Genomic DNA, 111,118 nt, shown 5'->3' with positions numbered 1-111,118 from the left:
CGACCGCAAGAAGGACATGATTTTGGTGTCCGGCTTCAACGTCTACCCGAACGAGCTGGAAGACGTGCTGGCGACCTTGCCGGGTGTGCTGCAGTGCGCGGCCATCGGGATTCCGGACGAGAAATCCGGCGAGGCGATCAAGATCTTCGTAGTCGCCAAACCGGGCGCCACGGTGACCAAAGAACAGGTGATGGAGCATATGCGCGCCAACGTTACCGGCTACAAGGTGCCGAAGTCGGTGGAGTTCCGCGACACGCTGCCGACCACCAACGTCGGCAAGATCCTGCGCCGCGAGCTGCGTGATGAAGAGCTGAAGAAGTTGGCCAAGAAATAAGCTCAGCGTCGGTTCTACGCAGCCGCATGAAAAACGCCACCTCCGGGTGGCGTTTTTCATGCGGCGTTTTTTTCCTCCAGGCGGGCCTGTAGCCAGTCGCAAAAACTGCGCGTCAGCGGGCTGTTTTCGCTGTCCCGATGAATCAGCCAGGCCCAGTTGGGGCCGCGGATGCTGCGCTCATTCAATGGCTGCAACAAGTCACCGGCGCGCGCCTGCTGGCTCAGCAGCTGGCTGACCAGGCCGATGCCGAGCCCGGCGCAGACGGCATCCAGCAGCAGGCCGGGGTCGGAGAAGTTCAGTCCGTGGCTTTGCTGGCCGACATCGATGCCGGCTTCCACCGCCCAGTGGCTCCAATCCATTTCCCGCTCACCGTGCAGGGTGGTGCGCTGTGCGGCGGGTACTGCCAGCAGGCTGGGATGGCAGGCCGGATAAAGGCGGTCGACGTGCAGCACCTTGAAGCTGCATTCGGCCTGCGCGCTGAGGTCGTCACGCACGGCCAGGTCGATGGTCTGGCTGGCCATGTCCGGGGCTTCGTCGGTGCTGAACAGCCACAGATCGACCTCCGGATGCTGGCGGCGGAAATCCCCCAGGCGTGGCAGCAGCCAATGGCGAGCAAATGCCGGGGTGGTGTTGAGTACCAGTTGATTGGGCTTGTGGTACTGCTCCAGGCGGCGAATGCCGACGGCCAATTGCTGCAGCAGCGATTGGGTGGTGCTGAGCAGATCGAAGCCGGCATCGGTCAGGCTGACGCTGCGTCCACTACGGAAAAACAGCGGTTGTTCGAGGTAGGCCTCGAGGCTGCGGATCTGCTGGCTGATGGCCGACTGGGTGAGGTGCAGCTCCGTTGCCGCCTTGTGGAAACTGCCCAGGCGGGCGGCGGCTTCGAAGCCGCGCAGGGCGTTCAGGGGCGGCCAGTGTTTGAGCATATCGATAAGCTCCGCTAATCATTTAACTGCAAAATCTATCGTTTGTTGCGCCGTTTTTACAGGCTTAGCATGCATGCCATCACCGCATTCGCGGTTTTCAGTGATAACAATGACTTAACTGAAAGGCATTTGTCATGCAGCAGAACGAAGTACAACAAAGCGGTTGGTTGATGCCGGCAGAATGGGCCAGGCACGCCGCGACCTGGATGGTCTGGCCGCACAATCAGCCGCTGTGGGAGTCCGGCTGGGGCGTGAGCCTGGCCGAAGTGCAGGTCGACTTCGCCCGCGTGGCCAACGCCATCGCCCGCTTCGAGCCGGTGAAGATGGTGGTCGATCCTTCCGCCGCGTTCCGCGCCCGTGAACTGTGCGGCGCGGGCATCGAGCTGATCGAGCTGGCGGTCAACGACAGCTGGTGCCGCGACTCCGGACCGAGCTTCGTCTGCCACCCGCAACTGGGCATGGCCGGGGTCAGCTGGTGCTTCAATGCCTGGGGCGGCAAGTCGGAACACGATCTGGACGAGGGCCTGGCCCGGCGCGTGCTCAATGGCCTGGGCCTGGAGTGCTTCGGCACGCCGCTGAGCAATGAAGGCGGGGCTATCCATGTGGATGGCGATGGCACCCTGATCACCACCGAGTCGGTGCTGCTCAACCCCAACCGTAACCCAGGGATGAACAAGGCGGAGATGGAGGAGATTTTCAGCCGTCTGCTCGGCGTGAAGAAGACCATCTGGCTGCCGGGCGACCCGGACTATGTCACCGGCGACATGACCGATGGCCACGTCGATGGCGTCTGCGCCTTCGCCCGCCCCGGCGCGCTGCTGGTGGATGCCACCCATGACCAGTCCTCGGTCTATGCCGAGGTGGTGCGCGAGAACCGTCGCGCCCTGGAGCTGGCCAGCGATGCCCGTGGCCGCAAGTTCGAGCTGCTGGAGCTGTACGAGGCCACCGATGCGGTGGACACCGAGGCCGAGGTGTTCTGTGCCTCCTACACCAATTTCTACATCGCCAACGGTGCCGTCATCATGCCGGCCTATGGCATCGCCGCCGACCAGGAAGCCGCCGAGGTGCTGGGCCTGGCCTTCCCGGGGCGCGAGGTCGTGCCGGTGCAGATCAACCACCTGGCCCACGGCGGCGGCGGCGTGCACTGCATCACCCAGCAACAGCCGGCCTGGCCGCTGAAGGGGTGAAGTGATGAGCATGCTGACAGTCGCAACCACCCAGATGCCCTGCAACTGGGACCTGAAAAGCAACCTGGACCAGGCCGAGCAGCTAGTGCGCGAGGCGGCGGCCAAGGGCGCCCAGGTGATCCTGCTGCAGGAGCTGTTCGCCACCCCGTACTTCTGCATCGAGCAGAACCACAAGCACCTGGCGCTGGCCGAGGAATACGGTCAGAGCGCCGTGCTCAAGCGTTTCGCCGCGCTGGCCAAGGAGTTGAGCGTGGTGCTGCCGCTGAGCTGGTACGAGAAGGCCGGCAACGCCTACTTCAACTCGCTGAGCATGGCCGATGCCGATGGCCGTTTGCTCGGGGTGTACCGCAAGACCCACATCCCCAACGCCATCGGCTACCAGGAGAAGGAATACTTCAGCCCCGGCGATACCGGCTTCCGCGTCTGGGACACCGCCTATGGTCGCCTCGGAGTAGGCATCTGCTGGGACCAGTGGTTCCCGGAAACCGCCCGCTGCCTGGCGCTGATGGGCGCCGAAGTGCTGCTGTTCCCCACCGCCATTGGCTCCGAACCGGGTGCTGCGGCGCTGGATTCGCGTGACCACTGGCAGATGACCATGCGCGGCCATGCCGCCGCCAACATCCTCCCGGTGGTGGCCGCCAACCGTGTCGGCCGCGAGGTGGCCAGCACCGACCCGAGCCTGCAGATGAACTTCTACGGCTCGTCCTTTATCAGCAATCACAAGGGCAAGCTGCTGGCCGAGGCCGACCGCGACAGCACAGGCGTATTGATACAGAGCCTGGATCTTGCCGCCATGCGCGAAGAGCGCCTGACCTGGGGCATCTATCGTGATCGCCGGCCGGAAATGTACGGGCCGCTGCTGGGGCTCGATGGCCGCCAACCCAATGCACGTTGGAACACCCAAGGAGCATGACCATGAAAGCTAACCCTAAGCTATTGTTCTGCTCGTTGGGCCTGGCGCTCGGCACGGCCCTGTCGCCTGTGCAGGCCGAGGAAAAGACCCTGCGCCTGTACAACTGGGCGGACTATTTCGCCGAGGACACCCTCGCCAAGTTCAGCGCCGAGACCGGGATCAAGGTGACCTACGACGTCATGGACGGCAGCGAGGTGCTGGAGGCCAAGCTGATGGCCGGTCGCAGCGGTTATGACCTGATCTTCCCTGGCGACACCGTGGCCGAACGCCTGATGCGCGCCGGCGCCCTGCAGAAGCTGGACAAGTCCAAGCTCACCGCGCTGGCCGACATCGAGCCTGGCCTGCAGCGGCTGCACACGCATTATCCCTATGCTCGCCACGCCACCGTGCCCTACACCTGGGGCTCCATCGGCATTACCTACAACGCTGAGATGATCGCCAAGCGCATGGCGGATGCGCCGGTGAACAGCCTGGACCTGCTGTTCAAGCCGGAGCTGGCGGCGAAATTCGCCGACTGCGGCATCTCCATGATCGACTCGCCGGACGAAGTGTTGGCCGTGGTGCTCAACTACCTGGGCCGCGAGCCGCGCAGCGCCAAGGCGGAAGATCTGCAGGCCGCCACCGAGTTGCTGATGGCGATCAAGCCCTACATCCGCAAGTTCCAGTCGCAGCCGGTGACCCAACTGGTCAATGGCGAGATCTGCCTGTCGCTCGGTTACAGCGGCGATGTCACCCAGGCGCAACGCGCTGCGGATGCGGCCGGCAAACAGGCCGACTTCCAGTACCGCATCCCGCGCGAAGGCACCACGATTTGGATGGATAACATGGCGATTCCGGCCGATGCCAAGCATCCGGAATACGCCTACGCCTTCATCAATTTCGTCATGCGTCCGGAGAACATGGCGGCCATCAGCAACTTCACCGGCTACCCGACCTCCAGTGCCAAGGCGCGCCCCATGGTCGACGCCGACATGCGCAACAACCCGAACATCTACGTGGATGAGGCCACCTACGAGCGACTGATCTCGGGCAAGGACATCCCGCAGCGCGACATGCGCGCGCGCATGCGTGCCTGGACCAAGTTCAAGACCGCCTCCGCAGAGTGACGGTAAGCCGGCCGTCTTCCCGGCGGCCGGCTTGCGCGGTTGTCTTGGCAACAGCTGGCGAGGCGGGGCAACTGTTGCTGCGCGCAAGCCAGGGAATAAAGGGCCGGGCGTCGGCGGTCGCGGCGCCTCACGACAATGCAACAACAATAACTGAGAGAGATAAACGCATGTCTACGCGTCGTGATTTTATCAAGCAGTTTTCCGCCGTGGCCGGTCTCGGTGCGGTTGCCACTCTGGGCCTGGGGCTCAATGCCCCGCGCGTACGAGCAGCCCTCGCAGGCAGTTGGTACATGCCGGATGAAAATGCCTTGCAGGAACGTATCTTCCTGGCTTTTGGCGCCTCGGCTGCGGTCTGGGAGGATTGGGCCAGCCCGGTGAATAACACCGTAGCCCTGCTGGCCAAGACTATCGCCAAGTATCAGCCGGTCACCGTGTTGTGCCGCTCCAACCAGCTGGCGCTGGCCAAGAGCAAGTGTGGCACCACCAACATCAAGTTCCTGACCATGCCGCTGGACGACATCTGGGTGCGTGACTACGGCGGCTGCTTCGTGGTCGACGATCAGGGTGGCCGCGGTCTGGTGGATTTCAACTTCAACGGCTGGGGCAACAAGCAGACGCATGCCAACGACACCCAGGTCGCCGATACGCTCAGCTATGAGACCTATGCCACCTATATCAGCAGTCAGCTGACGGGCGAGGGCGGCGGCATCGAGGTGGACGGCCACGGTACGGCGATCATGACCGAGAGTTGCTGGGTCAACAGCAACCGCAATCCGGGCATGAGCAAAGCCCAGATTGAGGCCGAGCTGAAGGCCAATCTGGGCCTGCGCAAGATCATCTGGCTGCCGGGCATCAAGGACAAGGACATCACCGATGCCCACGTCGACTTCTACGCGCGCTTCGCCTCCAAGGGCGTGGTGGTGGCCAACCTCGACAACGACCCCAAGTCCTACGACTACGCGGTGACCCGTACCCACCTGGATATCCTCAAGAACGCCACCGATGCCGACGGCACCAAGCTGGTGGTGCATACCCTGCCGCCACCGCTGACCAAACGCAGCAACGTCTACACCCAGAACAACCCGGACTTCGCCCCCGGCTATATCAACTACCTGCCGATCAATGGCGCGGTGATCGTGCCGCAGTTTGGCGACAGCGCCGCCGACAAATTCGCCAAGGACCTGCTGGCCAAGCTGTATCCGGGGCGCGTGGTGGTACAGGTGAATATCGACCCAATCGCCGGCGGCGGTGGCGGTATCCATTGCGTGACCAAGAACATGCCGGTGGTTTGACTGCCTGGGCGGCCCAGCCCGCACAGCTTTCATCATTGTGCGGGCCAACCCATGGCGGGCCGCCGTTGCGGCGCTGCAACGCCCAATAGCCCGCTGGAACGAGATAAAGATCAGCGTTCGCGCCTTCGTCGCCGACAAGCCTTGCCGTGGCTGGGCTCCCCGCGCGCCTCGGCACTAAGCAACGGCTGGCGGGTAGACAGTCTTCTAAAAATAAAAAACCAAGGAGTAATTTCAATGCAAATCAAGATGTGCCGCGCGCTGGCGCTGGCCATTGCGGCAGCAAGCAGCCAACTGGCTTACGCCGCAGACGAAAGCCCCGCGCTCGAGCAGCTTGCGCAAGGTATGCAGGGCTCCAGCCAAGGTCAATCCAAAGGCTTTATCGAAGACAGTGCACTCACCTTGCTGAGCCGCAATGTCGCCATTCACCACAACAATAAAAACAACAACAACGCCGCAGATAATGGTGGCGTCAATTCAAGTCAGAACTACCTCAACGAGTGGGGGCAGGCAGCCATGCTCGGCTTCACCTCGGGCTTTACCCAGGGCACCGTTGGTTTTGGGGTTGACGCTTTTGCCAATGGCGCAGTGCGCCTGACGGGCGGTGCCGGCACGGCGGGCAGCAACGTGCTGCCGGGTAATGGTGGTCGGTGCGATGAGCTTACCGGCAGCTGCCAAGGCCAGGACGCCTACGGCCTGGCTGGTGGCGCAGTCAAACTGCGGGTTTCGGAAAGCGAACTGAAAGTCGGTAATCTGCAACCGAACAGCCCGGTATTCGGCTACAGCGACCTGTACCTGATGCCGCAGCATTTCACCGGCGGCATGTTCAGCAGTAACGAGATCGAAGGTCTGGCGCTGCAGGGCGGTCACTTCGCCTCGGGCAACGCCGAAAACAGCACCAATAAAGACGGCAATCTGGGCACTACTTACGGCCAGACCCCGTTTAAGCGCGCCGACTATATCGGCGCCGACTACCGCTTCAGCGACACCCTGTCTGGCGGCCTGCATGCGTCCAATTATGAGGATGTGTGGCAGCAGTACTACGCTGACCTCTACCACACCTGGGCGCTGGGCAAAGAAACCGCGCTGAAGACCACCGTCGCCTACTACAAAACCGACGATGCCGGTGATGCCAAAGCCGGTACGATCAATACCGATGCCTACAGCATGGCCTTGGCCTTGACCACGGGCGCGCACAGCTTCACCTTTGCCCACCAGCGCATCAATGGCAGTACACCCTTTGACTATCTGGGGGTAGAAACCGGTGGCGGCAAGTTCAATCCGGCGGGCTCGATCTGGCTGGCCAACTCCTCACAGTTCGCCGACTTCAACGCTCCCGGCGAGAAGTCCTACAAGCTGCAATATGACCTCGATGCGACCAGCTTCGGTGTTCCGGGCCTGAGCTTTATGGCCCGCTATGTCAAAGGCACCGAAGCAGACGGCACCCATGCCGATGCGGCGGGTGCTTACGGCTTTTATAACGACCTGCAAGATGGCGAAGAATGGGAGCGCGATATCCAGGTCGCCTATGTCGTGCAGGACGGCCCGGCCAAGGACCTGACCTTTACCCTGCGCCAAGCAACCTATCGTGGCAATAGCGCCATGAACAGCACGAACTCCGGCGATGACAACGACGAGATTCGCATCATCACCTCGTACCCGCTGGATATTCTGTAGCCCGGTACTGACCTGCAAGGCGGCGGGCGGCTCACTCCGTCCTTCTTCAAGAACAATGTGCCGATGATCGGCCAGCGCGCCCACCAGATGCTGCCGCGGCGTGAGCTGTACGAGTCCGGTGCGCGCGTCACCCTGAGGTCCGCCTGGGACGACAACCCGCTGTCGCCGCCGGGCAGTGGACGGTCGCGCAGGGCAGTACGCCAGAGAGTTGGCTGGGTGCCTAGGTTTGGCCACCTTTCGGCTAAATCTGCGACAATCGTGGCCTTTACGAAACCGTCCACGGCTGCCTGATGACCGACCCGATTCCCACGTTTGACTCCTTGCTGAAAACCCTCGACCAGGCCATGTTGGCCGACCGTCATCGTCTGCGCCGCCAGTTGCATGAGCTGCGCAAGCAGGCGGAGCCGGACGCGGGCAAGTTGGCTTCGTGGGCCGAGCGGGTTCAGCAGTCCTGCGCCAAGGTCGAGGCGCGGTGCCTGAGCGTGCCGGCGATTCGTTATGACGACAGCCTGCCGATTGCCGCCAAGCGTGACGAGATCAAAGCGGCGCTGCTCAAGCATCAGGTGCTGATCATCGCCGGGGAGACCGGCTCGGGCAAAACCACCCAGTTGCCGAAGATCTGCCTGGAGCTGGGCCGCGGCCAGCACGGGCTGATCGGCCACACCCAGCCACGTCGGATTGCCGCCCGCAGCGTGGCCACACGGGTGGCCGAAGAGCTGGCGACGCCACTGGGCAGCCTGGTCGGCTATCAGGTGCGCTTCGAGGATCAGAGCGCCGCGGGCACTCTGATCAAGCTGATGACCGATGGCATTCTACTGGCGGAAACCCAGCACGACCGTTACCTGGAAAAGTACGACACCCTCATTGTCGACGAAGCCCACGAACGCAGCCTGAACATCGACTTCCTGCTCGGCTACCTGAAAACCCTGCTGCCGCGTCGCCCCGACCTGAAGGTCATCATCACCTCGGCGACCATCGACCTGGCGCGCTTCTCCGAGCATTTCCACAATGCGCCGATTGTCGAAGTCTCCGGTCGCACCTTCCCAGTCGACACCTGGTACCGCCCGCTGACGGCCGAGCAGGACGAAGAGGGCAACCGCGTCGAGGACGATCTGTCGGTCGATCAGGCGATTCTCGCCACCCTGGATGAGCTGGCGACCATGGAGCGCAGCGAAGGCAAGAGCCCCGGCGATGTGCTGGTGTTCCTGCCCGGCGAGCGGGAGATCCGCGACGCGGCGGAAATGCTGCGCAAAGCCCAGCTCAAACACACCGAAATCCTGCCGTTGTATGCGCGCCTGTCGCCGGCCGAGCAGCAGCGGATTTTCCAATCGCACCCGGGTCGGCGCGTGGTATTGGCCACCAACGTGGCGGAAACCTCGCTGACCGTGCCGGGTATTCGTTATGTGATCGACAGCGGCACGGCGCGGATCAGCCGCTACAGCTACCGCGCCAAGGTCCAGCGCTTGCCGGTCGAGGCCGTGTCCCAGGCCAGCGCCAATCAGCGCAAGGGCCGTTGCGGGCGGGTCGAGCCGGGGCTCTGCGTGCGCCTGTACAGCGAAGAGGATTTCAATGCCCGGCCGGCTTTTACCGACCCGGAGATTCTGCGCACCAACCTCGCGGCGGTCATCCTGCAGATGCTGCATCTGCGCCTTGGCGAGATCGACGCCTTCCCCTTTATCGAGCCGCCGGATGGCAAGGCCATCAGCGATGGCTTCAATCTGTTGCAGGAGCTGTCGGCGGTCAACCGCGAAGGCCAGTTGACGCCATTGGGTCGGCAACTGGCGCGCTTGCCAGTCGATCCCCGGCTGGGTCGCATGCTGCTGGAAGCGGCCAAGCAGGGCAGTTTGCAGGAAGTGTTGATCGTTACCAGTGCGCTGTCCGTGCAGGACCCACGCGAGCGGCCGCCGGAGCGCCAACAGGCTGCCGACCAGGCCCATGCGCAATGGAAGGACGCCGATTCTGACTTCGCCGGGCTGGTCAATCTCTGGCGCGGTTTCGAAGAGCAACGCCTGGCGCTGGGTTCCAGCGCGCTGCGCAGTTGGTGCCGGAAAAACTTCCTCAACTACCTTCGCCTGCGTGAGTGGCGCGACTCCCATCGGCAACTGAGTTTGATCTGCAAGGATTTGCAGTTGAGCCTCAACCCACAGCCGGCGGATTTCCCCAAGTTGCACAAAGCGGTGCTCTCCGGCCTGCTCAGCCAGATCGGGCAGAAAACCGAAGACGGCGATTACCTCGGCGCACGGCAGCGGCGCTTCTGGGTGCATCCATCCTCCGGCCTGGGCAAGAAGCGCCCGCAATGGTTGATGGCCGGGGAGCTGGTGGAAACCACCAAGCTGTTCGCCCGCCAGGTGGCGAAAATCGAGCCGGACTGGATCGAGCCGCTGGCCAGCCACCTGATCAAGAAAAACCACTTCGAGCCGCACTGGGAGAAGAAGCGCGGCCAGGTGGTCGCCTACGAGCAGATCACCCTTTACGGGTTGATCGTGGTCGGTCGGCGGCCGGTGCATTACGGGCCGATTGATCCGCTGGTTTCCCGTGAGCTGTTTATCCGCGAAGGGTTGGTGCGCGGTGAGATTCAATCGCGCGCCACGTGCCTGAGCGCCAATAAAAAGCTGCTGGAACTGCTCGACGAACTGGAAGCCAAGGCGCGCCGGCGCGACATTCTCGCCGACGAGGAAACCCTGTTCGCCTTCTACGAGGCGCGCTTGCCGGCCGAGATTCACCAGGCCGCGACGTTCGAGAGTTGGTACAAGACCGAGAGCGCGAAGAACCCGCAATTGCTGATCATGCGCGAGGAAGATGTGCTGGCCCGCGATGCCAGCGAAGTCACCGCTGCGCACTACCCGGACAAACTGCACCTCGGCGAGCTGCAACTGCCACTCACCTATCACTTCGAGCCCAATCACCCGCGTGACGGCGTAACCCTGCGGGTGCCGGCGCCGTTGCTGCCGCAGATCCCGCCCGAACGCCTGGAGTGGCTGGTGCCGGGCCTGCTGGAAGCCAAATGCATCGCGCTGGTTCGCGAGTTGCCGAAAGCCCTGCGCAAGAACTTCGTGCCGGTGCCGGACTTCATCAAGGCCGCGCTGCAGCGCATCAGCTTCGCCGAAGGCTCGCTACCAGAGGCGCTGGGGCGCGAACTGCTGCGCATGACTGGCGTGCGCGTCAGCGAAGACGCCTGGGTCGATGCCGCGGTGCAACTGGAAAGCCACCTGAAGATGAACCTGGAAGTGGTCGACGCGCAGGGTAAGTTCCTCGGCGAAGGGCGCGACCTGGCCGAGCTGACCGCACGTTTCGCCGAGGCCAGCCAAGCCGCGTTGGCGATCCCGCAAAGCCACAAAGAACAGCGCCCGGTAGAGGCCAAGGTGTTCGCCGCCGTCGCCGAAAAAACCCAGCAGCAGATCGCCGGGCTGTCGATGACGGTGTATCCGGCATTGGTGGAAGAGGGCGGCACGGTCAAGGAGGGGCGCTTCCCGACCCAGGCCGAGGCCGAGTACCAACACCGCCGCGCATTGCAACGGCTGCTGCTGCAACAGCTGAACGAGCCCGCCAAGTTCCTGCGCGGCAAATTGCCGGGGTTGACCGATCTGGGCTTGCTGCACCGTGACCTGGGCCGTATCGACGCGCTGGTCGAAGACATCCTGCTGGCCAGCCTCGACAGCTGCGTATTGGAAGGTGAAAGCAACCTGCCGCGTGATGGCGTCGGGCTGCTGGCGCTGGCGGAAAAAAAACGCGGCGCCTGGACCGAGCATGCCGAACGCCTGGCGCGCCTGACCCTGGAAATCCTCAAGCTCTGGCACGCGCTGCAAAAACGCTTCAAAGGCAAGATCGACCTGGCCCAGGCCGTGGCGCTCAACGATATCAAGCAGCAACTGGGCAATCTGGTTTACCCCGGTTTCGTCCGGGAAACCCCGGCTGAATGGCTGAAGGAGCTGCCGCGCTACCTGAAAGCCATCGAGCAACGCTTCGACAAACTCTCCGCGCAGTTGCAGAAGGACCGGGTCTGGAGCGGCGAGCTGGCCGGCCTCTGGGCGCAATACCAGGCCCGCTTGAGTAAACACAGTCAAGAAGGCAAGCGCGACCCGCAGCTGGTGCTTTATCGCTGGATGTTGGAAGAGTACCGCGTCTCACTGTTCGCCCAGCAGTTGGGCACCAAGATGGCGGTGTCGGACAAGCGCCTGAACAAGCAGTGGAGTGCGGTGGAAGCCTGATGCTCTTCGCTCTCGTCCACGGATGGACGAGGGCCTGGCCTCCTTGCAGTAGCCTCAACCACCCAACGCAGTCCATCCCGGAGCCCTGCAGCCGTCATGTTCGAAATCAAAGCGTGCAATCCCGAAGATTACCGGCAGCAAACGCGGCGGATCACCTTGGTCATCGCGACGATCTTTGTGGCGCTGGCCATGCTGCTGGCCAGCCTGGCGGTGACGTTGTTCGGCGAGGCGGGTGGCGACAATTTCCGCTGGAACCTGGCCGGCGTGTTGCTCGGGCTAGCGCTGACCATCGCGCTGGTGCGGCTCAAACTGTGGTCGCTGCCCTCGATGGCGGCGGCGGTCTACGGCTGGCAACTCAAGCGCAACCTGATGCGCGTGACCAATGTCATGCATCAGGTCAAAGCCGGGGTCGCGGCTGGCGATCCCACGGCCATGAAGCTGCTGCGCTTCTACCACCTGGGGGTGACGCAGATGCACCAGCTGGACGGTAATTCCAGTGACCTCAGCCAGATGGTGCGGGAGATCGACCAGCACAAGGCGAGTATGCAGGCGCAGGGGCTGGAGGTGGATCAGCAGCGCCTGGATTCGGCCTGGCTGGCGGCTGCGAAGCAGGCTGGCGCGTAGGCTGGTTTTCGCCGCTGACACTGATCGTTGCCAGGCTTCGGCGTGGGAGTAAGCATCGCTATGGTGCTGGTAAATGCCTAACGTTCCAGGGCGTCGCAATTGGCGAGTGGACGCTGGAGCGTCGAAGGCTGCATTCCCATGCGGAGCCTGGGAGCGATCAAAAGCGGGCGGGGACGCAAAGCGTTGTCCACATCCGGAGAACCGGCGCAGGCCGCCTCAAGGGCGAGGCCGGCGCCGGTCGTAGCCAGGGCTGGCTTAGCGGCTGTGCTGCTCGGCGCGGTTACGGCAGGCCTCGCCGAAGGCCTGGAACAGGCGCACGGAGTGGGGGTTTTGCGCGGCCAGCCATTCCGGGTGCCACTGTACGCCAAGGGTGAATTGCGACAGTTCCGGTATGTGAACGGCTTCTATCAGCCCGTCCTCGGCGTGTGCCAGTGCCTGCAGACCCTTGCCCAGGGTCTTGATGCCCTGGCCGTGCAGCGAGTTGACTGGAATTTCTTCCTGCTGCATCAGTTCGGCCAGCCAGGTGTTGGGTACCAGGCGCACCGGGTGTATGTCAGCGTACTGCTCGTCCACCGGGGTTGTGGTGTCTTCGCGGTGGTCGTTGAGGCCGGGGGTCTCGTACAGCTTCTGATGCATGTCGCCACCGAGCGCCACGTTCAGTTCCTGCATGCCGCGGCAAATGCCGAAGAAGGGCAGGCCCATGTCCAGTGCAGCGTGGATCAGCGGTAGGTCGAACAGGTCGCGGTCCCTGTCCTGGGACTTATCCGGCGTCAGGTTCTCCTGACCGTAGAGAGCCGGGTCGATGTTGCTGCCGGCACCGGTGAGGTAGATGCCATCGACCATGGACAGGTAGTGCTGGAGGTCTTCAGTACCGAAGCAGGTAGGTACCAGGAGGGGGACGCAGCCAGAGATCTCGACCAGAGGACTCATGTACTTCTTGGTCATCACTTGATAGTCATGACCTTTGCGCTCCTGGGCCCCCATGGGCATAAGAACGACGGGTTTACGTTTGGTGTTCTGGGTGTTACCAGTGTTGTTGTTGGACATATGTCACCTTGAGGCAGGCCGGCGCCTGCCATTGCTGTGCAGGAAGAGCCGGTGTCGCCATGGCGCTTCCTGTTTGTTGCAGGCTCTGGACGGGGGAAGCCGCTGTCGCGTGGGCGTTTCCTGTGTCACCCGCAAGGGGCTGGACAGGCGCTTGAATCTGCTCGCAAGGGCCTCCCGGCAGCCGGGAGCATGAAGCCAGTCTGCCAAAGCCGTAAAATATGTCAAACAAATTAGCGTGTTTTGTTAAAGGTTTCCGACTGAAAAGCGCCCGGAGATAGATGTATAAATGATCCAATTGAATGATTTGTAATGGTTTTCAGGATGGTTTACAGATCCGGTAGTTAAATATTTTTTACGCTGCGGGCGGTTAGGTTCGGCGGGCGCATGGGCTTTGATTGGCCTGGGTGTAAAGACCGGATAGACAGCTGTGCGCAGGCATGGCTGTCACTTTTACGCGCTCCGCCTGCCTGGGGAAGCTGAGGCAGGTCACGATTTTTTATGGCGGGTAGTTGCGCCTTTCGCCTTCTATTAAGCGGCCCTCTGAGCCTTGTGCGACCTGATATGAAAGCGAGTGGACAAGTAAAGCGTTGTCCGCCCTGCAGCACCTGAAGCTCTGGCGTAGCAGGCTGGAAAATCCGCGAAGCGGTTTTCCGGCAATGGGCGTCCAGGCTAGCTTGCTGTTTCCCCTGTTTTACTCGCCGCGACGGCTGTTCAGCCAAAGCAGCCGGCGATAATGCCCTGACGAACGTCAGCCTGTAAGTCTGGGGATTTGTTGCCGATTTCGGGCACAATAGCCGCCATTCCGATCAATAAGCTTGTAAGAGGAACGACCGTGTATAACGTCGTCATCAGCGGTACCGGCCTGTATACCCCGGCAAACAGCATCTCCAACGATGAGCTGGTTGAGTCCTTCAATACCTATGTACGGCAATTCAACGCCGACAACGCCGCCGCCATCGAACGCGGTGAGCTGGAGCCGTTGAACGAGTCCAGCAGCGCCTTTATCGAAAAGGCCTCGGGCATCAAGAGCCGCTTCGTGATGGACAAGGCCGGCATCCTTGACCCGCAGCGCATGGCGCCACGTATTCCAGAGCGCTCCAACGACGAGTGGGGCGTGCTCTGCCAGATGGCGGTTGGCGCGGCTGAAGACGCATTGAAGCGCGCCGGCAAGACCGCGGCGGATGTCGATGGTGTGATCGTCGCCTGCTCGAACCTGCAGCGGGCCTACCCGGCGGTGGCTATCGAAGTGCAGGCCGCGCTGGGCATTCAGGGTTTTGCCTATGACATGAATGTGGCCTGTTCGTCCGCCACTTTCGGCATCCAGGCCGCGACCCAGAATATCCAGTTGGGCCAGGCTCGTTCGATCCTGGTGGTCAGCCCGGAAATCTGCACCGGCCATTTGAACTTCCGCGACCGCGACAGCCACTTCATCTTTGGCGACGCGGCCACTGCGGTACTGCTCGAGCGCGCCGAACTGGCCACTTCCCCGTACCAGTTCGATGTGCTCAGCACCAAGTTGCTGACGCAGTTCTCCAACAATATCCGCAACAACTTCGGCTTCCTCAACCGCGCCGCGGAAGAGGGTATCGGTGCGCCGGATAAACTCTTCGTGCAGGAAGGCCGCAAGGTGTTCCGCGATGTCTGCCCGATGGTCGCCGAGTTGGTCGGTACGCACCTGACCGAAAACGGCATCAACATCTCCGATGTGAAGCGTTTCTGGCTGCACCAGGCCAACCTGAGCATGAACCTGCTGATCACCAAGAAGCTGCTCGGTCGCGACGCGCAGCCCGACGAGGCGCCGGTGATTCTCGATACCTACGCCAACACCAGTTCGGCCGGTTCGGTCATCGCCTTCCACAAACATCAGGATGACTTGCCGAGTGGGGCCCTGGGCGTGCTCAGCTCCTTCGGCGCCGGCTATTCGATCGGCAGCGTGATTCTTCGTAAGCACTGATGAGCCCGCCGCTCGACGCCGATCTGCTGCCGCGCCTGTTGGCCGGCGAGCAGTTGGCTTTCCACCAGTTGGTCACGACCTACCAGGGCGCGATGCGGGCGGTGGCCTATGCGATAGTCGGCAGCCGCAACGCCGATGAGGTGGTGCAGGACGCCTGGCTCGCCGTCGTCCGTAGTCTGAACGGCTTCCAGGGCCGCTCCAGCCTGAAGACCTGGCTGCTGACCATCACCGCCAATACCGCCAAAAGCCGGCTCAAGCACAATCGCCGCGAGGTGTTGATGGATGACCTGCCGTCGCCCCACGGCAGCATCGACGACTCGCGCTTTGTCGAGGACGGCCATTGGCTGGTGGCGCCCCATGCCTGGCACCAGGACTCGCCGGAAGCCTTGCTGACCGAGGACGAGCTGCGCGAATGCCTGGAAAAGACCCTGGCCAGCCTTTCTGAATTGCAAGGCAGCGTGCTGTTGCTGCGCGAGCGCCAGGGGCTTGAGTTGGAAGAGATCTGTAATCTTTTGGAGCTCTCGCTCTCCAATGTCCGGGTATTGCTGCACCGGGCACGGCTGAAGGTGTTCGCCACCCTGGAACATTTTGAGGAGACCGGTCAGTGCTGAGTTGTAAGGAACTGGTGACCAATTCCAGTGATTATCTCGATGGACAACTGAGCTTGCGCAAGCGCATAGCGGTACGCTCGCATCTGGCGATCTGCTGGAAATGCCGGCGCTTTATCCGCCAGATGCGTCTGACCCAAGGGGTGCTGCGCAAGCTGCCGGATGCGGCGATTCCTGACCTGGAAGCCTTGGCGGCGCGCTTGGCCGAGTACAGCAAAACCCGCTGAGCCGGTCGTTTTCACGCGGTCTTGCGATTCGCGATAAACCCGCCAGCGTCTGGCTTCGCGGCCATGGGCCGCTCCTACACAAGCCGCTCATTGCCACCTTCCGGTCGGAGCGGGCCATGCCCGCGAAAGGATGTCAGGCCTGCCGGTATGGCAACGGACCTCGCGACCCTTGGGCGCCCGACACGTTTGCGCTTGAAAAAGCCGTCATTCCTCGCATTTTCGCGGCTGCGGGCCGCTACTGAGCAAGCGCGGCTTGGCTTACTCCAGCCTGGCCAGGCGCTCTTCCAAAGCGGCCACGCGGGCCTCAAGTTCTTCCAGGCGGGTGTCGGACGGCATCGCGCTTTCGGCTCTATCGACGCTGACGTGACGGCTGGCTATGGCGTTCTCCAGTTCCGCCGGGTCGCCCAGCAGGTGCATATAGCGATCTTCGCGTTGGCCGGACTGGCGCGGCAGTTGGCGGGCCAGGCCGCGGCTCTGCAAGCGCTCGAGCTGATGCTGCAGCTGTTGCGCATCCTCGAAATCGTGCATGCGGTTGCTGCGGGTGAGCAGCTCGTTGACGGTTTGCGGGCCGCGCAACAGCAGCAGGCCGACCAAGATCACCTGGGCCGGAACCAGCTCCAGGGTCTTGTCGGCGCGCTGTTCCCAGCGATCGGCACGACTGCCCATGACCAGTCGTGCCAGGCCGCGCGCTTCCAGGCTGCGCAGGCCCTGGCCGATTTGGCCGGCGCTGAGGTTCATCACCGGTTCACGGCTGGTTTTCTGGTTGCTGGCGATGACCAGTGCGTTGAGGGTCAGCGGGTAGGTTTCCGGCGTGGTGGCCTGTTTCTCGATCAGGCAGCCGAGAATGCGGCCTTCGACAGTGTTCAGCGGCTCGACGCTGGGCGGTGTATCCGACTGTTCATGGGTCATGGTGGGCACCGGTGGGCTGTAGTAGGTCACTAGCCTAGCGTGTGTGGGGCCGCGTTGACATGACCGGCACAGCGGCGAGCGTCCCTGAGCCGCACTTATGACCGATCGGCGCTGGGTGCGCGGCCATTGGCAGTGGACAAAAAATAATCAGCTAGTCTTGTCCAGTCCACGTAGCGCGGTTGCGTTGTGAGAGTGCCCGGGTGCAGGACGCCCTCAGGCGATGGCCGCAATCAGAAAGGAGACGAGCCATGTCGATCGAGAAAGTTCTGTATCGTGCTTACGCTGAAGCCACGGGCGGCCGCGATGGTCGCGCCGTGTCTTCCGATGGCGTGCTGGATGTCAGCCTGACCACGCCGCGTGAGCTGGGCGGTGCGGGCGGTGTGGGGAGCAATCCGGAGCAGCTGTTTGCGGCCGGCTATTCGGCCTGCTTCCTGGGGGCGCTGAAGTTCGTGGCCGCACGCGAGAAGGTGACGCTGCCGGAGGACACCTGGATCGAGGGTGTGATCGGGATCGGCGCGGTCCCGACTGGCTTTGCTATCGAAGCCGAACTGAAGATCACCTTGCCCCTGGCCGATCGCCAAGTCGCTGAAGACCTGATCGCCAAGGCGCATATCGTCTGCCCTTACTCGAACGCCACGCGTGGCAATATCGACGTCAAACTGACGCTGGTGTAAGCGGCGAATGTCCGCGGCGGTGTTTTTGGCCCATCGATACGCCCCTCTTCGCAGGTGCGTGGTTATTGGCTGGGTGCTGGATAGGGCGGTGCGAGTGCCTTAACGCCGGCGTGCTCGCAGGTCGAAGACCAGCACCTCTGCATCGACGCCCGCCTCGAAGTTCAGCATCGGTTCATGCTGCACGCCGAGCGCGTCGCCTTCGTTCAGCGCGACGCCGTTGACGCGGATCTTTCCACGCACGATGTGGACATAGGCGCAGCGGTTGGCGCCCAGTGGCAGGGTTGCCGTCTCCCGGCCGTCGAACAGGCCGGCATAGAGGCGTGCGTCCTGCTGGATGCGGAGCGAGCCGTCCTGGCCATTGGCGGAAATCAGCAAGCGCAATCGTCCGCGCCGCTGCTGCGGGGCAAAGTAGTGTTGCTGGTAGCGCGGTGGCAGCCGCTTGGTTTTCGGCAGCAGCCAGATTTGCAACAGATGCAGTGGCCTGGTTTTGGAGTGGTTGTATTCGCTATGGCTGACGCCTGCGCCGGCGCTCATGATTTGCACGTCGCCGGGCTTGATCAGCGAGCCGTTGCCGAGCGAGTCCTTGTGGGCCACGGCGCCTTCCAGCACATAGGTAATGATCTCCATGTCGCGGTGCGTGTGCTGGCCGAAACCGCGACCCGGCGCGATACGATCATCGTTGATCACGTGCAGGTCAGAAAAGCCCAGCTCATCCGGGTTGTGGTAACTGCCGAAGGAAAAACTGTGGCGTGATCTCAACCAGCCGAGATGGGACGCGCCTCTCTCGCCGGCCTTGCGAACGTCAAGCATGGGGGTAGCTACCGGCTGCGCAACGAAAACGCCGGCTGGGCACTATAAAAGCTGCCCACCCGGCGCGGTTTTCAGGCCACATCCACGAGGATGATTTCGCTGTCTTCGAGGGCGCTGAAGTGCAACACCTCTTCATGGCTGACGGCGATGCCATCCCGAGCCTTGGCCTGCACACCATTGACGGTGATCAGGCCGCTGGCGGCCACCAGGTAAGCCTTGCGCTTGTCGCCCAGGCGATACTCGGTTTGCTGGCCGGCTTTCAGCGTGGCCGCGCTCAAGCGTGCGTCGGCACGAATGGGCAGGGCTTCGCTGTCGGCTTTGTCGCCACTGGCCAGGGTGACGAAGGCCCCGGCACGCTCGCCTTTGGGGAAGGGCTTGGCGCCCCAGGACGGCGGCAGGTTGAACTCGGTCGGCTGAATCCAGATCTGGAAGATCTTGGTGGTTTCCGACTCCATGTTGTATTCGCTGTGGGCGATGCCGGTGCCGGCACTCATCACCTGCACATCGCCGGCTTCGGTGCGGCCTTCGTTGCCAAGGTTGTCCTGGTGGGTAATGGCCCCTTCGCGGACATAGGTGATGATTTCCATATCCCGGTGCGGATGGCGTGGGAAGCCGGTTTGCGGGGCGATTTCATCGTCGTTCCAGACCCGCAACTGACCCCAGTTCATGCGCTTGGGATTGTGGTACTCGGCGAACGAGAAGTGGTGACGGGCATTGAGCCAGCCGTGATTAGCGCCACCCAACTGCTCAAAGGGTCGTAGTTCGATCATGCTCGGTGTCCTCCGTTGGTATCCAGGTGGCGCTCGTTTGGCCTGCTCGAAATGCGTGCTCTCGAGTATCAGGCGCTGGGAAGCCGCTGGTGATGGCGAGATGATCGATCAGTTAAATCATTTAAAAAAGCGCAAATATTCCGTCTTTTTGATCGAATAAATAGATTTAATGTTCTCGGTGATGCAAACCTGCATCGCTGCAGGCGCCGTGTCCAAACTGCCCCTGTTTTGCACGTCGATACCGCTGGCGCGACACGCTCGTCGCACTGTTTGTGACAGTGACGCGGCGTTTTCTGTCGGCCTTGCAACTGTCGTAGAGCGTGGAAAAAAGCCTGGGTCGCCCGTCCTAGAGCCTCTCCTTGCATATTCCTATTCGGAGTAAAAAAGTTCCTTTGTCATAAAACATTTATATAAAAGCAACGGCACTGAAATACCTCCTCGCCAAGATTCCCCCCAACACAAACGAGCCCGCTACTCGGGTGTATTTTTAAGACCAAATGGGGAATTCTCGATGATCCGTAAGCACTTCGCCGGTTTTGCCGCCAGCGCCCTGGCCCTGGCCATTTCCGCCCAGGCTTTCGCCGGTACCGTAACAACTGACGGCGCTGACATCATTGTTAAAACCAAGGGCGGCCTGGAAGTGGCCACCACTGACAAATCCTTCAGCTTCAAGCTGGGTGGCCGTCTGCAGGCTGACTACGGTCGCTTCGATGGTTTCTACACCCGCAACGGTGACACTGGCGATGCCGCTTATTTCCGTCGTGCCTACCTCGAACTCTCCGGTATCGCCTACAGCGACTGGGCTTATTCCGTAGCGTATGACTTCTCGGAAAACTCCGGTAATGGCAGCGGCGCTCCTGCCAGCGGCAACTTCGACGAGGCTTCCTTCAGCTACACCGGCTTCGCCCCGATCACCCTGCGCGCCGGTCGTTTCGACCCGGATTTCGGCCTGGAAAAAGCCACCAGCTCCAAGTGGGTAACCGCGCTTGAGCGCAGCGCTCCGAACGAGATGATCGACTGGGTCAACACTCACCAGGACGGTCTGGGTCTGCAAGTGCAGGCGCTGATCAGCAACTACGCTTACGTTTCTTCCAGCGTATCGAGCAAAGACGCCAACGACGACGAAGGCGACAGCGTCAAGCAGTTCAACGCCCGTGGCGTATTCGCACCGATGGCCGAAGCCGGCAAAGTGCTGCACTTCGGTGCCAACTTCGCCCAGCGTGACCTGGAGGACGTAGCGGCTGCCGACGTGCGTTACCGTTCGCGTCTGGGCATGCGTGGCGTCGATACCAACGGTGGTAACTCCGCCGGCAACCTGGGCAACCGCGCTGTTTTCGGCGGCACCAACTCCGCTACCCAGTTCTGGGACAATGACCGCGCATTCGGTCTGGAAGCAGCCTGGGCCATGGGTCCGCTGTCTGTGCAGGGCGAATACTTCAAGCGTGAGACCGAATCCGCCGGTGTTCAGTCGGATCTGGAAGGCGATGGCTTCTACGCCCAACTGGCTTACACCCTTACCGGTGAAGCGCGTGGCTACAAGATGGGCAAGTTCGACGCCATCAAGCCGGCCAACAAGCAAATCGGCGCGTGGGAAGTTTACTACCGCTATGACAGCCTCTCGGTCGACAACGATGTTGCTGTGACCAGCACCACCGGTACTTTCTTGCGTAAAGCAGATGACACCGAAGCCAAGGTGCACAACCTGGGTGTCAACTGGTACGCCAACGAAGCGGTCAAGATCAGCGGCATGTACACCAAGGCCAAGACCGACAACATCACCAACCAAGCTGGCGATGACGACGGTGATGGCTTCGTAGTCCGCGCCCAGTACGTGTTCTAAGCTTCACTTACATCGATTCATGCTCCTACTCAGCCCCGCCTCGTGCGGGGCTTTTTTTTGCCGGCATGACAGGCCAGACTGCGCCCATGCCGAATTTGATCCTGCACCGCCTTGCCGATTTGGATGCCACTGCCTGGGACGCCCTGGTGCCGAGTGCGCAGCCGTTCCTCAGTCATGCTTTTCTCTCGGCGCTGGAAGACAGCGGCAGCGTCGGCGGGCGCAGCGGCTGGATGCCGTCCCATCGCCTGTTGGTCGATACCCAGGGGCAGTTGCTGGCCGCCTTGCCGGCCTATGTCAAAACCCACTCCTATGGCGAGTACGTGTTCGACCATGGCTGGGCGGATGCCTGCGAGCGCGCCGGCATCGACTATTACCCGAAGCTTTTGTCTGGCGTGCCGTTTTCGCCGGTCAGTGGTCCGCGTTTGCTGGGCTATCCCGAAGCGGCAGGCCAACTGCTCGAGCAACTCAGCCAGGATCTACCGGCGCAGGGTCTGTCCAGCCTGCATATCAACTTCACCGATGAGCTGGCGGATGCACTGTTGAGCGGCCGCGAAGGTTGGCTGGAACGCCTGGGTTGTCAGTACCACTGGCGCAACCAGGGCTACCGGGATTTCCAGGATTTCCTCGAGGCACTGGCCTCGCGCAAGCGCAAGCAAATCCGCAAGGAACGCGAACAAGTGGCGGGGCAGGGCATCGACTTCGACTGGCGCTTGGGCCATGAACTGAGCGAGGCCGAGTGGGATTTCATCTACGCCTGCTACGCCAATACCTACGCCATACGCGGGCAGATGCCGTACCTGACGCGCAGCTTCTTCAGCTTGCTGGCCGAGCGGATGCCGGGGGCGATACGGGTGGTCCTGGCGCGCCAGGGTTCACGCCCGGTGGCGATGGCTTTCAGCCTGCTCGCCGGCGATTGCCTGTACGGGCGTTACTGGGGGTGTCTGGCAGAGTTCGACCGGCTGCATTTCGAGACCTGTTTCTACCAGGGCATGGACTACGCGATCAGCCAGGGTGTGCAGCGCTTCGACGCTGGCGCCCAGGGCGAACACAAGCTGATTCGCGGGTTCGAACCGGTGCTCACACGCTCCTGGCATTACCTCACACACCCAGGGTTGCGCGCGGCAGTGGCGGATTTTCTCCAGCAGGAGCGCGTCGGGGTGCGGGCTTACGCGGAAGATGCCAGGGCGGCATTGCCGTATCGGCAGGGTTGACGCGTCTTTTCGCGGGCATGGCTCGCTCCTACGCAAGGTTTGGCAGATAGCGCGGCGTTTGTAGGAGCGGCCCATGGCCGCGAAACCGTGCGGTAGCAAATTTTCTTGAGCAGGAACAAGTCGGGCGCTGAGCAACCGCTAGATTTGTTGCCCTATCGGCAGGTCTGAATCCCTTTCGCGGGCATGGCTCGCTCCTACGCAAGGTTTAGCAGATAGCGCGGCGTTTGTAGGAGCGGCCCATGGCCGCGATCAATCAAAGCCAGACAGCATTCCAGAACGGATAATCACCCACTCGCGTGGCCAACCCGGCTCGTAGCGGGTTGGTCAAGATATAGCGGGCGATGGCTTGCAGGTCTTCTTCTTTGCGCAATGCGTGATCATGAAAGGCGCTCGACCAGAGAGCGCCCTGTCGGTTCAAGAGGCGATTGGCGCAACGGGAGCTGGCGGACTTGAGTCGCCCCGTCACATCGCTGAGCCGGTCTGTCTCGCCAAGCTCAAGCAGCCAGTGCACATGATCTGGCATCAGCACCCAGGCAAGCATATGACTGCTGCTGAGCAGGACAGGTTCTTCGAAACAGCGCGCGGCCCGGCAGGCAGCTTGGAAGTGGGTGAAGAACGGTTCGCGGTTTTGGGTTGTTGCAGTGATCAGGTAAGCCGTATTGCCCAGGGAAACTCGACCTTTGCGCAGGGCGGCGTGTCCAGGTTTTTGTGTAGGAGCGGGCCATGCCCGCGATAGCTGTACTGCTCTTCCATGAGCGTCTGCCTTGATGTTCTTCTGTCCTGTGTGCCACGAATAGATGGCGCGGATACCCGTATTGTTCGCGGGCATGGCCCGCGCCTGCGGATTAATCGATGCCGACAAACCCACCGGTCTGGTGTTGCCACAGACGTGCATACAGGCCGCCGTGGGCGATCAGCTCGGCATGGGTGCCGCTCTCGGCGATCTGGCCTTTGTCCAATACCACCAGGCGATCCATCCGCGCGATGGTCGACAGGCGGTGGGCGATGGCGATCACGGTCTTGCCCTGCATCAGGGTGTCGAGGCTTTCCTGGATCGCCGCTTCGACCTCGGAATCCAGCGCCGAGGTGGCTTCGTCGAGGATCAGGATCGGCGCATCCTTGAGCAGTACGCGGGCGATGGCGATGCGTTGGCGCTGACCGCCGGAGAGCTTCACGCCGCGCTCGCCAACATGGGCGTCAAAGCCGGTGCGGCCCTGGGCATCCGAGAGCAGTGGAATGAATTCGTCGGCGCGGGCCTTGCGTGCGGCTTCCCAGAGTTGCGCATCGCTGGCGGCGGGTTTGCCGTACAACAGGTTGTCGCGGATCGAGCGATGCAGCAGCGAAGTGTCCTGGGTGACCATGCCGATCTGCTCGCGCAGGCTTTCCTGGGCGACCTCGGCGATATTCTGGCCGTCGATCAGGATGCGCCCGCTTTCCAGGTCATAGAGGCGCAGCAGCAGGTTGACCAGGGTCGACTTGCCGGCGCCGGACGGGCCGATCAGGCCGATCTTCTCGCCGGCCTTGATCGTCAGGTTCAACCCGCCGATCACCCCGCTGCCTTTGCCGTAGTGAAAATGCACCTGCTCCAGGCGCACTTCGCCACGTTGCACGTCGAGTGTCGGCGCGTTCTCCAGGTCGGTCACGGCACGGGGTTGGGCGATGGTGCGCATGCCGTCCTGTACGGTGCCGATGTTCTCGAAGATGCCGTTGACCACCCACATGATCCAGCCGGACATGTTGTTGATGCGGATCACCAGCCCGGTCGCCAGGGCGATGGCGCCCACCGAGATCAGCTCCTGGCTCCACAGCCAGAGGGCGAGGCCGGTGGTGCTGGCGATCAGTACGCCGTTCATGCTGGTGATCAGCACATCCATGGCGGTGACCACGCGGCCGGCCAGTTGGGTTTTTTCGTTTTGTTCCTGCAGCGCTTCGCGGGCGTAGCCCTGCTCGTGGTGGGTATGGGCGAACAGCTTGAGGGTGGCGATGTTGGTGTAGCCGTCGACGATCCGCCCCATCAGTTTCGAGCGGGATTCGGAGGCCACCACCGAGCGTTGCTTGACCCGCGGCACGAAGTAGCCGAGCGCGAGGAGGTAGCCGACTATCCATAGCAGCAGCGGCAGCATCAGCCGCCAGTCGGCTTCGGCGAACAGCACCAGGGCGCTGATCGCGTAGATCAGCACATGCCAGAGCGCGTCCACCGCCTGCACCGCCGAGTCGCGCAAGGCGTTGCCGGTCTGCATGATGCGTTGCGCGATACGTCCGGCGAAGTCGTTCTGGAAGAAGCCGAGGCTTTGTTTCAGCACATAGCTGTGGTTCTGCCAGCGGATCAGGTTGGTCAGGCTGGGGTTGATCGTCTGGTGCACCAGCAGGTCATGCAAGCCGTTGAAGAGGGGGCGCAGGATCAGTGCGACGGCAGCCATCCACAGCAGTTCGCTGCCGTGCCGGCTGAAGAACTCGCGGTGCGGCGTGCTCTGGGCCAGATCGACGATGCGGCCGAGGAAGCTGAACAGCGCCACTTCGATCAGCGCCACGATCAGCCCGACCGCCAGCAGCGCAGCGAAGCTCGGCCACACCTGCCGCAGGAAGTGCAGGTAGAACGACCAGACATTGGTCGGTGGCGCCTCGGCGGGGCTGGGGCGGAAGACCTCGATCAGCTGTTCGAAACGGCGATAGAACATTTAGCTTCACGCCCGCCGGGCGGGCTCTCCTGGTTCAGTGAGCCAGGCGCGCGGCGCCTGGCGGCGGCAATCCCGTGCCGCGCTGTGTGCAGATTACAGGCGTTTGGCGGACAGAATCAGCACCGGTGTGCGCGGCACGTTCTGGAAGCCGGCGATGTTGCCCGTCGGCACCTGGGCGATCTGGTCGACCACGTCCATGCCGCGCACCACCTTGGCGAACACCGCATACCCGAAGTCGCGCGAGCCGTTGTCGAGGAAGGCGTTGTCCTTCTGGTTGATAAAGAACTGGCTGGTGGCCGAGTCGACGACCTGGGTACGGGCCATGGCCAGGGTGCCACGCACGTTGTGCAGGCCGTTGTTGGCTTCGTTCTTGATCGGCGCCTGGGTATTGCGCTGCTGCATGTCGGCATCGAAGCCGCCGCCTTGCACCATGAAACCAGGGATGACGCGATGGAACACGGTGTTGGCATAGAAGCCACTGTCCACATAGGCGAGGAAGTTCTGCACGCTGATCGGCGCTTTGTCGGCTTCCAGTTCGATTTCGATCTCACCCAGGCTGGTGGTCAGCAGGACATGGGGCTTTTCGGCGGCGAACAGGCTGCCGGCGAACAACAGGGAGCAGGCGACGAGGGCAAGTTTCTTCAGCATTTTCAGTGGGCCTTGTTATCGAAGTGGACGGTACGTCGTTCGACTTCGGCGAGGAAGTCGAGCAGGGTGGAATTGAAGCGTTCGGGTTGATCCATTGGTGTGGCGTGGCGCGAGTCGTCGATCACTACCAGGCGCGCGTCGGGCAACTCTTGCACATAGGCCCGTTTCAGCGCCACCGGGGTGTAATCGTGGTCGGCACTGACCACCAGGGTAGGACAGGTGATGCGCGCCAGTCGTTCCCGCACGCCCCAGCCGATGATGGCGTCGAGGCTGGCGAGATAGGCGCGTTTGTCATTCTGTGGCCAGCGGCGTTCGATCTTCAAGCGCAGCTCGACTTGCTCCGGCTTGGGGAACAGCAGCTTGCCCAGGCTTTTGCCGATGGTTTCCAGGCTCAGCAGGCGCGACAACGTCCAGCGTTGGGCAATCGTCAGCAGGTCGCGCGGGCTTTTGGCCTTCACCTCGGGGCCGCTGTTGACGATGGTCAGGCTTTTCAGCAAGTGCGGGTAATCGACGCCCAACTGAAAGCCGATCATCCCGCCCATGGAGATGCCGACCAGGTGCAGCGGGGGCAGCTTGAGGTGTTCGATCAGGGCGGCTATGTCTTCGGCGAAGCCGGCAATGCTATAGGCTTCCCGCGGCTTGGCCGAGCGGCCGTGGCCGCGCACGTCGACGGCGATCACCCGGTAGCGGGCGCTGAGCGATGGGATCTGGTATTCCCAGTCCAGGGTACTGGAACCCAGGCCATGCACCAGCAGCAGCGGGGCGCCATGGCCGTACTCCTCATAATGCAGCTGGCAACCATCGTTATCGAAGTAGGACATGCTCACTCCAGGTTGAGGGACTCGATGCAATAAACCGGTTCGGGCCCACCCTTGGCTAAGGCCGGGCCGCCGGTGTTCAGTTGTTGGCTTGCGGCGCGGCGAAGGCTACATCCAGTGGCGCCGCGTCGAAGTTCTTGATCAGTTCGACCAGGATCTGCGTGGCCGGGCCCAGGGGTTTGTCTTTGTTCGTATACAGATAGAAGGTCGGGTTGCGTGTACCGCCCTGGTCCAGCGGCAAGGCTTTGAGTACGCCCTCACGCAGTTCGCGCTCGATCAGGTGGCGTGGCAGCCAGGCGAAGCCCAGGCCGCTGCTGACGAAGGTGGCGGCGGTGGCCAGGCTGCCGACGGTCCAGCGTTGTTCTGCACCGAGCCAGCCGACGTCGCGCGGTTGCTGTCGGCCGGAGTCGCGAATCACCACCTGTAGCTGGGATTCCAGGTCCTGAAAGTTGATCTCGCGTTGCAGGCGGTGCAGCGGGTGCTCCGGGTGGGCAACCGCGACGAACTCGATCGAATTCATCTCCGCCCCCAGATAGCCGGGAATGTTGAAGCCGCTGATGGCCAGGTCGGCGATGCCGTCCTTGAGTACTTCCTCGACGCCGGAAAGCACCTCTTCGCGCAGGCGCACCCGGCAGCCACGGCTTTGCGGCATAAAGGCGGTGAGTGCGCGCACCAGGCGGGCATTCGGGTAGGCGGCATCGACCACCACGCGGACTTCGGCCTCCCAGCCCTGTTCCATGTGGTGCGCCAGGTCTTCCAGTTGGCTGGCTTGCTTGACCAGTTGCCGCGAGCGGCGCAGCAGCACGCCACCGGCCTCGGTCAGCACGGCTTTGCGGCCATCGATGCGCAGCAGTGGCACGCCGAGCTGCTCCTGCATCCGCGCCACGGTGTAGCTCACCGATGATTGCGAGCGGTGCAGCGCTTCGGCCGCCTGGGCGAAGCCGCCGTGGTCGACCACCGCTTGCAGGGTTCGCCATTGATCCAGGGTAACGCGGGGCGCTTTCATCCTCGCCTCCTCTTGTCCTAAGCTGTGCTCCCTGTCGGAGACCGCCTGATGAAAAAGCTATTGTGTATCGCTGTCGCATTGTTGCCGTTGCACGCGTTTGCCTTCCCGATCGAACTGGAAAAGAAACTTAACGGTGCCGAAGTGTCGGCTTCGACCCAGGAGGTCGACTTCAACATGGGCGCCGTCCAGCTCTTCAACTACGGCAAGGCGGCGGCGGAGTGCAGTGCGGTATTTCGCAATGGTCCCGAAGCACCACGCACGCGCAAGGTAAAACTCGCTGCCGGGCAAGATGCACTGCTGACGGCCAAGTTCACCAATCAGGTGATCAAATTGCGCATCAGCGTGACCTGTAAGCCTCAGTAACCCAGCATAGCGACTGAGCGCAGCCTAGTGCTCGGCAGGCTATAAATCAATTTTATAGATGCTTTGCAGCGGTTTTTTGCGCTTTTTTATCAGTATCTACCGCCTTACTCTCACTCCATCGACGCATAACCACCCCTCGATGGAGTCAGTCCTATGTCCCGCGTTCTGGTAATTGAAAGCAGTGCCCGCCAACAAGGCTCGGTTTCCCGTGAGCTCACCGCGCAATTCATCACGCAGTGGCAAGCAGCCCATCCGGCCGATCAGGTCAGCGTTCGTGACCTCGCCGTGGAGCAGGTGCCGCACCTGGATACCAACCTGCTGGGTGGCTGGATGACGCCGGCCGAGCAGCAGACCGACGCGGAAAAAGCCGCGCTGGTACGCTCCAACACCCTGACCGACGAACTGCTGGCGGCCGATGTGCTGGTACTGGCGGCACCCATGTACAACTTCGCCATTCCCAGCACCTTGAAGTCCTGGCTGGACCATGTGCTGCGTGCCGGGGTCACTTTCAAATACACCGACACCGGCCCGCAAGGCCTGCTCACCGGCAAGCGTGCCTATGTGTTGACCGCGCGCGGCGGCATTTACGCCGGCAGCAGCATGGATCACCAGGAACCCTACCTGCGCCAGGCGCTGGGCTTCATCGGGATTCACGACGTCAGCTTTATCCATGCTGAAGGTCTCAACCTCGGCGGCGAATTTCTGGAAAAAGGTCTGAACCAGGCCAAGGCTCAAATCGCGCAAGTGGCTTGATCGTCTGCGCCGCCACTGGCTTCAGGTGGCTGGCAAACCAGCGCTGACGACTCAAACCATGGTGCTTTAAACGCTGCATCCGCTCCCTCTTCACGCCCGTTGCTCCTGGGCGTATCGACCCGGTCGACCATTCCCCTTGGTCGTCCGGGTTTTTTTATGCGGGTTATGGTTTGGCGCCAGCGCTAGCGGCGCGCGTTGCTCATAATCCATTGCAGCGCCTGGCTATCCAAACCCTCGTCGGGTTAAGGTCGCCGGCTGTTTTGCGAGGCTTGCCATGTTGCCGTTGGGGTTTTCCAGGTTAATGCCGGGGTGGCGACCATGAGGTTGTCCGGTCGCGGCGTGGCCTTGTCGCTGATCGCCTCGCTGTTGTTCGCCTTGATGCCGGGCTATGTGCGCGAACTGGCGCCGTTGGATGGCATCCAGGTGTTCGCTCAGCGCGTGCTCTGGTCGATTCCTGCCGTATTGCTGCTGGTGGCGGTGGCGCGCCAGTGGGCGGTGCTGGCGGCGGTGTTCCAGCGCTTGCGTAAGGAACCCTTGCTGGTGGCCGCCTTGCCTGTGGCGGCGGTGTTGATCGGCCTGCAGTGGGGCTTGTTCCTGTGGGCGCCTCTGGTGGGGCGGATGCTGGAGGTGTCGCTCGGCTACTTCCTCTTGCCGTTGGTGATGGTGCTGGCCGGGCGTCTGTTTTATGGCGAGCGCCTGAGCCCGCTGCAAGGTATTGCGGTGGCGTGCGCGTTGCTGGGGGTGGTTCACGAACTGTGGCTGACGCGGGCGTTCTCGTGGGTGACGTTGCTCGCCGCGCTCGGTTATCCGCCGTATTTCATGTTGCGCCGCTGGATGCGGCTGGACGCGTTGTCCGGGTTCATCCTGGAGATGCTGATGCTGGCACCCTTGGCGCTGTGGCTGATCGTCAGCCAGGGCCCGGCGGATCTGTTCCAGCTCAACCCGCAACTCTGGTGGTTGCTCCCCGGCATTGGCTTGCTCGGCACCTTGGCGTTTGCCGCCATGATGGCCGCCAGCCGGCTATTGCCGTTGGGGGTGTTCGGCATTCTCAGTTACGTCGAGCCGGTGTTGCTGTTTGCCGTGGCGGTGCTGTTTCTCGGCGAAGCCTTCGACCCGGCCCAGTTCTGGACCTATGCACCGATCTGGCTGGCGATTCTATTGACTGGTTGGGACAGTGTGCATGTCCTGCGAAAGCAGGCGCGCCAAGGGCTGTAAGGCCGGCAGCACATGGTCGCGCAGCAGCGGGGCAAGGTGCGCGGGGTAGGGTTGGTCACGCTCCAGCCAGGCCAGCTCCTCCAGTTCGGCGGCGGCTTGCACCTCATGCGACAGTTTGGCGATGAAGACTTGCGCATCGACCCAGGTATCCGCCTCATTGGCCGCCGCGGCGTGAAAGCGGCCCAGCGGCGTTAAATCGGCATCATCCAGTTGCAGCTGCAATTCCTCCCATAACTCCCGTTGCACGGCCTTCAGGGCCGACTCGCCATGTTCGCGTTTGCCGCCCGGCAGCATAAAGGCCGTGGTGCCGCGCTTGCGCACCAGCAGCAGCCGGCCGTCTTGGTCTATCAGGCAGGCCGCGGCGATCTGGAGCACGTTCATGCGTGTTCGCCCTCCGGCTGCACGTGGTAGTGCAATTGCACGACCCCGGTGCTGAAGCTGCGCTGCTCATGCAACGTGAGGCTACGTTCCAGGCCCGTGGAGAACAGGGGGACGCCCGCGCCCAGCAGGTACGGAACCAGGCTGACCACCAGTTCATCGAGCAGCCCGGCGGTAAAGCAGGTGGCGGCCAGCGAGCCGCCGCCCACCAGCCAGATGCGTTTGCAGCCGGCGGCAGCCAGTTCGGTAATGGCCTCGGCAGGGGGGCTGTGGCTGATATTCACCTCAGGCGCCGCGCGCTCCAGGTCGGCGCGGGTCAGTACCGTGCAGGGCTTGTTGGGGTAAGGCCAGGCGCCCCCGAAGGCCAGCACCGTTTCGTAGGTGCCGCGGCCCATCAACAAGCCGTCGATGCTGTCGTAAAAGCCGCGGTAGCCGTGGTCGTCAGCGGATGATTCGATTTGTTTGAGCCAGTCGATGCTGCCGTCCGGACGCGCGATATAACCGTCCAGGCTGGCGGCAACGTAATAGGTGAGCGAGGCAGACATGTCCACTTCCAGGTGTGTGCGTTATCCCTGTTGGAGTGGCGCATTGGCCACAAGTTCGGTTCCAGGCTGCGCGGCGAGATGGCCATAACCGACCGGCAAACCAGGCAAAATACACAGACTGCGGGTTTTCCGTGGCCACAAACGTTACTCTATACGGCTGTTTACTGATTTTCGCCGAGGTAACCCCCGTGTTTTCCCAATTCGCCCTGCACGAACGCCTGCTTAAAGCCGTGGCCGAGCTGAAATTCGTCGAGCCGACGCCCGTGCAGGCGGCGGCTATTCCGCTGGCGTTGGAAGGGCGTGATCTGCGGGTGACGGCGCAAACCGGCAGCGGCAAGACCGCCGCTTTCGTACTGCCGATGCTGAACCGGCTGATGGGCGACGCCAAGCCGCGGGTGGTGATTCGTGCGGTGATCCTGCTGCCGACCCGTGAGCTGGCGCAGCAGACCCTCAAGGAAGTCGAGCGTTTCTCGCAGTTCACCTTCATCAAGTCCGGGCTGATTACCGGCGGCGAAGACTTCAAGGTGCAGGCAGCGATGCTGCGCAAGGTGCCGGACATTTTGATCGGCACGCCGGGGCGGCTGCTTGAGCAGCTGAACGCCGGCAACCTCGACCTCAAGGCCGTTGAAGTGCTGGTGCTCGACGAAGCCGACCGCATGCTCGACATGGGCTTTGCCGAAGACGTGCAACGCTTGGCCGGTGAGTGCAAAGGCCCGCACCAGACCCTGCTGTTCTCCGCCACCAGTGGCGGCGCCGGGCTGCGCGACATGGTCGCCTCGGTGTTGCGTGAGCCGCAGCATCTGCAACTCAACAGCGTCAGCCAACTGAACGAAGGCACGCGCCAGCAGATCATCACCGCCGACCACAATCAGCACAAAGAGCAACTGGTGCATTGGCTGCTGGCCAATGAGACCTACCAGAAGGCGATCATCTTCACCAACACCCGGGTGCAGGCCGATCGCCTGTATGGCCGCCTGGTCGCCACCGATCACAAGGTTTTCGTGCTGCACGGCGAAAAGGACCAGAAAGACCGCAAACTGGCGATCGACCGTCTGAAGCAGGGTGGGGTGAAAATCCTGGTGGCCACTGACGTGGCCGCCCGTGGCCTGGATGTGGATGGTCTGGATCTGGTGATCAACTTCGACATGCCGCGCAGTGGCGACGAGTACGTGCACCGTATCGGCCGCACCGGGCGGGCCGGCGGCGATGGCTTGGCGATTTCGCTGATCTGCCACGGCGACTGGAATTTGATGTCGAGCATCGAGCGCTACCTGAAGCAGAGCTTCGAGCGGCGCACGATCAAGGAAGTCAAAGGTACTTACCAGGGGCCGAAGAAGGTCAAAGCCTCGGGTAAGGCCGTCGGTGTGAAAAAGAAGAAGACCGACAAGAAAACCGACAAGAAAGCCCCGGCCAAGACCGCGACCAAGCGCAAAACCGCCAACCGGCCGAAAAGCGATGCGCCGGCTCTGGTCAGCCGCGACGGCATGGCGCCGCTCAAGCGCAAGAAGCCGAGCGAGCCAGCGGCCGAGTAAGGCTGTGCCGGGTGGGGCGGGCCGCAGGCCTTGCCCCATCCGGCGGCAGGCGCTTACTTGGGTACGATCAGGATCTTGCCTTCCCGTTCGCCACTGGCTGCGGCGGCCACGGCTTCCTTGATCTGGCTGACATCGTAGGTCGCGGCCACGCGGCTTTTCAGCTGGCCGCTGGCGATCAGCTGGGTCAGTTCGCCGAAGACCTTCATCTGCTGCGCCGGTGTGGCCACACGGAACCACTTGGCCAGCCAGAAACCGCGCAAACTGACATCGCGAAAGACGAAGGAGCCCGGCGAAACCTGGCACGGCTGGCGGCTCATCATGCCGTAGTTCACCAGCACGCCGCCTTCGCTCAGGCTGGCGGCCAGGTGGTCAGTGGCCTCGCCGCCGACCGCATCGATCCCCAGACGCACAGCTGCGCCACCAGTGGCTTCGCGCACACGCTTGGGCAAGTCCGGGCCGTCCACCAGCACCACGTCGGCGCCTTCGGCTTTCACCCCGGCAACCGCCGACTCGCGACGCACTACGTTGAGGGTCTTGAAGCCGCGCAGTTTGGCCAGTTGGATCAAATAGCTGCCGACCCCGGAGTTGGCGGCGTTCTGAATCACCCAGTCGCCAGGTTGCAGGTCGACGAACTCGCTGAGCAGCAGCGAAGCCGTCGGTGGGTTCACGGTCATCATCGCCAACTGCTGCGGGTCGGCGTCGGGCAATGGGATCAGCTTCTTCGCGTCGGTGTTCAGGTGGGTCACCCAGGTGCCGCAGCCAACCGGTAGAAGCACCATCTGGCCGACTTTCAGCTGGTTGACTTCCGGGCCCAGTTCCTCGATCCGGCCAACGCCCTCGTTACCACCAATCGCCGGCAGCGGCGGCAGCATGCCGTATTCGCCCGTCAGGGTGAGTACATCCGAGGGGTTGATCGGTGCGGCCAGAACCTTGACTCGCACCTGGCCGGCGCTCAGCGCGGGCAGGTGCAACTCTACGGCCGCGATCACGTCTTGCGGGACCGGGCCGCGTGTTTGGTATTCGGCTTTGAGCATGGTCTTCTCCGGTGGGAACGTTGACTGAGGCATGAAGTCTAGCCCGCAACCGGCATGCGGGGACTAATCCCACTCAATCGATCCCGCTGATGCAGGCCAGAGCTCTTGGCGTAGGCGACCGAGTTACCGGAGGTGTTTCAGCGCGCGGGCTTTGACGTTGTGAGCGCCAATCCGGGCCGTTTCTTTGGGGCTGTATCTCTTGAGTGTGATCGGTGGCGCTTCTGGTCTAGACCAGTGGCGTGAATACGATGCTGGGTGTCGGTTGCGCGTGTCGGCCTGACATGGGCATTTGTTAGCGTCCATCGGGGCCGCATTGTCGGCTGCTTATCTCGATCACGAGCGGGGGAGGGACTCATATGAAGCGTGTACCGAAATTGTTGGCAGCCTTGCTGTTGAGCGGTGTCGCCAGTCAGATTCTTGCGACTGAGTTGACGCATTGGCCGGCACCGGCGGCCAAGCAGTTGAGCGCACTGGTCAAGGCGAATGCCAATAAAGGCAATTACGCCGTATTCGACATGGACAACACCAGCTACCGCTATGACCTGGAAGAGTCGTTGCTGCCCTTTATGGAAATGAAGGGGGCGTTGACGCGGGAAAAGCTCGACCCGTCGCTGAAGCTGATCCCCTTCAAGGACGTCGCCGGCCACAAGGAAAGCCTCAACAGCTACTACTACCGGCTCTGTGAAATCGACGACATGGTCTGCTACCCCTGGGTCGCCCAGGTGTTCTCGGGTTTCACCCTGACGGAGCTGAAAGGCTATGTCGATGAACTGATGGCGTATGGCAAGCCGGTGCCGAGCACCTATTACGACGGCGACACGGTCAAGACCATCGAGATCAACCCACCGAAGATCTTCTCCGGGCAGAAGGAATTGATGAACCTGCTGACGGAGAACGGCATCGAGGTTTATGTGATGACCGCCGCCCACGAAGAGTTGGTGCGGATGGTCGCCGCCGACCCCAAGTACGGCTACAACGTCAAAGCGCAGAACGTCATCGGCGTCACCACCCTGCTGAAGAACCGCAGTACCGGCGATGTGACCACCGCGCGTAAGCAGATCAGCGCCGGCACCTATGACGAAAAGGCCAACCTGGGCCTGGAGTTGACGCCCTATCTCTGGACCCCGGCGACCTGGATGGCTGGCAAGCAAGCGGCGATCCTCACGTACATCGACGAGTGGAAGAAGCCGATATTGGTGGCCGGCGATACGCCCAGCAGCGATGGTTACATGCTCTTCCACAGCACCGATGTGGACAAGGGCGGCATTCATCTGTGGGTCGACCGCAAGCCGAAATACCTGGACCAGATCAATGGCATGATCAAGAAGCACGCCGAGGCGCAGGCCAGGAATGGGCTGCCGGTGACTGCCGACAAGAATTGGATCATGGTCAAACCCGAAGATATCCAGTAAACCGCCGACCGCCGTCGCGTGCAGCGGCGGCTTTCAGACCGGCGGCAGGCTGCGAGAACAGCCTGCCGCATTAGCATTCGTCACTTTGCCCCTCTCGTTATTGCGCAGGGGCCGGCTTGACCGTGGATTGAAAATACCGCTCGGACTTGCAGCCGGGTATGCTGCCGCAGGGTTCAAATCAAGGGGCGGGCATGCGCAGATGGCTACTGGCCTTGGGGTTGCTCTGGCTGGCTGTTGAGGTAAGCGCCGCGCCATTTCGAGTCGGCTTCGGCACGCACAAACCCCCTTATATATTCGAGGCCGAGCGGCGCGGCCTGGAGTACGAGATCGTGGCCGCCTCCTTGCAAAGCGAAGGCTACGAGGTGCAGGCCTATTTCGCGCCGATGGAGCGCCTGCACCTGATGCTGCGCCGTGGTGAAATCGACTGCATCGCTTCCACCAACGAACAGAGCGGTGTGGCCGCTTATTATTCCGATCCCTATATCTACTACGACAATGTCGCGGTGGCGCTGGCTTCACGCAACTACCGGATAAAGTCCATCGCCGACCTGGGCGACTACTCGATCAGCGCCTTCCAGCGCGCCCGCTTTCTGCTCGGGCCGGAATTCCAACGCATGGCTGAGGCCAACCCGCGCTACCGTGAAGAGGCGCAGCAGATTGCGCGCAACCGCCTGCTGTACAGCGGGCGGATCGACGTGATTATTGGCGATGTCAGGATCATCAAGTACTTTGATCGCGATGTGCTCGACCAGGTCGACATCAACCAGCCGCTGACCTGGTATACGCTGTTTCCGCCCACGGCCTATCAGTTGGGGTTTCGCTATCAAATCCAGCGCGATGTGTTCAACCGGGGGCTGGCCGCCATTCGCCAGAGCGGTGAGTACACGGCGATAGAGCGCAGATACGTCGAGTATTGAGCCGGCCTAGAGGTTCAGCCAGCGCAGGGCGAGAAACAGCAGCAAGCCCAGCGGCCCGAACATCAGGGTCAGTAGGTAGCAAGGGATCAGAGCCCAGTGACTGAGACCGATGACAGCACCCTCGCTGCGGATATAAAGCCCCACCATCAGGTCGAAGGCCAGAATATGCACCCAGCCGGCGAGCACGGCGGTGGGATTGCGAAACAGGGCCAGCACCCCCTTGAGGGTGAAGAAGCCCGGCCGACCGCTGCCCGGTTCCGGCCGCTGGCGCAGCGCGGCTTGCAGCAGGTAGGCATAGATCAGGGCCAGCAGGACCACCGCCACGCCAAGCACCAGTTCGTCGGTCGCGGCCCAGAAGGGCAGGACCAGTAAGAGCATCCAGCCCGCCAGCGCGGCCAATGTGGCGATCTTGAAGCAGAGGTTCAGATTGGGCACGGCGCTCTCGCAGGCTCGAAGCATGGGCGTCAGCCTAGAGCAGCTTTGCCGGCCGTGCCGCCATTACCGGCCTGCTGAATGGCGCTGTATCAGCCGCCCCGGGGGGACGTGCCGGGCATCCGGGCGTGACATTCGAGGAAATACTCAGGTTGTTATAAGTGCTCAGGGCCTGTGGCACCCTGGCCAGGTTGAGACGTGCGGGTGAATGGCACACCGGAGGCGTAGAGGATGAAGCGCAAGACATGTTCAGCGGCCTGGCTCATGATCGCGCTGCTGGCGCCGGCCTTGGTCGGGGCACAGACGTTCAGTTTTCCCAGCGAGCGCGGCGAACTCCGCGTTACACCGTTGGTGGGCGGGTTGGAGCATCCGTGGAGCCTGGCCTTCTTGCCCGGTGGTGGCATGTTGGTGACCGAGCGGCCAGGGCGCTTGCGTGTGGTTGACGCGGACGGCGCGCTGTCGGAGCCGCTGCAGGGCTTGCCTGAGGTTTATGCCCGGGGGCAGGGCGGCCTGCTGGATGTCACGCTTTCCCCGGAGTTCGTCCAGGATCGTCTGGTTTACCTGGCCTACGCCGAGGCGGGTGAGGAGTACGCGGGTACGGCCGTTGGGCGCGGCACCCTGTCTGCGGATCGGACCCGGCTGGAGCGGTTCGAAGTGATCTTCCGGCAGATGCCCAAGCTGTCCACTGGCAATCATTTCGGCTCGCGCCTGGTTTTCGACCGGGACGGCCATCTGTTCATCACCCTCGGCGAAAACTACCAGCGCCCGGCGGCGCAGGACCTGGACACGTTGCAGGGCAAGGTTGTGCGCATCTATCCGGATGGTCGTGTGCCGGCCGACAACCCCTTTGTCGGCCGGCCCGGCGTGCGCCCGGAGATCTGGTCCTACGGGCATCGCAACCCGCAGGGCGCGGCGCTCAACCCCTGGACCGGCAGGTTGTGGACCCACGAGCACGGCCCGCGTGGCGGTGACGAAATCAATATTGCCCAGGCCGGTAAGAACTATGGCTGGCCACTGGCGACCCATGGCATCAATTACTCGTTGCTGGCGATACCCGAGGCGCAGGGCAAAATCGTCGCGGGCACCGAACCGCCGCACCATGTCTGGGAGAAATCGCCGGCAATCAGTGGCATGGCGTTCTATACGGCGCGACGTTTTCCCGCGTGGCAGCACAATCTGTTCATCGGCGCGTTGGCCGGGCAAGCCTTGATCCGCCTGGAGCTGAAGGGCGATCTAGTGGTCCATGAGGAGCGCTTGCTCGAGGAGTTGGGAGCGCGCATCCGTGACGTGCGCGAAGGGCCGGATGGCTACCTGTACGTGCTGACCGATGAGGCGCAGGGGCAACTGCTGCGGCTCGCTTTGCAGCCGGAGTGAAGACGCCACAGCGGCCCGGCTGCTGCCAAGCCGGTCACCGCCGTTCAGTCTGAGCGCTTTCTTCGGCCTGCTTGATATCCAGCAGATAGGGTTGGATCAGGGGTTCGGTGACGACGCTGAAGTCGGTAATCTCGATCGCGCCACGGCCTTGCCCCAATAGGTGGAAGGAGAACGCCTTGCGGGTGTCGAGGTTGTCGAAACCAAAGTTCAGGTTCAGGGTCTTGCCGGGCTTGAGCAGCGGCAGTTCCGGGATCAGCCCGGCCACCTCCCGATCGAACTCCTTGGTCTTGAGCAGGAGTTTGGCGCCTTGTTTGTCCATCCGCACGGCGCGAATTTTCAGGTTGATACGGGTGTGGGTGCCCTTTGGCAGTTCCAGGTATTGCGCGCCGATCAGGTTGTCGGCCCAGTCGTCGCCGGGCTTTTCCTGCAGTTTGATCCGCTCGCGGTTGGCGAACTGGTACTGCTGGCCGATCTGCCCGCTCGTCAGCGACTGATCCAGCAGTGCTGCGCGCTGCGCCACCTGACGTGCCTGTTTGCCGCTGAAGCGCCCAAGATAACGGGCCTTGTCGGCAATAAAGCCTTCACTGGCATAACGGCGGCAAACCTGCTGGAAGTCACACTCGGTAAAGGTGCCTTTGCCGTCATGCTGGCGCAGCAAGCCGTTGGTGTAGGACATGATTTCGCGCCCACTCGCGTAGTCGCGAAACAGCGAGCGGCCGGAGAGGTTCGAGGGTACCGGCAAGTCGAAGTAATCGAGCACCGAGGTGGTCAGGTCGACGTGCCCGTAAATCCCGCGTTTGAAGGTCGGCAGGGTGTCTTGTTCCGGGGCCAGCACCAGATTGAAGCCCCAGGCCGAAGCCAGGCGCACATCATCGATCCCGTGGGACTCATCCGAGGTGACGATCACTAGGGTGTCCTTCAACACGCCCTGTTTTTCCAGCCCGGCCAGGAAGTTCGCCACTGCATCGTCCAGGTAGCCGATGGCCGCCTGCTTGGCGCCAGGGTAGCGATCCAGGTAGTCCTGGGGCGCGGAATAGGGCTGATGGGTGCCGACGGTCAGCAGGGTCAACATCCAGGGTTTCTTCTGCTTGCGCAGTGTTTTCACATAGCTGAGTGCACCTTCAAAGTAGGATTTGTCATCCATGCCCCAAGGGAATTTCAGGTACGGCTTGTTCTTGAACCAGTCACGGCCGAAGGTTTTGTCGAACCCCATGTGCGGCATGATTTTGTCTTTGGCCATGAAGCGCAAGCCGGCACCCTGCAGGAAGTGCGTGCGAAAGCCCTGCTCGTGCAGTTGTGCGGGAAGGCACTGCTGGTTGCGCACGGCGTTGTTCAGCAGCTCGACGCCTTTCGGCGTGCCGCCGTCGAACTTCTCATAATCACCGCAGAGCATGGCGTAGAGACCGCGGATGGTCTGGTGGCTGTGCAGCACATAATCCGGCGTGCTCATGGCGCGCTCGGCCCACTGGCTGAGCTTGGGCATCAGTGAGTCGTGGTAACTGCTGTCGATCGCGGTGCGGTTGCGCGCGATGTATGCGCCGGGAATGCCCTCCAGAGTAACGATCAGCACATTGCGCGCCTTGCCTTTGCCGGCGAACAGCTTGCTGCCGTTCAAGTCCAGTTGGGTCAGGCCGGCGATGTCTGGCTGGATGTCGGGTGTGTCGCCGTCCAGCCAGTCTTCAAGGCGCAGTTGACCGGCATTGAAGCTTTCCGCCAGCAGCTTGTGCGGCAGATTGAACTGCTTCCATTGATCGGCCTCGCTTGGGTTGAGGTATTGGCTCGTCGCGTGGGCTGCGAGAAACACGACCGGCAGGACATAGCCATAGTGTGGGATTTTCAGCGCACTGCCCTTGGGCTTGCGGCCGCCCAGCAGCAGGTTAGCGAGTATGCCGAGCGCCAGCGCCAAGCCGAGCGACGGGTACGTGAGGCCGCCGCCGTGGGTGGATTGGCTGACGAATTGCGGGTCGCTGAGGTACTTCAGGTCGCTGAGTTCCGGCATGCGTCCGACCGCGCCGACCAGTTCCGCCGTGCCCAGGGTGAACAGGCTCCAGATCAGCATCAGCGGCAACGCCAGCAGCCGTGAGCGGTTGTGCAGCAACAGCATCAGCAGGCAGCCGATAGCCAGGTCGGAGAAATAGCCAAACCCGTTCGACCAGCCCAGCCAGTAGCGGCTGGCCATGGGAACGAGCAGGAACAGGAAGCCAAGAGCGATCAGAGAACAAGCGGGGTGCTGCAGCCAGCGGCTGAGAGGGCGCACAGGAGCTCCTGAGATAAGGCAGCGAGAATCCGTAGATATACGTCCAGATTAGCTGGATGTCTTGTTGTTCATGATTCTGAAACAACAATCTGTTAGTCACCAGTGGGTTTGACCCAAACGGCAGAAATTAATGTGTGAGAAAGCATGTTTAGGCGGCGGTTTGGCGGGAGGTGTTGCGAGTGGCTGGCGGGGGTGTTGCGCTGCATCGGTATTGCGGGCGCTGCAAGGGCGTGCTGCTTATTCAGCAGCGCGGCCCATGTGTTCTTGCCGTATCAAAGCTGCGCAGCCTTCTGCCTTGCCTTGCCTTGCCTTGCCTGGCAAGGTTCGGGCCGCGTATGGCGGGTTATGAATGGCTGAAGAGGCCGCTGTCGGATTTTTTCGCCTTTTTCACCGCGCGCTTTTCGTCGGCGGTTTTAGCGGGTTTCTTTTTTGCCGCTTTTTTTGAATCCATGCCTTTGCTCATGTCATTTCTCTCTTCATCAACGAGGTCGACGTGCTGCGCTGTGCGTTGCACCTAAAGAATAGTCTTCGGTCATTGCTGTTGCCAAATCGCGCAGGTGTGCAGGCTGGGCAAGATCAAAACTGCATTGATAATAGCCAGGTAATAGCTGAATTGAATGTATTTAAGCCGAGCTGGCTGGAAATAAATGAATGCGGGTGTTGCCGGGGAGGGGAGGGGCGTTGTTTGTCTTGGCGCTTTGTCTGCGGGAGATCAAAGCGCATCGACAAGAAGTACAGGCGTTTTGCCGAAGTTACTATTTCTTGCCAAGAGTAATTTGCTTCGAGGTGCCAAATACCTGGCCGCTGACACCCTTGGGGATTTCCTGGATTTCGCCGCCGGATTTCAGAAAAGCAGCAACCTGCTCGTCAATCGAACTGTGGGTTTCAACAGCGGGCGGTGCTTTTTTCTTCATAGCGGATGCTTTAACGCGCATGGCGGCCATTAACCTATTTAAAAATTAATATGGCCAGCTATTGTACACAAAAGGCTGAGTAATTGCTTGCTAAATAAAAGGCATAAAAGCCGGGGGCGGCTGTGCTATTCAAGCGCAGGGCGGGTTTTCATAATGGCCGCTTGCTGCGAGTTAACTGCTTGTTTTGCATCGAGTCATTGCCGGTAGGTAGCTGCCGCAGCAGCTCCCTGTAGAGCGTGGGGCGGCGTTTGGGCGTTGGCATAGCAGACGGGCGGTCCGGGCGAAGAGGGGGCTGGGCGCTCAGCGCTGGCTCAGCTTCACATACAGCGCTTCGACCTTCGCGCGCGCCCAGGGCGTCTTGCGCAGAAACTTCAGGCTGGATTTCACACTCGGGTCGCTTTGAAAGCAGCGGATCTCGATCAGCTGGCCCAGTTGTTCCCAGCCATAGTGCTCAACCAGCGCGTTGACGATGCCTTCCAGGGTGATGCCATGTAGCGGGTTCTTGCTCTGCTCGGTGCTCATGCGTTGCCTGTGTGTGGAGGATCTGGGCTGTCAGCGGTGGATGGGCTCATTATCGGCGATCACGGCGGGCTCGTCATGCTCTGCTGCACCGCCAAGTCGGGTAGAATGCCAGTCACGCAATGAGGGTAGTGAGCATGGCATTAATCGGGCGTTTCAACAGTTTGCAGGTGGTTAAGCACACCAACTTTGGGCTTTATTTGGATGGCGGGCCGGATGGCGAGATATTGCTGCCCAATCGTTACATACCCAAAGATACGCCGAGCGAAGTTGAAGACTGGTTGAATGTATTCATTTACCTGGATAGCGATGACAAATTAATCGCTACCACGGAAAAGCCAAAAGTTCAGGTTGGCGAATTTGCGAGCCTGAAGGTGGTGGAAGTTAACAGTATCGGTATTTTTCTCGATTGGGGTTTGCCGAAAGACTTGCTGCTGCCCTACTCGGAAGAAAAGCGCCAAATGCAGGCCGGTGAATACTGTGTCGTTTATGTGTACTTGGATAAACACACCCGCCGGATTACCGCGACTGCACGCCTGGATAAACATTTGGATAACGCTCCCGCCAATTACAAGGCCGGGCAGCCAGTCGATCTGTTGGTGGCCGAGTCCACTGATATGGGTTTCAAAGCCATTATCAACAATCAGCACTGGGGTTTGATCCACAAGAACGAAGTCTTTAAGTTCTTGCGTGCCGGTAAGCAGGAAAAGGGGTTTATCAAGGAAGTGCGCCCGGACGGCAAAATCAGCCTGAGCCTGCAACCCGTGGGCAAGGAGGCCGCCAACGCCCTGCACGAGAAGATCCTGGCCAAGCTGCGCGAGCATGATGGCGTGCTGGCGGTCAGCGACAAGAGCTCGCCGGAGATCATCACCGGCCTGTTCGGCGTCAGCAAAGGCAACTTCAAGAAAGCGATTGGCGCGCTGTACAAACAGGGTCAGATCGTGATCCACGAGGATCGCATCGAGCTGAGTTGAATCAAACCAGAGGTGTGCATCGGCGCGACTGAATGTGAACAGCGTTTTGCGCTATTGTTGAGTTGTCTCTGTGACTCGCTTCTGTGACTCGCTGTATAAGCCGTTGTAGCTCAGTTGGTAGAGCATCTGATTCGTAATCAGGAGGTCGGGGGTTCGATTCCTCTCAACGGCACCAATGCATATGAAAAGGCAGCCCTTAGTGGCTGCCTTTTTGCGTTAAGGGCTAACAGCGAACGGCTGTTGCGCGTGCAACCCGGGCGATGCACTTACTCTTCGGCCGGTGGAGCGTTTTGCACTTGCGCGGGGTCGACCAATTGCGTAACCACACTCAGCGCTTTCTCGAACGAGGGATAACCGCTTTTAGCCACATCCAGTTCGGCATAGGCCGCTCGATACTGTTCGGCTTTCAGTGGATCGCGGGTGTCGATCAGGTAGGGCTCTGCATGGATTTTGTAAAGCAGGGCAATCGCATAGGGATGGTCGTGTTTGGCGGAGCGTTCCAGTAAGGCCAGTACCTCGGCGGCCTGCGGGCCTTCACGGATCAGCAGCGCCGCCTGGTAGAACTCGACTTCGCCTTTGTCGTCCAACGCTGCTGAGCGCTTGAGCAGGGCGCTGGCCAGTTCGTAATCCTCGAGCTGGCCGCTGGCGATGAGGATCTTGGCCTGCAGCATGTCGTTTTGGTAGAGCAATTGCTCATCGCGGCAGCGGCTGCCACTCAGGGGTTGGTCGCAGGCCAGCGAAGTACAACCGCCGAGGACGAGCAATAAGCCGAATACCATCCAGTTTTTCATCGTCGCTCGGTCCTGTTTAGCTCGACCTGCTGAACAGTCGATGCTGTTTTGGCGTGTGCCGCACCGGCGGTTGCGTCAACTCTAGCGCTGCACGAACTCGGCAAAGCGCACGCCTGTGCCGCTTGGGCGCACGTCCTGGTACAGCGAGTCCTTGTCGGCGGACAGCTCCAGGCTGAGGGTGGCTTTGCGCTCGCCTTTGTTGCGGGTCACCAGGCCATCTTCATGGGTGCGGAAATACAGTGTCGGTACGCGCAGATGGTGCAGTTCATCGGTGATGTGGTTGTGCAGCAACAGGTGGACGAACTCGTACTGGCCGATTTTCAGGCGACTGACGGGGATGTCGAACCACCAGATTTTCTTGTTCAGGTTGATCGTCGCGAAATGCGTGTTGTTGACGCCAAGCACCGCTGAGCCGAGTTGCAGATTACGGCGAGCGATGGCTGCCTTTTTGTCGATTTTCATAGCATTCCTAACACACTGACAATTTGGGTCTGTAACGTTGGCCGTCTGCTGGCGCAGCGCCCTGATTGCTCAGTGTAACAGCCAGCAATGGCTTGCGAGCGCCGCCAGGTGCGAGGTGGGGGCGCAAACGTGCTGGCGCTGAGGTTGCTCAGCCCCGTAGTGCCGGTGCGGTTTCGTCCTTTGGGATGAAACGCAGGGCCACGCCGTTGTTGCACCAGCGCTCGCCGCGCGGTGGTGGGCCGTCATTGAACAGGTGCCCCTGATGCCCGCCGCAGCGCACGCAGTGGTATTCAGTGCGAGGGTAGAGCAGCTTGAAATCGCGACTGAAGGCCGTATGGCCGGCAATGTCCTGGGTGAAGCTGGGCCAGCCGGTGCCACTGTTGAATTTGTGCCGGCTGTCGAACAACGGCAAATAGCACGCGGCGCAGATGAAGGTGCCGTCGCGGTGTTCATTATTCAGCGGGCTGCTGCCCGGCGGTTCGGTGTCCTCTTCGAACAGCACCGCGTAGGCGGCGGCTGAGACCAGCTCGCGCCAGGTGTCGTGGGGTTTGTCGAGGGGGATCACGCTGGCTTCGGCGGCCCTTGCGGGGTGGGAAAGCACGCCGAGCAGTGGCAACGAGGAGAGGAGGGCAAGTTTCTGAAGCAGGGTGCGTCGGTTCATGAATGACTCCTGCAAGCGGGCACAGACAGTAGACTGCCATCGCGTTGCGATGTTACGTGCGGGGGCATGCGCTAAGCGACGGCGGCGCAGTGCTTTGGTGGCCGGGGCGTGCAGTGTGTGCCCGAGGTTTTCACGTTCGTCCGGATCGTCACTGCTGGAGTAGTGCCGGTTCATTGCACACCTCCCATCTCTTAGCGGACTCCTCCGGGGTCCCGATGCCCTGTCCTGCCGGTCGCGATGAAATGAGAGGGGACCCGCGAAATTGCTGGCGGCCAGCAAGACAGGTCGCGATTGTCGCTGTTTGGCCGGCTAGCGGGCCAACGCCAGCAAGGATTTGCTCTGGCTATAGCGCGCCAGCCGGTCGGCCAGCGCTTCGGGCAACGCCGGGCAGGGCTGGAAACCCAGACGCTGGTAAAAGGCCGCAAGCTCGGGGTGACAGAACAGCCAGATCGGCCCGGGGGTTTGTGCCAGTGCATGCTCGATCAACCGGCTGGCGATGTTCCGCCGCCGCTCGGCAGGCGCCACGAACAGCCCGGTCAACCAATGGCCGTGATCAACCGGCTGGAGGCAGAGGGCGGCGATGATCTCGCTGTGCCTGGCGACCCAGAGCTGTTCGGCACTTCCCGCACGCATGGGTGAATGATGGGCGCGGTAGAACTTGTCGAGCAGCGGCCGCATCAACTGGGGCAGAGGGGCGTACTGGATGGCAGTCATTGCGAAGGGAAACTCATGGGCTTGGGCGCGGCACAATTAAATCACTCCAGCGGCTTTCGCGCTCGGCTGACACCTGTTCGCCCGCGCGGGCATGCAAACCATTGCGCGCTCAGGCGCCAGCCCTTGGCGTAAATGCCGTAGTGATCGCGCCCTTAATGCCCGGGTATTGGGCATGATAAGGCTCCTGTCCCCCAGCGATAACGGAGCGAGCATGTCCTACAGCACTATCAGTTATCAGGTAAGCGAGCAGATCCTGACCCTTACCCTCAATCGCCCAGAGCAGTTGAATGCCTTCACCGTGCAGATGGCCCACGAGTTGATCGCGGCGTTCGAGCGTGCCAGCGAAGACGACGAGGTGCGCGCCATTGTGGTGACAGGTGCCGGCCGGGCCTTTTGTGCCGGGATGGATTTGTCGGTGGCGGGCAATGTGTTCGGCCTCAACGAGCAACTCGCGCCAACCCTGGCGGATATGCAACAGCGCCTGGATGACCCCGAGATTCGCGATGGGGTGCGCGATACCGGTGGCCGCGTCACCTTGGCGATTTATGACTGCAAGAAACCGGTGATTGCCGCCATCAACGGTGCAGCCGTGGGGATCGGTGCCAGCATGACCTGCGCCATGGACATCCGCCTGGCGTCGGAAAATGCGCGGATCGGCTTTGTCTTCAACAAGATCGGCATCGTTCCGGAAGCCTGCTCCAGTTGGTTCCTGCCGCGAATTGTCGGTATCTCCCAGGCGCTGGAGTGGGTTTACAGCGGCGATATCCTCAAGGCCGAGGAGGCACTGCAGGGGCGTTTCGTCAAAGCCGTGGTGCCCGCCGAGCAACTGCTCGAAGAGGCCTACAAGATTGCCCGGCGGATTGCCCAGCACAACCCGGTGGCCATCGCCTTGACCCGGCAGATGATGTACCGCAACTCGGCCCAGACGCATCCGCTGGAAGCGCACAAGGTCGACTCCCTGGCGATGTTCTATACCAGCCTGGGTGGCGGCAAGGAGGGGGTGCAGTCGTTCCTGGGGAAGCGCCCCGCGGCGTATACCGAGAAGGCTTCCAGCGACATGCCGGCCTTCTATCCCTGGTGGGAATGACGGCGGTCCGAGCCGCGCAACTGATGCCGGTTTTGCCCGTACTGGCCGACGAGTGAGGCTATTCCAGCCCCTCGTAGGCGATGTCATAGGCCTTGCCGAGGTCGACGGTCGCGGGCTTTTGCAGCTTGCTGTCGCCTGCGCGGCGGTCGGTGGCTTTCAGCGTCTGCGGGTGGGCGAACGAAACCGCCGCCGGGGAGGTCGCCAGCAGCACGCCTTCGAGCAGAAAGGTGCCCGCACCGCCCGCGCCCTGGCCGGCAGTGGCGCGGCGGTTGATCACCAGCCTGTCGACCTTATGGGCCAGGCAGTGAGCGCTGAAGGCTTGCGCGAAGAGTGCCACGTCTTCCTGGGTCGGGTTCTTCGGCAACTGCAGCTTGTTGAACTTCTCGGCGACGAGCCGGTGTGCTGCGCGGCTGCCCTCGAGTGTGACAATGCGTGCTTCATTGGCCTTCAACAGCATGCCGGTGACTATCATTGCGTTTCCACTTCCTGGCTGTGCGGTGGCTGAATTGCCGTGATCAGCGCTTGCCCATCGAGCGCCGGGTGCCATTCGGTGCGCGGCCGGGGGTTTTATCGTGGCTGGACTGGTTACCTTTCTGGTACCAGGGCTGGTCTTTGGTTTTGGCGTTGGCGAATGCCGCCGGCGAAAACGGGAAGGTAAAAGCCGGAACAGCCTCGGATTTTTCCGTATCCACCGTCACTGGCGTGCTTGCTTGCACTTCGCTCGGTTGCGCTGGGCTGGCCGTGGTTTGAGCGGGCGAAGTTTTGGTCGAAGTCATGAGAAGTCCGGGACGTATTAAAAAAGGGTGAGGGCGCGTTCAAGCCGCGCAGTATACCTACGCGGCCTGGCGCCCATCTGCACGCATCGGCTGGGCGGTCGGGCGATAAACCGGTGCTCTATTCGCCGTTGCTGCTATCAGCCGGCCAGGCCGACATAGACGTTCTGTACATCGTCGTGGTTGTCGAGGGCATCGAGGAAGGCTTCGACTTCTTCCATTTCCGCATCGCTCAGCGAGGTCACCGGATTTTTCGGCCGGTAGCCCAGGGTGGCCGAGTTGACGGTAAAACCCTGCTCCGGCAGGGCGCGGCATACGGCGTCGAGGTCGGTCAACTCGGTGATGAACAGCGTGTTGCCTTCATCGGACGGCTCAAAATCCTGGGCGCCGGCTTCGATGGCCGCCAGTTCCGGGTCGGCATCGCCTTCCGGTGCGGCTTCGATCAGGCCGACATGGTCGAAATCCCAGGTTACCGAACCGGCAGCGCCCATCTGACCCTTGCGGAACAGCACGCGGATTTCCGCCACGGTGCGGTTGATGTTGTCGGTCAGGCATTCGATGATCACCGGTACCTGATGCGGCGCAAAGCCTTCATAGGTGGCGCGCTCGAAGGTCACGGTGTCGCCCAGCAGGCCGGCGCCTTTCTTGATTGCACGCTCAAGGGTGTCCTTGGGCATCGAGGCTTTTTTCGCCTGATGGATGGCCAGACGCAGCTTGGCGTTCAAGTCCGGGTCGGCGCCGTTGCGTGCGGCAATCATGATTTCTTTCACCAACCGGCCAAAGATTTTGCCTCTGGCGTTGGCCGCGGCTTCTCTAGGTTTGGCTTTCCACTGTGCGCCCATGGGTGTTCTCTTGATCTGTGCGGATGGAGGGTCGTAGCGTTTGCGATCAGGGACTTTGGCGGATACTGACCGGCAAAACCCAGACCTGCGAAATAAGGTTGTCGATTTTAGTCGCTCCACGGCGCGCTCGCACCCCTCAAATTCCCCGGTCCGGGTTGAAATTGACGCCAGCCAAGCCTCGACTGCTTAACACTTTACGCGCAAATTCGCGCGCAACGGTGACAGCGCCGAGCGGCGGTCGCATCATTCAAGGTAGATGCAACAACCAGCGACGCTGGATGCGTGCGGTTTACCTGCCAGCGGCAGTACCAAAGGTCATATAAGACACTATGCCAATGACGCTCACCAATGAATCCCTGGGGTACGCGGCGCAGTCAGTCGTCGGCCGGGTTCGCGAGCACAACGAAGACGCTGTGCTCTGCTGCCCCGAGCTGAACCTGTGGGCGCTCGCCGATGGTATGGGTGGCCATGAGCGTGGCGAGGTGGCGAGTGCCATCGCGCTGCAAACCCTGCAGCAAGCGACTGCGGGCGGTGCGCAGCTGGTCGCGGCCGTCCACGCGGCGAATGCCGCCATACTTGCGGCGGCGGAGCCGGACGCCGATGGGCGCGGCATGGGCACCACCCTGGTCGCCGTCACGTTTACCGGTGCCGATTTCCAGCTGGCGTGGGTCGGCGACAGCCGCGCCTACCGTGTCGGTGCCGAGTGCATCAGCCAACTGAGCCACGACCACAGCTGGGTGCAGGCAATGGTCGATGCTGGCGAGCTGAGTGCGGAGCAGGCGCGCTGCCATCCACGGCGCAACGTCATCACCCAGTGTCTCGGGCGCGACGAGCAGACGCTGGACGTCGGCCTGGTACAAGGCACGCTGGCGTCGGATGAGTTGCTGCTGCTGTGCAGCGACGGGCTGACCGGCGAGTTGAGCGACCCGCAGATCCAGCAGCTTTGTGCCACAGCCAGTACACTCGACGCGCTGGTGACGGAGCTGATCGAACTGGCCAACCAACAGGGCGGCAAGGACAATATCTCCTGCATCGTGCTCGGCCATGCGGTACAGGAACCGCCGATCGTCGAACCCCGATCGCGCAGTTTTCTCAGCAAACTGCTGAACCCCCGAAAGCATTAATCACTCGACGCACACTGACTCCCTATGAATGACAGCTTGCTTGAAATACCCGGCTACAGCGTGCATGGCCGGCTGGGTAAGGGCGGGATGGCCGAGGTCTACCTCGCGACCCAGGATTCGCTGCACCGCAAGGTGGCGATCAAGGTTCTGCTCAGCGCCGATGACGAGGCGTTCAGCAAACGCTTCATCCGGGAGGGGCATATGGTCGCCTCCCTGCATCACCCCTCGATCATCACCATCCACGACATCGACCAGTTGGCAGATGGCCGTTACTACCTGGCCATGGAGTTTGTCGCCGGCGGCGACCTGGCCCAGCACAAGGGCGAGGTGTTCGAGCCGCCGCGCGCCCTGGCTGTCGTCCGGCAGATCGCCAGCGGGCTTGCCGTGGTGCATGACAAAGGCATGGTGCACCGCGATATCAAACCCGCCAACATCCTCTTTCGGGACGACGGCACGGCGGTGATCACCGATTTCGGCATCGCCAAACAGCTGGAGCTGGACAGCGAGCTCACCCACTTCAACATCGCCGTCGGCAGCCCGGCCTACAGCAGCCCGGAGCAGGCGCAATGCGAGCCGCTGGATGCGCGCAGTGACATCTACAGCCTGGGGGTGATCCTGCTGGAAATGCTCACCGGGGCGAATCCCTATCGCGGCTCCAGCTACACCCAGACCGTGATGAACCATGTGCAGATGGAGCTGCCCAGCCTGCCGGCGCACCTGAGCCAATACCAGAACCTGCTGGCACGGATGCTGGCCAAGGACCCCGACGAGCGCTTCGCCGACTGCAAGGTGCTGCTCGCCAGCCTGGCCGAGTTGAACGAGGTGGAGCTGGACCACACCCGCATCGCCCCGGCGCTGAGCCTGCTGCCGCCCGGCAAGCCGCTGGTCGCGGCCAGCCGACGCAAACCCGCACGCCTGTTGTGGGCCGTGCTCGGGCTGCTGGTGCTGCTCGGCGTTGCGGGTGGAGGTGGCTATTACTACCAGCAACAGATGAAAATCGCCGACTTCCTCGCACGCGGCGAACAGAGCCTCGGCGCAGGCAAGCTGCTTGAGCCGCCGCAGGACAATGCCGACTATTTCTTTCACCAGGCGCTGCTGCTGGATGAGGATAACGCCCTGGCCCAGTCGGGCCTGCAACGGGTGCTCGACGCGCGGATCGCCAACTACCTGCAATTGGCCGAACAGAGCGTTGTCGAGGAGCGCCTGCTGCTGCCCGAGGACAACAGCGCGGTGTTCTACTACCAGCAGGTGCTGGGCTGGGTGCCGGGGCATGAGCAGGCGCTGGCCGGTCTGCAGCGCGTGGCGCAACGCTTTCTTGAGCTGAGCGAAAGTGCTTACGGTCGGCGCGAATATGCTTTGGCTTTGCAGTACATAAAGAGCGGGCTGGAAGCGCAGCCTGACAACGAGGTGCTGCTCAAGCACCTGGATGAACATGATCAGCGTGTACGCAAGGCCCAGGCCGCACGAGCGGCGCGTGCGAAAGCAGCGGCTCGCACTGCCTCAACGTCTGCCCAGGAGGAAAAAAAACCGAACGCGGTCAAACGCTTGTGGAATAAACTCTTCGACTAGTGGCAATTTGATACTGGGTGGTCCTGTGCAGCTTCAAGTGTGAGCACATGTGCTGCTCTGGCCGGGTCAACTTTCTCAGGGTAGATACTGAACATGCTCAGGATTCACTTCACGGACAATCGTCAGGCCCCCATCTGGCTGGTAGATGAACGCTTCACCATCGGCCAGGACAGCCGCAATAACCTGGTGCTGACGGACACCGAGATCAGCCCCTTCCATGCCGAAATCCGCCAGGATCACGGTCTTTACTACCTGACAGATTGCGGCACCCAGGCTGGCACTTTCGTCAACGGTGAACGCATCGGCGCGCGCTACCAACTGCGCTCGGACGACAAGGTGCGGCTCGGTTCGCTGGAGCTGCTGCTGGTCGATCCGGCGAAGAACAAGCCGAAGGCGGTGGCCACTCCGCGCTGGTTCCTGCAGGTGATCAAGGGCGAGCACCAGGGCCACAAGTTCCATGCCACCGGCTCCATGACCTTTGGCCGCTCGGTGAAGTGCGAGCTGTGCTTCAGCGACCTGGAGCTGTCGCGTCGACACTGCGAGTTCTTCCTCAAGGACGATGTGCTGGAGATCAAGGACCTGGCCTCCGCCAATGGCGTGTTCGTCAACCAGCAGAAGGTCAGCACGGCCGTGTTGCAGCCCGGCGACCAGGTGCGCATGGGCTCGGTGACTTTGCTGGTGATTGGGCCCAAGGTCGCGGTGCCCGAGGCCGAAGACGAAGATGCGACCTTGTTCATGCGCGCCATCGACCTGCCCAAGCCTGCCGCACCTAAGCCGGCCACGGCAAAACCGGTCGTCCAGCCCGCCATCGCCAACCCGCTACGGGCGGCGGCCCAAGCCGCGCAAAAGAATGGCGCACCCACCGTGGCGCATAAACCGGCACCGAGCAAAGTGCTGCTGGGGTTGCTGATTGTCGTGGCGGCAACGGCCGTGGCCTTTGCCGCCAAGGCCATGCTTTAGGTCGCGTTGGCGTGCGGTTGGCTGCCCGTCGCGCGCCTGGGCATCCAGCCGTAAGCGGCTCTGTATCGCTCTTCCTGCTCGGAAAGCTCAGTAAGCGATTGATGGATATTGGTTTTATCGTCTATCAATCGCGTCGATGTTCTCTATCGCAAGCGTTCACTTTTTAATCGATTGGCCATCCGTAATATGGGCTCCGTACTCACTTACGCCCCCCACGAGGAGCCACCCAGATGAAAAGCCAAGCCTTCGCCGCACTGATCTTCGCCAGCCTGTCCGCCAGCGTTTTCGCTCTGCCGGCCAGCCAATCCGAGCCGGTTACCGGCGCCGCCAAAGTGATCGCCGAAGGCGGTTCTGATCGCACTGGCAGCCGCATCGCTGAAAGCGGTTCCGACCGCCTGCAAGAACGCTTTCGCATAGCAAGTGAAGGTTCCTTCATGGTGCTGGATCGCGTAGCCGAAGATGGTGCTGACCGTGCCGTGAACCGTGTTGCTGAAGGCGGTTCAGACCGCACCGTGAATCGTGTTGCTGAAGGTGGTGCTGACCGCACCAGTAACCGCATCGCTGAAGGTGGTTCCGACCGTTTGCTGGATGCCCGCCGCGTGGTTTGAACCTGATTGCTTCACCTCCCTGCAAAGCCCGGCACTAGCCGTAATGCTGTTCACTTAAGCATTTGAACGCCAGCCGGGCTTCCCCGAGAATCCGATGCCAGTCTTCCTGGTATCGGATTTTTTATGTCTTTCCAACAGCATCTGCTCGATCTGGGCGAGCTATTCAACTTCTCCGACCTGAGCACCTTCACCCAGAACATCCCAATCGAGTGGGTGGCGTCCGCGCTTGATCTTTCCTCTCAGGCCACCATCCGCCGTCGTCGGCTACCTGCCGATCAGGTGCTCTGGCTGGTGCTAGGCATGGCGCTCTTCCGCGATGAGCCTGTCCATGAGGTGGCCAGGCGTCTAAACATTTGTGCCCAGGGACTGGCTTCGGATTGCTTGCTGGCCAAAAGTGGTGTCACTGAGGCTCGCAAGCGGCTTGGCGCCGAGCCGGTCGAGTGGCTGTTCCGCAAAACTGGCAGCCAATGGGGAGGCGAACGCTATAGCGATGACACCTGGCGGGGGCTGCAGGTTTTTGCCGTGGACGGGGCACTCATGCGCACGCCCGATACGCCTGAACTACGGGACCATTTCGGGTCTGGCAATACCTCCACCGAGCGCCAGACGCCCTTCCCCATGATGCGTCTTGTAGCCTTGATGAATGTGCGCTCCCATTTGATTCTGAATGCCCAGCTGAGCCCCTATCGGCGCAGTGAAATGCGCCTGGCCGATGAGTTTTTGCAACAGATCCCCAACCATTCGGTCACGTTGTTCGATAAAGGCTTCTGGAGTGCTGATTTGCTGCTGAAAGTGGCCACGGCCGGTGACAACCGACACTGGTTGATCCCCGCTCGTCAGGGCCTGATCAGCGAGGAGGTGATCCGTTACGGCAAGCAGGATCGCCTGCTGCGTATGAAGGTTTCACCGCAGGCGAGAAAGCGTAACCCAGACCTACCAACCTACTGGGACGTGCGTGAAGTCAGCTATGCAGTGCAGGGCAAAGTGAAAACCGTCCTGACCTCGCTACCGGCCGACGCCTACAGCGCCGAAGCCGTTGCAGAGCTGTACCAGGAGCGCTGGGAAATTGAACTGGGCTTCAGGGATATCAAAAGCTCCATGCAGCAGAATGCCGCAACCCTGCGCAGCAAGAAGATTGACCTGATCTACCAGGAAGTTTGGGGATTGCTGCTGGCCTACAACATCATTCGTCGGGAGGCGAGTCAGGCGGCGGTAGCGTTTGGACGCACCCCGTCCGATATACGCTTCAAGCCGGCTTGCCAGTACATCGCCGTGCAGCTGATCGTGATGGCCGCTGCCAATCCACTGTCGGCAACAGGTAGACGCTTGTCGGCTTTGCGGGCGGGCATCGGAGGGTTGTTTCTGGATCACCGTCCAAGGCCATCACGACCAAGGACGGTGAAAATTTCCAAGACCCGTTACCCAGTTAACCGCAATGCTGCTCCGCTTAAGTGAACAGCATTACGGCACTAGCCGGGCTTTTTATTGGCTGTGTCGTAGTCAGCCGTTGCAACACGCAGCTCATGGCCAAATTACCCACCTGGGCCGCTCACTGTGCCCTGTGGATCCCCGCGTTCGCGAGGATGACGGTGTAAGGCCAGTGTCTTCGTCAACTGCGTAATCCCCACGAAGGCAGTAATGTTGATCGTTCCCACGCTCCGCCTGGGAATGCAGCCAGTGACGCTGTGCGTCACGCTCTGTTGGGGTATGGGCCGCTACGCGAAGATCTGAATGAGTGGGCGGCAAGCGACTTCGGCAGAGCAATGCCTGGTTCGCCGTCCGTTGTGGCCGCGTCGTCTGGCTCAAGGCATGCGCTGGCGTGCTGCGGGCCTATATTGATAGTGAGCAATCAAGGCATTCGAGGTGTCACGGTCGCCCGATGGCGTAATGGGTTGATTCATATCAATGCGACTGACAGTTGCTCGGTGCATTTTCAGGTACATGTCAGCTGGCTCCCTGACTGACGGGGTTTGCAGTTCATCAGCACAAGGCGCCGGAAAATCCAGAGTGTTGGAGGTGTTTCATGGGCCAATATCAACGACTTTTCCTGATCGCCGACCCGGCCATGCGCCACTCGGCGGCGCTGCAACGGGCGATTGCCCTTGCCGAGGCCACCGGTGCTGCGTTGCACATCGCGGCGTTCATCCAGCCTTTCGATACGATGGGCCTGCTAGCGATGAGCGAGCAGAACCGCGAAAACCAGCTGCGTGAGCACCAACGGTGGCTGAAGGATGAAACCGAGCAGTTGCACGGCAAGGGCCTCAAGGTAACCACTGAGGTGGCCTGGGCGACCGATGCGTTGAAGGAAATCCTTCTGCATGTGGCGGAAATGCGGCCTGACCTGCTGATCAAGGACGTACAGCACCAATCGGCGCTCAAGCGCGCGTTCGTCACTCCGCTGGATTGGCAGTTGTTGCGCGAGTGCCCGGTGCCCGTGCACCTGGTCAGCGACCTGCGCTGCCCGCTGCCCAGCAGGGTGGTCGCGGCCCTGGATCTGTCGTCGGCGGACATGCACAGCAGCGCTCTCAACGACAGCATCATCCAGGCGGCGAACGGCTTGGCCCTGCAATGCAATGCCGAGTTGCACTTGTTGCACGCCTATGACCTGTCGCAGACGCACCTGGCGGACGCGGGGGCTGGCGCGGTGACCTTGCCGGGCTTCGCCGACGACCTGCGCCGTTCGCTGCACAAGTCATTTACCGCACTGGCCGTGCGCTACGGTGTGCCGGCTGAGCGTCAGCATTTCATCATGGGCTCGCCGACCAAGGTCATGATCGGTTTCGCCGCCCATAACCAGGCCGATGTAATCGTGATGGGATGTGTGCACCGCAAGGGCTTGGACAAGCTGGTTGGCAGCACCACCGAGCATGTCCTGCACCAGGTGCCCAGCAGCATTCTGGCGGTCAAGGCGCTGCCTGCGGATTGACTCGTCCAGTACCCTGCGTGGCATTGCAGCCTGTAACTGGCAACCCCTGCGAGCCGTCCGCCGGGGTTGCGAGGCGCGTTGCGCTCGTTCCCATGCGCCGTGTGGGAATGCTGCCCCTGACGCTCCGTGTCATGGGTTATTCCTCGCTGCTCAGCCGGCAGCGCCAACGCCAGCACGCAAAAACTGGCCGAAGCCGCGCGTCTGGCCCAGCTCGCTGGCGAACTCGCCATGCTGGAAGGCCACTCGGCCGTTGATCAGCACGCACTCCACCGCCGCGCCGCGATTGACCATGCGTTGCAGGCCGCCGAAGGCTTCCATCGGCGCTTCCTGATAAGTGCCCAGGCTATCGTCGAGCCGTTGCGGGTCGAGCATCACCACATCGGCGCGTTTGCCCACGGCCAATATGCCGGCGTCGATGCCGAACCATTGGCCCAGCTCGCCGGTCAGCCGCCAGATGGCGGTTTCTAGTGGCATAACCGGTTGGCCGCGTTGCTCGGCATCGCGCACCAGTTTCAGCAGGCGCGGGGCGAAGTTGTAGAACGCCATATTGCGGATGTGCGCGCCGGAGTCGGCGAAGCCGATCAGCGTGCTCGGCTCGGCCACCAGCTTTTCCACCACCTCGGGACGATGGTTGGCCAGCACCGTACGCCAGCGCAATAGCGGGCCGTGTTCTACCAGCAGGTCGAGAAACAGGTCGCCAGGGTGCATGGTGCGTCGCTGGGCCAGCTCGCCGATGCTGCGGCCGACCGCGCTGGCGTCCGGGCATTTGACGATCCAGGCGTCGTTGAAGTCGCGGTGCCACACGCGAGGGCCGAAGCGTTTGTCGACATCCTGGCGAAAGCGCTGGCGGTAATCCGGATCGCGAAACAGCTCGCTGCGCAGATCGTGGCTGGCCAGGTGCAGGGCTGCCTGGCCCGAGGGGAATTCCTCGAAGACCACGAACTCCATGCCATCGGCATAGGTTTCAAAGGGCACCGGCAAGGTCTGCCAGCGGAAGTCGGCATTGGTCAGGCGGTTGATCCAGCGCGTCAGCGGGCCGAGGATCTGCGCCAGCCAAGGGTCGGTTTTGACGTCCATCAGGGTGATCAGCGTGGTCTTCAACGCCGGCCGCCACCACCAGCCCATGCTGTCCCACATAAAGGCCAGCACATTGAGCTTGGTCACCAGGTTCGGCGCGCCCTGATGGATGCGCCCGCGACGCCGCAGCACCTTGTTCAGCCGCGCGTATTCGCGCCATGGCGCATAGACCGAGGGCAGGGATTTGGAGCGCTCGCGGTCGCCGTCCAGCTTGTCCCAGGGGTTGGTCATGCTCGACAGGCCCAACAGGCCGGCATCCAGCGCTTCTTCCAGCAGGGTTTCCATGCGCGCAAGCTCCGCCTCGCTCGGCCGCACCTTGGCATCCACTGCGCGCTCAAGGCCGAGCACGGCCACGCGCAGGTCGGAATGGCCGAGAAAGGAGCAGATATTCGGCCCCAGCGGATGGGCGTCGAGAAAGGCGGCGTATTGCGCCGAGCTGTTCCACTGCTTGCGGGCCTGGAGCAGTGGCAGCACATGCTCGCGCGGCACCGATTCGACGCGGGTGAACAGGTCCGAGCAGTCTTCGGCAGCCGACAACACCATGCTGATGGAGCAACTGCCGATGGTCACCGTGGTCACGCCATGGCGCACGGACTCCTTGAGGGCGGGCGCAGCGATCAGTTCGGCGTCGTAGTGGGTGTGGATATCGACAAAGCCCGGCATCACCCAGCGCCCGCTGGCATCGATTACCTGCCCGCAGTGGGTCTCGTCCAGCGGCGCGGCACTGATCGCCGCCACCTTGCCGTCGCGAATACCGACATGCCGAATCGCCCCCGGCGCGCCGCTGCCATCGAAAAACAGCCCGTTCTTGATCAGCACATCGAACATCGCTCACGCCCCTGTTTGTACGATCGTCCAAGCATAGGAGCTGTGCGTCAGGCAAACAGGTGGCATAAGCGAAGAAGGGGCTGTTGATTCGGTCAGGTCAGTCTGGGAGATAGTCAAGCGCAGAGCTTCGCCCATGCAGGGATCAGTGTTGCAGGCCGCTCTTCTTGCACTCGCCCGATTGGCAATTCCCACCGCAACTCGGCTTAAGGCGGCGTTGGGCGCGGATCTCCGGCAGATCCAGGCGGCGCATATAGACGCGCAGTGGTTCGCTGATGTTGAGGCGCTCGTCGATGTTCTGTTCGAGCAGCAGTTGGATGTGTTCACGCTTGAGGCTCATCAACTCGCCTTCGAGCGCCGCCCAGACGAACTCGCAGGTTGGGGTGATGCTGGCTTCCAGTACATCGAGGCCGAAAGAGTCCTCGCTGAAACGAACAATATGCTGGCCTGTCTTGGCATTGAAACCGACAAAACCCTTCAGACGGTCGGCGGCCTCGGAGATGCGGGTGGATGTGATGCTCATGATCAAACTCGTGACTTCAGCGGTGAGGGAGCGGCGCAGGGCGGCGTCCCGTGCGCTCAGCGATGGGTTATACGATGCGGGCTCTCGGCGCGCCTTGTTCTGGATCAATAGCTTGCTGGTTTCATGCTCAAGCGCGCTCATGGCAGCTAGCCATGAGGCGGAGAGCGGCTCTGCTGGGGGCGCTTGGGCACGCTCGGGGATGGCGCCTGGCTGATCGTCAGCGCGTTGGGCCTTGGTCGCATTGCGCTTGGGGGCGCATCTGGCGAGTGCTGCCGGCCACACTCAGCCCGACCAAGCATCGGCCTGGCGGCTTGAACGGTGTTTGGCGTTTATGCGGCTTTGAGGGGGATTGCCGAGGGGCGCGACAGCCCGCGCCTGGGCGGGGAGCCCAGGCTAGGAAAATTCGTCCGTCCCCACGTCGCGCATGGGGACGATCGCAACAGCATCAGTCTTGGCGGCTGGTAACTTCCAGCAGGTGGTAACCGAACTGGGTTTTCACCGGGCCTTGCACGACATTGATCGGGGCGCTGAACACCACGGTGTCGAATTCCTTAACCATCTGGCCTGGGCCGAACGAGCCGAGGTTGCCACCATCGCGGCTGGACGGGCAGGACGAGTTGTCTTTAGCGACCTGAGCAAAGTCAGCGCCACCTTCGATGGCGGTTTTCAGTTCGTTGCACTTGGCTTCGGTGGCAACCAGGATGTGACGGGCAGTGGCTTTGGCCATGGGGGATTACTCCTTTCAATGAAGCTGCGAAGCCTACCGGAATTAGTCGGGTATTCAAGCGTCGGGCGACTTCCGGCCGGGCGCGGCTCTTGGCTTACGGCGGGCGCCCATGTTGATCGTTCCCACGCTTTGCGTGGGAAGGCAGCCACTGACGCTCCGTGTCAGGGAGCACCGCGCGGGCATTGTTTGGCTGGGGGCGGTTTCAATATCGGTTAATTTGGCCAGCATGGAGTTAATGGATCAACGTCCCCTTGTTCGTTGTCTAAAATTGAGCAGAAGGGCATGACAATGCCCAGACGTTCACTTCAGGAGGTCTTGCCATGGCTACCTTGACTATCGAAGGCTGGTGCAAAGGCAGCGGCGATAAAAAGTCCACCCCGCTGGGGAGCATCCATTTTTACGTCAATGGAACCGACCATTTGCGTCTGGAACAGGCTGAAGAACACCTGCAGAAGACCCATGAGCCTGAGGTCCTGCTCGATGTCGATATGAGCACGATGGAATTGGTCACCCCGGAGGCATGCGGCCCCTTATCCGATTGCCAATTGCGCGTCTATTTGAGCCCAAACTACCAACGCGGCCAATTCCATTTGGTCGGGCATCGGGCGAGTGACGGCAGTTTGATCTATACCAACGCGGTTATGATCGATCAGTTGAATTAGTCGCGCACTGTTCAGGAGCAACGCTTTGTTCCCTGAACGAGGCGCCCTATTGCTCCAGGCTCAGGTCTGGAGGTTCCCCGCGAAGGGTTTTCCCGCCCCTTCGCGGCTCTCGGCGTTGCCAGCTTCGTGCCGCTCATACCTACCGGGGCAGCCGCCTGGGCCATCAAGCCACCACCCATGACGTTGATGACACGCACCATGCCCGATACTTCCAATCCAGCTTGCCGCCGCGTGCGTACCAACGGCCTGAACCGCTTAGCATTTCTCGCGATTGCGATAGTTGCGATAGTTGCGATAGTTGCGATAGTTGCGATGCTCGGTGCCGCATCGGCATCCGCGGGTGACAGCGACGAGCTCATCTTGCAGATCAATGATTACCGCGCATCGCCGCAGACCTGCAACGGCAAGCAAACCGAGGCGGTGGGCCTGCTTGTACCTGACGACCGCCTGACCCGTGTGCAGCTGCCTGCCGGTGTGCCATTGCAAGCCGCATTGCAGCAGGTCGGCTATCAACCCGCCTCGGTACGGGTGATTACCTTATCCGGGCCGGGGGATGTGAACGCGGCTATCCAGGGGATCAAACAGCGCTACTGCACCACGCTGCTGGATGTGCAATTCGCAGAGGTCGGTGTACAGCGCAATGCCAACACCTGGCAGGTGGTCCTCGCCCGACCGCTACTGCCCAGTGGCATGCCCGACTGGCAGGCGGCGGGTCGGGACATCCTGCAATTGGTCAATGCCGCCCGCGCCCAACCGCAGCGCTGTGGCAGCCAAGCATTCGACCCGGCACCGGCTTTGAGTTGGAATGAGCAACTTGGCCAAAGCGCCTTGGCCCATAGCCGCGATATGGCCGCTCGCAACTACTTCAGCCACACAGGAAAGGACGGCAGCCTGGCGGGTAAGCGGGCCACGCGTGATGGTTATGGTTGGCAACAGATTGGCGAAAACATCGCCGCCGGGCGGGGCAGCGCAAAACAGACAGTCGCCGGCTGGCTGGCCAGCCCGCCTCACTGCTTCAACATCATGAACCCGGACTTCACCGAAATGGGCGCCGCCTACGCGGTCGACCCGCAGAGCGATGCCGGGATTTATTGGACGCAGGTGTTCGGTCTGCCGCGTTAGGCCGCGGCACCAATCAGCCGGCAGCCCGGCGTGATACTGGCCGCGTTCAGCGCACGGCTGCGATCAGCTCGGCAGTTGTGATGATGCTATGGGCATAAGTCGGCCCATTGATTTCATGGGCTGCCTGCATGGCCTCAGGGCTGAAAGCCGCGGTGGCATCGCGAACCAGGGTTACGTGATAGCCCAACTCAGCGGCGAATTTGCCGGTCGACTCGATACAGGTGTTGGCCAGCATGCCGACTATTACCACCTTCTCGACACCATGCTGCTTGAGCTGAAAGTCGAGATCCGTGTTGGCGAAGCCGCTACCGCCCCAGTGTTCATGCACAACGACATCCCCATCCTGGGGCTGAAAATCCGGGTGCCACTCGCCACCCCAACTGCCCACGGCAAACACCTGCGCGCGACTCGCACCCAACTGGTAAGGGCTCGGGTGCTTCCAGGCCTGGTATTCATCGGGTGTCGCGCGATGGTGCGGTACATAGAAGAGCTGGATGCGAGCCGCACGTATGGCGGCGACAACCTTGCGCAGATTATCGAGCGTGCCGACCTTATCGGCGACCGGCTTGGCCAAGGCGTTCAGCTTGCCGCCTTCGCTGAGGAAGTCATTGTAGGGGTCGATAAGCAACAGGCCGGTGTTTTCGCGGGAGTAAGTGCTGGTGGTCATGGCAGGTACCTCAGGGACTTGAAGGCAAGCAACCTGTGAAGTGATAGCACTGTATTCCACACCTGCAACCATCAAGACCTCGGTCAGTATCCACACCTGACCGATTGCTACTTTGTGATGGAATTGATCGTTCCCCCGCGCAGCAAAGGAACGCAGCCAGTGACGCTCTGCGTCACGGTATCCGTGGGAACGATCAACCCCTTGCACCTAAGGCTAATGCTGCAACCACGCCTCGGCTTCCGCCTCCTGGCCCAAATCGAATGCCTTGATCTGCAGACCCGGAATCAGCGCGCCCTCGACCTCGCTCGCTGTCCTTACCCATTCTTTGCCGGCCACGACTGCCATGCGGTCGAAGCGCCGAACAAACCTGAACAGTTGCGGGATGCGCGACAACTCGACGGCTATTGCGCCCAGCGTCGGAAGCGCGAAATCGCCGACTCGATAGAGCATGCGGCCATGCTCGATGCCTTCGGATTCTTGGCTCAGATCATCAAGTGCGACTCGCATGTCATTGCTGTCGAGCTTTCCGGCAAATTCCACGTCGATGCGGTTTTCGCCGTTTCGCATTACCTGGAACATAGCGATTCCTCCACGGGGGGATGTAATACCCACGATACGCCGCCTGCCACCGGACGTTAACGAAAATCGGCTTTCAGGCTCAAGCGTGCGAGCCGGGCTTGTGCCGCTCTGCGTCAGGGTGTTTTGAAACCGGCGGGTGGACGCTGGAGCGTCGAGGGCTGCGTTCCCACGCGGAGCGTAGGAGCGATCAAAAATCGCCCAATCAACGCGGTCCCCCGGTCCCGTCAGGAGGCCGAGTGGAGGTGCTGTGGAGAGGGGCGTTTGGCATGGATGCCAAACGAGGAACGATGGGCCAGGGATGGCCCTTCATGACGACCCTCGAAACAGTGCCGGAGCGAGGGGAGTTGAGCGCAGCGAGACTCGGATGCCGGGCGCGCTTTCTCTTTGGTTACTTTCTGCGCGTGCAAAGAGATACGGAGCGCAGCGAAGTAACAGCCGCAGGCTGGCCCGAAGGGCGAGCGAAGCGAGTCAAGTGACTCGCCGTAAGGGCGAAACCTGTAGTTGGGGCGCATAAATATGCGGCGGTTTGCCAGCTGCGTTCGGGCCATTTGCTTGTCGAGAATACGATGGGTATCGCTGTGCTCAACCCATCCTACGGCCCTGCCCCTAAAATAATTGTGGTCTGTCCCCGATAACTTTGTCCCCGATAACCTGTTCGCTGTTTCCTCGTTATTTATTTATCAGAGACTTTACGTAATCAGTGATGTTTGAGAGGTCATTTCTGAATAGTTCTGAAATTAATTGTGTTATATATGCCTGTACTTCTGTTTCGGGTATCTGTAAGTGTTCTTGGAATGTGTAGAACAGGCTGTGATGATCTGTTCTTAGTTTTGCTGCTTCAATGATGTCGTTCACGCTGCTGCTGTATGGCAGTTGAAAACGGTCTTTGATTTTTTCTATAGCTTCTGGAGTGCTTTCTATTTTTTCGATAATCCAAGGCTCTGGTGGTGTTGAACCAGGAAGCTTTAGGATGCCTATATTAACTTTGTTTTGTGTCTTATGTTTGTGGTTGTAAGTTTCGTTCTTGGCGTTAACGGTGCTGTACCAGGTTTTTATTTTTTTGAAGGTTACCTCTCCGTCCCAGACTACTAGGGTTTTATGTTTTTCTCCTGATATTGTGTGTGCCCAAGCATGATTTAAAAGTTCTGAGTCTGATCCGGCCGCAATAATTGAAACAGCTTTTCTAAACTCGCTAGGTAGCGTGTTTTGGATTAATTGTTTGCATAGTGGGTCTTCGCAGAATATCTTTAATTCTGGTTGTGCTGATTCTGAAAGTTCACCAAGCGCATATCTAGTGGATACACTGTAGTGTGGTATGTGAGATTTTCCTGTTCTGCTTAGGAGGACCCTGGACTCTCTTGGCAGGTTGTCGATTATGTGTTCGGAGTGGCTTGTGATGATTATTTGGCATTTTTTTTCAAGTGCTATTTCGGGCAGCATTTGTGCAAATTTCTTTTGGGCGCTTGGGTGTAGTCCTGTTTCTAGCTCTTCGATTGCTATTATTGAGTAATCTGGTGCTGAGTAAATTATTGAGAGAAGTTCGAATGCTATGTCTTCGCCGGCCCCCATGTTGAAGCTGGAGTAACTGTTCGTTGTTGAGCATTCGCGAATTTTATATTTCTTGCTGGATTTTTCTTCTGCTGATACGTAATTCATTCCAGTTATTAGCGATAGCCGTTTTCTCCATCTTTCACTTAGCGGGCTACCCTTTGTGGTTGGCGATGAAGAGGAAAAGTGTTGTTTTAGTACATTCTGCTCAAATGCCGGTACACACCTAGATATTCCTATGTACTCGGAGTGGTTCTTGGGTCTTCTTTCGTAGTGCATCCATTTGCTGGTATTTTTCTCTATTTCAAGTTCGTCTGCTGAGCCCTTGTAGTTCCATTTTATGGTTATTCCATTGAGTTTTGGGTCTGAAGGTCCTTTGAAGAAGAAGTCATTAAAGGTGTAGTGCTTTCCGTTCTTTGCAATCCGTGGAACTTTAACTCCATCGCCATGAAATCCAAGCACGCTTAGGGCGAGAACTGTACTTTTTCCTGATCCGTTTCTTCCAGAAATTACTGTAACTGGAGCTTTGAATATTACTTCAAGAGAGGTAATGCCCCTTAGGCCTGTAGGGGAATTACTTTCTATTGAGATGCTTTTTAGGAGATTTTTACTGTTTTCGTTTTCCCACCAATTTTGAGCATCTTTTTCTGCTTTGCTAAGTCTGGTTCCAGGCATGTCTTGTTCCAATAAAAAAGCCCCGCACAATGGCGGGGCTTTTAGCCTTTCTAATCGCCACCCCAAACATCCATTTCAGGTAAAGCGCTCTTAATCTCTCAGTGAGTGACTGGAATCAATCCCAGCTCAACGCCCCACCCGTCTGATACTCAATAACCCGCGTCTCGAAGAAGTTCTTCTCTTTCTTCAGGTCCATGATCTCGCTCATCCATGGGAAGGGGTTGGTAGTACCTGGGTACTCTTCCTTCAAGCCAATCTGGGTCAGGCGACGGTTGGCGATGAACTTGAGGTAGTCCTCCATCATCGCTGCGTTCATGCCCAGTACGCCGCGCGGCATGGTGTCGCGGGCGTATTCGATTTCCAGTTGGGTGCCTTCCAGGATCATCTGGGTGGCTTCGTCTTTCATGGTTGCGTCCCACAGGTGTGGGTTTTCGATCTTGATCTGGTTGATGACGTCGATGCCGAAGTTCAGGTGCATCGATTCGTCGCGCAGGATGTATTGGAACTGCTCGGCGACGCCGGTCATCTTGTTGCGGCGGCCCATGGAGAGGATCTGGGTGAAGCCGCAGTAGAAGAAGATGCCTTCGAGTACGCAGTAGTAGGCGATCAGGTTGCGCAGCAGTTCTTTGTCGGTCTCGACGGTGCCGGTTTCGAACTTCGGATCGGAGATCGAACGGGTGTACTTGAGGCCCCAGGCGGCTTTTTTCGCGACCGAGGGAATCTCGTGGTACATGTTGAAGATCGCGCCTTCGTCCATGCCCAGCGACTCGATGCAGTACTGGTAGGCGTGGGTGTGGATGGCTTCCTCGAAGGCCTGGCGCAGGATGTACTGGCGGCACTCGGGGTTGGTGATCAGGCGGTACACGGCCAGTACCAGGTTGTTGGCAACCAGGGAGTCGGCGGTGGAGAAGAAGCCGAGGTTGCGCATGACGATGCGGCGTTCGTCTTCGGTGAGGCCGTCGGTGCCTTTCCACAAGGCGATGTCGGCGTTCATGTTTACTTCTTGCGGCATCCAGTGGTTGGCGCAGCCGTCGAGGTATTTCTGCCAGGCCCAGTCGTACTTGAAGGGTACGAGTTGGTTGAGGTCGGCGCGGCAGTTGATCATGCGCTTTTCATCGACCGCGACGCGGGCGGAGGCGCCTTCGAGCTCGGCCAGGCCTTCGGCGATGTCGAGTTGGTCGAGGGCGGCCTTGGCGCGGGCGACCGCAGCGGAGTCGCTGTCGCTGACGATACGGGCTTCGTGGGCGGCGGCGTTGCCGTCCTTGTCCAGTTTGTCGAGGCTCATGTCTACCACCGCTGCGTTTGCGCCGGCCGGTTTGGCGATGTCGCCGTCTTCTTTGTCAAATTCATCCCAGCTCAGCATGGTGTAACTCCTGCTTGAGGGCCAGAGGTGCTTCTGGCCTGTATGGATATCCAGTGTAGTCCGTTGCTCGTTGCACACAAAGCGGAACGGTTACCGTTGGTCTTGCACAGGTGGGCGGTGGTTTGCCGTTGCCTGTTCTTTCATTGTTCGTGGGGTGAGGACCCATGTATGGCTCTAGGCCGGGTCCCTCTCTCCCTAACCCTCGGCTTTAGCATCCTGCGTCGCCCTACCTTCTGCATCCTTGCAGTCGTCTCCCCGAAGGGGCGAGGGGATCGATCTGCGTATTGCTAAATCTTGCGTTTGTAAGCGCGAAGCTGAGCGAGTGAGCGCTAGGCGCCGAGTCGCCCGGCCCCGGGAGCGTACTGCTGTACGTGACCGGGGTCGGGCGGCGCGGCAACAACGCGGGCGCCGCTCAGCTTCGTGCGTTGCCGATCACTGGCAGGCTTCGCAGTCCGGTTCGTCGATGGCGCAGGCTTTCGGCACGGGTGCCGGGCCGGCGGCGGCTATCGGGGCAGCGGGTGCTGCGCTCAGGCCGTCGTTGCCACCGCTGGACACGGCGTTGAGCTTGCCGGTGTTGACGGTGGACTTCTCGGTGCTGGTGGCGGCCAGGGCACGGAGGTAGTAGGTGGTTTTCAGGCCACGGTACCAAGCCATGCGGTAGGTGACGTCCAGTTTCTTGCCCGATGCGCCGGCGATGTAGAGGTTCAGCGACTGCGCCTGGTCGATCCACTTCTGGCGACGGCTGGCGGCGTCGACGATCCACTTGGTGTCGACTTCGAACGCGGTGGCGTAGAGGTCTTTCAACTCCTGCGGGATGCGCTCGATCTGCTGCACGGAACCGTCGTAGTACTTCAGGTCGTTGATCATGACCGAGTCCCACAGGCCGCGGGCTTTGAGGTCGCGAACCAGGTAGGGGTTGATCACGGTGAATTCGCCGGAGAGGTTCGATTTCACGTACAGGTTCTGGTAGGTCGGTTCGATCGACTGCGATACGCCAGTGATGTTGGCGATGGTGGCGGTCGGTGCGATGGCCATGATGTTGGAGTTACGGATGCCTTTCTGTACGCGGGCACGAACCGGAGCCCAGTCGAGGGACTCGGTCAGGTCGACGTCGATGTACTTCTGGCCACGAGCCTCGATGAGGATCTGCTGGGAGTCGAGTGGCAGGATGCCTTTGGACCACAGAGAACCCTGGAACGTCTCGTAGGCGCCGCGCTCGTCGGCCAGGTCGCAGGAAGCCTGGATGGCGTAGTAGCTGACCGCTTCCATGGACTTGTCGGCGAACTCGACGGCCGCATCGGAGCCGTACGGGATGTGCTGCAGGTACAGCGCGTCCTGGAAGCCCATGATGCCGAGGCCGACCGGACGGTGCTTGAAGTTGGAGTTCTTCGCCTGCGGCACGCTGTAGTAGTTGATGTCGATGACGTTATCGAGCATGCGCACGGCGGTGTTCACCGTCTTCTGCAGCTTGGCGCTGTCCAGCTTGCCGTCGACGATGTGGTTCGGCAGGTTGATCGAGCCCAGGTTGCAGACGGCGATTTCGTCGGCATTGGTGTTCAGGGTGATCTCGGTGCAGAGGTTCGAGCTGTGGACCACGCCGACGTGCTGCTGCGGGCTGCGCAGGTTGCATGGGTCCTTGAAGGTCAGCCATGGGTGGCCGGTTTCGAACAGCATCGACAGCATCTTGCGCCACAGGTCTTTGGCCTGGATGGTCTTGAACAGCTTGATCTTGCCGTACTGGGTCAGGGCTTCGTAGTACTCGTAGCGCTCTTCGAAGGCCTTGCCGGTCAGGTCGTGCAGGTCCGGCACTTCGCTTGGCGAGAACAGGGTCCACTGGCCGTCGTCGAACACGCGTTTCATGAACAGGTCCGGAATCCAGTTGGCGGTGTTCATGTCGTGGGTGCGGCGGCGGTCGTCACCGGTGTTCTTGCGCAGCTCGATGAACTCTTCGATGTCCATGTGCCAGGTTTCCAGGTAGGCGCAGACCGCGCCTTTGCGCTTGCCGCCCTGGTTGACTGCTACTGCGGTGTCGTTGACCACTTTGAGGAAGGGCACGACGCCTTGCGACTTGCCGTTGGTGCCTTTGATGTAGGCGCCCAGTGCGCGCACCGGGGTCCAGTCGTTACCCAGGCCGCCGGCGAATTTGGACAGCATGGCGTTGTCGTGGATGGCGTTGTAGATGCCCGACAGGTCATCCGGCACGGTGGTCAGGTAGCACGACGACAGCTGCGGACGCAGGGTGCCGGCGTTGAACAGGGTCGGCGTCGAGCTCATGTAGTCGAAGGACGACAGCAGGTTGTAGAACTCGATAGCACGGTCTTCTTTCTGCTTTTCTTCGATCGCCAGGCCCATGGCCACGCGCATGAAGAACACTTGCGGCAGCTCGAAACGGATGCCGTCCTTGTGGATGAAGTAGCGGTCGTAGAGGGTCTGCAGGCCGAGGTAGGTGAACTGCTGGTCACGCTCGTGGTTGATCGCCTTGCCGAGTTTTTCCAGGTCGAAGGAGGCCAGAACCGGGTTCAGCAGTTCGAACTCGATGCCTTTCTCGATGTAGGCCGGCAGCGCCTTGGCATAGAGGTCGGCCATTTCGTGGTGGGTGGCGCTGGTGGCGACCCCGAGGAAGCCCAGGCCTTCGGCGCGGATGTTGTCCATCAGCAAGCGCGCGGTGACGTAGGAGTAGTTCGGCTCGCGCTCTACCAGGGTACGGGCGGTCATCACCAGGGCGGTGTTGACGTCGCTCTGCGCTACGCCGTCGTAGAGGTTTTTCAGGGTTTCGCGCTGGATCAGGTCGCCGTCGACTTCGGCCAGGCCTTCGCAGGCTTCGGTGACGATGGTGTTCAGGCGGCCCATGTCCAGCGGAGCAACGCTGCCGTCGGCGTGCGTCACGCGGATGCTCGGGTGCGGCTGGGCTGGTTCGTGGCTGCCACGGGTGGCGCGTTCCTTGGCGCGCGAGTCGCGGTAGATCACGTAGTCGCGGGCGACTTTCTGTTCGCCGGCGCGCATCAGGGCCAGTTCGACCTGGTCCTGGATCTCTTCGATATGGATGGTGCCGCCGGATGGCATGCGGCGCTTGAAGGTGGCGCTGACTTGTTCGGTCAGGCGCGCAACGGTTTCATGGATGCGCGACGAGGCGGCGGCAGTGCCACCTTCCACAGCGAGAAACGCCTTGGTGATGGCTACGGTGATTTTGTCATCGGTATACGGCACCACGGTGCCGTTACGTTTGATCACGCGCAGCTGACCCGGCGCTGTGGCGGCCAGATCCTGAGAGGAATCGGCGACCTGCGGCGCAACGGCCTGCGGGTTCTCGCGAGTGGTGTCGGTCTGCATGAATGTCTCCGTGTTCTGTATTTATCTAGTTGGACACTTGGCGTGCTTGCCGTTCATTCCGGTTTATTCCACTGTTTTCAAAAACCACAGCTTTTCAAAAACGCCATGCACACGGCTTGCGACCGGGCGCACGGGGACTTGCAAACAGGTCAGAAAAGGGCACGACTCAAGCACTTCCCTGGCTATAAAGTCACAGGTCATGACGGCTGGCGTCAGAACCACAATACCTAGTGGTGCTCGCTTGGTAGCGCTACACCGAATCAAGACCGCAGTCACGCATTTTTTGGGTCTTGGTCTGCATTCACCGCCGTAGCGGTGGATGGCTTGTCAAAAGAGCGATTCGACGCACCGGTGGTGGCCTGCGAAAGGGCCTCTGCGTGTCATTCTACTTGTGTCCGGTGGCCGGCCAAAACCCAATATGTAGGTGTTTGGTGCGATAGGGATACAAGATAGAGCGCTATTGGGGGCATTGCAAGGCGACTCTCATACGCTGCCTGTGGGTAACTCTGTGGGTAAACCTTGGGTAACTTTGCGGAGCCCGCACGGTCGCTGGGATTGACTGATTCGTACCATTCGTCGCCGCTTGAATGGCTTTGACAACGTCGTTTGAAGATGCTGAAGGCTTCTCACGCTAACACTACATCTTGTGTTTTGAGGGCGGTTTGGCATGCGCTATGCAGATCGGCGGCCGGCGTTACAATGCCGACCGTTTATGCTGTCGCAACAACCTGTGCCGAGGAGGCAGTGGTGGAGCAAGAAGCTTGGCAAATTCTTATCGTCGAAGACGATCAGCGCCTGGCCGAGCTGACTCGGGAATACCTCGAGAGCAACGGCCTGAAAGTGGCGATCGAGTCCAATGGCGCACTGGCTGCGGCGCGCATTCTTAAGGAACAGCCGGACCTGGTGGTGCTCGACCTGATGTTGCCGGGCGAGGACGGCCTGTCGATCTGCCGCAAGGTGCGTGGCCTTTACCAGGGGCCGATCCTGATGTTGACCGCGCGCAGCGATGACATGGATCAGGTGCTCGGCCTGGAGATGGGCGCCGACGATTATGTGTGCAAACCGGTGCGGCCGCGGGTGCTGCTGGCCCGTATCCGTGCACTGCTGCGTCGTAGCGAGGGGACCGAGGTGCTGACGGTGGAAAGTCAGCGGCGCCTGGAGTTCGGTGTGCTGGTGATCGATAGCGCCATGCGCGAGGCCTGGCTGCGCGAGCAGAGCATCGAGCTGACCAGCGCCGAGTTCGATCTGCTCTGGTTGCTGGCGTCCAACGCCGGTCGCATTCTGTCGCGCGAGGAAATTTTCACCGCCTTGCGCGGGATCGAATATGACGGCCTGGATCGCTCCATCGACGTGCGGATTTCGCGCATCCGGCCGAAGATCGGTGACGACCCGATGCACCCGCGCCTGATCAAAACGGTGCGCAGCAAGGGTTACCTGTTCGTGGCCGAGGCGGCCGAAGCCTTGGCGAACTGATGGCCGTGGCCCGCAAAGCCACGGGCGTGGGCTTGCTCAGCGTTTATCAGTACGCGTTATCGAGGGCGCAGCGTTTATGAATTCCATCTTCCTGCGTATCTATGGCGGCATGCTGGCCGCTCTGGTGCTGGTGGCACTGCTGGGCGTTCTGGCTTTGCACCTGGTCAACGAGGTGCGTTCTGACCAGTACCGCGAGCGCCTGGCACGCGGCACCTTCAGCCTGATGGCCGATAACCTGGAGCAGATGACACCGGTCGAGCGCCGCCGTGCGGTGGTGGTCTGGGGGCGGCTGCTGGGTATCCCGCTGGCCCTGCAACCGCTGGCCGAGCAGACGCTGGACAACAGCATGCGCAATCGCCTGTTGCGTGGCCAAGTCTTGGTAGAGCAGACCGGCCCGCACGCGGCCAAGGTCTACGGCCTGGTCAGCGCCAGCGAGCAACTGGTGTTGCTGGGCGAGGTGCAGCAGATCAGCGAGCAGCTGGCCCGTGCCACTGTGTATTTATTGATCGACGAGCTGGTGCGCTTTCCGGTGGCCGAACAACCGCAGCGCTTGGCGGCACTGAAAGCGGCCAAGCAGTTCGGCTTCGATCTGCAGCTGGTCAGCCTCGCCGCGGCGAACCTCGACGAGGACCAGCGGCGGCGGGTCGATGAGGGTGACACGGTGATGGCGCTGGGCAAGGGCGGCGATTCGATCCATGTGTTCTCCGGGGTGGTCGGCACGCCCTGGGTGCTGGAGATCGGCCCGCTGTACCAGATGAACCCTTATCCCCCGGAGTTGCTGGTGCTGATCGGCGCCCTCGGCCTGAGCCTGATCGGTCTGATCGTCTACCTGTTGGTGCGCCAGTTGGAGCAGCGCCTGCTGGGTCTCGAAGGCGCCGCCACGCGCATCGCCCTCGGCAAGCTGGAATCGCGGGTGCCGGCCAGTGGCGCGGATTCGGTGGGGCGCCTGGCGGCGGCGTTCAATGCGATGGCCGAGCACTTGCAGCGCTCGCTGATGATTCAGCGCGAGATGGTGCGCGCGGTGTCCCACGAACTGCGCACGCCGGTGGCGCGCCTGCGCTTCGGCCTGGAGATGATCGGCGACGCGCAGACCGAGAAGGCGCGGCGTAAATATATGGACGGCATGGACAGTGATATTCAGGACCTCGACAAGCTGGTGGACGAGATGCTCACCTATGCGCGGCTGGAGCAGGGCTCGCCGGCGCTGAACTTCCAACAGGTCGACCTGGATGCGTTGCTCGACCAGGTGATCGCCGAACTGGCCCCGCTGCGCCCCGGGGTCAAGGTGGAACGCGGCCCGGCGATCAACGCGCTGGATGGCAGCGGTGCGTTGGTGGAGGCGGAGTTGCGTTACCTGCATCGCGCGCTGCAAAACCTGCTGAGCAATGCCATGCGCCATGCCGAATCGCGGGTGCGGCTGAGTTATCAGATCGGCCATCAACGCTGCCGGCTGGATGTCGAGGATGACGGCCCCGGCGTGCCCGAGGCCGAGTGGGAGCGCCTGTTCACCCCTTTCCTGCGCCTGGACGACAGTCGCACCCGCGCCTCCGGCGGCCATGGCCTTGGCCTGTCCATCGTCCGCCGGATCATTTACTGGCACGGCGGCCGTGCGCAGATCGGCCGCAGCGAGAGCCTGGGTGGCGCGCGCTTCAGCCTGGTCTGGCCGCGTCGGCAATAATGGCGATGCGCAGCGTTTTCGAGCGGTTGTTCCCCGCTGAGCTGGCGTGCTTCGCCACGACCCTGGCCCTGGCGGACGACCCGCGCCCGGCGCTGAGCCTGGCGCAGCTGCTGGAACCCGCCGGGCTGGATGAGCGCCTGGGCCGCATCTACGGCCCGCAGTTGCTACACCGCCAGCGCAGCGTGCTGGTGTCGCAGTACGCGAAATACTATTTCATGGCGCTGATCCCGCCGGTGCTGGCTGCCAGCCTGCTGCACGACTGGCGTTTGCCGCTGACGCCGGGCGCATTGCGGGTGGTGCTCAGCGACAACGGCCTGCCCCAGGCGCTGCAACTGCCGGATGGCGGCGCGCGCTGGGTCGATGTGCCGAGCGATCCGTTCCGGCGCTTCGCCGAGCTGGTCGAGGGCCATTTGCAGCCCTTCATCGATGCTTTGGCAGCCTACGGCCAGGTCGCGCCACCCGTGCTGTGGGGCAATGCCGGGGATTATTTCGAGAGCACGCTGCAGCGGCTGGCCGAGCTGGCCGAGCTGGCGCCGGCGGCGTTGGCACCGGCCTATGCCCTGCTCGACGCCAAGCTCTGCCCGGATGGCCGCGCCAACCCCTTGTTTGCGCCGATCCGCTATGTGCCGCAAGCCGACGGGTTGCCTGCGCGGCGCGAGCGCCGGGTGTGCTGTCTAAGCCATCAGGTGGAAGGCATCGGGCATTGTGCACACTGCCCGTTGCGGCGTGGTGAGGCGCGCTGAGCCGAGCATCGTCGCCTGCGTGGGCTGAGGTGGCGGGAAGCGAAGTCCCGTCCTGGCGGCGCTGGGGCTCGGCAAAAAACGTCGTTCCCCGGGGGCGTCCAGTGGGCCTTGCAAGCCAAGGCCGGCAGCGGCATTCGCGGCGTTTTGTTCATGGGCTGACGGTGGCGGGAGCAATGTTGCAACACTGGCCTAGAGCGAATCCCGTGCCTTAAGTCCGTTCTCCTGGCACGGCTACCAGGCTGAGTACGCGCCCGTCGAACAGGCTGAACTGCGCGTTCAGTTCGCGCCCGTCTGACCACTCTGGCGACAGGTCCTTGAGCAGGCGCAGGCGGGCCTGGCCGTTGTCGGACCAGTGCAGCAGCTCGGCGTGTTCGAAATAGAAACGCTGCTGCACCAGGGGGTAAAGCGCCTTGAACAGGCTTTCCTTGAGGGAAAAAGTCAGTGTCACGATCAGCCCCAGCTGTTCGGGCGCCAAGGCGGTGAGGCGCTGCTGTTCGGCGCTGGTGAGGATTTCGCCGAGCAGGCGTTCGGCGCGCTCGTGGTTCATCAGGGTTTCGACATCCAGGCCCAACCCGCGCCAGTCGTGATCGTGCGCGACGATGGCGGCGGCCCAGCCATCGCTATGGGTGATCGAGCCACTCACGCCCGCCGGCCACTGTGGCGCGCGATCGGCTCCAACGCTGGGCACGGCAGTGCGACCGTCGAGCCGTCGCAGGGCTTCACGGGCGCACAGGCGCCCGGCGAGGAACTCCGCCTGGCGCTTGGCCACGCCGCGGGTGACGGGGATCTGGCTGCGGCTGAAGTCTTCGGCGTGCAACAAGGCAGGGTCGAAGCACGTGCTGAACAACCGGGTCGTGGCCAGTGGCTGCGGCAGCGGCCAATGGTCGTCAAGCGGGGTGCAGCAGGCGGGCAGGGGATGGCTACTCATGCCGGCATTCTGCCGTGTCGCGGGCGGGGCGGCCAGTCGTGGCGCGGCGTTTACATTTCTTTGCAAAGCGGCAACAAAGTTAAACGGATGGCGCGGCCCGGATTTGCCAGACTGCTGCCGCGTTTCATTAGGAGCGCAGGTGAGGTTGTAGGGTAGAGCCAGGGCGCTAGCCGAAATCGGTTCTACCCATTTGTCTCTGCTTTGAGTGCGGGAGCCCGGATGGGCTCCCGTTTTTTTTGCGCTGATTTCCCGTCACGAGCGCGGCCAGCCATCCAAGGGGCTGTCGGATCCAGGACTGGGCTGAGACGTGCTGTCGGTCGGGCCACGCAGTCCCTGTGCTAGCCTTGTGATCCCCGCGACCTCTCTGGGTCGGGTATTCGGGAGCTTCGTGATGAGTTCCGTTGCACGTCCGCCCGCGCATTTGACGCGCGGCACTTCGGCTTATCGACGGGCCACCTTGGCACTGTTTTGCGCCGGTTTCGCCACCTTTGCCTTGCTCTATTGCGTGCAACCGTTGTTGCCGCTGCTGGCTGCGCATTTCGCGGTGTCGGCGGCCAACAGCAGCCTGGCCTTGTCATTGACTACCTTGAGTTTGGCGCTGTGCCTGCTGCTGTCCGGCGCCCTGGCCGAGAGCTGGGGACGTAAGCCGGTGATGGTGGCGGCGCTCGGCCTGGCCTGCGTGTTGGGGGTGGGCAGTGCGCTGGTGGCGTCCTGGCACTGGTTGCTGCTGCTGCGCGCACTGCTGGGCCTGGCCCTGAGCGGTTTGCCGGCGTTGGCCATGGCTTATGTCGGCGAGGAGTTCGCGCCGGAGTCCTTGCCGGCGGCGATGGGGCTGTATATCGGTGGCACCGCCTTGGGCGGTTTGCTCGGGCGTTTGCTGGCCGGTCTGCTGAGTGACTTCGGTGGTTGGCCGTTGGCTTTGGGCGGGATCGCCGGCCTGGGTTTTATCGCCCTGGCGCTGTTCATCTGGTTGCTGCCGGCCTCCCGGCATTTTCAGGCGCAACCGCTTTCGCTCGGCGGGCTGCTGGGCAATTTCGCCGGGCATTTGCGCAACCCGGAACTGCGCGGGTTGTTCCTGCTGGCCTTCCTGCTGATGGGTGGCTTCGTGGCGTTGTTCAACTACGTCGGCTTTCGCTTGGCCGCGCCGCCGTTCGGCTTGTCGTCGACGGTGATAGGCCTGCTGTTCAGCGTTTACCTGGTCGGCATCTTCAGCGCCGGTTGGGCGGGGCGTCTGGTTTCGCGCGTGGGCGCACGGCCGGTGATGCAGGGCGGTATCGGTATCATGCTGTGCGGTGTGGCCTTGTGCGCCACGCCCTGGCTTAGTGCGGCGGTGTTGGGGCTGGCGCTCTTCACCCTGGGTTTTTTCGCCGCCCACGCGGTGGCCAGCGGTCAGGTCGGCCAACGGGCCAAAGGTGCCAAAGCTCAGGCTTCGGCGCTCTACCTCTGCGCCTATTACCTGGGCTCCAGCGTGGTCGGTTATGGCGCGGGTTATGTCTGGGAACACGCCGGCTGGTTACCGCTGCTGGCGGTGCTGACGGCACTCTTCCTGTTCGCCGGTTGGCACGCGCGCAGGCTTTAGCCCGGCCTGCTGCTCCGGCTGTGGTGCCCTCTGGCCGGTGGCATGGAGCCGGGAAGAAAAGTCGACAGTGCGGTAAACATGCTCATAAAATGAACAGTTAGCGCTGGATCAGTTGGTCTTTAGCATTCAACCCTTTAAGTCAGTGAAATGTATTCGTGAAAATTCGTCATTCGATAGTCGGTTTGCTCCTTTTATGTTCAAGCGTGGTATTGCCAGCGAGCGCTGATGCGGGTGAAAAAACTGCGGTTGTTCGTGATCCGTCCAAGTTGGAGCTCGCCTCGGGCAGTGCCATGGTGATGGATCTGCAAAGCGAGAAAGTGCTGTATGAAAGCAACCCGGATGTAAGAGTGCCCATCGCTTCGATCAGCAAATTGATGACGGCCGTGGTGCTATTGGATGCAAAACAGCCGCTCGATGAAATACTCCCCGTCGCCATCAGCGATACCAAGGAGCTGAAGGGCGTGTTCTCCCGTGTGCGGGTCAACAGCCAACTCAGCCGCAAGGACCTGTTGCTGCTGACGCTGATGTCCTCCGAGAACCGTGCCGCTGCGACCCTGGCCCACCATTACCCGGGCGGGCATGCCGCGTTTGTGGCGGCGATGAACGCCAAAGCCAAGGCGCTGGGTATGAGCAGCAGTCGCTTCGTCGAGCCCACGGGTCTTTCGCTCAACAATGTCTCCACTGCCAGAGATCTGACCCGTCTGCTGATTGCCACCAAGCAATATCCGCTGATCGGCGAGTTGAGCACCACCAAGGAAAAGACGATGGCATTCCGCAAACCCACTTACAGCTTGGGTTTTCGCAATACCAACCACCTGATCTACAAAGCCAACTGGGATATCCAGCTGACCAAGACCGGCTTCACCGATGAGGCCGGCCATTGCCTGGCCATGCGCACGGTGATGGCCAACCGTGCCGTTACCTTTGTGGTGCTGGACGCCTTTGGCAAGTACACCCACTTCGCTGACGCCAATCGCCTGCGTACCTGGATGGAAACCGGTAAAAGCCGCCCGGTGCCGCAAGCGGCCAAGAACTACAAGCAACAGAAAAACCTGCAACTGCGCCAGGCCGCCACGGCCCAGGCGACGAAGTAGATAGTGCTGGCTGGGTTCCCACGCTCCGCGTGGGAACCCAGCCAGGAACGCTCTGCGTTCCGCGTGCGGCCAGTGGACGTGCGTGCCCCAGCGGCGCTTGGGTACGATCACCTCATTCCGCGGTTCAGCCGCGCTAAAGACAAGAAAGCGATGAAGCCCGAAGACCTCCTGCTGTTGGTGACCCGCGAGATGCCCTATGGCAAATATAAAGGGCGCCTGATTGCCGATTTGCCTGGGCAATACCTCAACTGGTTCGCCCGCGAGGGCTTCCCCAATAGTGAGATCGGCAGGCTCCTGCAATTGATGCAGGAGATTGATCACAATGGTTTATCCGAACTGCTGACACCATTGCGCAAACGCCCGGCCTTGAACGATCAGGGGCGCTAGGCGTTTCTACCAGTCCAGTTGCAAACCGCTCTCGAAGTGGCGTTCGACACCGTTCAGCGGGTCGGCGAACGTCAGGCTCTGGGCCAGCAGTTTCAGCGGTTGCGCGTAATCGTCGACAGCTTCTTTGATCAGCCGTGGATAGAAGGGGTCGTTGCAGATGCCTGCGCCGAGCGCGGCCATGTGCAGGCGCAATTGGTGCTTTTTTCCAGTGATCGGGTACAGGGCGTAGCGCCAAAGCCCGCCGTTGCGCTCGCAGACTTCGATCCGGGTTTCGCTGTTCGGCGTGCCCGCCGCTTCCTGCATCAGAAAGAACGGTTCGCTGGCCACCATGCGGGTGTTGCGCTGTTGCGGGAAGTCCAGGGCGGGCAGTGCCGGGGCGATGGCTTCATAGCGTTTGCTGATCTGCCGCTCGCGGAACAAACCCTGGTAGTGCGCGCGTGTTTGCGGGTTGGCCGAGAACAGCACCAACCCGGCCGTCAACCGGTCGATGCGGTGCAGTGGCACCAGGTCGAGGTTGTCGAATCGCCGGCTGAGCCGTGCCAGCAAAGTCTCTTCGACGTATTGGCCGGCCGGCGTGACCGGCAGGAAGTGCGGTTTGTCCGCGACTATCAGATGCTCATCGGCATACAGCACGGTTTCGCTGAAAGGGATCGGCACTTCATCCGGCACCTCGCGAAAGTAGTGGATGCGCAACCCTTGCTGGTAGCGGTGTGCGGGGCCGATGGCCTGGCCCTGCATGTCCAGCACGCGGCCGCGGGCCATCCGCTCCAGCCAGGTTTCGCGGCCGATCGCCGGGAAGTGCGCGCACAGGCAATCCAGCACCGTCGACCATGGGCCGGCTGGCAGGTGCAGGGTGCTGGGGCGGGCGGTGCTCGGTAAGACGGACTGGGCGGGCATCGGGGTGCGGGGGTGGAGGGAGGGGCGGTGATTTTACCCCAGCATGATGCTTGGGGCGTACTCGCGTCGCAGCACCGCGTCAGCCTGTTGGGTGGCGGACTGTTCCGGAGCCCGCCCGATTGTGCGATGTGCGTTGCCGCTAGCTTTCCTGAGCGCGGTAGGCGCCGGGTGTCAACCCGGTCCACTTCTTGAACGCGCGGTGAAAAGCCGATGGCTCGGAGAAACCGAGTTGTTCGGCAATTTCCTGGATCGGCAGGTTGTCGCGGCCCAGGTGATAGATCGCCAGGTCGCGGCGCAGGTGGTCCTTCAGTTCCTGAAAACTCGAGCCTTCGTCGCGCAGGTGCCGACGCAGGGTTTGCGGGCTCATGTGCAGCTGTTTGGCCACCGCTTCCAGGTCCGGCCAGCTGCTGCAATCACGCCCAAGCAAGCGACGTATCTGGCTGATCAGGCTGTCGCCGCCGTCCGGGCGGGCCAGCAGGTCGGCGGGCGAATGTTCGAGGAAGTGCTTGAGGGTGCGCTCGTCCTGCAGCAGCGGCATGTTCAGGTAGCGGGCCTGGAACAACAGGCTGGTGCTGGCCGCCGCAAAGCGCCGCGGGTTGGGGAAGAGCAGGTCGTACTCGGCGCTGTGCTCGGGTTCGGGGTAGGTGAAGGTGGCTTCCTGCAGGCGGATGCGCTGGCCGATCAGCCAACTGGCGAGGCGGTGCCAGATCACCAGCAGGCTTTCCACCAGGAAGTGGTCCGGGTCCATCAGGGGCGAGTCGTCCACCGTCAGCCGCGCCCATTCGCCTTCGCGGCTCAGGGTGATGCTCGGGGTGTCCGGGAACAGGCTGTAGAACAGGGTGCCGCGGGTCAGAGCTTTTTCCAGCGTGTGGCAGTGGATCAGGGCGTAACACATCATGGCGAAGGTGCCAGGTTTGCTACGGCTGCGGCCGAAACCCATGTACTCGTCGTCGAGCTTTTCCCACAACAGCCGCATCAGGCCGGCGAACTGCTCCGGGGCGATGCGTGCGCGCGGCTCTTCCAGCAGGGCTGGCTGGATGTTCAGCTGGCGCAGGATGGAGGAACAATCCTGCCCCTGCCGTTCGGCGCCACGCAGGGCGGCACGGACGAAGTGGCTGGCAATGGTGCGCTCGCGCATGGGACGGCTCATGGAAAAAGGCAGGCGGATGGTAAGCATGACGCACGGCTGGGGACAAGCGCCCACGCCGAAGGATCGGGTGGCGGCCTTGTGGGTGAAAAACGGGGGATATCCGCCAGGTACTGGGCGGGAATCCGCCAGACAGGCCTGCTTCAGTGCTCGCTAATTTGTGTCAAGCTTATGTTTTTAAAGGTTTTTATTTTATTTTATGAGGCTGGCATGGCCTTTGCGATAAGCGCTACAGACCTGCGCAATGGGCAGGTAAACAACAAATCCCTCCAGTGCAGGAGGGTTAGCGCTTAGGTAGCGCGCGCATCGAGGAACGATGTGGCGCGATACCCTTGAGGAACATGCCATGACCCGTACCCCGTTCTACAAGATTCTCTATGTCCAGGTGCTGGTGGCCATCGCCATCGGTGTGTTGCTCGGGCATTTCTATCCGGACACCGCCGTCGCGCTCAAGCCGTTTGGCGATGGTTTCGTCAAACTGATCAAGATGATCATCGCGCCGATCATTTTCTGTACCGTGGTGACCGGTATCGCCGGTATGCAGAGCATGAAAGCGGTAGGTAAGACCGGCGGCTATGCGCTGTTGTATTTCGAAATCGTTTCGACCCTTGCGCTGCTGATCGGCCTGATCGTGGTCAATATCGTGCAGCCGGGTGTCGGCATGCATATCGACCCGGCGTCGCTGGATACCTCCGGCATTGCGGCCTATGCCGCGGCGGGCGAGAAGCAAAGCACGATCGAGTTCCTGATGAACGTCATCCCCGGTACCGTGGTTGGCGCATTCGCCAGCGGCGATATCCTGCCGGTGCTGTTCTTCTCGGTGCTGTTCGGTTATGCCTTGCACCGCGTCGGCGATTACGGTCGCCCGGTGTTCGATTTCATCGAGCGTATCTCGAAGGTGTTCTTCAGCATCATCGGCGTGATCATGAAGCTCGCCCCGCTGGGTGCTTTGGGCGCCATGGCCTTCACCATCGGTAAATACGGCGTGGGTTCGCTGGTGCAGCTCGGCTATTTGATGTTGTGCTTCTACGTCACCTGCCTGCTGTTCGTGCTGCTGGTGCTGGGCGGGATTGCCCGTCTGCATGGCTTCAGCATCCTCAAGTTCATTCGCTACATCCGTGAAGAACTGCTGATCGTGCTGGGTACTTCGTCTTCCGAAACCGCGCTGCCGCGCATGATCGACAAGATGCAGAAACTCGGTGCGAACAAGTCGGTGGTGGGTCTGGTGATTCCAACCGGTTACTCCTTCAACCTCGACGGCACCTCGATCTACCTGACCATGGCCGCCGTGTTCATCGCCCAGGCGACCGATACGCAGATGGATCTCTCCCAGCAGATCGCCCTGATCCTGGTGCTGCTGATCGCCTCCAAGGGTGCAGCGGGCGTTACCGGCAGTGGCTTTATCGTGCTGGCGGCCACCCTCTCGGCGGTCGGCCACCTGCCGGTGGCGGGCCTGGCGTTGATCCTCGGTATCGACCGTTTCATGTCCGAAGCCCGCGCCCTGACCAACCTGGTCGGCAATGGCGTCGCGACCATCGTGGTCGCCAAGTGGTGCAAACAGTTGGACGAAGACACCCTGCAGCGCGAGTTGGCCGGCGACGGTAAAACCGAACTGCTGGTAGAGCCTGCACGCGAGCCGGCTTAACCCTTTACTGCCTCCTCACAAGGGAGGCAGCTCCTCTGGCCCGTCGAGTGACGGGCTTTTTTTTGTCTGGCGGCTGACCGAATGGGTCAATCGAGCCTGAGCGCTTGAGTCATTGAGGGGGCGGCACAGTGGCGCCTACCCTGCGGGACGATCAAATCCGCAGGGAGCTGCCCACCATGCACCGCATTCATTTCGACACCGAGCACAACATGTTTCGCGAGTCCTTTCGCGCCTTTCTGCAGAAGGAAGTGGTGCCGCATCAGGACGCCTGGGAGGAGGCGGGCGTGGTCAGCCGCGAGGTCTGGCTCAAGGCTGGCGAGATGGGCTTTCTGCTGCCCTGGGCTGACGAGGAATATGGCGGTAGCGGCCTCAAGGATTTCCGCTACGAACAGATCATGTGCGAGGAGCTGGCCAACATTAACGAGGCCGGTTTCATGTTGCCGCTGCACTCGGCGCTCTGTGGCCCCTACATCGCCGACTACGGCAATGCCGAGCAGAAAGCGCGCTTCCTGCCGGCGATCATCCGTGGCGAAAGCATCCTCGCGGTGGCGATGACCGAGCCAAGCGCCGGTTCCGACCTGGCCGGGATGCGCACCACGGCAATCGACAAGGGTGACCACTATGAGTTGAACGGCTCCAAGGTGTTCATCTCCAACGGCCTGCTGGCGGACGTGGTGATAGTCGCGGCCAAGACCGACCCGGCGAACAAGCACGCCATGGGCCTGTTCCTGGTCGAGCGTGGGATGGAAGGCTTCGAGCGCGGGCGCAACCTGAAGAAGCTCGGCATGAAAAGCCAGGACACCGCCGAGCTGTTCTTCAATAACGTCAAAGTGCCGAAGGAAAACCTGCTGGGCGACGCCAAGGGCGGATTCTTCTACCTGATGAACATGCTCGCCCAGGAGCGCCTGACCAATGCCTGTGGTGCAGTCGGCGGCGCGGAAGCGGCGCTGCAGGTGACCATCGACTATGTGAAGGAGCGCAAAGCCTTCGACCGGCCGATTTCGCACTTCCAGAACACCCGCTTCAAACTGGCGGAAATGCGCACGCAGGTGGATGTGGCGCAGGTCTTCGTCGACCGCTGCGTGATGGACCACAACCAGAAGAAACTCACCCCGGAAGTCGCCGCCGAGGCCAAACTGTTCACCACCGAACTGCTCGGCAAGGTCGTCGACGAAGGCGTGCAACTGCACGGCGGCTGGGGCTACATGTGGGAATACCCGATCTGCAAGATGTACGCGAACGCGCGGATTCAGCGGATCTTCGCCGGCACCTCGGAAATCATGAAAGAGATCATCAGCCGCGGGATGAAGCTCTGAGCGCATCCGGACTGACCTAGGGTGGGCCTTGGCCCACCAGCGGGATTTGCACGGTGGGCCAAGGCCCACCCGACGAAGGAGATAACCATGACCATCGCTAGCGGCGCCATCGACGCCTGGGCACAACCGGCCAACGGTCGCACCCGCGAGCTGATGCCGGAGGTCGCCCGGCTGTTCGAGAAGTCCGGCTCCGCGCATTTGCTCGATCGCAGCCTGAGCCCGGAACAAACCGTCGCCGAGATGGACCAGGCCGGCGTCGACAAACTCATGCTCGCCGCCTGGTGCCGGCCGGAGCGCTGGGTCTGCAGCAACGACGAAGTCGCCGTCTTCACCCGCGCCTTCCCCAAGCGTTTCGTCGGCGTGGCCACGGTCGACCTGAGCAAACCGCTGGCGGCGGTGCGTGAGCTGGAGCGGGCGGTGACCGAGCTGGGCTGCAAAGCGTTGCGCATCGTGCCCTGGTTGTGGAAGCTGCCGCCCAACCATCGGCTTTACTACCCGCTGTATGTGAAGTGCATCGAGTTGGATATCCCGTTCTGCACCCAGGTCGGCCATACCGGCCCGCTGATGCCGTCCGAGACCGGGCGGCCGGTGCCCTATCTGGACGAGGTGGCGCTGGACTTTCCCGAGCTGCGCATCGTCGCCGGGCATATCGGCCACCCCTGGACCGACGAAATGATCGGCCTGGCCTGGAAGCACGACAACGTCTATATCGACACGTCGGCCTATCTGCCGCGTTATTACCCGCCGCAGTTGCTGCAGTTCATGAGCAGCTACGGGCAGGACAAGGTGCTGTTTGGCACTAATTTTCCGCAGCTCTCTCATGCGCGCTGCATGGTACAGGTCAAGGCGCTGGGGCTGGCTGCCGAGGTGGAGGCTAAGTTCCTCCACGGCAATGCACGCCGGGTGTTCAAGCTGTAGGCTGGGGCGCTGTAACTCGTCATTTCGGTTCTTGCGGAAATGACGGATTTGCCGAACCCACATAACAATAAAAAGGGAGAGGACATGACCGAACAACTGCCGTTGCAACGCCTGGCCCACTGGCGGGCCACGCGCCCGGATGCGGTCTGGCTCAGTCAGCCGGTCGATCGTGTCTGGCATGAACTGACCTGGCGCCAGGTCGATGACCAGGCCCGGCGTATCGCCACGGCATTGCGAGCCTTGGGCTGCGAACCAGGTGATCGGGTGGCGTTGCTGTCGAAGAACTGTGCCGAGTGGTTGATCGCCGATCTGGCGATCATGCTCGCCGGGCTGGTCAGCGTGCCGCTGTATGCCCAGCAGTCGAGCGAAGGCACCGAATACGTCCTGCGCCATGCCGCCTGCAAGGTGATCTTCGTCGGCAAGCTGGATGACCCGCAGCGCTTGGTCGCGGCGCTTCCCGAGCAGTTGATCCGCATCGCCTTGCCGTACCCGACGCTGCCGGCGCAGCACGACTGGCACAGCCTGCTGGCCAGCCATGCGCCGCTGGCCGAGGCGCATCAGCAGCGACCGGACGAGCTGCTGAGCATTCTTTACACCTCCGGCACCACGGGCCAGCCCAAAGGCGTGATGCTCAGTGCGGGAGCTTTCGCTTTTGCCGCCGCTCAAGCCGTGGCGGACATGAAGATCGGCCCGGCCGATCAGTATTTCTCCTACCTGCCGTTATCGCATGCCGCCGAACGCTTCCTGGTCGAACTGGAAAGCCTGTATGCCGGCGCGCCGGTGGCCTTCGTCGAGTCGCTGGAAACCTTCGCCGAGGACCTCAAGCACGTGCGGCCGACGGTGTTCTTTTCCGTGCCCCGGCTGTGGACGCGTTTTCAGCAGGGCGTGCTGGAGCGCCTGCCGGAACCCAAGCTCAAGCGCCTGTTGCGCGTTCCGCTGCTCGGCCGATTGGTGGCCCGCAAGATTCGCCAGGGCCTGGGCCTGGATCGTGCGCGGATTCTGGTTTCCGGCGCGGCGCCGATTCCCCGTGCGCTGCTGGACTGGTACCAGAGCATCGGCCTGACGCTGTGCGAGGGCTATGGCATGACGGAAAACTTCGCCTATGGCACCTTCAATCGGCCCGCTCAGGTGCGTTTCGGCTCCGTGGGGCGGTGCATGCCGGGCGGGCAGGTACGCATCGCCGACACTGGCGAAGTCCTGTTCAAAAGCCCGGCGCTGATGAGCGGCTATTACCTCGAACCGGAGAAAAGCGCGCAGACCCTGCAGGACGGTTGGCTGCATACCGGTGACAAGGGCGAAATCGATGCCGCGGGTTTTCTGACCATCACCGGGCGGATCAAGGACATCTTCAAGACCAGCAAGGGCAAGTACGTGGCCCCGGCGCCGATCGAGGGCGAGATCGCCAAGAGCACCTGGGTCGAGCAGGTCTGTCTGATGGGCAGCGGCCTGGACCAGCCGCTGGCGCTGATCGAACTGGCCCCGGCCGCCCGCGAGGCGGCACGCGAACAGGTCGAGCGCGATCTGGAAAACACCCTGCGGCAGTTGAATGCCCAGCTGGAACCCCACGAGCGCATCGCCCACCTGCTGCTGGTGAGCGAGCCCTGGACGGTGGACAACGGTTGCATGACCCCGACCATGAAGATCCGCCGCAATGTGCTGGAAGCGCGCTTCGCCGAGCGCGTCAGCAGGTTGTCTGGGGCGCAACTGCTGCATTGGGAGTCACAGCCTCTCTAGGTCGGGCGCCCCTAGCCCTCTCCCCGAAGGGCGAGGGGAGATGGGACGCACCGAAAACAAGGCCGCAGATCCGCTACTACCACATTGTTTTAAGTCAGGAGCCACCATGAAAGGCCCATTGTCTTCACTGAAGATTCTCGATTTTTCCACCCTGCTGCCGGGGCCGTTCGCCTCCTTGCTGCTGGCCGATATGGGCGCAGACGTGCTGCGGATCGAATCGCCGACGCGGATGGACCTGCTGCGCGTACTGCCGCCCCATGATGGCGGAACCTCGGCCAGCCATGCCTACCTCAACCGCAACAAACGCAGCATGGCTCTGGACCTGAAACGACCGGAAGCAGTCGAGGTGATCAAGCAGTTGCTGGGCGAGTACGACATCGTGCTCGAACAGTTCCGCCCGGGGGTGATGGACAAGCTCGGGGTCGGGTATGAGGCACTCAAGGCCATCAATCCCAGGCTGATCTACGTGTCGATCACCGGCTACGGGCAGACCGGCCCCTACAAGGATCGCGCCGGTCATGACATCAACTACCTGGCCTTGTCCGGCATCGCCGACCAGACCGGGCGCCGCGCAACCGGGCCGTTGCCGTTGGGCATCCAGGCCGCGGACATCGCCGGGGGTTCCTTCCACGGTGTGATGGGGCTATTGGCGGCGGTCATCCAGCGCCAGCAGACCGGTGAGGGGCAGTATGTCGATGTCAGCATGACCGACTGCATCTTCAGCCTGCATGCGATGGCCGGCGCCGGCTACCTGGCGTGCGGCGAGGAGCCGGAGATGGAGGGCCAGGTTCTGAATGGCGGCAGCTTCTACGATTATTACCGCACCCGCGATGGCCGCTGGTTCTCGGTTGGCAGCCTGGAGCCGCAGTTCATGCAGCAGCTCTGCAACGGTATCGGCCGCCCGGAACTGGCCGCCCGGGGTTTGTCGCCAAAGCCGGAGGATCAGCGCGCGCTCAAGCAGGCAATCCAGCTTGAGTTCGAGAAGCGTGATTTTGCGCAGTGGTGCGAGTGCTTTGCCGCCCTGGATGCCTGCGTCGAGCCAATGCTGAGCCTGGCCGAAGCGCTCGAGCACCCGCAGTTGCAGGCGCGTGAGTTGGTGGTCGAGGTGCCCCGTGGCGGAAATACCCCGCAACGGCAGATTGCCTGCCCGATCAAGTTCTCAGGCGGCTTGCCAACGCCCCGCAGCATTGGCTCGCCACTCGGTGCGCATACCGCAGAGGTGCTGGCCGGGCTGGGTTACAGCGCTGAGCGCATCGCCGAGCTGCGGGCCGGCAAGGTGGTGGGGTAGAGGCGTCCGGGGTTCCCTGGCGCCGCCGGGCCTGCTAAAACACCCGGCGAAATGGCGGTGCCGAGCCGCGGCGCCGTCCAGTCGAGGAGCGCTCATGGTTACCTGTTATCTGCGTTATGTGCTCGATCCCTACAAGCTGAAGGAGTTCGAGCACTACGCCAAGTTGTGGATTCCGCTGGTGGAACGTTTCGGCGGCAGCCATCACGGTTATTTCCTGCCGTCCGAGGGCGCGAACAACATCGCCCTGGCGTTGTTCAGCTTTCCCAGTCTTGCCACCTACGAGCAGTATCGTCAGGACTCCATGGTCGATGCCGCGTGCGTGGCGGCGTTTCAGTATGCGCAGGACACTCAGTGCATTCTCAGTTACGAACGCAGCTTTTTCCGGCCTGTGCTCGTGTGACAGGTCGGGTGCTCACTCTTCGCGCTGCTGACCGCTGAATACCAGAGTCGCCCGGCAGCGGCGGCAGAAGTAGCGGCGGCCTTTGCTGACCAAGGCATGCCGTTGTGCGGAGAAGGGGAAGTCGTTGTCCGGGCACTGGCAGCTGTACAGGTAGCGGGTCGCGGTGCGGCGTTTGATGGCGTAGCTGTGGCAGCGATTGGGCGGCAGTTCGTAGACCCCGCGCATGATCAATTGCCATTCCTCGCCATGGGGTTGGATGCGTGAACCGAACATTTCGCGGGCGATCATGTGCGCGACCTCGTGGGCCACGGTTTGCTTGAGGAAGTCTTCGGTGTTTTCACGGTACAGCTGCGGGTTGAAGCGCAGCAGATTTTCGTCCAGGTGCGCGACCCCGGCTTTTTGCCCGCGCAACTTGAGGCTGACTTCGGGGCGGGTAAAGCGGCGCTTGAAAAAGGCTTCGGCCTGCTGGTAGCAGGCTTCAACACGAGCGTTGAGCTGTTCGGGCATCGATTCCTCCAAATGCAGGCGGAATTATGCCCAAGCACGTCACGCCCGGCAGCCCTAAAACGACGAAACCGCCAAACGGCGGTTTCGGGTCAGCTCAGTCAAAGGTTCTCAGCTGGTGTAGACCGGCCCAACGCCGAGCTCCCAGAAGATCACCGACATGGCGATCATCGCCACCAGCACCACCAGACCGACCGCCAGCACCGAGCTGGAGAACAGAAAACCTTCGTCCTGATGAATGTTCATGAAGGTCGGGATGCCGACATACAGCAGGTACACCGTGTAGCAGATTGCCGCCGTGCCGACGGACATGGCGAGCCAGAGGCTCGGATAGAGTGCCGCAAGGCCGCCGATGAACAGTGGTGTGGCGGTGTACGCGGCGAATACCACGCACTGCGCCATGCTTGGGCTGGCGTCGTAAGTGCGGGCCATCCAATTGATGAAGGCGCCCATCACTGCAACGCCGCCGAGCATGGCCAGGTAGGTCATGGCCGTCATCCACAAGGCGCTGCCTTCGGTCAGCATGACGGGCGAACCGTTGCCGACCGTCCAGCCGACCTGAGTGGTGCCGATGTAAGCTGAAACAGCCGGAATAGCCGCAAGAATCAGGACGTGGGTGAGGTACATGTGGCTGATACTTTCTTCTTCGCCACGAATCTCTTGCCACTCTTGATCGGGATGCGCAAAGAGCCCCCAAACGTGATGGATCATACCAAACACCTCCTCTTGTTATAGCGGTCGCCCCCCAGCGTAGCGCCCGGCGCGCGTGAGCAGCGCTACCGGGTGCAGGGCCGAACCTATGCGACCGTATGCCGCAGTATAGGTCGGGCCTGGAGGCCGCGGGGGGCGTGGGGTTAGAGCAAATTCGTCTCTAAAACTCAGCTGTAATAGCGCTCTAGTATTTCCATTGCCAGGTTGATCGACTGCAGGCGTGAGGTGCTGCCGCCGCGATCCGGGTGGTGCTGGCTCACCAGTTGTCGGTAGCGGTGCTTGATAACGCCGAGGTTGAGCGGCTCGCTCGACTCTTCCAGCTCGAACAGTTCCAGGGCGGCACGCTTTTCGTCGCCACCCTGCATGCGCTTCCAGAAGCTGGTCAGCAGTTTCACCACGTCGTCTTCGCTGGTTTGCCGCAGGTATTGCAGGTTCAGGTAGTAGTCACGCAGCGGGTCGTGCTCGCTGAGGGCCGAGTTGCCGGCCTGGTAGGGTTGCAGCTGTACGCACAAAGGGTTGATCAGCAAGTGCGCGCTCCGCTCGCTCCAGAGCCGTTCGCGCAACTGATAGAGGGCATTGAGCAGCAGGAAGTGGGTGCGGAACAGCACGAGCTTGTCGGTCAGGTCCAGGTGCGGGATATGGGTCGAATGGCGAGCCTTGAGCTGCTGGATCAGCAGGTATTCGCTGCAGCCGTCGGGGGCCTCGCGCAGCAGTTCGAGCAACTGCGCGGCAAGGTCGAGGCTGGGGTTCAGTTCGTGAGTCATCGACCGAGCCTAGCACAGCCGCCGCGCGGTTTTCAGGGCGGAACTCGCGGCTGCGCAGCCTGTCCCACGTGCACTAGTTGGAGAATGTTCATGCGCCTGCTGCGCCAGTTGACAGCACTTATTCTGATCCTGCTCGCCGGTACTGTGGGCGCCGCACCGTCGGCCGAACGCTGGGCGGTGTGGGATGTCAGCGACGAAAGCCGCGCCGCGCATATCGACCACAGCGCCTGGCAGGAATTACTCACGCTCTACCTCGACAGCCAGCACCCGAGTGGCATTGCGCGTTTCGACTATGCGCAGGTGGACTCACGTCATCGCCGCCTGCTGGACGTGTATGTCGGACAGCTGAGCGCCCTCGATCCGCGGCAATTCACCCGGGCCGAGCAGTTCGCCTATTGGGTCAATCTGTACAACGCGCTGGTGGTGCAGCTGGTACTCCAGAAGTACCCGGTGGATTCGATCACCAACCTCGGCGCCTGGTACCAATTCGGCCCCTGGGACAAGGCCGTCACCGAAGTCGCCGGCTATAAGCTCAGTCTCAACGATATCCAGCACCGTATCCTGCGGCCGCTCTGGCAGGATCCGCGTCTGCATTATGCACTCAACGGCGCGAGCCTTGGCTGCCCCAATCTGGCGGCCGAGACCTACAGCGCGCAGAACAGCGAGCGGCTGCTGGAGGCCGGAGCGCGGGCCTATATCAACCACCCGCGGGGCGTGGCGTTCGAAGACGGCAAATTGTTGCTGTCGAGAATCTATGACTGGTACCCGCAGGACTTCGGTGGCGAGCAAGGGCTGCGCGCGCATCTCATCCACTACGCCAAGCCCGCCTTGGCGCGGCAGTTGAAAACTTTTGCCGGCAAGACCCGTTATCGCTATGACTGGAGCCTCAATAAGCCCTGAGTGCGGGTGGGGTAGGGCTGATTGCGCTTTCCGGGTAAAATAACCGGTTGCTAACCCCTTTTCGCAACTCCCCGGACTTCAGCGCACCATGGGCACCCTTTCGGTTAATCAAAGCAAACTGCAGAAACGCCTGCGCCGTCAGGCCGGCGAGGCCGTCACCGACTTCAACATGATCGAAGACGGCGACAAGGTCATGGTCTGCCTGTCTGGTGGCAAGGACAGCTACACCATGCTCGATGTCCTGCTGCATCTGCAGAAGGTCGCACCGATCAAGTTCGAGATCGTCGCGGTCAATATGGATCAGAAGCAGCCAGGCTTCCCCGAGCACGTGTTGCCGGAATACCTCAAGGCCATCGGCGTCGATTATCACATCGTCGAAAAAGACACCTATTCGGTGGTGATGGAAAAAATCCCCGAGGGCAAGACCACCTGTTCGCTCTGCTCCCGGCTGCGCCGAGGCACGCTCTATACCTTTGCCGACGAGATCGGCGCGACCAAAATGGCCCTCGGTCATCATCGCGACGACATTCTCGAAACCTTCTTTCTGAATATGTTCTACGGAGGCACGCTGAAGGCCATGCCGCCGAAGCTGCGCGCCGACGACGGGCGCAATGTGGTGATCCGCCCGCTCGCCTACTGCAGCGAGAAGGACATCGAGGCCTACTCCGAGTTGCAGGGTTTCCCGATCATTCCGTGCAACCTCTGCGGCTCGCAAGAGAATCTGCAACGCAAGGTGGTCAAGGAAATGCTGCTGGAATGGGAGCGCAAGACGCCCGGCCGCACCGAGATCATGTTCCGTGCCCTGCAGAATGTGATTCCCTCGCAGCTGGCCGACCGTAACCTGTTCGACTTCGCCAGCCTGCGCATCGATGAAAATGCCACGCCGCGCTTTGTCGATGTGATGAATCTCTGATCGTTAACCTGCCAGGACTGCCTGAGGGGAATGGATGCGCGATTACAAGTGGCTCAATGAATACTGCCTCAACCGCTTCGGCTCCAAGGCCGCGCTGGAAGCCAGGCTGCCGCTGCCGAGAGCCGCGAGCGAGTTGCGCGGCATTAGCGATGACCGCTACCTGTCGTTGATCGCCCTGCGGGTGTTTCGCGCCGGGCTCAAGCACAGCCTGGTGGATGCCAAGTGGCCGGCCTTCGAGGAAGTATTTTTCGGCTTCGCCCCTGAGAAGGTGGTGTTGATGGGCGGCGAACATCTGGAGCGGCTGATGCAGGATGCGCGGCTGATCCGCCACCTCGGCAAGCTGAAAAGCGTGCCGCGCAACGCCCAGTTCGTGCTCGATGTGGCCAGGGAGCGGGGCGGCTTCGGCGCGCTGATCGCCGATTGGCCGGTGACTGACATAGTCGGCCTGTGGAAGTACCTGGCCAAGCACGGCAGCCAGCTCGGTGGATTGTCGGCGCCGCGCTTTCTGCGCATGGTTGGCAAGGACACCTTTATACCGACCGACGATATGGTCGCGGCATTGAAGGCCCAGGAGATCATCGAGAAGGCGCCCACCAGCCTGAAGGAGCTTGCCGCCGTGCAAGCGGCTTTCAATCAGTGGCACGCAGAAAGCGGCCGGCCCCTGTGCCAGCTGTCGGTAATGCTGGCGCACACGGTCAACCACTGATCAACTGACGTTGGTCGAGCGAGGAGGCAGGGATGGACGCTGCAATTCAGCGAGTCGGCCAGGCGCTGCAGGACGCCGAACGCATCCTCGTCATCAGCGGGGCGGGACTTTCCGCCGACTCCGGTCTGCCGACCTACCGTGGGCTTGGCGGCTTGTATAACGGCCTGACCGCAGAGGGGCTGCCAATCGAGGCGGCGCTCTCCGGGCCGATGCTGCAACGCGACCCGGCGCTGTGCTGGAAATACCTCGCCGAACTGGGCAAGGCCTGCCTGGGCGCCAAACCAAACGCCGGTCATTACGCCATCGCCGAACTGCAGCGACGCAAGCCCGGCTGCTGGGTGCTGACGCAGAATATCGACGGCTACCACCGCGCGGCGGGCAGCCCGGTGCAGCGCCTGATCGAGATCCATGGCGAACTGGCGCCGTTGTTCTGCCAGTCCTGTGGTGTCGAGAGCGCCGAGCTGGCGCCGCATCTCGAACGGCCGCTGCCGCCGAAGTGCGCGCAATGCGGCGGCATCCTGCGCCCGCCGGTGGTGCTGTTCGAGGAAATGCTGCCGGAGCAGGCCATCGCTACGCTCTACGCCGAACTGCGCAAAGGCTTCGATCTGGTGCTGGCGGTCGGTACCACGGCGAGCTTTCCATACATTGTCGAACCGCTGATGCGCACCCGTCAGGCCGGAGGCTTTACCGCCGAAATCAACCCGGTTGCAAGCGACCTCAGCCAGGTGGTGGACGTGCATTTGCGCGGTAGGGCCTTAGATGTTTTACCGAGACTACTGAGTCACATTCAGGCCAATTAAATTTGCATATGGGGGTGATGGAAGGCATAGTCGCCGCTTCTTAAGAATTCGTCACGGTCGTGCCCATGCTAAAGCGCTTCGCACCCCTCGTGCCTCTCGCACTCTCATTCTTCCTGGTCGCTTGCGCCGGCTACTCGCCGAAGCCGCAGGTCGCCGAAGTTCCCCAGCAGGTTATCGAAGAGCAAGCTGCCGAGCCGTTGCCGGATTTTGCTCAGGACAAACCCTACGAATTGCCGACCTTTGCCGACAGCATCCTGGCTCACGGTCTGTCGCTGGTGGGTACCCGCTACCGTTTCGGCGGCAGCTCGGTTTCGTCCGGCTTCGATTGCAGCGGCTTTATCGGTTACCTGTTCAAGGAAGAGGCGGGCATGAGTCTGCCGCGCTCCACCCGCGAAATGATCAACCTCGATGCACCGCTGGTGGCGCGTACCGAGTTGGAGCCTGGCGATCTGGTGTTCTTCGCCACCAACGGTCGCGGCCGCGTCAGCCACGCCGGCATCTACCTCGGCGATGATCAGTTCATCCATTCTTCCAGCAGCCGCAGCGGCGGTGTGCGGGTCGATAGCCTGGGCGACAAGTACTGGAGTCGCACCTTCATCGAAGCCAAACGCGCCTTGGCGCTGGCGTCGGTCAGCCGCAGTCCGCTGCACCGCTAGCCAATATTGAGTTCGGCCGGCGCGAGCGCAAAGCTTGCGCGCGCTGGCAGCTCACGGCAGAGTAGAGCGCATTCAGCATCAGAGCCGCCTCGCTTATGCCCGCCACGGCCCGTCTCGTCCTCGTCGTACTCACCGCGCTGCTGACTGCCTGCGCAAGCCAAACGCCCCCTCCAGAATCTGTTTTCCGCTCCCCGCTCGAGCAAACGGGCGCCGCCGATGACGTGCTGTTCCGTGCCTTGGGGCTGGTCGGTACGCCTTACCGTTACGGCGGCAATACCCCGGACAGCGGTTTCGACTGCAGCGGCCTGATCGGTTATGTCTATCGCGATGCCGCCGGCATCGCCTTGCCGCGCTCGACCCGCGAGCTGATCGGCATGCGTGCGCCGAATGTGCGGCGTGATGCGCTGCAGTCCGGCGACCTGGTGTTCTTTGCCACCAGTGGCGGCGGCCAGGTCAGTCATGCCGGTATCTATGTCGGCGAAGGGCGCTTCGTCCATGCTCCCTCCAGTGGCGGCACCGTGCGCTTGGACAGCCTGGCGACGGCCTATTGGCAGAAGAGCTACCTGAATGCCAAGCGCGTGCTCAGCCCCGCCAGTCTTGCCCGCAGTCCCTGAGCGGTATGCGCCCATTCACTTAGGAGTGCTGCATGACTGGCCGTACCCTTAACCTCGACGATGCGCTGTACGGCTACCTGCTGGATGTTTCCTTGCGTGAAACGCCACTGCTCCAGCGCCTGCGCGAGGAAACCCAGGCCTTGCCCATGGCGCGCTGGCAAATCGCCCCGGAGCAAGGCCAGTTCATGGCGCTGCTGGTCAAGCTCACGGGTGCCCGGCGCTTGTTGGAAATCGGCACTTTCACCGGCTACAGCGCCCTCTGCATGGCCGCCGCCATGGCCGAAGACGGCCAACTGATCTGCTGCGACCTGCCCGGCGACTACAACGCCATCGCCCGCCGTTACTGGCAGCAGGCCGGCGTGGACGAGCGCATCGACCTGCGATTGGTGCCAGCGCTGGAAACCCTTGGCCTGCTGGAGCGAGAAGGGCAGAGTGAAAGCTTCGACCTGATCTTTATCGACGCCGACAAGGCCAACTACCCGGTTTACCTGGAGCATGCCCTGGTGCTGACCCGGCCTGGCGGCCTGATCCTGTTCGACAACACCCTGTGGAGCGGGCGTGTGCTGGAACAGGCGCCCGACAGCGCTGACACCCGCGCCATCCAGTCCCTCAACCGCCGGCTGAAAAGCGACCAGCGCCTGGACCTGTCACTGTTGCCGATTGGCGATGGTTTGACCCTTTGCCGTAAACGCTGAGCACCGCCAGGGCGCAAGAACGACATGCAGCCACATGCCTGAACCCATCCGCCTGCCGCCCCAAGCCGAAGCCTGTGAACTTTGCGCCCGGGTGTTGCCGCTTACCCGCCATCATCTGATTCCCAAGGCTCTGCACGGTAAAACCTATGTGCAGAAACGCTTCGCCAAGACCGAGCGCATCACCGCCACGCTTTGGGTCTGCCGCGCCTGTCACAACCATATTCACGCCACCTTCAGCGAGAAGGAACTGGCGCTGGCCTACAACAGCCGTGAAGCGTTGCTGGAGAACGCCAGCATCCGTGCGTTTGCGCACTGGCTGGGGAGCAAGCCTGCGGGCTTTATGCCCAAACGTTGAGCCTGTTGCCGCACCCAGCCAGCAATCGGCCTTGGGATTTGACGCTCCAGTGCCAAGCCTCTACCCTGCCAGCCTTGCTTCAGGTGCCCCGCTAAGGGGTGAAACAGGGAAGCCGGTGCGTTTGTCGCTGTTTATTCAATCAACAGCCTGGCCAAACCATTCCGGCGCTGCCCCCGCAACGGTAGGCGAGCCAAGAAACCGCTTTTTAACCACTGTGCCTGGCACGGGAAGGTGCGGTTTCCAGAACACCGGTTCTTCAGGTGTTCCGCTCGCAAGCCCGGAGACCGGCCTGTCGCAGTCCACGGCATCGCGGAGGGCGTTGTCTGGCGTGTGGGCCGCTGCATTGTGGCCGGCGCGTCTGTCGTTCTCCGTGTGCCTTACCCTGCCTGAGTCGTGTGGGCGTGAGTGGCGCAGATCCTGTCTTGATGAATATGCCTTTGCTGGTCCCGGTGTCGTCGATTCGTTCGGCGCTGGCGAGCATTCTCCCACCGTGCGGTGGGCGCTATTCTTTCTCGTCACCGTGCTTCTACAGTCTCTTTCGCGCTTCCAGCGGTGTTTTGGCAGCCTTCAACGTGCAGCAAGGTTCTGAGGTGAAACGATGAGCGAGTCAGCAGAAAGAGACGCCCGCCACAAGGCTCGCATGGAGCGCAAGAAGGCCCTGGTCGACGAAAAGATCGCCCAGGCCCAGGACGAATACGGCCTGTTGCTGGTGCATACCGGCAACGGCAAAGGCAAGAGCAGCTCGGCTTTCGGCATGGTGGCCCGGGCCTTGGGCCATGGGATGAAGGTCGGCGTGGTGCAGTTCATCAAAGGCGCGGCCAGCACCGGCGAAGAGCGTTTTTTCCGTCGTTTCCCCGAAGAGGTCAGCTACCACGTGATGGGCGAGGGCTACACCTGGGACACCCAGGATCGTCAGCGCGATATCGACAAGGCGGTGGCTGCCTGGGCGGTTGCCAAGCAATTGCTGAATGACCCGGAGATTGGCCTGGTGGTGCTGGATGAGCTGAATATCGCGCTCAAGCACGGCTACCTGCCACTGGATACGGTGCTGGCCGATATCGGCGGGCGCCCGCTGTTGCAGCACGTGGTCGCCACCGGTCGCGGTGCGCCGCCCGGTTTGATCGAGGCGGCGGATACCGTGACCGAAATGGGCCTGCTCAAGCATGCGTTCAAGTCCGGGGTGAAGGCGCAGAAAGGGGTGGAGTTTTGAGGTTTTTCGTCTGCGTTCAAGTAAATGAGTTAGCTGTTGTAGGAGCGGGCCATGCCCGCGAAACGGCCCATTGCGGGCATGGCCCGCTCCTACAAAGAGCTGCAGTCCGGCCCGAAGTCATACAGGGACATAGCCAATGAACTCACCCTTGCACAGGTTCCCCGTATGAATTCGGCACGCCAATGCCCGGCACTGTTGATCGCCGCCCCGGCTTCCGGCCAGGGCAAGACCACCGTCACCGCCGCCCTGGCGCGGCTGCATACGCGCCAGGGCAAGCGGGTGCGGGTGTTCAAGTGCGGGCCGGACTTTCTCGACCCGATGATCCTCGCCCGCGCCAGCGCCGCGCCGGTCTATCAGCTCGACCTGTGGATGGTCGGCGAGGTGGAAAGCCGTCGCCTGCTCTGGGAGGCCGCCGGCGAGGCCGACCTGATCCTGATCGAAGGGGTCATGGGTCTGTTCGATGGCACGCCGTCTGCCGCCGATTTGGCGCGGCATTTCGGTGTGCCGGTGCTGGCGCTGATCGACGGCTCCGGCATGGCCCAGACCTTCGGCGCCATGGCCCATGGCATGGCCACCTTCCAGGCCGATCTGCCATTCTCCGGGGTGCTCGCCAACCGCACCGGCAGCAGCCGCCATGGCGAAATTTTGCGCGATTGCCTGCCGACGCACATTCGCTGGTACGGCGCCTTGCCGCGCAGCGCTGCGATCGAACTGCCGAGCCGCCACCTGGGCCTGGTGCAGGCCGAAGAGCTGGCCGACCTGGACGCCCGCCTGGATGCCGCCGCCGATGCCTTGGCCGCGAGTGCCGACGTTGGCTTGCCAGCGCCGGTGTGCTTTGCCGCGCCGCAGGTGCATGAGTTGCGGAGCACCGAGCCGCTGTTGGCCGGTGTGCGTATCGGCGTCGCGCGCGATACCTCCTTCGCTTTCATCTACCAGGCTAACCTCGACCTGCTGAGCGAGCTGGGGGCCGAGTTGGTCCCGTTTTCGCCCTTGCAGGATGCTGCGCTGCCCGTGGTCGACAGCCTCTATCTGCCCGGTGGCTACCCCGAGTTGCACCTGCGGCAGCTGGCGGCGAACCAGCCGATGCGCGCGGCGATTCATGCCCATCACGCCGCTGGCAAACCGATCCACGCCGAGTGCGGCGGCATGCTCTATCTGCTCGAGGCATTGACCGATAAAGATGGCGAGTGCGGCGAACTGCTCGGCCTGCTGCCCGGTACGGCGCTGATGCACAAACGCCTGAAGGCGCTGGCGTTGCAGGAAGTCGAATTGCCGGAAGGGCGCCTGCGCGGCCACACCTACCACTATTCTGAATTGGCCTGCGCGCTGGAGCCGCTGGCCCGTGGCGTCTGCCCGACTTACAAGCGCACGGCCGAGGCGGTTTACCGGATCGGCCGGCTCACCGCTTCTTATATCCACCTCTACCTGCCGTCCAATCCCCGGGCGGCGGCGGCCTTGTTCTTACCATGAGCGAGTCGATCGCATGAGCCAGCACGCTTTCAGCGACGCCGAGCGCGCGGCGGTCTACCGCGCTATTGCCGAGCGTCGGGACATGCGCCACTTCAGTGGCGGTGAGGTCGCGCCCGAGCTGCTGGCACGCTTGCTGGAGGCGGCGCATCAGGCCCCGAGCGTTGGCTTGATGCAGCCCTGGCGGTTTATCCGCATCACCCGGCCAGGCTTGCGTGAGGCCATTCATGGCCTGGTGGAAGAGGAACGGGTGCGCACTGCCGAGGCCTTGCAACAGCGTTCGGATGAATTCATGCGGCTCAAGGTCGAGGGCGTGCGCGATTGCGCCGAGTTGCTGGTGATGGCGCTGATGGACGGCCGCGAGGCCCATGTGTTCGGCCGCCGCACCCTGCCGGAAATGGACCTGGCTTCGGTCGCCTGCGCGATCCAGAACCTCTGGCTCGCCGCCCGCGCCGAAGGCCTGGGGTTGGGCTGGGTGTCGTTGTTCGACCCCGAGGCCCTGGCCACGCTGCTGCACCTGCCGGTCGGGGCCAAGCCAGTGGCGGTGCTGTGCCTGGGCCCGGTGCCGGAGTTCTACCCCGTGCCGATGTTGCAGCAGGAAGGCTGGGCCACGCCCCGGCCGCTGGCCGAGCTGGTGTTCGACAATCTCTGGGATGAACGGGCATGAGCATCGCCCTGTTGAGCGTGGCCGGGGTGGCGCTGGATGCGCTGTTGGGCGAACCCAAACGCGGGCACCCGCTGGTGGCATTCGGGCGTCTGGCCGATGCGCTTGAACGGCGCTTCAACCGGCCCTTCACGCTGCCGTCGGGCGAAGCCGATGCGCCGCATCAGGGTATCGGTCGCGGTTGGCGCAGCCATGGCGTCACGGCCTGGGTGTTGGCGGTGTTGCCGCTGACGCTGGTGGCTTATCTGTTGAGCCTGCTGCCCTATGTCGGCTGGCTGGTCGAGGTGCTGGCGCTGTATGCGGCCATCGGCTTGAAGAGCCTGGCCGAGCATGCCGAGCCGGTGGCCCGGGCGCTGCGCGAGGATGATCTGCCGCAGGCGCGCAAGCGTGTCGGTTACATGGTCAGCCGGCAGACCGCTGAGCTGGATCACGAGGCCGTTGCCCGCGCCGCCACCGAGTCGGTGCTGGAGAACGGCAGCGATGCGGTCTACGCCGCACTCTTCTGGTTTGTGCTGCTGGGTGCGCCGGGCGTGGTGCTGTACCGCCTGAGCAATACCCTGGATGCCATGTGGGGGTATCGCAATGCGCGTTTCGAACGCTTCGGCTGGGCCGCGGCGCGGATCGATGACGTCCTCAATTACATTCCTGCACGACTGGTTGCACTGACCTATGCGTTGCTCGGCAAAACCCGGCTGGCATTGCGCTGCTGGCGTACCCAGGCACCGACCTGGGACAGCCCCAATGCCGGCCCGGTGATGGCGGCCGGTGCGGGTGCGCTGGGTGTCGCCCTTGGCGGGCCGGCGGTGTACCACGGTGAGTTGCACCAGCGCCCGCGCCTCGGTGAAGGGCCGGCGGCCGATGCGCAGTCTATCGAGCGCGCGGTCAGCCTGGTGCGCCGTGGTGTGCTGCTCTGGCTGCTGATCTTGCTGGTCGGAGGCCGACTGTATGTCTGAGTACGGCGGCATGCTTGAGCACGGCGGGCGTTTGCAACTGGCGGCGCGGCAATACGGGATCGCCGCGGCCGACTGGCTGGACCTGTCCACCGGTATCGCGCCCTGGCCCTGGCCGCTACCGGAGATTCCCCGGCGTGCCTGGGCCCGCCTGCCGGAAACCGAAGATGGTCTGGAGGCCGCCGCCAGCGCCTATTACGGTGCCGAGCAGCTGTTGCCGGTGGCCGGTTCGCAGGCTGCGATCCAACTGTTGCCGCGCTTGCGCCGCAGTGGCCGGGTTGGCGTGCTGTCGCCCTGTTACGCCGAACATGCCGAGGCCTGGCGCAAGGCCGGGCACAGCGTCCGTGAATTCGACGAGGATCAGCTGGATGCCTGCCTCGACGATCTCGACGTGCTGGTGCTGGTCAACCCGAACAACCCCACCGGGCGGCGCATTGAGCGCACACAACTGCTCGATTGGCATGCGCGGCTGGTGCGGCGGGGTGGTTGGCTGGTGGTCGATGAGGCTTTCATGGACAACACGCCGGAACACAGCCTGGCCGCCACCAGTGGCCGCGAAGGGCTGATCGTGCTGCGCTCGTTCGGCAAGTTCTTCGGCCTGGCCGGTGCCCGCTTGGGCTTTGTGCTGGCGGCAAACAGCCTGTTGCAGGCGCTGGCCGAACAGCTCGGGCCCTGGACCATCAACGGCCCGACCCGGGTGCTCGGCGCGGCCTGCCTGCGTGATGGCGAGGGACATGCCCTGCAGCGCCGGCGCTCGGCCCAGGCCAGTCAGCGCCTGGCTCAAGTGCTCGGGCGCCATGGTTTGCCGCCGGCTGGTGGCTGTGCGCTGTTCCAGTGGTTGCCGAGCAGCGAGGCGCAGGCCGTGCATGAGTTTCTCGCCCGCCGCGGCATTCTGGTCAGGTTGTTTGTGGCAAGCAGCAGCCTGCGTTTCGGCCTGCCGGCGGATGAAGCCGACTGGGCCCGCCTGGAGCAGGCGTTGCAGGCCTATCGGCTGGAGTGTGCATGAGTACGTTAATGGTCCAGGGCACGACCTCGGATGCCGGCAAAAGCACCCTGGTCGCCGCGTTGTGCCGCTGGCTGCATCGCCAGGGTGTGGCGGTGGTGCCGTTCAAGCCACAGAACATGGCGCTCAACAGTGCGGTGACCGCCGATGGCGGTGAAATCGGCCGCGCCCAGGCGGTGCAGGCCCAGGCCTGTGGCTTGGCGCCGCACACCGATATGAACCCGGTTTTGCTCAAACCCAACAGCGACACCGGTGCCCAGGTGATCATCCACGGCCGTGCCATCAGCAGCATGGAAGCGGCGGCCTACCACGACTACAAGCGCGTCGCCATGCAGGCCGTGCTGCAATCCCATCGACGCTTGAGCGGCGCTTACCGGGTGGTGATGGTGGAGGGCGCCGGTTCGCCGGCGGAGATCAACCTGCGCGCTGGCGACATCGCCAACATGGGTTTCGCCGAAGCGGTGGATTGCCCGGTGATTCTGGTGGCCGATATCGACCGTGGCGGGGTGTTCGCGCACTTGGTCGGGACCCTGGAGTTGCTTTCCGAAAGCGAACAGGCGCGGGTCCAGGGTTTTGTCATCAATCGTTTTCGCGGTGCCTTGAGCCTGTTGCAACCCGGCCTTGACTGGCTCGAACAGCGTACCGGCAAGCCGGTGCTCGGCGTGCTGCCGTACCTCAGCGATCTGCATCTGGAAGCCGAGGACGCCATCGACAGGCGCCAGACGCGCAAGGCCGAACGCGTGCTGAAAGTGGTGGTACCGGTGCTGCCACGGATCAGCAATCACACCGACTTCGACCCGTTGCGCCTGCATCCGCAGGTCGATCTGCAGTTCGTGGCGCCGGGCCAGCCGATCCCGCCGGCGGATCTGATCATCCTGCCCGGCTCGAAAAGCGTGCGCGCCGACCTGGCGTTTCTGCGCGCCAACGGCTGGGAAGACGCGCTGCAACGGCACCTGCGCTATGGCGGCAAACTGCTGGGGATCTGCGGCGGTTTGCAGATGCTCGGCCGTAACCTGCACGACCCGCTAGGCTTGGAAGGTACGGCGGGTTCCAGCTCGGGTTTCGGCCTGCTGGAGTTCGATACCGTGCTGGCGGCGGAAAAACAGCTGCGCAATGTCCAGGGCCATCTATGCCTGGAAGAGGCGCCGGTCAGCGGGTATGAAATCCATGCCGGCGTCACCAGCGGGCCGGCGCTGGCGTTTGCCGCCGTGCGCCTGGCCGATGGCCGCAACGATGGCGCGCAGAGTGCCGATGGGCAGATCCTTGGCACCTACCTGCATGGCCTGTTCGAAGCGCCGGCGGCTTGCAGCGCCTTGCTGCGTTGGGCCGGCTTGCGCGACGTGCAGGCGGTCGATTACCAGGCCCTGCGCGAGCGCGATCTCGAACGCTTGGCCGATCTGGTCGAGCAGCATCTGGACTGCGCGCGGTTGCGCGAACTCTGTGGGCTCTAGCTAAGGTTTGTGCATGATCGAACTTATTTTGGGCGGCGCCCGCTCCGGCAAAAGCAGTCTGGCCGAGCGCCTGGCGGCGCAGAGCGGCCTGCCGGTGACCTATATCGCCACCTCGCAGGCCCATGACGGCGAGATGAGCGCGCGTATCCGGCAGCACCGCGAACGGCGCCCGCGTGAGTGGGGGTTGATCGAAGAGCCGCTGGCGCTGGCCCGCGTGCTGGCGGAAAACGCCGCCGAGGATCGCTGCCTGCTGGTGGACTGCCTGACGCTGTGGTTGACCAATCTGCTGATGCTGGACGAGCCGGCGCGGCTGGCGGCCGAGCGCGAGGCGCTGCTGGCCGCTATCGCGCGACTGCCGGGGCGGATCATCCTGGTCAGCAATGAAACCGGGCTCGGCGTAGTGCCATTGGGTGAGCTGACCCGCCGTTATGTCGATGAGGCGGGCTGGCTGCACCAGGCTTTGGCCGAGCGTTGCCAGCGGGTGATTTTCACCGTCGCCGGTTTGCCCATGATTCTCAAAGGAGTGCCGTTATGAGTCTGTCCTGGTGGTCTGCACCTTGTCAGCCGCTGGATGCCATCGCCAGCAACAAGGCCCTGGCCCGCCAGCAGCAATTGACCAAGCCGGCCGGTTCGCTCGGCCAGCTGGAGCAGGTGGCGATTGACCTGGCCGGCATGCAGGGGCGCGAGCGGCCGAGCATCGACAGCCTGTGGATCGCGATTTTCGCCGCCGATCACGGCGTGGTGGCCGAGGGGGTTTCGGCCTATCCGCAAGCGGTCACCGGGCAGATGCTGCGCAACTTCGTGACCGGCGGCGCGGCTATCAGCGTGCTCGCTCGGCAGCTGGATGCCGCCCTGGAGGTCATTGACCTGGGCACCGCAGTGCCGCTGGAGCCCTTGCCGAATGTGCGGCATCTGCAGGTTGGCGCCGGTACGCAGAATTTTGCCCAGGGTCCGGCGATGACCCAGGCCCAGGCCCTGATCGCTCTGGAAGCCGGTCGCGACAGCGTGCGCCGTGCCCTCGCAGCGGGAGCCGAGCTGTATATCGGCGGCGAGATGGGGATCGGCAACACCAGTTCGGCCAGCGCCCTGGCCTGTGCCTTGCTGGGCTGTCCGGCACGCCTGATGGTCGGCCCCGGCACCGGCCTGGATGTGGCTGGCGTCGCGCATAAAGCCACGGTAATCGAGCGCGCCCTGGCGCTGCATCAGGCCCAGCTGGATGACCCGCTGGCGCTGTTGCAGCACCTCGGCGGTTTTGAAATCGCCGCGTTGGTCGGTGCCTACCTGGCCTGCGCCCAGCAAGGCTTGGCGGTGTTGGTGGATGGTTTCATCTGCAGCGTGGCGGCCTTGCTCGCGGTGCGCATCAATCCGGCTTGCCGGCAGTGGTTGCTGTTCGCCCATCGTGGCGCCGAGCCCGGTCATCAGGCGGTGCTGGAAGCCCTGCAGGCCGAGCCGTTGCTGCAGCTCGGGCTGCGTCTGGGCGAGGGCAGTGGAGCGGCGTTGGCGGTGCCTTTGTTGCAGCTGGCCTGCCGCCTGCACAGCGACATGGCGACCTTTGCCGAAGCCGCCGTGGCGGATCGCCCGGCATGAGCCTGCGGCTGGATCTGTTGCGGCACGGTGAAACCGAACTGGGCGGTGGCTTTCGTGGCAGCCTGGACGACGCGCTGACCCCCACCGGCTGGGCGCAGATGCGCGCTGCCGTCGCGGGTGCAGGGCCTTGGAACCTGATCGTCAGCTCGCCGTTGCAACGCTGCGCGACCTTTGCCGGCGAACTGGCGCAGCAGCAGGGCGTGGCCTTGCTGCTGGAAGACGATCTGCGCGAGCTGCATTTCGGCGCCTGGGAAGGCCAGAGCGCGGCGGCGTTGATGGACAGCCAAGCCAGCGCGCTGGGCCTGTTCTGGGCCGACCCTTATGCCTTCACTCCACCCGAGGGCGAGCCGCTGCTGCAATTCGCCGCGCGCGTGCTGGCGGCCACCGAGCGCCTGGCCGTACGCTACGCCGGCCAGCGCCTGCTGCTGGTGACCCATGGCGGGGTGATGCGCCTGCTGTTGGCGCAAGCGCGCGGTCTGCCCCGCGAGCAGCTGTTGCAAGTGGAAGTCGGACATGGCGCGTTGTTCGCGCTGGACGTCGCCACGCCCTTCGCGCTGAGCGAGGGTTGAGTCATGCCGATGCAGCCGCTGTTGATCGCCCTGCAATTTCTCACCTGTCTGCCGGTCCGTCTGGCTGGCATGCCGACGGCGCAACAGCTCGGGCAGTCGCTGCTCTGGTATCCGGTCGTGGGTGTGCTGCTGGGCGCCTTGCTCTGGGGCTTGAGCGTCTTGCTCGGCGGCGCGCCATTGCTGTTGCAGGCGGCCGTGTTGCTGACGGTCTGGGTGATCCTGACGGGGGCACTGCACTTGGATGGCCTGGCCGATACGGCCGATGCCTGGCTCGGCGGCCTGGGTGATCGGGAGCGCACCCTGATAATCATGAAGGACCCGCGCAGCGGGCCGGTCGCGGTGGTCACCCTGGTGCTGCTGCTGTTGCTCAAGTTCGCCGCATTGGTCGCGTTGCTTGAGCAGGGCCAGGCAGTGGCGCTCTTGCTGACACCCTGGCTGGCACGGACGCTGCTGCCGCTGTTGTTTCTCAGCACACCCTATGTGCGTGTCGGCGGGCTGGGGCAGGCCCTGGCTGAGCATTTGCCGCGGCAGGTGCTGCCCTGGGTGCTCGGCGCCCATGCCGTGACCATGCTGCTGCTGGGCTGGGCGGGGCTGCTGGCGTTGTCTTGCGCGTTGCTGATGCTGGCTTGGTTGCGGCGGCGGATGATCGCCCGGCTGGGCGGCACCACCGGCGATACCGCCGGCGCCATGGTCGAACTGGTGGAATGCGTGGTGCTGCTGAGCCTGGCCCTGGCGCACGGCTGAGGCGCCGCGCGAGCCGACCGTTCAGCCCGTTCCGGCTTGACTGTTGGCAAAGTGCGGGTATATACACGTAATCATGCTAATGACCCACTGCCTTTGTACCAAGCTGCGCCGCGCCACTCGCAGCGTGAGCAGACTCTACGACGATGCCCTGCGCGATATCGGCTTGAACGTTGCGCAGTATTCCCTGTTGAGCCATTTGCAGCGCTTGGACCAGCCGAGCATTTCCGTGCTGGCTGTGGCCATGGGCCTGGATCGCAGCACCCTGGGACGCAACCTCAAGGTGTTGCAAGCCGAAGGTCTGATTGTGCTCGGCGAGGGCGAGGATCACCGTAGTCGCCTGGTGCAACTCAGCGCGGCCGGGCGCGAACGTATCGCCCAGGCGTTGGTGGCCTGGAAGAAGGCCCAGGCGGACCTGGCCCAGCGTCTGGGCGAGGGAAAGCGCGAAGCGCTGCTGCGGCTGTTGGACGATCTGGAGCGCATCGATTGATGTTTTGCGAGACTACGCGGGTATATACCCGTATTTGGAGAGGGTAATGTCGACGAGCTGGCGGGCAAGTGTATGGGTTCTGGTCGGCGCGGCGCTGATTCTGGCGCTGTCGCTTGGCATTCGCCATGGCTTCGGCCTGTTCCTCGCGCCCATGAGTGCGGAGTTCGGCTGGGGGCGCGAGGTGTTTGCCTTCGCCATTGCCTTGCAGAACCTGATCTGGGGGCTGGCACAGCCGTTCACCGGGGCGCTGGCTGACCGTTTCGGTGCGGCGCGGGTGGTGCTGGTCGGCGGTATTCTGTATGCCGCCGGGTTGGTGTTGATGGGCCTGGCAGACTCGCCCTGGTCACTGTCGCTGAGTGCCGGCCTGCTGATCGGGATCGGCCTGTCGGGCACCTCCTTTTCAGTTCTGCTCGGGGTTGTCGGTCGTGCGGTGCCGGCCGAGAAGCGCAGCATGGCCATGGGTATTGCCAGTGCCGCGGGTTCTTTTGGCCAGTTCGCCATGTTGCCCGGCACCCTGGGGTTGATCGGCTGGCTCGGTTGGTCGGCGGCGTTGCTGGCGCTCGGTGCGCTGGTGGCATTGATCGTACCGCTGGTGAGCATGCTGCGGGATCGGCCGCTGCCGCTGCTGGGACATGAGCAGACCTTGCGCGAAGCATTGCGTGAGGCCGCTGGCCATTCCGGTTTCTGGCTGCTGGCACTGGGGTTTTTCGTTTGCGGTTTTCAGGTGGTATTCATCGGCGTGCACCTGCCGGCTTACCTGGTCGACCAGCATCTGCCGGCGCAGGTGGGCACCACGGTGTTGGCCTTGGTTGGTTTGTTCAACGTGTTCGGCACCTATATCGCCGGTTGGCTCGGCGGGCGGATGTCGAAGCCGCGCCTGCTCACCGCGTTGTACCTGGCGCGGGCGGTGGTGATCGCTTGGTTCGTGCTGGCGCCATTGAGTGTCTGGAGCGCCTATGCCTTTGGTATCGCGATGGGCCTGCTGTGGCTGTCCACCGTGCCGCTGACCAACGGCACGGTGGCGACGCTGTTCGGCGTGCGCAACCTGTCGATGCTCGGCGGTATCGTCTTCCTCTTCCATCAGTTGGGTGCTTTCCTCGGCGGTTGGTTGGGCGGTTACCTGTATGACCGCACCGGCAGCTATGACCTGGTCTGGCAGATCGCGATTGTCCTCAGCCTGCTGGCGGCGGCGCTTAACTGGCCGGTGCGCGAGCGGCCGGTGGCGCGCTTGCAGACAGAGGCGGGTGCGGCGTGAAGCGCGGCCTGGGCTGGTCGCTGGGTCTCGCTGGCGGCTTGCTGGTGCTGGCGTTGATCTGGTGGGGCTGGCAGCGCGGCGGCCTGGCCTTGATGCAACTGGGTATGGGCGCCTGCTAGGCCCGATTCCGGAGCGTTGCACGGGATCGATTGCCGCGGCGGGAGAGGGCGAGTAGCGTTGTTCCTCCGTTGTTCCTTCAGGATCCAGGCCATGACCTTGCGCAAGTTCGTCTTCTCTCTGCTCCTTGCCTCGCTGGCCGGCCCGCTGCTGGCTGCCGAGTGCCCGCCCTTGTTGCAGGGCGAGTTGCCACAATTGCGCGCCAAGGGGAGCATCGATCTCTGCCAACGCTTTGCCGGCAAACCGCTGCTGGTGGTCAATACCGCCAGCCATTGCGGCTTTGCCCCGCAGTTCAAGGGGCTCGAAGCCCTGTACAAAGGCTACAAGGAGCAGGGCCTGGAAGTGCTCGGCGTGCCTTCGGATGACTTCAAGCAGGAAGCCGCCGATTCCGCTGAAACCGCCAAGGTCTGCTACGTCAATTATGGCGTGACCTTTGCCATGACCGAGCCGCAGCAGGTCACCGGCGAACAGGCCATCCCGCTGTTCAAGGACCTGGCACGGCAGAGCAGTGCGCCGCGTTGGAACTTCTACAAGTATGTGATCGATCGCCAGGGCAAGGTGATCGCCAGTTTCTCCAGCCTGACCAAGCCGGATGACGAAGCCTTGCTGGCCGCTGTGCAGCAGGCCATTGCCTCGAAACCCTGATAGCCAGCACGCGAGCCGCTGCCTGCAGAGCCTGCTGCGGGCAGCGGCAGTGTGAACTTCGGGCGGTTAACGCTCGCCGAATTTGTTACTGTTTGTTTTTGTTCTATCCCTCTGCCCTGGAGTTGCCGATGTCGATCAAGGAACTGATCCTGGCTGGCCTGTTGGCCGCCGCCATTCCCCATGCGTTTGCCAGTCAAACTGTTGAAGAGCCTGCCGAACAGGCGCAGGGCGAGCTTTCATCCGTCGCGCAAGAAGGCCGCTTCGAGGAGCAAGACCCGGCTGTGATGGCCAAGCAGTTCCTCGACAGCCTGCACCCGCAGACCGGCAAAGTCGTCATCGGCGACAACCTGGCAACCCTGAACCTGCCCAAGCAGTTCGTCTTTCTCGATAGCGCCGAAGCCGAGCGCGTATTGACCGAGGCCTGGGGTAACCCGCCGAGCGAGCCGCTGCCGATGGGCATGATCCTGCCCGCCGGGATTTCCCCGCTGGCCGGCGAGGCCTGGGCGATGACCATCGAGTACGAAGAAAACGGCTACGTCTCCGACGAGGACGCCGCGGACATCGATTACGAGGAAATGCTCAAGGGCATGCAGGAAGACTCGGTCACCGACAACCAGTGGCGCAGCGAGCAGGGTTACGAACAGGTCCAGCTGATCGGCTGGGCCGCCGCGCCGCATTACGATGCCGACGGCAAGAAGCTTTACTGGGCCAAGGAGTTGAAGTTCGGCGAGGCGCAACAGCACACCCTCAACTACAACATCCGCGTGCTCGGTCGTCAGGGGGTGTTGGTGCTGAACTTCATCGCCGACATGAACCAGTTGGCCGATATCGAGCAAAACCTGCCGGGCGTCCTGGCCATGACCGAGTTCAACGATGGCCATCGCTACGCCGACTTCAACCCGGAACTGGACAAGGTTGCCGCTTATGGCCTGGGTGCGTTGATCGCCGGCAAGGTAGCGGCCAAGGTCGGCCTGCTGGCCGGGGCGTTGCTGCTGCTGAAGAAGTTCTGGTTCATCCTGATCGGCGGGGGCATCTGGCTGTTCAATCGCCTGCGTGGCAAGAAAGCCCAGGTGGTGCCGGTCACGCAAGAGGCTGACGCAACTGCGCCGGCAGCGGTGGCAGAGCCGTTGGCAAATGAGCCGCTTGCGGCTCCGGCGACTACCGTGCTGGATTTGAATCAGGACCAGAAGCCGCCCCAGGCTTGATACAGGCGCGGCGCAGCGCAGCGCCATGCAAATGGAAAAACGATGTCGTAGTCAAATGTTGTTGGCTGTTCAGGCTAACGCTCGATGCGCCCACTGGGTTCCCGCCTTCGTGGGGATGACGAGGTTGGCGCAAAGGTTTGTCTTGCGCCGTCATCCTCGCGAACACGGGGCTCCAGGTACACAGTGAGTAGCGCCGGCGAGTGACCCGGCCAAGAGCAGTGTGGCGCAACAGGTAGCCGGGATATGGCCAACGAAAAGCCCCGCAATTGCGGGGCTTTTCGTTGCTTGCGTAGGCGCTTAGAAGCGGTAGGTCACTTGTGTGCCGAAGCCATGCGCGGAGTTCTTGTAGGTGGAGCTGTAGGTGCCCTTGCTCGAACTGCTCAGGTCGATGTCCGCATCGTCTTCTTTCAGGTAGGAGTAGGCCAGGTCGACGGTGACATTGTCGCTGGGGCTCCAGCCGGAGCCGAGGCTGAGGATGGTGCGGTCGTCGGTGGGGATGCGCGGCGAGCGGAACTCATTGTTGGTGGGGGTCTGGTCGAAGGCCAGGCCGGCGCGCAGCACCCATTGCGGGTTCAGCTTGTAGGCCGCACCGACCGCGTAGGACCAGGTGTCATGCCATTTCTGTTCTTCGCTGATGGTGCTGAAGGCCGAGGCCAATGGGCCGCTGAGGCCCTGGTTGTTGACGGTGATTTCTTCCAGGCGGCTCCAGCGCGTCCAGGTGCTGCCGGCGTAGATCGTCCAGCTGTCATTGAGGTCGTGGGTCACCGAGAGGTCGACCGACTCCGGGGTTTTCAGGTCCAGGGAGGCATCGTACTTGCCGGCGGCGTTCAGGGCTGCGAGGGTGTTACCGGAAATCCTGGTGTCACCTTCGAGGGTGTAGTCGACCATCGAGTGATAGGTCAGACCCAGGCGGGTATGCGCTGTCAGCTCGAACAGCAGGCCCGCGTTAAAGCCCAGGGCAACGTCGTCGCCCTTGATCTTCACCTGGCCATCGGAGCCAGCAGCCACGGCGGACGTCAGCTCGCCGTCGATACGGTTGATGGTCGGGCCGAAGCCGACCGAGAGCTGATCATTGACTTGGTAGCTGAGGGTTGGCTGCAGCGTCATCACCCGCACTTCACTGCGGTCACCGTAGTAACGGCCCTGGAAGCCGCTTTCATAGTCGGTCACCAGGCCGAACGGCGCATACACGCCGACCCCGAAGGTCCACTTATCGTCCAGCGGCTTGACGTAGTAACCCATCGGCACGCCGATGAACGGCACCATGTCGCCGTCATTGCTGCCACGGAAGCTGCCGCTGGCATCGTCGATATCGGTCTTGGCGCTCAGCAGGGCCAGGCCGCCGCTGATTTGTTCGCGTTTGAGGCGGGACATGCCGGCCGGATTGCCGAATACGGTGGTGGCATCCTCGGCGGAAGAGGAGCGTCCGGCATAGGCGGTGCCCATGCTGCTGATGCTTTGTTCATTGAGGGCAAAGCCGCCAGCCAGGCTGTGGCTGGATACGGCGCCGATGGCCAGGGCGAGGGTGGTCTTGAACCAGGCTTGTTTCATCGGGGGTAAATCCTGTGGGGTAAGGCGGGGGGCGGAAATTAGCAGGAATCACCGAACCTGGCCAGTCGGTAAAAGCGGCGAGTTAGAGCGGTTTGTCGGACAATTTGAATCAAAATGCTGGCATCTGCTGCGATCCTGCACGAGCCTGCTCAGGCGTGCGGCCCGCTCAGGCGACCTGGCTGACGTCGCCGATACAGTGCTGCCAGGCCTCGATGAAGTCACGCAGGCGGCCCTGTGGCTGGAACACCTGACGCCAGACATGGGCCAGGCCGAGCAGGTCGTCGGCGGCGGGCAACTGGCTTTGCTCGGCTTCCACCAGCAACCAGGCGATGGCCGTGGCGTAGCGCAGATTCACCGTCAGTTCGAGGTGCGGCGCAGCCAGGAACGCATGCTGGCTGGCGAGGCCGCGGACTTGGCTGGCCAATTCGGGATCAAGGGCCAGATGCTGGTCCCAGAGCAGTTGATGACGCAGGTCGGCGATGCGGTAGAGGCCGTGGCCGTGGCTGTGGTCGAGGGCGGAGCCGAGTGCCGACTGGCAGGCGGCGGCACCGAGCAGGAGGGCTTCGGCACTGGCCGAATGACGCCCCAGGTAGAGGAGGGTAGGGCGGATAACGTGCTGACTCAACTCGCTGGCGGCAATGCCCATGGGAACCTCGTGAAAGGTGTCCGGCAGGGCCAGGGCGCATGGCAGCTTCGACTCATTGTTCTAGAAAGGCCCCACCGGGAGCGGGGTTAGCCGCTCATGTTGAAGTGTAGTGCGATCTTTCGGCTGTAAAGGGCTGTTTTTAAATCGTTTCCAGCTTTTGGTTATTGCCGATATTCCGCCTGGTGCTTAGCAGGCGAGCGCATGGCGCCTCAGGTTCGCGTGCACGATGCCCGGTAAGCAGGCCGGTGCGCAGCGAAGAGTCCGAGGTCTGGCCTGGTCTGGCGTACTGCTGCGCGAGTGCGCCATGCGATTGCCTGCCCTCACTCACCCGTGGCGATGGGCCGTTGCGGGTCGGTGATCCACTCGCTCCAGGAGCCGGCATACAGTGGCGCCAGTCCATAACCGGCAAGGCTCAGGGCGAACAGGTTGTGGCAGGCCGTCACGCCGGAGCCGCAATAGGCCACCAGTCCGGCCGGCGGGCGCTGGGCCAATTGGTCGGCGAAGCGCTGGCGCAGTTGTTTGGCAGGCAGAAAACGGCCGTCGGCGTCGAGGTTGTCGGTAAACGCCGCGCACCGAGCACCGGGGATGTGCCCGGCGACCGGGTCGATCGGTTCCACTTCGCCGCGAAAGCGCGGCAGGGCGCGGGCATCGAGCAGGGTCAGCTGCGGATCGCCAAGGCGCTGCTGCAACTGTTCGGCATCCACCAGCAGGCTGGCGTCGGGCTGGCCGTGAAAGTTGCCGCGGCGCGCGCTCGCCGGTTCGGCGCTCAAGGGCAGGCCGGCGGCGCGCCAGGCCTTCAGGCCACCGTCGAGCAGGAATACGCCGTCACGCTTGCCGAGCCAGGCCAGCAGCCACCAGGCGCGAGCGGCAAAGGCGCCGGGGCCGTCGTCATACAGCACCACCTCGCTGGTTGCGTCCAGGCCCCAGTCACGCAGGCGCTCGATCAGCTCGGTGGGCTCCGGCAAGGGGTGGCGGCCGCTGCGGCCTTTGACGATCGGCCCGGAGAGGTCGCGCTCCAGGTCGGCGAACTGCGCGCCGGCGAGATGCCCTTCGGCGTAGCTGCGCTGGCCATAGGCCGGATCATCGAGGGCGAATCGGCAGTCGAGGATCAGCACGCCGGGTTGGCCCAGGCGAGCGGCCAGTTGCTGAGGGTCGAGCAGTTGCGCGAGGGGCATGACGGGCTCCTGAGTGGTGTCGAGGTCAGGGCCCATCATAAACGCAGAAAGTCGTAGTACGCCGCCCCCGGTGCTTGCACTCCGGCGAGGACGGCAGAGGGCGCGGGCTCAGTCGATCTTCAGCTTGCCGATGCGGTCATTGTTCAAACTGCCGAAGTACAGGTAGCCGCCCACCGGCTTGACCGAGGTGACCATGCGCAAGTTGACGCCGCTGGTGTCGTGCAGGCTGCGGATGATTTCACCCTGCTCGTTGACGGCGATGGCCAGGCCGTAAGCGGCGGGTTGCGGCCACATGCTGCGTGGCAACTTGGCGAGCTGCTTTTTCAGCCAGGGGCTTTGCTGCAGGAAGTCGGCGTCGGCTTTGCGCGGCGCGGGCAGGGCCACCCAGAAGGTGCCGGCGCGGTCGCCTTGCAGGTTGTCGGGCATGCCCGGCAGGTTGTCGATGAACACGTCGTGGCTGCCGGCCTTCTCGCCGCTCAGCCAGTAGCGGCTGATGCGGTAGCGGTAGGTTTCGTTGACCAGCACGAAGTCTTCCTTGGCCGACAGGGCGACGCCGTTGGCGAAGTACAGGTCCTTGAGCAGTACCTCGGTCTTGCCGGTAGCCGGGTCGTAGCGCAACAGGCGACCATAAGGGCGGCCTTCGAGCAGATCGAGCAGGTAGTCCGGCTGTTCGAACTTGCTCGAGGCATCGGAGAAGTAGATGCGCCCGTCGCTGGCGATATCCAGATCGTCGGTGAAGCGCAACGGCTGCCCCTCGGCCTGGGTGCTGAGCACACTGATCTGCCCTTGCGGGTCAATGCTGAGCAAGCCTTTGTAGGCGTCGGCGACGATCAGGTTGCCCTGGGCATCGAAGTCCATGCCCAGTGGGCGGCCTTGGGTGTCGGCAAAGGTTTCCAGGCTGCCATCGGTCTTGATCCGTACGACGTTGCCGTTATGCAGGCCGGCGTAGACCTGGCCTCGGGCATCGACAGCGGTGTCTTCCGGGCCATGGAGCTGCCCCTTGGCCAGTAATTCGGCCTTCATCAGGGTGTCGTTGGGTTCCAGCACGCCGGCCAGGGCTGGCGCTTTCGCCGGTGTCCAGGCCAGGGGGTCGATCGGGCTGGGGGTGAGCGCAAGGTAGATCGCGGCAGCGGCGATCAGCAGGGCAAGCAGGCCCAAGAGCTTTTTCATGACATATCCTTGTTCTGATTCTTGTCGGACAAGCGCCGGCAGCATAGGAGGGCGCACGGCAGACGGCAAGCCGCGAATCTCCGGCAAGCGCCGGGGTCGATATATACTGCGCGCCATTATTCAAGGAGAGTCATGTGGCCATCGATATTCATTGGATTCGTGACGACGCCAGCTTGGCGCAACATTGCGCCGAGTGGCAGCGCCTGCCTTATGTGGCCCTCGATACAGAATTCATGCGGGTCGACACCTTTTACCCGATCGCCGGGTTGCTGCAGGTGTGCGACGGTGCCCGGGTTTATCTGATCGATCCCCTGCCGATCACGGACTGGACGGCATTCGGCGCGTTGCTGGAAGACCCGGCGGTGACCAAGGTGCTGCACGCCTGCAGCGAAGACCTGGAAGTGTTCCTGCGCCTGACCGGCCGCTTGCCGGTGCCGCTGTTCGACACCCAGCTGGCGGCCGCCTATCTCAACCTCGGTTTCTCCATGGGCTACTCGCGCCTGGTGCAGAGCGTGCTGGGCATCGAGTTGCCCAAGGGCGAGACCCGCTCGGACTGGCTGCAGCGCCCGCTGTCGGAAACGCAAATCAGCTACGCCGCCGAAGATGCCTTGCACCTGGCGCAGGTCTACGAGGCCTTGCAGCTCAAGCTGTCGGCCGAGAAAAGCGCCTGGGTGCTGGA

The 111,118-nt window shown here is 62.2% G+C and carries 109 protein-coding genes, 1 tRNA gene and 1 riboswitch (2 of these 111 running past the window's edge); of the genes, 68 read left to right on the top strand and 42 right to left on the bottom strand.

The genetic code is table 11. From position 1 onward, the window contains the following. Positions 1-334 carry the 3' portion of a long-chain-fatty-acid--CoA ligase FadD1 gene (fadD1, locus tag AC3IYG_RS16505; protein ID WP_489310198.1) on the top strand. Its footprint begins 1,355 nt before the window's first position, so only the last 334 of its 1,689 coding nucleotides appear in the window; the start codon falls outside the window, past its left edge; it ends in the stop codon at positions 332-334. Between the two features lie 56 nt (positions 335-390). On the opposite strand, the gene AC3IYG_RS16500 is transcribed toward fadD1, so the two are convergent. Next, positions 391-1,260: a LysR substrate-binding domain-containing protein gene (locus AC3IYG_RS16500; RefSeq protein WP_489310196.1), complete on the bottom strand. Its 870-nt coding sequence runs from the start codon at positions 1,258-1,260 to the stop codon at positions 391-393. A 134-nt stretch (positions 1,261-1,394) separates the two neighbouring features. On the opposite strand from AC3IYG_RS16500, the gene AC3IYG_RS16495 reads away from it, so the two are divergent. The 7 genes from AC3IYG_RS16495 to AC3IYG_RS16465 all read left to right on the top strand — a co-directional run bounded on the left by AC3IYG_RS16495 (position 1,395) and on the right by AC3IYG_RS16465 (position 12,264). Next, positions 1,395-2,447 carry an agmatine deiminase family protein gene (locus AC3IYG_RS16495; protein WP_489310194.1) on the top strand — a complete coding sequence of 351 codons (1,053 nt, stop codon included), beginning with the start codon at positions 1,395-1,397 and terminating at the stop codon, positions 2,445-2,447. A 4-nt stretch (positions 2,448-2,451) separates the two neighbouring features. Further along, the gene (gene aguB / locus AC3IYG_RS16490; protein WP_489310192.1) at positions 2,452-3,360 is read left to right on the top strand and encodes an N-carbamoylputrescine amidase; all 909 of its coding nucleotides are present in this window, start codon (positions 2,452-2,454) and stop codon (positions 3,358-3,360) included. Between the two features lie 2 nt (positions 3,361-3,362). Further along, complete coding sequence (locus tag AC3IYG_RS16485; RefSeq protein WP_489310191.1) at positions 3,363-4,466, top strand: extracellular solute-binding protein; 1,104 nt, start codon at positions 3,363-3,365, stop codon at positions 4,464-4,466. 167 nt (positions 4,467-4,633) lie between these two features. Beyond that, entirely contained in the window at positions 4,634-5,758 is a 1,125-nt protein-coding gene (locus AC3IYG_RS16480) for an agmatine deiminase family protein (RefSeq protein WP_489310189.1), read from the top strand. A gap of 234 nt (positions 5,759-5,992) precedes the next feature. Next, positions 5,993-7,432 (top strand): OprD family porin, encoded by a 1,440-nt coding sequence (locus AC3IYG_RS16475; RefSeq protein WP_489310187.1) that lies wholly within the window; start codon positions 5,993-5,995, stop codon positions 7,430-7,432. A gap of 290 nt (positions 7,433-7,722) precedes the next feature. After that, positions 7,723-11,640, top strand: a complete 3,918-nt coding sequence (gene hrpA / locus AC3IYG_RS16470) for an ATP-dependent RNA helicase HrpA (protein ID WP_489310185.1) — start codon at positions 7,723-7,725, stop codon at positions 11,638-11,640. A 96-nt stretch (positions 11,641-11,736) separates the two neighbouring features. Beyond that, positions 11,737-12,264 (top strand): DUF3087 family protein, encoded by a 528-nt coding sequence (locus AC3IYG_RS16465; RefSeq protein WP_489310183.1) that lies wholly within the window; start codon positions 11,737-11,739, stop codon positions 12,262-12,264. A 255-nt stretch (positions 12,265-12,519) separates the two neighbouring features. On the opposite strand, the gene AC3IYG_RS16460 is transcribed toward AC3IYG_RS16465, so the two are convergent. Then, positions 12,520-13,311 carry a gamma-glutamyl-gamma-aminobutyrate hydrolase family protein gene (locus AC3IYG_RS16460; protein ID WP_489310181.1) on the bottom strand — a complete coding sequence of 264 codons (792 nt, stop codon included), beginning with the start codon at positions 13,309-13,311 and terminating at the stop codon, positions 12,520-12,522. Positions 13,312-14,143: 832 nt separating this feature from the next. Between AC3IYG_RS16460 and AC3IYG_RS16455 the strand changes: the two genes are divergently transcribed. From AC3IYG_RS16455 to AC3IYG_RS16445, 3 genes are read left to right on the top strand one after another with little or no spacing between them, the layout of a single operon-like run. Continuing rightward, positions 14,144-15,265, top strand: coding sequence for a beta-ketoacyl-ACP synthase III (locus AC3IYG_RS16455; RefSeq protein WP_489310179.1), 1,122 nt, complete (start codon positions 14,144-14,146; stop codon positions 15,263-15,265). After that, the gene (locus AC3IYG_RS16450) at positions 15,265-15,876 is read left to right on the top strand and encodes an RNA polymerase sigma factor (RefSeq protein WP_489310177.1); all 612 of its coding nucleotides are present in this window, start codon (positions 15,265-15,267) and stop codon (positions 15,874-15,876) included. The genes AC3IYG_RS16455 and AC3IYG_RS16450 overlap by 1 nt, the downstream gene beginning before the upstream one ends. Continuing rightward, on the top strand, positions 15,870-16,100 hold the full coding sequence (locus AC3IYG_RS16445) for an anti-sigma factor family protein (protein WP_489310175.1): 231 nt from the start codon (positions 15,870-15,872) through the stop codon (positions 16,098-16,100). The genes AC3IYG_RS16450 and AC3IYG_RS16445 overlap by 7 nt, the downstream gene beginning before the upstream one ends. A gap of 258 nt (positions 16,101-16,358) precedes the next feature. On the opposite strand, the gene AC3IYG_RS16440 is transcribed toward AC3IYG_RS16445, so the two are convergent. Then, a complete protein-coding gene (locus AC3IYG_RS16440) occupies positions 16,359-17,009 on the bottom strand; it encodes a YceH family protein (protein WP_489310173.1) in 651 nt (216 codons plus the stop codon). Positions 17,010-17,257: 248 nt separating this feature from the next. Between AC3IYG_RS16440 and AC3IYG_RS16435 the strand changes: the two genes are divergently transcribed. Further along, on the top strand, positions 17,258-17,683 hold the full coding sequence (locus tag AC3IYG_RS16435) for an organic hydroperoxide resistance protein (RefSeq protein ID WP_489310171.1): 426 nt from the start codon (positions 17,258-17,260) through the stop codon (positions 17,681-17,683). Between the two features lie 99 nt (positions 17,684-17,782). Here AC3IYG_RS16435 and AC3IYG_RS16430 read toward each other — a convergent pair whose 3' ends face one another. Together AC3IYG_RS16430 and AC3IYG_RS16425 are read right to left on the bottom strand one after the other, a co-directional pair. Further along, a complete protein-coding gene (locus AC3IYG_RS16430; protein WP_489310170.1) occupies positions 17,783-18,493 on the bottom strand; it encodes a pirin family protein in 711 nt (236 codons plus the stop codon). 71 nt (positions 18,494-18,564) lie between these two features. Continuing rightward, a complete protein-coding gene (locus AC3IYG_RS16425; protein WP_489310168.1) occupies positions 18,565-19,263 on the bottom strand; it encodes a pirin family protein in 699 nt (232 codons plus the stop codon). A 511-nt stretch (positions 19,264-19,774) separates the two neighbouring features. Between AC3IYG_RS16425 and AC3IYG_RS16420 the strand changes: the two genes are divergently transcribed. Together AC3IYG_RS16420 and AC3IYG_RS16415 are read left to right on the top strand one after the other, a co-directional pair. Then, positions 19,775-21,103: an OprO/OprP family phosphate-selective porin gene (locus AC3IYG_RS16420; protein ID WP_489310166.1), complete on the top strand. Its 1,329-nt coding sequence runs from the start codon at positions 19,775-19,777 to the stop codon at positions 21,101-21,103. An 86-nt stretch (positions 21,104-21,189) separates the two neighbouring features. Beyond that, positions 21,190-22,314 (top strand): GNAT family N-acetyltransferase, encoded by a 1,125-nt coding sequence (locus tag AC3IYG_RS16415; protein WP_489310164.1) that lies wholly within the window; start codon positions 21,190-21,192, stop codon positions 22,312-22,314. Between the two features lie 253 nt (positions 22,315-22,567). On the opposite strand, the gene AC3IYG_RS16410 is transcribed toward AC3IYG_RS16415, so the two are convergent. From AC3IYG_RS16410 to AC3IYG_RS16390, 5 genes are all read right to left on the bottom strand, one after another. Continuing rightward, positions 22,568-23,143: an REP-associated tyrosine transposase gene (locus tag AC3IYG_RS16410; protein WP_489310162.1), complete on the bottom strand. Its 576-nt coding sequence runs from the start codon at positions 23,141-23,143 to the stop codon at positions 22,568-22,570. A gap of 16 nt (positions 23,144-23,159) precedes the next feature. Continuing rightward, a complete protein-coding gene (locus AC3IYG_RS16405) occupies positions 23,160-24,992 on the bottom strand; it encodes an ABC transporter ATP-binding protein (protein ID WP_489310160.1) in 1,833 nt (610 codons plus the stop codon). Between the two features lie 93 nt (positions 24,993-25,085). Further along, complete coding sequence (locus AC3IYG_RS16400) at positions 25,086-25,640, bottom strand: peptidylprolyl isomerase (protein ID WP_489310158.1); 555 nt, start codon at positions 25,638-25,640, stop codon at positions 25,086-25,088. A gap of 2 nt (positions 25,641-25,642) precedes the next feature. Then, positions 25,643-26,461 (bottom strand): alpha/beta fold hydrolase, encoded by an 819-nt coding sequence (locus AC3IYG_RS16395; RefSeq protein WP_489310156.1) that lies wholly within the window; start codon positions 26,459-26,461, stop codon positions 25,643-25,645. 76 nt (positions 26,462-26,537) lie between these two features. Further along, positions 26,538-27,464, bottom strand: coding sequence for a PA3225 family LysR-type transcriptional regulator (locus AC3IYG_RS16390; protein ID WP_489310154.1), 927 nt, complete (start codon positions 27,462-27,464; stop codon positions 26,538-26,540). 48 nt (positions 27,465-27,512) lie between these two features. Between AC3IYG_RS16390 and AC3IYG_RS16385 the strand changes: the two genes are divergently transcribed. The 3 genes from AC3IYG_RS16385 to rarD all read left to right on the top strand — a co-directional run bounded on the left by AC3IYG_RS16385 (position 27,513) and on the right by rarD (position 29,795). Then, entirely contained in the window at positions 27,513-27,827 is a 315-nt protein-coding gene (locus AC3IYG_RS16385) for a 3-phosphoglycerate kinase (RefSeq protein ID WP_489310152.1), read from the top strand. Between the two features lie 153 nt (positions 27,828-27,980). After that, positions 27,981-28,580 (top strand): FMN-dependent NADH-azoreductase, encoded by a 600-nt coding sequence (locus tag AC3IYG_RS16380; RefSeq protein ID WP_489310150.1) that lies wholly within the window; start codon positions 27,981-27,983, stop codon positions 28,578-28,580. Between the two features lie 318 nt (positions 28,581-28,898). Next, on the top strand, positions 28,899-29,795 hold the full coding sequence (gene rarD, locus AC3IYG_RS16375) for an EamA family transporter RarD (RefSeq protein WP_489310148.1): 897 nt from the start codon (positions 28,899-28,901) through the stop codon (positions 29,793-29,795). Here the strand turns inward: rarD and AC3IYG_RS16370 are convergent. Further along, entirely contained in the window at positions 29,736-30,176 is a 441-nt protein-coding gene (locus tag AC3IYG_RS16370; protein WP_489310146.1) for an NUDIX hydrolase, read from the bottom strand. The two genes, rarD and AC3IYG_RS16370, sit on opposite strands and share 60 nt — an antisense overlap. Then, entirely contained in the window at positions 30,173-30,718 is a 546-nt protein-coding gene (locus AC3IYG_RS16365; RefSeq protein WP_489310144.1) for a dihydrofolate reductase family protein, read from the bottom strand. Before AC3IYG_RS16365 ends, AC3IYG_RS16370 begins: the two co-directional genes overlap by 4 nt. Before the next feature lie 188 nt (positions 30,719-30,906). On the opposite strand from AC3IYG_RS16365, the gene AC3IYG_RS16360 reads away from it, so the two are divergent. Beyond that, complete coding sequence (locus AC3IYG_RS16360) at positions 30,907-32,250, top strand: DEAD/DEAH box helicase (protein WP_489310142.1); 1,344 nt, start codon at positions 30,907-30,909, stop codon at positions 32,248-32,250. Positions 32,251-32,303: 53 nt separating this feature from the next. Here the strand turns inward: AC3IYG_RS16360 and AC3IYG_RS16355 are convergent, their stop codons facing one another. Next, the gene (locus AC3IYG_RS16355; protein ID WP_489310140.1) at positions 32,304-33,284 is read right to left on the bottom strand and encodes a zinc-dependent alcohol dehydrogenase family protein; all 981 of its coding nucleotides are present in this window, start codon (positions 33,282-33,284) and stop codon (positions 32,304-32,306) included. Positions 33,285-33,640: 356 nt separating this feature from the next. On the opposite strand from AC3IYG_RS16355, the gene AC3IYG_RS16350 reads away from it, so the two are divergent. Continuing rightward, the gene (locus AC3IYG_RS16350) at positions 33,641-34,696 is read left to right on the top strand and encodes an HAD family hydrolase (RefSeq protein ID WP_489310138.1); all 1,056 of its coding nucleotides are present in this window, start codon (positions 33,641-33,643) and stop codon (positions 34,694-34,696) included. Between the two features lie 191 nt (positions 34,697-34,887). Then, complete coding sequence (locus AC3IYG_RS16345; protein WP_489310136.1) at positions 34,888-35,613, top strand: substrate-binding periplasmic protein; 726 nt, start codon at positions 34,888-34,890, stop codon at positions 35,611-35,613. A 6-nt stretch (positions 35,614-35,619) separates the two neighbouring features. Here the strand turns inward: AC3IYG_RS16345 and AC3IYG_RS16340 are convergent, their stop codons facing one another. Further along, entirely contained in the window at positions 35,620-36,072 is a 453-nt protein-coding gene (locus tag AC3IYG_RS16340; RefSeq protein WP_489310134.1) for an abscisic acid-deficient protein Aba4 family protein, read from the bottom strand. 237 nt (positions 36,073-36,309) lie between these two features. Between AC3IYG_RS16340 and AC3IYG_RS16335 the strand changes: the two genes are divergently transcribed. After that, positions 36,310-37,419 (top strand): PQQ-dependent sugar dehydrogenase, encoded by a 1,110-nt coding sequence (locus tag AC3IYG_RS16335; protein WP_489313935.1) that lies wholly within the window; start codon positions 36,310-36,312, stop codon positions 37,417-37,419. Positions 37,420-37,453: 34 nt separating this feature from the next. On the opposite strand, the gene AC3IYG_RS16330 is transcribed toward AC3IYG_RS16335, so the two are convergent. The 3 genes from AC3IYG_RS16330 to AC3IYG_RS16320 all read right to left on the bottom strand — a co-directional run bounded on the left by AC3IYG_RS16330 (position 37,454) and on the right by AC3IYG_RS16320 (position 41,112). After that, positions 37,454-39,676, bottom strand: a complete 2,223-nt coding sequence (locus AC3IYG_RS16330) for an LTA synthase family protein (protein WP_489310132.1) — start codon at positions 39,674-39,676, stop codon at positions 37,454-37,456. A 755-nt stretch (positions 39,677-40,431) separates the two neighbouring features. Beyond that, entirely contained in the window at positions 40,432-40,620 is a 189-nt protein-coding gene (locus AC3IYG_RS16325) for a hypothetical protein (RefSeq protein WP_171011850.1), read from the bottom strand. Between the two features lie 270 nt (positions 40,621-40,890). Beyond that, entirely contained in the window at positions 40,891-41,112 is a 222-nt protein-coding gene (locus AC3IYG_RS16320) for a VF530 family protein (protein ID WP_489310130.1), read from the bottom strand. Positions 41,113-41,246: 134 nt separating this feature from the next. Here AC3IYG_RS16320 and AC3IYG_RS16315 point away from each other — a divergent pair, with 134 nt between their 5' ends. Together AC3IYG_RS16315 and AC3IYG_RS16310 are read left to right on the top strand one after the other, a co-directional pair. Continuing rightward, on the top strand, positions 41,247-42,083 hold the full coding sequence (locus AC3IYG_RS16315; RefSeq protein ID WP_489310128.1) for a CvfB family protein: 837 nt from the start codon (positions 41,247-41,249) through the stop codon (positions 42,081-42,083). Between the two features lie 99 nt (positions 42,084-42,182). Beyond that, positions 42,183-42,258: transfer RNA gene (locus AC3IYG_RS16310), tRNA-Thr, on the top strand. A gap of 91 nt (positions 42,259-42,349) precedes the next feature. Here AC3IYG_RS16310 and AC3IYG_RS16305 read toward each other — a convergent pair. The 4 genes from AC3IYG_RS16305 to AC3IYG_RS16290 all read right to left on the bottom strand — a co-directional run bounded on the left by AC3IYG_RS16305 (position 42,350) and on the right by AC3IYG_RS16290 (position 44,711). Next, positions 42,350-42,874 carry a hypothetical protein gene (locus AC3IYG_RS16305; protein WP_489310126.1) on the bottom strand — a complete coding sequence of 175 codons (525 nt, stop codon included), beginning with the start codon at positions 42,872-42,874 and terminating at the stop codon, positions 42,350-42,352. Positions 42,875-42,955: 81 nt separating this feature from the next. After that, entirely contained in the window at positions 42,956-43,336 is a 381-nt protein-coding gene (locus tag AC3IYG_RS16300) for a hypothetical protein (RefSeq protein WP_489310124.1), read from the bottom strand. Between the two features lie 148 nt (positions 43,337-43,484). Further along, on the bottom strand, positions 43,485-43,997 hold the full coding sequence (msrB, locus tag AC3IYG_RS16295) for a peptide-methionine (R)-S-oxide reductase MsrB (RefSeq protein ID WP_489310122.1): 513 nt from the start codon (positions 43,995-43,997) through the stop codon (positions 43,485-43,487). 309 nt (positions 43,998-44,306) lie between these two features. After that, entirely contained in the window at positions 44,307-44,711 is a 405-nt protein-coding gene (locus tag AC3IYG_RS16290) for a GNAT family N-acetyltransferase (RefSeq protein ID WP_489310120.1), read from the bottom strand. Positions 44,712-44,922: 211 nt separating this feature from the next. Here AC3IYG_RS16290 and AC3IYG_RS16285 point away from each other — a divergent pair, with 211 nt between their 5' ends. After that, on the top strand, positions 44,923-45,798 hold the full coding sequence (locus AC3IYG_RS16285; protein WP_489310118.1) for a crotonase/enoyl-CoA hydratase family protein: 876 nt from the start codon (positions 44,923-44,925) through the stop codon (positions 45,796-45,798). 58 nt (positions 45,799-45,856) lie between these two features. Here AC3IYG_RS16285 and AC3IYG_RS16280 read toward each other — a convergent pair whose 3' ends face one another. The 3 genes from AC3IYG_RS16280 to AC3IYG_RS16270 form a co-directional block, all read right to left on the bottom strand. Continuing rightward, positions 45,857-46,270: a DUF3010 family protein gene (locus tag AC3IYG_RS16280; RefSeq protein WP_489310116.1), complete on the bottom strand. Its 414-nt coding sequence runs from the start codon at positions 46,268-46,270 to the stop codon at positions 45,857-45,859. Between the two features lie 43 nt (positions 46,271-46,313). Beyond that, the gene (locus tag AC3IYG_RS16275; RefSeq protein WP_489310114.1) at positions 46,314-46,574 is read right to left on the bottom strand and encodes a hypothetical protein; all 261 of its coding nucleotides are present in this window, start codon (positions 46,572-46,574) and stop codon (positions 46,314-46,316) included. Between the two features lie 137 nt (positions 46,575-46,711). Continuing rightward, a complete protein-coding gene (locus tag AC3IYG_RS16270; RefSeq protein ID WP_489310112.1) occupies positions 46,712-47,413 on the bottom strand; it encodes a YebC/PmpR family DNA-binding transcriptional regulator in 702 nt (233 codons plus the stop codon). Positions 47,414-47,742: 329 nt separating this feature from the next. Here AC3IYG_RS16270 and AC3IYG_RS16265 point away from each other — a divergent pair, with 329 nt between their 5' ends. From AC3IYG_RS16265 to AC3IYG_RS16240, 6 genes are all read left to right on the top strand, one after another. Continuing rightward, positions 47,743-48,537, top strand: a complete 795-nt coding sequence (locus AC3IYG_RS16265) for a PP2C family protein-serine/threonine phosphatase (RefSeq protein ID WP_489310110.1) — start codon at positions 47,743-47,745, stop codon at positions 48,535-48,537. 24 nt (positions 48,538-48,561) lie between these two features. Continuing rightward, positions 48,562-50,106 carry a serine/threonine-protein kinase gene (locus AC3IYG_RS16260; protein WP_489310108.1) on the top strand — a complete coding sequence of 515 codons (1,545 nt, stop codon included), beginning with the start codon at positions 48,562-48,564 and terminating at the stop codon, positions 50,104-50,106. A gap of 93 nt (positions 50,107-50,199) precedes the next feature. Beyond that, positions 50,200-51,066: an FHA domain-containing protein gene (locus tag AC3IYG_RS16255; protein ID WP_489310106.1), complete on the top strand. Its 867-nt coding sequence runs from the start codon at positions 50,200-50,202 to the stop codon at positions 51,064-51,066. Between the two features lie 230 nt (positions 51,067-51,296). Next, positions 51,297-51,674: a phage infection protein gene (locus AC3IYG_RS16250; protein ID WP_489310104.1), complete on the top strand. Its 378-nt coding sequence runs from the start codon at positions 51,297-51,299 to the stop codon at positions 51,672-51,674. Positions 51,675-51,797: 123 nt separating this feature from the next. Then, entirely contained in the window at positions 51,798-53,129 is a 1,332-nt protein-coding gene (locus AC3IYG_RS16245; RefSeq protein WP_489309617.1) for an IS4 family transposase, read from the top strand. Positions 53,130-53,697: 568 nt separating this feature from the next. Next, positions 53,698-54,600: a universal stress protein gene (locus AC3IYG_RS16240; RefSeq protein ID WP_489310102.1), complete on the top strand. Its 903-nt coding sequence runs from the start codon at positions 53,698-53,700 to the stop codon at positions 54,598-54,600. Positions 54,601-54,750: 150 nt separating this feature from the next. Here AC3IYG_RS16240 and AC3IYG_RS16235 read toward each other — a convergent pair whose 3' ends face one another. The 3 genes from AC3IYG_RS16235 to AC3IYG_RS16225 form a co-directional block, all read right to left on the bottom strand. Continuing rightward, positions 54,751-56,505, bottom strand: coding sequence for an N-acyl-D-amino-acid deacylase family protein (locus tag AC3IYG_RS16235; protein WP_489310100.1), 1,755 nt, complete (start codon positions 56,503-56,505; stop codon positions 54,751-54,753). Positions 56,506-56,647: 142 nt separating this feature from the next. Next, a complete protein-coding gene (locus AC3IYG_RS16230; protein WP_489310098.1) occupies positions 56,648-57,025 on the bottom strand; it encodes a DUF2025 family protein in 378 nt (125 codons plus the stop codon). A 445-nt stretch (positions 57,026-57,470) separates the two neighbouring features. Beyond that, positions 57,471-57,752: a peptidylprolyl isomerase gene (locus tag AC3IYG_RS16225; protein WP_489310096.1), complete on the bottom strand. Its 282-nt coding sequence runs from the start codon at positions 57,750-57,752 to the stop codon at positions 57,471-57,473. 320 nt (positions 57,753-58,072) lie between these two features. On the opposite strand from AC3IYG_RS16225, the gene AC3IYG_RS16220 reads away from it, so the two are divergent. Further along, positions 58,073-58,414 carry a hypothetical protein gene (locus tag AC3IYG_RS16220; protein ID WP_489310095.1) on the top strand — a complete coding sequence of 114 codons (342 nt, stop codon included), beginning with the start codon at positions 58,073-58,075 and terminating at the stop codon, positions 58,412-58,414. A 360-nt stretch (positions 58,415-58,774) separates the two neighbouring features. Next, complete coding sequence (locus AC3IYG_RS16215) at positions 58,775-59,536, top strand: CAP domain-containing protein (protein WP_489310093.1); 762 nt, start codon at positions 58,775-58,777, stop codon at positions 59,534-59,536. A gap of 46 nt (positions 59,537-59,582) precedes the next feature. Here the strand turns inward: AC3IYG_RS16215 and AC3IYG_RS16210 are convergent, their stop codons facing one another. From AC3IYG_RS16210 to AC3IYG_RS16190, 5 genes are all read right to left on the bottom strand, one after another. Continuing rightward, a complete protein-coding gene (locus AC3IYG_RS16210; protein ID WP_489310091.1) occupies positions 59,583-60,203 on the bottom strand; it encodes a cysteine hydrolase family protein in 621 nt (206 codons plus the stop codon). Between the two features lie 213 nt (positions 60,204-60,416). Then, positions 60,417-60,782 carry a SpoIIAA family protein gene (locus AC3IYG_RS16205; RefSeq protein WP_489310089.1) on the bottom strand — a complete coding sequence of 122 codons (366 nt, stop codon included), beginning with the start codon at positions 60,780-60,782 and terminating at the stop codon, positions 60,417-60,419. 669 nt (positions 60,783-61,451) lie between these two features. Beyond that, positions 61,452-63,005, bottom strand: a complete 1,554-nt coding sequence (locus AC3IYG_RS16200; protein WP_489310087.1) for an ATP-dependent nuclease — start codon at positions 63,003-63,005, stop codon at positions 61,452-61,454. A gap of 115 nt (positions 63,006-63,120) precedes the next feature. Then, complete coding sequence (locus tag AC3IYG_RS16195) at positions 63,121-64,368, bottom strand: ribonucleotide-diphosphate reductase subunit beta (RefSeq protein ID WP_489310085.1); 1,248 nt, start codon at positions 64,366-64,368, stop codon at positions 63,121-63,123. A 432-nt stretch (positions 64,369-64,800) separates the two neighbouring features. Further along, positions 64,801-67,698, bottom strand: a complete 2,898-nt coding sequence (locus AC3IYG_RS16190; RefSeq protein ID WP_489310083.1) for a ribonucleoside-diphosphate reductase subunit alpha — start codon at positions 67,696-67,698, stop codon at positions 64,801-64,803. A 747-nt stretch (positions 67,699-68,445) separates the two neighbouring features. Here AC3IYG_RS16190 and AC3IYG_RS16185 point away from each other — a divergent pair. The 3 genes from AC3IYG_RS16185 (at position 68,446) to fhuF (ending at position 71,592) form a co-directional block, all read left to right on the top strand. Beyond that, positions 68,446-69,171 (top strand): response regulator, encoded by a 726-nt coding sequence (locus tag AC3IYG_RS16185; RefSeq protein ID WP_489310081.1) that lies wholly within the window; start codon positions 68,446-68,448, stop codon positions 69,169-69,171. A 76-nt stretch (positions 69,172-69,247) separates the two neighbouring features. Beyond that, the gene (locus AC3IYG_RS16180; RefSeq protein WP_489310079.1) at positions 69,248-70,849 is read left to right on the top strand and encodes an ATP-binding protein; all 1,602 of its coding nucleotides are present in this window, start codon (positions 69,248-69,250) and stop codon (positions 70,847-70,849) included. A 5-nt stretch (positions 70,850-70,854) separates the two neighbouring features. After that, the gene (fhuF, locus tag AC3IYG_RS16175) at positions 70,855-71,592 is read left to right on the top strand and encodes a siderophore-iron reductase FhuF (RefSeq protein WP_489310077.1); all 738 of its coding nucleotides are present in this window, start codon (positions 70,855-70,857) and stop codon (positions 71,590-71,592) included. Between the two features lie 208 nt (positions 71,593-71,800). Here fhuF and AC3IYG_RS16170 read toward each other — a convergent pair whose 3' ends face one another. After that, complete coding sequence (locus AC3IYG_RS16170; protein ID WP_489310075.1) at positions 71,801-72,520, bottom strand: 4'-phosphopantetheinyl transferase family protein; 720 nt, start codon at positions 72,518-72,520, stop codon at positions 71,801-71,803. A 391-nt stretch (positions 72,521-72,911) separates the two neighbouring features. Here AC3IYG_RS16170 and AC3IYG_RS16165 point away from each other — a divergent pair, with 391 nt between their 5' ends. From AC3IYG_RS16165 to AC3IYG_RS16155, 3 genes are all read left to right on the top strand, one after another. After that, positions 72,912-74,099 (top strand): MFS transporter, encoded by a 1,188-nt coding sequence (locus AC3IYG_RS16165; RefSeq protein ID WP_489310073.1) that lies wholly within the window; start codon positions 72,912-72,914, stop codon positions 74,097-74,099. Between the two features lie 155 nt (positions 74,100-74,254). Next, entirely contained in the window at positions 74,255-75,193 is a 939-nt protein-coding gene (gene pbpG / locus AC3IYG_RS16160) for a D-alanyl-D-alanine endopeptidase (RefSeq protein ID WP_489310071.1), read from the top strand. Positions 75,194-75,343: 150 nt separating this feature from the next. Next, the gene (locus AC3IYG_RS16155) at positions 75,344-75,580 is read left to right on the top strand and encodes a DUF3820 family protein (RefSeq protein ID WP_489313934.1); all 237 of its coding nucleotides are present in this window, start codon (positions 75,344-75,346) and stop codon (positions 75,578-75,580) included. A 6-nt stretch (positions 75,581-75,586) separates the two neighbouring features. Here AC3IYG_RS16155 and AC3IYG_RS16150 read toward each other — a convergent pair whose 3' ends face one another. Together AC3IYG_RS16150 and AC3IYG_RS16145 are read right to left on the bottom strand one after the other, a co-directional pair. After that, complete coding sequence (locus AC3IYG_RS16150) at positions 75,587-76,477, bottom strand: RluA family pseudouridine synthase (RefSeq protein ID WP_489310069.1); 891 nt, start codon at positions 76,475-76,477, stop codon at positions 75,587-75,589. A gap of 139 nt (positions 76,478-76,616) precedes the next feature. Next, positions 76,617-77,615: an AraC family transcriptional regulator gene (locus AC3IYG_RS16145; protein WP_489310067.1), complete on the bottom strand. Its 999-nt coding sequence runs from the start codon at positions 77,613-77,615 to the stop codon at positions 76,617-76,619. A 355-nt stretch (positions 77,616-77,970) separates the two neighbouring features. Between AC3IYG_RS16145 and AC3IYG_RS16140 the strand changes: the two genes are divergently transcribed. The 6 genes from AC3IYG_RS16140 to AC3IYG_RS16115 all read left to right on the top strand — a co-directional run bounded on the left by AC3IYG_RS16140 (position 77,971) and on the right by AC3IYG_RS16115 (position 84,925). Beyond that, on the top strand, positions 77,971-79,269 hold the full coding sequence (locus AC3IYG_RS16140) for a dicarboxylate/amino acid:cation symporter (RefSeq protein ID WP_489310065.1): 1,299 nt from the start codon (positions 77,971-77,973) through the stop codon (positions 79,267-79,269). A 176-nt stretch (positions 79,270-79,445) separates the two neighbouring features. After that, positions 79,446-80,585, top strand: coding sequence for an acyl-CoA dehydrogenase family protein (locus AC3IYG_RS16135; RefSeq protein ID WP_489310063.1), 1,140 nt, complete (start codon positions 79,446-79,448; stop codon positions 80,583-80,585). 87 nt (positions 80,586-80,672) lie between these two features. Continuing rightward, on the top strand, positions 80,673-81,503 hold the full coding sequence (locus AC3IYG_RS16130) for an amidohydrolase family protein (protein ID WP_489310061.1): 831 nt from the start codon (positions 80,673-80,675) through the stop codon (positions 81,501-81,503). An 84-nt stretch (positions 81,504-81,587) separates the two neighbouring features. Beyond that, positions 81,588-83,237, top strand: coding sequence for an AMP-binding protein (locus AC3IYG_RS16125; protein ID WP_489310059.1), 1,650 nt, complete (start codon positions 81,588-81,590; stop codon positions 83,235-83,237). A gap of 106 nt (positions 83,238-83,343) precedes the next feature. Beyond that, positions 83,344-84,525 carry a CaiB/BaiF CoA transferase family protein gene (locus AC3IYG_RS16120; protein WP_489310057.1) on the top strand — a complete coding sequence of 394 codons (1,182 nt, stop codon included), beginning with the start codon at positions 83,344-83,346 and terminating at the stop codon, positions 84,523-84,525. A 94-nt stretch (positions 84,526-84,619) separates the two neighbouring features. After that, complete coding sequence (locus AC3IYG_RS16115) at positions 84,620-84,925, top strand: NIPSNAP family protein (RefSeq protein ID WP_489310055.1); 306 nt, start codon at positions 84,620-84,622, stop codon at positions 84,923-84,925. Positions 84,926-84,937: 12 nt separating this feature from the next. On the opposite strand, the gene AC3IYG_RS16110 is transcribed toward AC3IYG_RS16115, so the two are convergent. The 3 genes from AC3IYG_RS16110 to AC3IYG_RS16100 form a co-directional block, all read right to left on the bottom strand. Further along, a complete protein-coding gene (locus AC3IYG_RS16110; RefSeq protein ID WP_489310053.1) occupies positions 84,938-85,432 on the bottom strand; it encodes a SprT family zinc-dependent metalloprotease in 495 nt (164 codons plus the stop codon). 108 nt (positions 85,433-85,540) lie between these two features. Next, complete coding sequence (locus AC3IYG_RS16105; RefSeq protein ID WP_489310051.1) at positions 85,541-86,140, bottom strand: Yip1 family protein; 600 nt, start codon at positions 86,138-86,140, stop codon at positions 85,541-85,543. Between the two features lie 167 nt (positions 86,141-86,307). Then, positions 86,308-86,904 carry a DNA-J related domain-containing protein gene (locus AC3IYG_RS16100; protein WP_489310049.1) on the bottom strand — a complete coding sequence of 199 codons (597 nt, stop codon included), beginning with the start codon at positions 86,902-86,904 and terminating at the stop codon, positions 86,308-86,310. Positions 86,905-86,994: 90 nt separating this feature from the next. Here AC3IYG_RS16100 and AC3IYG_RS16095 point away from each other — a divergent pair, with 90 nt between their 5' ends. From AC3IYG_RS16095 to AC3IYG_RS15985, 23 genes are all read left to right on the top strand, one after another. Further along, on the top strand, positions 86,995-87,804 hold the full coding sequence (locus AC3IYG_RS16095; protein ID WP_489310047.1) for a DUF547 domain-containing protein: 810 nt from the start codon (positions 86,995-86,997) through the stop codon (positions 87,802-87,804). Positions 87,805-87,892: 88 nt separating this feature from the next. Then, complete coding sequence (gene ttcA, locus AC3IYG_RS16090) at positions 87,893-88,717, top strand: tRNA 2-thiocytidine(32) synthetase TtcA (protein ID WP_489310045.1); 825 nt, start codon at positions 87,893-87,895, stop codon at positions 88,715-88,717. 34 nt (positions 88,718-88,751) lie between these two features. Further along, a complete protein-coding gene (locus AC3IYG_RS16085; protein ID WP_489310043.1) occupies positions 88,752-89,423 on the top strand; it encodes a DNA-3-methyladenine glycosylase I in 672 nt (223 codons plus the stop codon). A gap of 32 nt (positions 89,424-89,455) precedes the next feature. Beyond that, positions 89,456-90,223 carry an NAD-dependent deacylase gene (locus AC3IYG_RS16080; RefSeq protein WP_489310041.1) on the top strand — a complete coding sequence of 256 codons (768 nt, stop codon included), beginning with the start codon at positions 89,456-89,458 and terminating at the stop codon, positions 90,221-90,223. A 65-nt stretch (positions 90,224-90,288) separates the two neighbouring features. Further along, the gene (locus AC3IYG_RS16075; protein WP_489310039.1) at positions 90,289-90,879 is read left to right on the top strand and encodes a C40 family peptidase; all 591 of its coding nucleotides are present in this window, start codon (positions 90,289-90,291) and stop codon (positions 90,877-90,879) included. 95 nt (positions 90,880-90,974) lie between these two features. Then, the gene (locus AC3IYG_RS16070; RefSeq protein ID WP_489310037.1) at positions 90,975-91,493 is read left to right on the top strand and encodes a C40 family peptidase; all 519 of its coding nucleotides are present in this window, start codon (positions 90,975-90,977) and stop codon (positions 91,491-91,493) included. A 32-nt stretch (positions 91,494-91,525) separates the two neighbouring features. Then, positions 91,526-92,188, top strand: a complete 663-nt coding sequence (locus AC3IYG_RS16065; protein ID WP_489310035.1) for an O-methyltransferase — start codon at positions 91,526-91,528, stop codon at positions 92,186-92,188. 34 nt (positions 92,189-92,222) lie between these two features. Continuing rightward, the gene (locus AC3IYG_RS16060) at positions 92,223-92,543 is read left to right on the top strand and encodes a hypothetical protein (protein WP_489310033.1); all 321 of its coding nucleotides are present in this window, start codon (positions 92,223-92,225) and stop codon (positions 92,541-92,543) included. Between the two features lie 64 nt (positions 92,544-92,607). After that, positions 92,608-92,850: riboswitch (cobalamin riboswitch) on the top strand. 291 nt (positions 92,851-93,141) lie between these two features. Further along, positions 93,142-93,753 carry a cob(I)yrinic acid a,c-diamide adenosyltransferase gene (gene cobO / locus AC3IYG_RS16055; RefSeq protein ID WP_489310031.1) on the top strand — a complete coding sequence of 204 codons (612 nt, stop codon included), beginning with the start codon at positions 93,142-93,144 and terminating at the stop codon, positions 93,751-93,753. A gap of 165 nt (positions 93,754-93,918) precedes the next feature. Then, positions 93,919-95,223 (top strand): cobyrinic acid a,c-diamide synthase CobB, encoded by a 1,305-nt coding sequence (locus tag AC3IYG_RS16050; RefSeq protein WP_489310029.1) that lies wholly within the window; start codon positions 93,919-93,921, stop codon positions 95,221-95,223. 13 nt (positions 95,224-95,236) lie between these two features. After that, positions 95,237-95,887, top strand: a complete 651-nt coding sequence (bluB, locus tag AC3IYG_RS16045) for a 5,6-dimethylbenzimidazole synthase (protein WP_489310027.1) — start codon at positions 95,237-95,239, stop codon at positions 95,885-95,887. After that, positions 95,884-96,837, top strand: a complete 954-nt coding sequence (gene cbiB / locus AC3IYG_RS16040) for an adenosylcobinamide-phosphate synthase CbiB (RefSeq protein ID WP_489310025.1) — start codon at positions 95,884-95,886, stop codon at positions 96,835-96,837. Before bluB ends, cbiB begins: the two co-directional genes overlap by 4 nt. A gap of 10 nt (positions 96,838-96,847) precedes the next feature. Then, positions 96,848-97,840, top strand: coding sequence for a threonine-phosphate decarboxylase CobD (gene cobD / locus AC3IYG_RS16035; protein WP_489313933.1), 993 nt, complete (start codon positions 96,848-96,850; stop codon positions 97,838-97,840). Next, on the top strand, positions 97,837-99,288 hold the full coding sequence (locus tag AC3IYG_RS16030; RefSeq protein WP_489310023.1) for a cobyric acid synthase: 1,452 nt from the start codon (positions 97,837-97,839) through the stop codon (positions 99,286-99,288). The genes cobD and AC3IYG_RS16030 overlap by 4 nt, the downstream gene beginning before the upstream one ends. 13 nt (positions 99,289-99,301) lie before the next feature. Then, complete coding sequence (gene cobU, locus AC3IYG_RS16025; RefSeq protein ID WP_489310021.1) at positions 99,302-99,823, top strand: bifunctional adenosylcobinamide kinase/adenosylcobinamide-phosphate guanylyltransferase; 522 nt, start codon at positions 99,302-99,304, stop codon at positions 99,821-99,823. Further along, the gene (cobT, locus tag AC3IYG_RS16020) at positions 99,820-100,875 is read left to right on the top strand and encodes a nicotinate-nucleotide--dimethylbenzimidazole phosphoribosyltransferase (protein WP_489310019.1); all 1,056 of its coding nucleotides are present in this window, start codon (positions 99,820-99,822) and stop codon (positions 100,873-100,875) included. The genes cobU and cobT overlap by 4 nt, the downstream gene beginning before the upstream one ends. Further along, positions 100,872-101,444, top strand: coding sequence for a histidine phosphatase family protein (locus AC3IYG_RS16015; RefSeq protein ID WP_489310017.1), 573 nt, complete (start codon positions 100,872-100,874; stop codon positions 101,442-101,444). Before cobT ends, AC3IYG_RS16015 begins: the two co-directional genes overlap by 4 nt. Positions 101,445-101,453: 9 nt before the next feature. Next, positions 101,454-102,188 (top strand): adenosylcobinamide-GDP ribazoletransferase, encoded by a 735-nt coding sequence (locus tag AC3IYG_RS16010; RefSeq protein WP_489313932.1) that lies wholly within the window; start codon positions 101,454-101,456, stop codon positions 102,186-102,188. Positions 102,189-102,261: 73 nt separating this feature from the next. Then, positions 102,262-102,675, top strand: coding sequence for a MarR family winged helix-turn-helix transcriptional regulator (locus AC3IYG_RS16005; RefSeq protein ID WP_489310015.1), 414 nt, complete (start codon positions 102,262-102,264; stop codon positions 102,673-102,675). Between the two features lie 46 nt (positions 102,676-102,721). Further along, a complete protein-coding gene (locus tag AC3IYG_RS16000; protein ID WP_489310013.1) occupies positions 102,722-103,930 on the top strand; it encodes an MFS transporter in 1,209 nt (402 codons plus the stop codon). Then, on the top strand, positions 103,927-104,049 hold the full coding sequence (locus tag AC3IYG_RS15995; RefSeq protein ID WP_489310011.1) for a hypothetical protein: 123 nt from the start codon (positions 103,927-103,929) through the stop codon (positions 104,047-104,049). Before AC3IYG_RS16000 ends, AC3IYG_RS15995 begins: the two co-directional genes overlap by 4 nt. Before the next feature lie 91 nt (positions 104,050-104,140). Next, the gene (locus AC3IYG_RS15990) at positions 104,141-104,692 is read left to right on the top strand and encodes a glutathione peroxidase (RefSeq protein ID WP_489310009.1); all 552 of its coding nucleotides are present in this window, start codon (positions 104,141-104,143) and stop codon (positions 104,690-104,692) included. 128 nt (positions 104,693-104,820) lie between these two features. Continuing rightward, on the top strand, positions 104,821-105,897 hold the full coding sequence (locus AC3IYG_RS15985) for a DUF2167 domain-containing protein (protein WP_489310007.1): 1,077 nt from the start codon (positions 104,821-104,823) through the stop codon (positions 105,895-105,897). 297 nt (positions 105,898-106,194) lie between these two features. Here AC3IYG_RS15985 and AC3IYG_RS15980 read toward each other — a convergent pair whose 3' ends face one another. From AC3IYG_RS15980 to AC3IYG_RS15965, 4 genes are all read right to left on the bottom strand, one after another. After that, positions 106,195-107,448 carry an OmpP1/FadL family transporter gene (locus tag AC3IYG_RS15980; protein ID WP_489310005.1) on the bottom strand — a complete coding sequence of 418 codons (1,254 nt, stop codon included), beginning with the start codon at positions 107,446-107,448 and terminating at the stop codon, positions 106,195-106,197. Between the two features lie 166 nt (positions 107,449-107,614). Next, positions 107,615-108,094 carry a hypothetical protein gene (locus tag AC3IYG_RS15975; protein ID WP_489310003.1) on the bottom strand — a complete coding sequence of 160 codons (480 nt, stop codon included), beginning with the start codon at positions 108,092-108,094 and terminating at the stop codon, positions 107,615-107,617. A 320-nt stretch (positions 108,095-108,414) separates the two neighbouring features. Then, positions 108,415-109,269 carry a sulfurtransferase gene (locus AC3IYG_RS15970; RefSeq protein ID WP_489310001.1) on the bottom strand — a complete coding sequence of 285 codons (855 nt, stop codon included), beginning with the start codon at positions 109,267-109,269 and terminating at the stop codon, positions 108,415-108,417. 108 nt (positions 109,270-109,377) lie between these two features. Further along, on the bottom strand, positions 109,378-110,439 hold the full coding sequence (locus AC3IYG_RS15965) for an SMP-30/gluconolactonase/LRE family protein (protein ID WP_489309999.1): 1,062 nt from the start codon (positions 110,437-110,439) through the stop codon (positions 109,378-109,380). Positions 110,440-110,573: 134 nt separating this feature from the next. On the opposite strand from AC3IYG_RS15965, the gene rnd reads away from it, so the two are divergent. Continuing rightward, a protein-coding gene (rnd, locus tag AC3IYG_RS15960) for a ribonuclease D (protein ID WP_489309997.1) crosses the window boundary here: on the top strand, positions 110,574-111,118 show its 5' portion. It continues 595 nt past the right edge of the window; the window shows 545 of its 1,140 coding nt (coding positions 1-545); it begins with the start codon at positions 110,574-110,576; its stop codon lies beyond the right edge, outside the window.

It is taken from the genome of Pseudomonas sp. KH_027 (assembly GCF_057838565.1).
This window is presented reverse-complemented; position numbering and strand designations above follow the sequence as displayed.

Coding starts and splice junctions, on each gene's coding strand:
- cobT (WP_489310019.1), top strand. CDS start 99,820: ATGAGTCTGTCCTGGTGGTCTGCACCTTGTCAGCCGCTGGATGCCATC.
- AC3IYG_RS16030 (WP_489310023.1), top strand. CDS start 97,837: ATGAGTACGTTAATGGTCCAGGGCACGACCTCGGATGCCGGCAAAAGC.
- AC3IYG_RS16010 (WP_489313932.1), top strand. CDS start 101,454: ATGCAGCCGCTGTTGATCGCCCTGCAATTTCTCACCTGTCTGCCGGTC.
- AC3IYG_RS16230 (WP_489310098.1), bottom strand. CDS start 57,025: ATGAGCATCACATCCACCCGCATCTCCGAGGCCGCCGACCGTCTGAAG.
- AC3IYG_RS16285 (WP_489310118.1), top strand. CDS start 44,923: ATGTCCTACAGCACTATCAGTTATCAGGTAAGCGAGCAGATCCTGACC.
- AC3IYG_RS16015 (WP_489310017.1), top strand. CDS start 100,872: ATGAGCCTGCGGCTGGATCTGTTGCGGCACGGTGAAACCGAACTGGGC.
- bluB (WP_489310027.1), top strand. CDS start 95,237: ATGAGCCAGCACGCTTTCAGCGACGCCGAGCGCGCGGCGGTCTACCGC.
- AC3IYG_RS16125 (WP_489310059.1), top strand. CDS start 81,588: ATGACCGAACAACTGCCGTTGCAACGCCTGGCCCACTGGCGGGCCACG.
- aguB (WP_489310192.1), top strand. CDS start 2,452: ATGAGCATGCTGACAGTCGCAACCACCCAGATGCCCTGCAACTGGGAC.
- AC3IYG_RS16320 (WP_489310130.1), bottom strand. CDS start 41,112: ATGAGCACCGAGCAGAGCAAGAACCCGCTACATGGCATCACCCTGGAA.
- AC3IYG_RS16410 (WP_489310162.1), bottom strand. CDS start 23,143: ATGCCCGCGAACAATACGGGTATCCGCGCCATCTATTCGTGGCACACA.
- AC3IYG_RS16070 (WP_489310037.1), top strand. CDS start 90,975: ATGCCCGCCACGGCCCGTCTCGTCCTCGTCGTACTCACCGCGCTGCTG.
- AC3IYG_RS16075 (WP_489310039.1), top strand. CDS start 90,289: ATGCTAAAGCGCTTCGCACCCCTCGTGCCTCTCGCACTCTCATTCTTC.
- AC3IYG_RS16460 (WP_489310181.1), bottom strand. CDS start 13,311: ATGTCCAACAACAACACTGGTAACACCCAGAACACCAAACGTAAACCC.
- AC3IYG_RS16290 (WP_489310120.1), bottom strand. CDS start 44,711: ATGACTGCCATCCAGTACGCCCCTCTGCCCCAGTTGATGCGGCCGCTG.
- AC3IYG_RS16115 (WP_489310055.1), top strand. CDS start 84,620: ATGGTTACCTGTTATCTGCGTTATGTGCTCGATCCCTACAAGCTGAAG.
- AC3IYG_RS16350 (WP_489310138.1), top strand. CDS start 33,641: ATGAAGCGTGTACCGAAATTGTTGGCAGCCTTGCTGTTGAGCGGTGTC.
- AC3IYG_RS16165 (WP_489310073.1), top strand. CDS start 72,912: ATGAGTTCCGTTGCACGTCCGCCCGCGCATTTGACGCGCGGCACTTCG.
- AC3IYG_RS16380 (WP_489310150.1), top strand. CDS start 27,981: ATGTCCCGCGTTCTGGTAATTGAAAGCAGTGCCCGCCAACAAGGCTCG.
- AC3IYG_RS16130 (WP_489310061.1), top strand. CDS start 80,673: ATGACCATCGCTAGCGGCGCCATCGACGCCTGGGCACAACCGGCCAAC.
- AC3IYG_RS16205 (WP_489310089.1), bottom strand. CDS start 60,782: ATGTTCCAGGTAATGCGAAACGGCGAAAACCGCATCGACGTGGAATTT.
- AC3IYG_RS16480 (WP_489310189.1), top strand. CDS start 4,634: ATGTCTACGCGTCGTGATTTTATCAAGCAGTTTTCCGCCGTGGCCGGT.
- AC3IYG_RS16395 (WP_489310156.1), bottom strand. CDS start 26,461: ATGTCCTACTTCGATAACGATGGTTGCCAGCTGCATTATGAGGAGTAC.
- AC3IYG_RS16265 (WP_489310110.1), top strand. CDS start 47,743: ATGCCAATGACGCTCACCAATGAATCCCTGGGGTACGCGGCGCAGTCA.
- AC3IYG_RS16200 (WP_489310087.1), bottom strand. CDS start 63,005: ATGCCTGGAACCAGACTTAGCAAAGCAGAAAAAGATGCTCAAAATTGG.
- AC3IYG_RS16140 (WP_489310065.1), top strand. CDS start 77,971: ATGACCCGTACCCCGTTCTACAAGATTCTCTATGTCCAGGTGCTGGTG.
- AC3IYG_RS16305 (WP_489310126.1), bottom strand. CDS start 42,874: ATGAAAAACTGGATGGTATTCGGCTTATTGCTCGTCCTCGGCGGTTGT.
- AC3IYG_RS16005 (WP_489310015.1), top strand. CDS start 102,262: ATGCTAATGACCCACTGCCTTTGTACCAAGCTGCGCCGCGCCACTCGC.
- AC3IYG_RS16335 (WP_489313935.1), top strand. CDS start 36,310: ATGATCGCGCTGCTGGCGCCGGCCTTGGTCGGGGCACAGACGTTCAGT.
- AC3IYG_RS16325 (WP_171011850.1), bottom strand. CDS start 40,620: ATGGCCGCCATGCGCGTTAAAGCATCCGCTATGAAGAAAAAAGCACCG.
- AC3IYG_RS16475 (WP_489310187.1), top strand. CDS start 5,993: ATGCAAATCAAGATGTGCCGCGCGCTGGCGCTGGCCATTGCGGCAGCA.
- AC3IYG_RS16400 (WP_489310158.1), bottom strand. CDS start 25,640: ATGCTGAAGAAACTTGCCCTCGTCGCCTGCTCCCTGTTGTTCGCCGGC.
- AC3IYG_RS16150 (WP_489310069.1), bottom strand. CDS start 76,477: ATGCCCGCCCAGTCCGTCTTACCGAGCACCGCCCGCCCCAGCACCCTG.
- cobO (WP_489310031.1), top strand. CDS start 93,142: ATGAGCGAGTCAGCAGAAAGAGACGCCCGCCACAAGGCTCGCATGGAG.
- AC3IYG_RS16430 (WP_489310170.1), bottom strand. CDS start 18,493: ATGCTTGACGTTCGCAAGGCCGGCGAGAGAGGCGCGTCCCATCTCGGC.
- AC3IYG_RS16220 (WP_489310095.1), top strand. CDS start 58,073: ATGGCTACCTTGACTATCGAAGGCTGGTGCAAAGGCAGCGGCGATAAA.
- AC3IYG_RS16355 (WP_489310140.1), bottom strand. CDS start 33,284: ATGCTCAAAGCCGAATACCAAACACGCGGCCCGGTCCCGCAAGACGTG.
- AC3IYG_RS16095 (WP_489310047.1), top strand. CDS start 86,995: ATGCGCCTGCTGCGCCAGTTGACAGCACTTATTCTGATCCTGCTCGCC.
- msrB (WP_489310122.1), bottom strand. CDS start 43,997: ATGAACCGACGCACCCTGCTTCAGAAACTTGCCCTCCTCTCCTCGTTG.
- ttcA (WP_489310045.1), top strand. CDS start 87,893: ATGGGCACCCTTTCGGTTAATCAAAGCAAACTGCAGAAACGCCTGCGC.
- AC3IYG_RS15965 (WP_489309999.1), bottom strand. CDS start 110,439: ATGAAAAAGCTCTTGGGCCTGCTTGCCCTGCTGATCGCCGCTGCCGCG.
- AC3IYG_RS15970 (WP_489310001.1), bottom strand. CDS start 109,269: ATGCCCCTCGCGCAACTGCTCGACCCTCAGCAACTGGCCGCTCGCCTG.
- AC3IYG_RS15975 (WP_489310003.1), bottom strand. CDS start 108,094: ATGGGCATTGCCGCCAGCGAGTTGAGTCAGCACGTTATCCGCCCTACC.
- AC3IYG_RS16390 (WP_489310154.1), bottom strand. CDS start 27,464: ATGAAAGCGCCCCGCGTTACCCTGGATCAATGGCGAACCCTGCAAGCG.
- AC3IYG_RS16060 (WP_489310033.1), top strand. CDS start 92,223: ATGCCTGAACCCATCCGCCTGCCGCCCCAAGCCGAAGCCTGTGAACTT.
- AC3IYG_RS16225 (WP_489310096.1), bottom strand. CDS start 57,752: ATGGCCAAAGCCACTGCCCGTCACATCCTGGTTGCCACCGAAGCCAAG.
- AC3IYG_RS16080 (WP_489310041.1), top strand. CDS start 89,456: ATGGACGCTGCAATTCAGCGAGTCGGCCAGGCGCTGCAGGACGCCGAA.
- AC3IYG_RS16450 (WP_489310177.1), top strand. CDS start 15,265: ATGAGCCCGCCGCTCGACGCCGATCTGCTGCCGCGCCTGTTGGCCGGC.
- AC3IYG_RS16300 (WP_489310124.1), bottom strand. CDS start 43,336: ATGAAAATCGACAAAAAGGCAGCCATCGCTCGCCGTAATCTGCAACTC.
- AC3IYG_RS16500 (WP_489310196.1), bottom strand. CDS start 1,260: ATGCTCAAACACTGGCCGCCCCTGAACGCCCTGCGCGGCTTCGAAGCC.
- AC3IYG_RS16105 (WP_489310051.1), bottom strand. CDS start 86,140: ATGATCCATCACGTTTGGGGGCTCTTTGCGCATCCCGATCAAGAGTGG.
- AC3IYG_RS16275 (WP_489310114.1), bottom strand. CDS start 46,574: ATGACTTCGACCAAAACTTCGCCCGCTCAAACCACGGCCAGCCCAGCG.
- AC3IYG_RS16245 (WP_489309617.1), top strand. CDS start 51,798: ATGTCTTTCCAACAGCATCTGCTCGATCTGGGCGAGCTATTCAACTTC.
- AC3IYG_RS16195 (WP_489310085.1), bottom strand. CDS start 64,368: ATGCTGAGCTGGGATGAATTTGACAAAGAAGACGGCGACATCGCCAAA.
- AC3IYG_RS15980 (WP_489310005.1), bottom strand. CDS start 107,448: ATGAAACAAGCCTGGTTCAAGACCACCCTCGCCCTGGCCATCGGCGCC.
- AC3IYG_RS16145 (WP_489310067.1), bottom strand. CDS start 77,615: ATGCGCGAGCGCACCATTGCCAGCCACTTCGTCCGTGCCGCCCTGCGT.
- AC3IYG_RS16440 (WP_489310173.1), bottom strand. CDS start 17,009: ATGACCCATGAACAGTCGGATACACCGCCCAGCGTCGAGCCGCTGAAC.
- AC3IYG_RS15985 (WP_489310007.1), top strand. CDS start 104,821: ATGTCGATCAAGGAACTGATCCTGGCTGGCCTGTTGGCCGCCGCCATT.
- AC3IYG_RS16190 (WP_489310083.1), bottom strand. CDS start 67,698: ATGCAGACCGACACCACTCGCGAGAACCCGCAGGCCGTTGCGCCGCAG.
- AC3IYG_RS16465 (WP_489310183.1), top strand. CDS start 11,737: ATGTTCGAAATCAAAGCGTGCAATCCCGAAGATTACCGGCAGCAAACG.
- AC3IYG_RS15990 (WP_489310009.1), top strand. CDS start 104,141: ATGACCTTGCGCAAGTTCGTCTTCTCTCTGCTCCTTGCCTCGCTGGCC.
- AC3IYG_RS16420 (WP_489310166.1), top strand. CDS start 19,775: ATGATCCGTAAGCACTTCGCCGGTTTTGCCGCCAGCGCCCTGGCCCTG.
- hrpA (WP_489310185.1), top strand. CDS start 7,723: ATGACCGACCCGATTCCCACGTTTGACTCCTTGCTGAAAACCCTCGAC.
- fhuF (WP_489310077.1), top strand. CDS start 70,855: ATGCGCAGCGTTTTCGAGCGGTTGTTCCCCGCTGAGCTGGCGTGCTTC.
- AC3IYG_RS16210 (WP_489310091.1), bottom strand. CDS start 60,203: ATGACCACCAGCACTTACTCCCGCGAAAACACCGGCCTGTTGCTTATC.
- AC3IYG_RS16250 (WP_489310104.1), top strand. CDS start 51,297: ATGAAAAGCCAAGCCTTCGCCGCACTGATCTTCGCCAGCCTGTCCGCC.
- rarD (WP_489310148.1), top strand. CDS start 28,899: ATGAGGTTGTCCGGTCGCGGCGTGGCCTTGTCGCTGATCGCCTCGCTG.
- AC3IYG_RS16050 (WP_489310029.1), top strand. CDS start 93,919: ATGAATTCGGCACGCCAATGCCCGGCACTGTTGATCGCCGCCCCGGCT.
- AC3IYG_RS16345 (WP_489310136.1), top strand. CDS start 34,888: ATGCGCAGATGGCTACTGGCCTTGGGGTTGCTCTGGCTGGCTGTTGAG.
- AC3IYG_RS16120 (WP_489310057.1), top strand. CDS start 83,344: ATGAAAGGCCCATTGTCTTCACTGAAGATTCTCGATTTTTCCACCCTG.
- AC3IYG_RS16110 (WP_489310053.1), bottom strand. CDS start 85,432: ATGCCCGAACAGCTCAACGCTCGTGTTGAAGCCTGCTACCAGCAGGCC.
- AC3IYG_RS16385 (WP_489310152.1), top strand. CDS start 27,513: ATGAAAAAGCTATTGTGTATCGCTGTCGCATTGTTGCCGTTGCACGCG.
- AC3IYG_RS16425 (WP_489310168.1), bottom strand. CDS start 19,263: ATGATCGAACTACGACCCTTTGAGCAGTTGGGTGGCGCTAATCACGGC.
- AC3IYG_RS16235 (WP_489310100.1), bottom strand. CDS start 56,505: ATGTTCGATGTGCTGATCAAGAACGGGCTGTTTTTCGATGGCAGCGGC.
- AC3IYG_RS16100 (WP_489310049.1), bottom strand. CDS start 86,904: ATGACTCACGAACTGAACCCCAGCCTCGACCTTGCCGCGCAGTTGCTC.
- AC3IYG_RS16155 (WP_489313934.1), top strand. CDS start 75,344: ATGAAGCCCGAAGACCTCCTGCTGTTGGTGACCCGCGAGATGCCCTAT.
- cobU (WP_489310021.1), top strand. CDS start 99,302: ATGATCGAACTTATTTTGGGCGGCGCCCGCTCCGGCAAAAGCAGTCTG.
- cbiB (WP_489310025.1), top strand. CDS start 95,884: ATGAGCATCGCCCTGTTGAGCGTGGCCGGGGTGGCGCTGGATGCGCTG.
- AC3IYG_RS16485 (WP_489310191.1), top strand. CDS start 3,363: ATGAAAGCTAACCCTAAGCTATTGTTCTGCTCGTTGGGCCTGGCGCTC.
- AC3IYG_RS16495 (WP_489310194.1), top strand. CDS start 1,395: ATGCAGCAGAACGAAGTACAACAAAGCGGTTGGTTGATGCCGGCAGAA.
- AC3IYG_RS16255 (WP_489310106.1), top strand. CDS start 50,200: ATGCTCAGGATTCACTTCACGGACAATCGTCAGGCCCCCATCTGGCTG.
- cobD (WP_489313933.1), top strand. CDS start 96,848: ATGCTTGAGCACGGCGGGCGTTTGCAACTGGCGGCGCGGCAATACGGG.
- AC3IYG_RS16260 (WP_489310108.1), top strand. CDS start 48,562: ATGAATGACAGCTTGCTTGAAATACCCGGCTACAGCGTGCATGGCCGG.
- AC3IYG_RS16340 (WP_489310134.1), bottom strand. CDS start 36,072: ATGCTTCGAGCCTGCGAGAGCGCCGTGCCCAATCTGAACCTCTGCTTC.
- AC3IYG_RS16065 (WP_489310035.1), top strand. CDS start 91,526: ATGACTGGCCGTACCCTTAACCTCGACGATGCGCTGTACGGCTACCTG.
- AC3IYG_RS16170 (WP_489310075.1), bottom strand. CDS start 72,520: ATGAGTAGCCATCCCCTGCCCGCCTGCTGCACCCCGCTTGACGACCAT.
- AC3IYG_RS16135 (WP_489310063.1), top strand. CDS start 79,446: ATGCACCGCATTCATTTCGACACCGAGCACAACATGTTTCGCGAGTCC.
- AC3IYG_RS16435 (WP_489310171.1), top strand. CDS start 17,258: ATGTCGATCGAGAAAGTTCTGTATCGTGCTTACGCTGAAGCCACGGGC.
- AC3IYG_RS16240 (WP_489310102.1), top strand. CDS start 53,698: ATGGGCCAATATCAACGACTTTTCCTGATCGCCGACCCGGCCATGCGC.
- AC3IYG_RS16315 (WP_489310128.1), top strand. CDS start 41,247: ATGGCATTAATCGGGCGTTTCAACAGTTTGCAGGTGGTTAAGCACACC.
- AC3IYG_RS16000 (WP_489310013.1), top strand. CDS start 102,722: ATGTCGACGAGCTGGCGGGCAAGTGTATGGGTTCTGGTCGGCGCGGCG.
- AC3IYG_RS16085 (WP_489310043.1), top strand. CDS start 88,752: ATGCGCGATTACAAGTGGCTCAATGAATACTGCCTCAACCGCTTCGGC.
- AC3IYG_RS16280 (WP_489310116.1), bottom strand. CDS start 46,270: ATGATAGTCACCGGCATGCTGTTGAAGGCCAATGAAGCACGCATTGTC.
- AC3IYG_RS16270 (WP_489310112.1), bottom strand. CDS start 47,413: ATGGGCGCACAGTGGAAAGCCAAACCTAGAGAAGCCGCGGCCAACGCC.
- AC3IYG_RS16180 (WP_489310079.1), top strand. CDS start 69,248: ATGAATTCCATCTTCCTGCGTATCTATGGCGGCATGCTGGCCGCTCTG.
- AC3IYG_RS16365 (WP_489310144.1), bottom strand. CDS start 30,718: ATGTCTGCCTCGCTCACCTATTACGTTGCCGCCAGCCTGGACGGTTAT.
- AC3IYG_RS16405 (WP_489310160.1), bottom strand. CDS start 24,992: ATGTTCTATCGCCGTTTCGAACAGCTGATCGAGGTCTTCCGCCCCAGC.
- AC3IYG_RS16370 (WP_489310146.1), bottom strand. CDS start 30,176: ATGAACGTGCTCCAGATCGCCGCGGCCTGCCTGATAGACCAAGACGGC.
- AC3IYG_RS16415 (WP_489310164.1), top strand. CDS start 21,190: ATGCCGAATTTGATCCTGCACCGCCTTGCCGATTTGGATGCCACTGCC.